This window comes from Mesorhizobium sp. L-8-3, from assembly GCF_016756615.1.
In the GTDB taxonomy this organism is placed as follows: domain Bacteria; phylum Pseudomonadota; class Alphaproteobacteria; order Rhizobiales; family Rhizobiaceae.
Genome location: NZ_AP023262.1, coordinates 5,301,406 through 5,415,122 on the forward strand (window position 1 = coordinate 5,301,406; position 113,717 = coordinate 5,415,122).

At 63.8% G+C, this 113,717-nt stretch carries 108 protein-coding genes and 4 tRNA genes (2 of these 112 only partly in view); 44 read left to right on the top strand and 68 right to left on the bottom strand.

All coding sequences use genetic code 11. From position 1 onward, the window contains the following. The 4 genes from phaC to JN302_RS24590 form a co-directional block, all read left to right on the top strand. Positions 1–278 carry the 3' end of a class I poly(R)-hydroxyalkanoic acid synthase gene (gene phaC, locus JN302_RS24575; RefSeq protein ID WP_202306022.1) on the top strand. The gene continues 1,546 nt to the left of window position 1, outside the view, so only the last 278 of its 1,824 coding nucleotides appear in the window; the start codon falls outside the window, past its left edge; the stop codon is at positions 276–278. 417 nt (positions 279–695) lie between these two features. Continuing rightward, positions 696–1,868, top strand: a complete 1,173-nt coding sequence (locus tag JN302_RS24580) for a D-Ala-D-Ala carboxypeptidase family metallohydrolase (RefSeq protein ID WP_244845870.1) — start codon at positions 696–698, stop codon at positions 1,866–1,868. 75 nt (positions 1,869–1,943) lie between these two features. Next, positions 1,944–2,019 (top strand) — tRNA-Glu (locus tag JN302_RS24585). A 71-nt stretch (positions 2,020–2,090) separates the two neighbouring features. Next, the gene (locus tag JN302_RS24590; RefSeq protein WP_202329452.1) at positions 2,091–2,438 is read left to right on the top strand and encodes a hypothetical protein; all 348 of its coding nucleotides are present in this window, start codon (positions 2,091–2,093) and stop codon (positions 2,436–2,438) included. A gap of 99 nt (positions 2,439–2,537) precedes the next feature. Here JN302_RS24590 and JN302_RS24595 read toward each other — a convergent pair whose 3' ends face one another. Together JN302_RS24595 and JN302_RS24600 are read right to left on the bottom strand one after the other, a co-directional pair. Beyond that, entirely contained in the window at positions 2,538–3,278 is a 741-nt protein-coding gene (locus JN302_RS24595; RefSeq protein WP_202329453.1) for a hypothetical protein, read from the bottom strand. Between the two features lie 543 nt (positions 3,279–3,821). Continuing rightward, entirely contained in the window at positions 3,822–4,154 is a 333-nt protein-coding gene (locus JN302_RS24600) for a hypothetical protein (RefSeq protein ID WP_244846790.1), read from the bottom strand. Between the two features lie 247 nt (positions 4,155–4,401). Between JN302_RS24600 and JN302_RS24605 the strand changes: the two genes are divergently transcribed. Further along, entirely contained in the window at positions 4,402–5,445 is a 1,044-nt protein-coding gene (locus JN302_RS24605; RefSeq protein WP_202329454.1) for a phosphatase PAP2 family protein, read from the top strand. Here JN302_RS24605 and JN302_RS40015 read toward each other — a convergent pair. The 7 genes from JN302_RS40015 to JN302_RS24640 form a co-directional block, all read right to left on the bottom strand. Continuing rightward, positions 5,442–5,549: a hypothetical protein gene (locus JN302_RS40015; RefSeq protein WP_446720676.1), complete on the bottom strand. Its 108-nt coding sequence runs from the start codon at positions 5,547–5,549 to the stop codon at positions 5,442–5,444. The two genes, JN302_RS24605 and JN302_RS40015, sit on opposite strands and share 4 nt — an antisense overlap. 340 nt (positions 5,550–5,889) lie before the next feature. After that, positions 5,890–6,390, bottom strand: coding sequence for a prepilin peptidase (locus JN302_RS24615; RefSeq protein WP_202329455.1), 501 nt, complete (start codon positions 6,388–6,390; stop codon positions 5,890–5,892). Next, entirely contained in the window at positions 6,387–6,863 is a 477-nt protein-coding gene (locus JN302_RS24620) for a tetratricopeptide repeat protein (RefSeq protein ID WP_446720677.1), read from the bottom strand. Before JN302_RS24620 ends, JN302_RS24615 begins: the two co-directional genes overlap by 4 nt. Before the next feature lie 155 nt (positions 6,864–7,018). Beyond that, positions 7,019–7,978 (bottom strand): type II secretion system F family protein, encoded by a 960-nt coding sequence (locus tag JN302_RS24625; protein ID WP_244845872.1) that lies wholly within the window; start codon positions 7,976–7,978, stop codon positions 7,019–7,021. Positions 7,979–7,982: 4 nt separating this feature from the next. After that, complete coding sequence (locus JN302_RS24630) at positions 7,983–8,735, bottom strand: type II secretion system F family protein (RefSeq protein ID WP_244845874.1); 753 nt, start codon at positions 8,733–8,735, stop codon at positions 7,983–7,985. 218 nt (positions 8,736–8,953) lie between these two features. Then, on the bottom strand, positions 8,954–10,351 hold the full coding sequence (locus JN302_RS24635; protein WP_202329458.1) for a CpaF family protein: 1,398 nt from the start codon (positions 10,349–10,351) through the stop codon (positions 8,954–8,956). A 23-nt stretch (positions 10,352–10,374) separates the two neighbouring features. Continuing rightward, on the bottom strand, positions 10,375–11,043 hold the full coding sequence (locus tag JN302_RS24640) for a methyltransferase family protein (protein ID WP_202329459.1): 669 nt from the start codon (positions 11,041–11,043) through the stop codon (positions 10,375–10,377). Between the two features lie 1,025 nt (positions 11,044–12,068). Here JN302_RS24640 and JN302_RS24645 point away from each other — a divergent pair. The 10 genes from JN302_RS24645 (at position 12,069) to JN302_RS24690 (ending at position 20,463) form a co-directional block, all read left to right on the top strand. Beyond that, on the top strand, positions 12,069–12,239 hold the full coding sequence (locus JN302_RS24645; protein WP_202329460.1) for a Flp family type IVb pilin: 171 nt from the start codon (positions 12,069–12,071) through the stop codon (positions 12,237–12,239). A gap of 96 nt (positions 12,240–12,335) precedes the next feature. Further along, positions 12,336–13,364 carry a Flp pilus assembly protein CpaB gene (cpaB, locus tag JN302_RS24650; protein WP_202329461.1) on the top strand — a complete coding sequence of 343 codons (1,029 nt, stop codon included), beginning with the start codon at positions 12,336–12,338 and terminating at the stop codon, positions 13,362–13,364. Positions 13,365–13,450: 86 nt separating this feature from the next. Beyond that, positions 13,451–14,878 carry a type II and III secretion system protein family protein gene (locus JN302_RS24655; RefSeq protein ID WP_202329462.1) on the top strand — a complete coding sequence of 476 codons (1,428 nt, stop codon included), beginning with the start codon at positions 13,451–13,453 and terminating at the stop codon, positions 14,876–14,878. Then, positions 14,865–15,152 carry a hypothetical protein gene (locus JN302_RS24660; RefSeq protein ID WP_202329463.1) on the top strand — a complete coding sequence of 96 codons (288 nt, stop codon included), beginning with the start codon at positions 14,865–14,867 and terminating at the stop codon, positions 15,150–15,152. The genes JN302_RS24655 and JN302_RS24660 overlap by 14 nt, the downstream gene beginning before the upstream one ends. A gap of 88 nt (positions 15,153–15,240) precedes the next feature. Next, complete coding sequence (locus tag JN302_RS24665) at positions 15,241–16,767, top strand: pilus assembly protein TadG-related protein (RefSeq protein WP_202329464.1); 1,527 nt, start codon at positions 15,241–15,243, stop codon at positions 16,765–16,767. 10 nt (positions 16,768–16,777) lie between these two features. Continuing rightward, positions 16,778–17,275, top strand: coding sequence for a TadE/TadG family type IV pilus assembly protein (locus JN302_RS24670; protein ID WP_202329465.1), 498 nt, complete (start codon positions 16,778–16,780; stop codon positions 17,273–17,275). A 46-nt stretch (positions 17,276–17,321) separates the two neighbouring features. Then, positions 17,322–17,849 carry a TadE/TadG family type IV pilus assembly protein gene (locus JN302_RS24675; RefSeq protein WP_244845876.1) on the top strand — a complete coding sequence of 176 codons (528 nt, stop codon included), beginning with the start codon at positions 17,322–17,324 and terminating at the stop codon, positions 17,847–17,849. Next, positions 17,846–19,009: a pilus assembly protein gene (locus tag JN302_RS24680; protein WP_202329467.1), complete on the top strand. Its 1,164-nt coding sequence runs from the start codon at positions 17,846–17,848 to the stop codon at positions 19,007–19,009. The genes JN302_RS24675 and JN302_RS24680 overlap by 4 nt, the downstream gene beginning before the upstream one ends. Positions 19,010–19,321: 312 nt before the next feature. Further along, the gene (locus JN302_RS24685) at positions 19,322–19,900 is read left to right on the top strand and encodes a L,D-transpeptidase (protein WP_202334436.1); all 579 of its coding nucleotides are present in this window, start codon (positions 19,322–19,324) and stop codon (positions 19,898–19,900) included. Next, complete coding sequence (locus tag JN302_RS24690; protein WP_202329468.1) at positions 19,897–20,463, top strand: hypothetical protein; 567 nt, start codon at positions 19,897–19,899, stop codon at positions 20,461–20,463. The genes JN302_RS24685 and JN302_RS24690 overlap by 4 nt, the downstream gene beginning before the upstream one ends. A gap of 288 nt (positions 20,464–20,751) precedes the next feature. Here the strand turns inward: JN302_RS24690 and JN302_RS24695 are convergent, their stop codons facing one another. Then, on the bottom strand, positions 20,752–21,330 hold the full coding sequence (locus tag JN302_RS24695; RefSeq protein WP_202329469.1) for a hypothetical protein: 579 nt from the start codon (positions 21,328–21,330) through the stop codon (positions 20,752–20,754). Between the two features lie 1,806 nt (positions 21,331–23,136). Here JN302_RS24695 and JN302_RS24700 point away from each other — a divergent pair. Beyond that, the gene (locus JN302_RS24700; RefSeq protein ID WP_244845884.1) at positions 23,137–23,700 is read left to right on the top strand and encodes a DUF305 domain-containing protein; all 564 of its coding nucleotides are present in this window, start codon (positions 23,137–23,139) and stop codon (positions 23,698–23,700) included. A gap of 138 nt (positions 23,701–23,838) precedes the next feature. Here JN302_RS24700 and JN302_RS24705 read toward each other — a convergent pair whose 3' ends face one another. Both JN302_RS24705 and JN302_RS24710 read right to left on the bottom strand, forming a co-directional pair. Beyond that, a complete protein-coding gene (locus JN302_RS24705) occupies positions 23,839–24,231 on the bottom strand; it encodes a hypothetical protein (protein WP_202329470.1) in 393 nt (130 codons plus the stop codon). Positions 24,232–24,342: 111 nt separating this feature from the next. Then, the gene (locus JN302_RS24710; RefSeq protein ID WP_202329471.1) at positions 24,343–24,609 is read right to left on the bottom strand and encodes a hypothetical protein; all 267 of its coding nucleotides are present in this window, start codon (positions 24,607–24,609) and stop codon (positions 24,343–24,345) included. A gap of 185 nt (positions 24,610–24,794) precedes the next feature. Here JN302_RS24710 and JN302_RS24715 point away from each other — a divergent pair, with 185 nt between their 5' ends. The 3 genes from JN302_RS24715 to radC all read left to right on the top strand — a co-directional run bounded on the left by JN302_RS24715 (position 24,795) and on the right by radC (position 29,011). Continuing rightward, the gene (locus tag JN302_RS24715; protein WP_202329472.1) at positions 24,795–27,182 is read left to right on the top strand and encodes a bifunctional diguanylate cyclase/phosphodiesterase; all 2,388 of its coding nucleotides are present in this window, start codon (positions 24,795–24,797) and stop codon (positions 27,180–27,182) included. A 120-nt stretch (positions 27,183–27,302) separates the two neighbouring features. Continuing rightward, the gene (map, locus tag JN302_RS24720; RefSeq protein WP_202306235.1) at positions 27,303–28,130 is read left to right on the top strand and encodes a type I methionyl aminopeptidase; all 828 of its coding nucleotides are present in this window, start codon (positions 27,303–27,305) and stop codon (positions 28,128–28,130) included. 137 nt (positions 28,131–28,267) lie between these two features. Next, complete coding sequence (gene radC / locus JN302_RS24725; RefSeq protein ID WP_202329473.1) at positions 28,268–29,011, top strand: RadC family protein; 744 nt, start codon at positions 28,268–28,270, stop codon at positions 29,009–29,011. A gap of 21 nt (positions 29,012–29,032) precedes the next feature. Here the strand turns inward: radC and JN302_RS24730 are convergent, their stop codons facing one another. Continuing rightward, positions 29,033–30,226 (bottom strand): N-acetylglucosamine-6-phosphate deacetylase, encoded by a 1,194-nt coding sequence (locus JN302_RS24730; RefSeq protein ID WP_202329474.1) that lies wholly within the window; start codon positions 30,224–30,226, stop codon positions 29,033–29,035. Positions 30,227–30,299: 73 nt separating this feature from the next. Between JN302_RS24730 and JN302_RS24735 the strand changes: the two genes are divergently transcribed. Further along, complete coding sequence (locus JN302_RS24735; RefSeq protein ID WP_202329475.1) at positions 30,300–31,067, top strand: DeoR/GlpR family DNA-binding transcription regulator; 768 nt, start codon at positions 30,300–30,302, stop codon at positions 31,065–31,067. A gap of 706 nt (positions 31,068–31,773) precedes the next feature. Further along, on the top strand, positions 31,774–33,279 hold the full coding sequence (locus JN302_RS24740) for an arylsulfatase B (RefSeq protein WP_202329476.1): 1,506 nt from the start codon (positions 31,774–31,776) through the stop codon (positions 33,277–33,279). Positions 33,280–33,470: 191 nt separating this feature from the next. Here the strand turns inward: JN302_RS24740 and JN302_RS24745 are convergent, their stop codons facing one another. Further along, positions 33,471–34,301, bottom strand: a complete 831-nt coding sequence (locus tag JN302_RS24745; RefSeq protein WP_202329477.1) for a helix-turn-helix domain-containing protein — start codon at positions 34,299–34,301, stop codon at positions 33,471–33,473. Positions 34,302–34,513: 212 nt separating this feature from the next. Between JN302_RS24745 and JN302_RS24750 the strand changes: the two genes are divergently transcribed. Then, positions 34,514–34,936, top strand: coding sequence for a VOC family protein (locus tag JN302_RS24750; RefSeq protein ID WP_202329478.1), 423 nt, complete (start codon positions 34,514–34,516; stop codon positions 34,934–34,936). A 159-nt stretch (positions 34,937–35,095) separates the two neighbouring features. Here JN302_RS24750 and tig read toward each other — a convergent pair whose 3' ends face one another. Next, positions 35,096–36,595, bottom strand: a complete 1,500-nt coding sequence (gene tig / locus JN302_RS24755) for a trigger factor (protein ID WP_202334438.1) — start codon at positions 36,593–36,595, stop codon at positions 35,096–35,098. A 345-nt stretch (positions 36,596–36,940) separates the two neighbouring features. Between tig and JN302_RS24760 the strand changes: the two genes are divergently transcribed. Beyond that, positions 36,941–37,025, top strand: a tRNA-Leu gene (locus JN302_RS24760). Positions 37,026–37,292: 267 nt separating this feature from the next. On the opposite strand, the gene JN302_RS24765 is transcribed toward JN302_RS24760, so the two are convergent. The 3 genes from JN302_RS24765 to JN302_RS24775 form a co-directional block, all read right to left on the bottom strand. Beyond that, a complete protein-coding gene (locus JN302_RS24765) occupies positions 37,293–37,814 on the bottom strand; it encodes a nucleotidyltransferase family protein (RefSeq protein WP_342215863.1) in 522 nt (173 codons plus the stop codon). Positions 37,815–38,162: 348 nt separating this feature from the next. Further along, positions 38,163–38,747, bottom strand: a complete 585-nt coding sequence (locus JN302_RS24770; RefSeq protein WP_202306253.1) for a GDYXXLXY domain-containing protein — start codon at positions 38,745–38,747, stop codon at positions 38,163–38,165. After that, a complete protein-coding gene (locus tag JN302_RS24775) occupies positions 38,744–39,850 on the bottom strand; it encodes a DUF2157 domain-containing protein (protein WP_202329479.1) in 1,107 nt (368 codons plus the stop codon). The genes JN302_RS24770 and JN302_RS24775 overlap by 4 nt, the downstream gene beginning before the upstream one ends. A gap of 340 nt (positions 39,851–40,190) precedes the next feature. Between JN302_RS24775 and JN302_RS24780 the strand changes: the two genes are divergently transcribed. Beyond that, the gene (locus tag JN302_RS24780; RefSeq protein ID WP_106727353.1) at positions 40,191–40,331 is read left to right on the top strand and encodes a DUF1127 domain-containing protein; all 141 of its coding nucleotides are present in this window, start codon (positions 40,191–40,193) and stop codon (positions 40,329–40,331) included. 197 nt (positions 40,332–40,528) lie between these two features. Here JN302_RS24780 and JN302_RS24785 read toward each other — a convergent pair whose 3' ends face one another. Further along, positions 40,529–41,077 (bottom strand): hypothetical protein, encoded by a 549-nt coding sequence (locus JN302_RS24785; RefSeq protein ID WP_202329480.1) that lies wholly within the window; start codon positions 41,075–41,077, stop codon positions 40,529–40,531. A 376-nt stretch (positions 41,078–41,453) separates the two neighbouring features. Between JN302_RS24785 and trmFO the strand changes: the two genes are divergently transcribed. Together trmFO and JN302_RS24795 are read left to right on the top strand one after the other, a co-directional pair. Then, complete coding sequence (gene trmFO / locus JN302_RS24790) at positions 41,454–42,863, top strand: methylenetetrahydrofolate--tRNA-(uracil(54)-C(5))-methyltransferase (FADH(2)-oxidizing) TrmFO (protein WP_202329481.1); 1,410 nt, start codon at positions 41,454–41,456, stop codon at positions 42,861–42,863. A 28-nt stretch (positions 42,864–42,891) separates the two neighbouring features. Continuing rightward, entirely contained in the window at positions 42,892–43,743 is an 852-nt protein-coding gene (locus tag JN302_RS24795; protein WP_210382565.1) for a crotonase/enoyl-CoA hydratase family protein, read from the top strand. A 54-nt stretch (positions 43,744–43,797) separates the two neighbouring features. On the opposite strand, the gene JN302_RS24800 is transcribed toward JN302_RS24795, so the two are convergent. The 6 genes from JN302_RS24800 to yajC form a co-directional block, all read right to left on the bottom strand. Continuing rightward, positions 43,798–44,748 (bottom strand): sterol desaturase family protein, encoded by a 951-nt coding sequence (locus JN302_RS24800; protein ID WP_202306261.1) that lies wholly within the window; start codon positions 44,746–44,748, stop codon positions 43,798–43,800. A gap of 2 nt (positions 44,749–44,750) precedes the next feature. Next, a complete protein-coding gene (locus JN302_RS24805; RefSeq protein WP_202306262.1) occupies positions 44,751–45,182 on the bottom strand; it encodes a hypothetical protein in 432 nt (143 codons plus the stop codon). A gap of 77 nt (positions 45,183–45,259) precedes the next feature. Next, on the bottom strand, positions 45,260–46,102 hold the full coding sequence (locus JN302_RS24810) for a phytoene/squalene synthase family protein (RefSeq protein WP_202329483.1): 843 nt from the start codon (positions 46,100–46,102) through the stop codon (positions 45,260–45,262). A gap of 11 nt (positions 46,103–46,113) precedes the next feature. Next, the gene (locus tag JN302_RS24815) at positions 46,114–46,512 is read right to left on the bottom strand and encodes an Mth938-like domain-containing protein (RefSeq protein WP_202329484.1); all 399 of its coding nucleotides are present in this window, start codon (positions 46,510–46,512) and stop codon (positions 46,114–46,116) included. A gap of 7 nt (positions 46,513–46,519) precedes the next feature. Next, a complete protein-coding gene (gene secDF, locus JN302_RS24820; RefSeq protein ID WP_202306265.1) occupies positions 46,520–49,081 on the bottom strand; it encodes a protein translocase subunit SecDF in 2,562 nt (853 codons plus the stop codon). Between the two features lie 48 nt (positions 49,082–49,129). Next, positions 49,130–49,468 carry a preprotein translocase subunit YajC gene (gene yajC / locus JN302_RS24825; protein WP_202306266.1) on the bottom strand — a complete coding sequence of 113 codons (339 nt, stop codon included), beginning with the start codon at positions 49,466–49,468 and terminating at the stop codon, positions 49,130–49,132. A gap of 276 nt (positions 49,469–49,744) precedes the next feature. Here yajC and JN302_RS24830 point away from each other — a divergent pair, with 276 nt between their 5' ends. Further along, positions 49,745–50,623: an ATP-binding protein gene (locus tag JN302_RS24830; RefSeq protein ID WP_202329485.1), complete on the top strand. Its 879-nt coding sequence runs from the start codon at positions 49,745–49,747 to the stop codon at positions 50,621–50,623. A gap of 186 nt (positions 50,624–50,809) precedes the next feature. Here the strand turns inward: JN302_RS24830 and JN302_RS24835 are convergent, their stop codons facing one another. The 8 genes from JN302_RS24835 to JN302_RS24870 form a co-directional block, all read right to left on the bottom strand. Next, complete coding sequence (locus tag JN302_RS24835; RefSeq protein WP_202329486.1) at positions 50,810–52,330, bottom strand: peptidoglycan DD-metalloendopeptidase family protein; 1,521 nt, start codon at positions 52,328–52,330, stop codon at positions 50,810–50,812. A 380-nt stretch (positions 52,331–52,710) separates the two neighbouring features. Then, entirely contained in the window at positions 52,711–53,841 is a 1,131-nt protein-coding gene (locus JN302_RS24840) for a M20/M25/M40 family metallo-hydrolase (protein WP_202306269.1), read from the bottom strand. A gap of 42 nt (positions 53,842–53,883) precedes the next feature. Further along, complete coding sequence (locus JN302_RS24845; protein WP_202306270.1) at positions 53,884–55,047, bottom strand: M20 aminoacylase family protein; 1,164 nt, start codon at positions 55,045–55,047, stop codon at positions 53,884–53,886. A 36-nt stretch (positions 55,048–55,083) separates the two neighbouring features. Continuing rightward, positions 55,084–56,745, bottom strand: a complete 1,662-nt coding sequence (locus tag JN302_RS24850; RefSeq protein ID WP_202306273.1) for an ABC transporter ATP-binding protein — start codon at positions 56,743–56,745, stop codon at positions 55,084–55,086. A 4-nt stretch (positions 56,746–56,749) separates the two neighbouring features. Further along, positions 56,750–57,634 carry an ABC transporter permease gene (locus tag JN302_RS24855; protein ID WP_202329487.1) on the bottom strand — a complete coding sequence of 295 codons (885 nt, stop codon included), beginning with the start codon at positions 57,632–57,634 and terminating at the stop codon, positions 56,750–56,752. Then, on the bottom strand, positions 57,634–58,575 hold the full coding sequence (locus tag JN302_RS24860; protein ID WP_202306277.1) for an ABC transporter permease: 942 nt from the start codon (positions 58,573–58,575) through the stop codon (positions 57,634–57,636). Before JN302_RS24860 ends, JN302_RS24855 begins: the two co-directional genes overlap by 1 nt. A 146-nt stretch (positions 58,576–58,721) precedes the next feature. Further along, the gene (locus JN302_RS24865) at positions 58,722–60,347 is read right to left on the bottom strand and encodes an ABC transporter substrate-binding protein (RefSeq protein ID WP_202306280.1); all 1,626 of its coding nucleotides are present in this window, start codon (positions 60,345–60,347) and stop codon (positions 58,722–58,724) included. Positions 60,348–60,421: 74 nt separating this feature from the next. Continuing rightward, entirely contained in the window at positions 60,422–61,951 is a 1,530-nt protein-coding gene (locus tag JN302_RS24870) for a M81 family metallopeptidase (protein ID WP_202329488.1), read from the bottom strand. A gap of 184 nt (positions 61,952–62,135) precedes the next feature. Between JN302_RS24870 and JN302_RS24875 the strand changes: the two genes are divergently transcribed. Beyond that, positions 62,136–62,954, top strand: coding sequence for an IclR family transcriptional regulator (locus JN302_RS24875; protein WP_202329489.1), 819 nt, complete (start codon positions 62,136–62,138; stop codon positions 62,952–62,954). A 111-nt stretch (positions 62,955–63,065) separates the two neighbouring features. Here the strand turns inward: JN302_RS24875 and JN302_RS24880 are convergent, their stop codons facing one another. From JN302_RS24880 to JN302_RS24940, 13 genes are all read right to left on the bottom strand, one after another. Then, the gene (locus JN302_RS24880) at positions 63,066–63,719 is read right to left on the bottom strand and encodes a protein-L-isoaspartate(D-aspartate) O-methyltransferase (protein ID WP_202329490.1); all 654 of its coding nucleotides are present in this window, start codon (positions 63,717–63,719) and stop codon (positions 63,066–63,068) included. Further along, positions 63,716–64,474, bottom strand: coding sequence for a 5'/3'-nucleotidase SurE (gene surE, locus JN302_RS24885; protein ID WP_202329491.1), 759 nt, complete (start codon positions 64,472–64,474; stop codon positions 63,716–63,718). The genes JN302_RS24880 and surE overlap by 4 nt, the downstream gene beginning before the upstream one ends. A 2-nt stretch (positions 64,475–64,476) precedes the next feature. Continuing rightward, positions 64,477–65,778 (bottom strand): serine--tRNA ligase, encoded by a 1,302-nt coding sequence (gene serS, locus JN302_RS24890; RefSeq protein ID WP_202329492.1) that lies wholly within the window; start codon positions 65,776–65,778, stop codon positions 64,477–64,479. 193 nt (positions 65,779–65,971) lie between these two features. Then, positions 65,972–66,757 (bottom strand): twin-arginine translocase subunit TatC, encoded by a 786-nt coding sequence (gene tatC / locus JN302_RS24895; protein WP_202334439.1) that lies wholly within the window; start codon positions 66,755–66,757, stop codon positions 65,972–65,974. Positions 66,758–66,801: 44 nt separating this feature from the next. Next, on the bottom strand, positions 66,802–67,515 hold the full coding sequence (gene tatB, locus JN302_RS24900; RefSeq protein WP_202329493.1) for a Sec-independent protein translocase protein TatB: 714 nt from the start codon (positions 67,513–67,515) through the stop codon (positions 66,802–66,804). A 33-nt stretch (positions 67,516–67,548) separates the two neighbouring features. Next, positions 67,549–67,770 (bottom strand): twin-arginine translocase TatA/TatE family subunit, encoded by a 222-nt coding sequence (locus JN302_RS24905; protein WP_202306297.1) that lies wholly within the window; start codon positions 67,768–67,770, stop codon positions 67,549–67,551. Positions 67,771–67,806: 36 nt separating this feature from the next. Then, positions 67,807–68,904: an ABC transporter ATP-binding protein gene (locus tag JN302_RS24910; protein WP_202329494.1), complete on the bottom strand. Its 1,098-nt coding sequence runs from the start codon at positions 68,902–68,904 to the stop codon at positions 67,807–67,809. Positions 68,905–68,935: 31 nt separating this feature from the next. After that, a complete protein-coding gene (scpB, locus tag JN302_RS24915; RefSeq protein ID WP_202329495.1) occupies positions 68,936–69,673 on the bottom strand; it encodes an SMC-Scp complex subunit ScpB in 738 nt (245 codons plus the stop codon). Beyond that, complete coding sequence (locus tag JN302_RS24920; RefSeq protein WP_202315034.1) at positions 69,670–70,470, bottom strand: segregation and condensation protein A; 801 nt, start codon at positions 70,468–70,470, stop codon at positions 69,670–69,672. The genes scpB and JN302_RS24920 overlap by 4 nt, the downstream gene beginning before the upstream one ends. A gap of 72 nt (positions 70,471–70,542) precedes the next feature. Further along, entirely contained in the window at positions 70,543–71,562 is a 1,020-nt protein-coding gene (gene nagZ, locus JN302_RS24925) for a beta-N-acetylhexosaminidase (protein WP_202329496.1), read from the bottom strand. A gap of 124 nt (positions 71,563–71,686) precedes the next feature. Further along, positions 71,687–75,463, bottom strand: coding sequence for an SPOR domain-containing protein (locus JN302_RS24930; protein WP_202329497.1), 3,777 nt, complete (start codon positions 75,461–75,463; stop codon positions 71,687–71,689). 103 nt (positions 75,464–75,566) lie between these two features. Then, on the bottom strand, positions 75,567–77,324 hold the full coding sequence (gene argS / locus JN302_RS24935; protein WP_202329498.1) for an arginine--tRNA ligase: 1,758 nt from the start codon (positions 77,322–77,324) through the stop codon (positions 75,567–75,569). A gap of 109 nt (positions 77,325–77,433) precedes the next feature. After that, positions 77,434–78,654 (bottom strand): deoxyguanosinetriphosphate triphosphohydrolase, encoded by a 1,221-nt coding sequence (locus JN302_RS24940; RefSeq protein ID WP_202329499.1) that lies wholly within the window; start codon positions 78,652–78,654, stop codon positions 77,434–77,436. Positions 78,655–78,726: 72 nt separating this feature from the next. On the opposite strand from JN302_RS24940, the gene erpA reads away from it, so the two are divergent. After that, complete coding sequence (erpA, locus tag JN302_RS24945) at positions 78,727–79,074, top strand: iron-sulfur cluster insertion protein ErpA (protein WP_202329500.1); 348 nt, start codon at positions 78,727–78,729, stop codon at positions 79,072–79,074. Between the two features lie 224 nt (positions 79,075–79,298). Here erpA and JN302_RS24950 read toward each other — a convergent pair whose 3' ends face one another. Continuing rightward, the gene (locus JN302_RS24950; protein WP_202329501.1) at positions 79,299–80,783 is read right to left on the bottom strand and encodes a nucleobase:cation symporter-2 family protein; all 1,485 of its coding nucleotides are present in this window, start codon (positions 80,781–80,783) and stop codon (positions 79,299–79,301) included. Between the two features lie 116 nt (positions 80,784–80,899). On the opposite strand from JN302_RS24950, the gene xth reads away from it, so the two are divergent. Further along, positions 80,900–81,691: an exodeoxyribonuclease III gene (gene xth, locus JN302_RS24955; protein ID WP_202329502.1), complete on the top strand. Its 792-nt coding sequence runs from the start codon at positions 80,900–80,902 to the stop codon at positions 81,689–81,691. Positions 81,692–82,093: 402 nt separating this feature from the next. Here xth and JN302_RS24960 read toward each other — a convergent pair whose 3' ends face one another. The 8 genes from JN302_RS24960 to JN302_RS24995 all read right to left on the bottom strand — a co-directional run bounded on the left by JN302_RS24960 (position 82,094) and on the right by JN302_RS24995 (position 92,150). Then, positions 82,094–82,915, bottom strand: a complete 822-nt coding sequence (locus JN302_RS24960) for a tetratricopeptide repeat protein (protein ID WP_202306327.1) — start codon at positions 82,913–82,915, stop codon at positions 82,094–82,096. Continuing rightward, positions 82,902–84,626, bottom strand: a complete 1,725-nt coding sequence (gene ilvD / locus JN302_RS24965; protein WP_202329503.1) for a dihydroxy-acid dehydratase — start codon at positions 84,624–84,626, stop codon at positions 82,902–82,904. Before ilvD ends, JN302_RS24960 begins: the two co-directional genes overlap by 14 nt. A gap of 393 nt (positions 84,627–85,019) precedes the next feature. Beyond that, entirely contained in the window at positions 85,020–87,803 is a 2,784-nt protein-coding gene (locus JN302_RS24970; protein ID WP_202329504.1) for a valine--tRNA ligase, read from the bottom strand. A 183-nt stretch (positions 87,804–87,986) separates the two neighbouring features. Next, positions 87,987–88,691, bottom strand: a complete 705-nt coding sequence (locus JN302_RS24975; protein ID WP_202329505.1) for a PopZ family protein — start codon at positions 88,689–88,691, stop codon at positions 87,987–87,989. Between the two features lie 314 nt (positions 88,692–89,005). Further along, entirely contained in the window at positions 89,006–90,388 is a 1,383-nt protein-coding gene (locus JN302_RS24980) for a TolC family outer membrane protein (protein WP_202329506.1), read from the bottom strand. A gap of 166 nt (positions 90,389–90,554) precedes the next feature. Beyond that, positions 90,555–91,229: a protein-L-isoaspartate O-methyltransferase family protein gene (locus tag JN302_RS24985; protein ID WP_202329507.1), complete on the bottom strand. Its 675-nt coding sequence runs from the start codon at positions 91,227–91,229 to the stop codon at positions 90,555–90,557. Positions 91,230–91,303: 74 nt separating this feature from the next. After that, positions 91,304–91,377 (bottom strand) — tRNA-Cys (locus tag JN302_RS24990). Between the two features lie 506 nt (positions 91,378–91,883). Continuing rightward, positions 91,884–92,150 carry a PGPGW domain-containing protein gene (locus tag JN302_RS24995; RefSeq protein ID WP_244742076.1) on the bottom strand — a complete coding sequence of 89 codons (267 nt, stop codon included), beginning with the start codon at positions 92,148–92,150 and terminating at the stop codon, positions 91,884–91,886. 246 nt (positions 92,151–92,396) lie between these two features. Between JN302_RS24995 and JN302_RS25000 the strand changes: the two genes are divergently transcribed. Beyond that, a tRNA-Asn gene (locus tag JN302_RS25000) sits at positions 92,397–92,471 on the top strand. Between the two features lie 137 nt (positions 92,472–92,608). Here the strand turns inward: JN302_RS25000 and JN302_RS25005 are convergent. Further along, positions 92,609–93,172 (bottom strand): TetR/AcrR family transcriptional regulator, encoded by a 564-nt coding sequence (locus JN302_RS25005; RefSeq protein ID WP_342215864.1) that lies wholly within the window; start codon positions 93,170–93,172, stop codon positions 92,609–92,611. Between the two features lie 163 nt (positions 93,173–93,335). Between JN302_RS25005 and JN302_RS25010 the strand changes: the two genes are divergently transcribed. The 3 genes from JN302_RS25010 to JN302_RS25020 all read left to right on the top strand — a co-directional run bounded on the left by JN302_RS25010 (position 93,336) and on the right by JN302_RS25020 (position 95,378). Then, complete coding sequence (locus JN302_RS25010; protein ID WP_202329508.1) at positions 93,336–94,244, top strand: aldehyde dehydrogenase family protein; 909 nt, start codon at positions 93,336–93,338, stop codon at positions 94,242–94,244. Between the two features lie 131 nt (positions 94,245–94,375). Next, on the top strand, positions 94,376–94,879 hold the full coding sequence (locus tag JN302_RS25015) for an aldehyde dehydrogenase family protein (RefSeq protein WP_244846697.1): 504 nt from the start codon (positions 94,376–94,378) through the stop codon (positions 94,877–94,879). A 40-nt stretch (positions 94,880–94,919) separates the two neighbouring features. Further along, a complete protein-coding gene (locus JN302_RS25020) occupies positions 94,920–95,378 on the top strand; it encodes a GFA family protein (RefSeq protein WP_202329509.1) in 459 nt (152 codons plus the stop codon). A gap of 42 nt (positions 95,379–95,420) precedes the next feature. Here JN302_RS25020 and JN302_RS39825 read toward each other — a convergent pair whose 3' ends face one another. Both JN302_RS39825 and JN302_RS25030 read right to left on the bottom strand, forming a co-directional pair. Next, a complete protein-coding gene (locus JN302_RS39825) occupies positions 95,421–95,834 on the bottom strand; it encodes a type IV toxin-antitoxin system AbiEi family antitoxin domain-containing protein (RefSeq protein ID WP_342215994.1) in 414 nt (137 codons plus the stop codon). A 264-nt stretch (positions 95,835–96,098) separates the two neighbouring features. Then, a complete protein-coding gene (locus JN302_RS25030; RefSeq protein WP_202329510.1) occupies positions 96,099–96,812 on the bottom strand; it encodes a helix-turn-helix transcriptional regulator in 714 nt (237 codons plus the stop codon). A gap of 72 nt (positions 96,813–96,884) precedes the next feature. Between JN302_RS25030 and JN302_RS25035 the strand changes: the two genes are divergently transcribed. Further along, the gene (locus tag JN302_RS25035) at positions 96,885–97,343 is read left to right on the top strand and encodes a YybH family protein (protein WP_202329511.1); all 459 of its coding nucleotides are present in this window, start codon (positions 96,885–96,887) and stop codon (positions 97,341–97,343) included. 174 nt (positions 97,344–97,517) lie between these two features. Here JN302_RS25035 and JN302_RS25040 read toward each other — a convergent pair whose 3' ends face one another. From JN302_RS25040 to crcB, 3 genes are read right to left on the bottom strand one after another with little or no spacing between them, the layout of a single operon-like run. Next, the gene (locus JN302_RS25040) at positions 97,518–97,856 is read right to left on the bottom strand and encodes a DUF190 domain-containing protein (RefSeq protein WP_202306627.1); all 339 of its coding nucleotides are present in this window, start codon (positions 97,854–97,856) and stop codon (positions 97,518–97,520) included. 53 nt (positions 97,857–97,909) lie between these two features. Next, the gene (locus JN302_RS25045; RefSeq protein ID WP_342215865.1) at positions 97,910–98,455 is read right to left on the bottom strand and encodes a CrcB family protein; all 546 of its coding nucleotides are present in this window, start codon (positions 98,453–98,455) and stop codon (positions 97,910–97,912) included. Next, entirely contained in the window at positions 98,452–98,859 is a 408-nt protein-coding gene (gene crcB, locus JN302_RS25050) for a fluoride efflux transporter CrcB (protein WP_202329512.1), read from the bottom strand. Before crcB ends, JN302_RS25045 begins: the two co-directional genes overlap by 4 nt. Positions 98,860–99,325: 466 nt before the next feature. Between crcB and JN302_RS25055 the strand changes: the two genes are divergently transcribed. The 6 genes from JN302_RS25055 to JN302_RS25080 all read left to right on the top strand — a co-directional run bounded on the left by JN302_RS25055 (position 99,326) and on the right by JN302_RS25080 (position 104,210). After that, a complete protein-coding gene (locus tag JN302_RS25055) occupies positions 99,326–99,709 on the top strand; it encodes a DUF2946 family protein (RefSeq protein ID WP_202329513.1) in 384 nt (127 codons plus the stop codon). A 42-nt stretch (positions 99,710–99,751) separates the two neighbouring features. Beyond that, positions 99,752–100,360: a copper chaperone PCu(A)C gene (locus tag JN302_RS25060; protein ID WP_244845888.1), complete on the top strand. Its 609-nt coding sequence runs from the start codon at positions 99,752–99,754 to the stop codon at positions 100,358–100,360. After that, entirely contained in the window at positions 100,353–100,967 is a 615-nt protein-coding gene (locus JN302_RS25065; RefSeq protein WP_244845890.1) for an SCO family protein, read from the top strand. Before JN302_RS25060 ends, JN302_RS25065 begins: the two co-directional genes overlap by 8 nt. Before the next feature lie 160 nt (positions 100,968–101,127). After that, positions 101,128–101,658, top strand: coding sequence for a YcnI family copper-binding membrane protein (locus tag JN302_RS25070; RefSeq protein ID WP_202329514.1), 531 nt, complete (start codon positions 101,128–101,130; stop codon positions 101,656–101,658). Positions 101,659–101,712: 54 nt separating this feature from the next. After that, the gene (locus JN302_RS25075; protein WP_202329515.1) at positions 101,713–103,317 is read left to right on the top strand and encodes a copper resistance CopC/CopD family protein; all 1,605 of its coding nucleotides are present in this window, start codon (positions 101,713–101,715) and stop codon (positions 103,315–103,317) included. 197 nt (positions 103,318–103,514) lie between these two features. Then, the gene (locus JN302_RS25080; RefSeq protein ID WP_202329516.1) at positions 103,515–104,210 is read left to right on the top strand and encodes a DUF2161 domain-containing phosphodiesterase; all 696 of its coding nucleotides are present in this window, start codon (positions 103,515–103,517) and stop codon (positions 104,208–104,210) included. 178 nt (positions 104,211–104,388) lie between these two features. Here JN302_RS25080 and JN302_RS25085 read toward each other — a convergent pair whose 3' ends face one another. After that, positions 104,389–104,595 carry a hypothetical protein gene (locus JN302_RS25085; protein ID WP_202315347.1) on the bottom strand — a complete coding sequence of 69 codons (207 nt, stop codon included), beginning with the start codon at positions 104,593–104,595 and terminating at the stop codon, positions 104,389–104,391. Between the two features lie 134 nt (positions 104,596–104,729). On the opposite strand from JN302_RS25085, the gene JN302_RS25090 reads away from it, so the two are divergent. From JN302_RS25090 to JN302_RS25100, 3 genes are all read left to right on the top strand, one after another. After that, complete coding sequence (locus tag JN302_RS25090) at positions 104,730–105,461, top strand: helix-turn-helix transcriptional regulator (RefSeq protein WP_202306635.1); 732 nt, start codon at positions 104,730–104,732, stop codon at positions 105,459–105,461. A gap of 95 nt (positions 105,462–105,556) precedes the next feature. After that, the gene (locus JN302_RS25095) at positions 105,557–106,219 is read left to right on the top strand and encodes an acyl-homoserine-lactone synthase (RefSeq protein WP_202329517.1); all 663 of its coding nucleotides are present in this window, start codon (positions 105,557–105,559) and stop codon (positions 106,217–106,219) included. A gap of 405 nt (positions 106,220–106,624) precedes the next feature. Then, complete coding sequence (locus JN302_RS25100; RefSeq protein ID WP_202329518.1) at positions 106,625–107,875, top strand: hydantoinase/carbamoylase family amidase; 1,251 nt, start codon at positions 106,625–106,627, stop codon at positions 107,873–107,875. A gap of 139 nt (positions 107,876–108,014) precedes the next feature. Here JN302_RS25100 and JN302_RS25105 read toward each other — a convergent pair whose 3' ends face one another. The 6 genes from JN302_RS25105 to JN302_RS25130 all read right to left on the bottom strand — a co-directional run. Continuing rightward, entirely contained in the window at positions 108,015–108,812 is a 798-nt protein-coding gene (locus JN302_RS25105; protein WP_202306641.1) for a glutathione S-transferase family protein, read from the bottom strand. 15 nt (positions 108,813–108,827) lie between these two features. Next, entirely contained in the window at positions 108,828–109,625 is a 798-nt protein-coding gene (locus JN302_RS25110) for an ABC transporter permease (protein ID WP_202329519.1), read from the bottom strand. A 3-nt stretch (positions 109,626–109,628) separates the two neighbouring features. Next, complete coding sequence (locus tag JN302_RS25115; RefSeq protein ID WP_244845892.1) at positions 109,629–110,342, bottom strand: ABC transporter ATP-binding protein; 714 nt, start codon at positions 110,340–110,342, stop codon at positions 109,629–109,631. A gap of 98 nt (positions 110,343–110,440) precedes the next feature. Further along, positions 110,441–111,427: an ABC transporter substrate-binding protein gene (locus JN302_RS25120; protein ID WP_202306644.1), complete on the bottom strand. Its 987-nt coding sequence runs from the start codon at positions 111,425–111,427 to the stop codon at positions 110,441–110,443. Between the two features lie 68 nt (positions 111,428–111,495). Beyond that, a complete protein-coding gene (locus JN302_RS25125; protein WP_202306645.1) occupies positions 111,496–112,197 on the bottom strand; it encodes a TetR/AcrR family transcriptional regulator in 702 nt (233 codons plus the stop codon). A gap of 144 nt (positions 112,198–112,341) precedes the next feature. Then, positions 112,342–113,717: the 3' portion of a hydantoinase B/oxoprolinase family protein gene (locus tag JN302_RS25130; protein ID WP_202306646.1), read on the bottom strand. The gene runs 361 nt beyond the window's last position; only the last 1,376 of its 1,737 coding nucleotides appear in the window; its start codon lies off the right edge, out of view; its stop codon occupies positions 112,342–112,344.

The following is a 113,717-nucleotide window of genomic DNA, read 5'->3' on the forward strand; positions in this document are numbered from 1 at the left end:
GCGGCGAGGTCGAGTATGTGATGGCGGGCTCCGGCCACATCGCGGGCGTCGTCAATCCGCCCGCTTCGAAGAAGTACCAGCATTGGACCGGTGGAAAGCCGGTTGGCGACTTCGACGAATGGGTGGCCAAGGCCAAGGAGAACCCCGGGTCGTGGTGGCCGCACTGGCAGGCCTGGATCGAGGCCAAGGACAACCGTCGGGTCAAGGCGCGCAAGCCAGGCGCCCGCACCGAGACGTTCGGCGATGCGCCGGGAGCCTATGTGAAGGTGCGCGTTTGAGTGAAGGCGTGCGAGTCGCTCGCCGGCAAACAGCCCGGCAGGATGGGCCGCCTCCAGCGGGGCGCACTGCTCTGCGGCCTCCAGGCAATATGTAACAGTTTGTAATGTCCGTTGAATTGACCGTCCGGTAAAAGCGGGCGAAATGGTGACCGCACTTCACGAAGCTGCCTTATTCCATTCCTAGCGGGATGGTTTTGCGAGACGGGCAGATTCGTTCATATGGTTTCCTTCGGCAGAAGCCGGCCCGAAGCCGGCATTTTTGAAGCCGCGGTGACGGCGCCGGGGAAACGGAGAAGGGGAAGCGTATTGAAACGAGGGCGATCGCTTAACGCGACGAGGGAATGGCGCAGCGTTTCGATTGCGATGTTCTCTGCGTTCCTGGCTTCCTGCACGACCAATGGTGAAACCACCTTCAATATGACCTCTCCATCCTATGCGCCCGGCGTGGCCGGCGTGATGGAGCAGGCGGCCGCAGAGGCAAGTGCGGCAGAGAACACCACCGCTGCCACGCAAACCGGGACCGAAGGCGACCAGTCAGCCGCACCCGCAGCGACGACGACATCACCCACGCTTGCTTCGGCCTCAGCCGAAACGGCACTTCCGCAGCAGGTCGCCTATCTGCCGACCTCGAATCCGCTAGCGAAATTCCCTGACATTCCCGCGGCCGCGGCTTCCTCCGGCCAGGAGCCGGCCGCTTCTCCGGCGGCTGACGCGCAGCCCGAGGCCAAATCGGCGGCGCCCGGGGAAGCGGGTCAAGGCGCCACAGCCGCCGCGATCCCTGCGCCGAAGCCCTCGCCTTCCAAGGCCCCTGATACTCCCGCAGCCGAGAGCGGGGTTTATGTGACGGCAATCGACCCCAAGCCGGATGCTCCGATCGAGCCCAAGAAGCGCGGCTTCCTCTCGTCGCTCTTCGGCACGGCCCCGGCCGCCGCCGCGGCACCAACCAATGCGGCAGAACCGACCACCGCGAAGGCACCCTCACCCGCCCGCAAGCCGACCCCGATCATCGAACTCGCCTCGACCGAACGTCCCAAGCCCGTGAAGGCGTCGCTGGCCGCCGGCTCTGACAACAACGATTCGGGCGGCGACTATGCATTGCCCGGCGTCCGGCAGACGGACCTGTTCGAGATCAAGCGCAAGTCGGGGCTCGACGACGACAGTGATGTCGATCTGCACGAAGACGAGGATATCGGGCCGATTCGTGTCGCATCCGCGGCCGGTCTCGCCCGGCTGGCTCCGAACGGCCTGATGACGCAGACCGATCGGGTTGACGTCTCGTGCCTCAAGCCGTCGCTGGTACGCGTGCTCAAGACGGTCGAGCAGCACTACGGCCGCAAGATCGTGGTGACGTCGGGCTATCGCAGCCCGGCCCACAACCGCCGGGCTCGTGGCGCCAAGAATTCACTGCACATGTATTGCGCGGCAGCCGACGTGCAGGTGCAGGGCGTCAGCAAATGGGAACTCGCGAAGTTCGTCCGCTCGATGCCCGGCCGTGGCGGCGTCGGCACTTATTGCCACACGGAATCGGTGCATATCGACGTCGGTCCCGAGCGCGACTGGAACTGGCGCTGCCGCCGGCGCAGGAGCTGAAAAAAGTTTGGATTTCCGCTTGATGACGGGTTGCCGGTTCCCGCCAAGCTCACTATAAGCCGGTTCGTTCCGAGCGCGCCCATCGTCTAGCGGTCTAGGACGCCGCCCTTTCACGGCGGAAACACGGGTTCGAGTCCCGTTGGGCGTGCCAATCATTTCAAGCACTTAGCTATCCCTCCCGAAACTGTCCAATCTCTTGGCCAATGCCGCGATTACGCATCATTGAACAAGCGACTGTGGACAACCCGCCGCCCTTCTGGACTGATGCACACAGGGCATCGAATCTCGCGTGGGGGGACACGGCCGCATGATCGACTGGGCCGCAAACACAAACACGTTGACGAACCAGCGCCCGACGGCTGGCCGAAGGATATTCGGCCAATTTCTCTGGAGGGTCTGACTCTGTTCGGCATCGGGCGGGATGGCCAAATCTACTGGGACGGCCAAAAGCTGGTTACTGAAAAGCGGTTGGCCACCTATGAGCGCGTTCTTGCAACAATGGGTGCCGCCGCTGCTGTCACCGTGGCCGTGGTGGAAGTCGGCCGTTCAATCGGCTGGTGGCAAGGCTAGCGATATGACGCGAACGCTGCCGTCAGCGCATCGTCGGCCGCACGATCTGCGATCGAGCGGCTACGTGCCCGACTGCGCGGCTGAGAGGGGGGGCAACCGTCAGGGAGAGACGGTCGTGCCGAGCGTGGGGTCGGTCGCCGGCAGGCCGAGCAGGCTGTCTACCTGCGACACGACGTCCGGCGTGACGGTATGGTTCGCGGCCGCGCTCAGTTCGTTGGCTCGCGCCTGGGCGATTGCATCATCGCGCAGGGCGCGTTCTTCCGGCGTGGTGGCGGGCATGGCCAGCGCCGCCAGCATGGCGTTTTCGTACGCTGCGATCATGCCGACGCGAGAATTCGGCGCGGCGTTGGCCCGTGCGGTGGGCGAGGCATGGGCCGCGTTCAGGGCGCCCAGCTTGCTGGCGAGGGCAGTGTGATCCGGATGCGTGTTGACGCCCCGTGCGGATACACCGTGGTCGGTCCCTCGCCCCCTGGTCTCGGTGCCGCGGGCGGTTTCGGCACTGCGTCCGGGTGCCGCGGTGCCGCGACCGGACGCCATGCCGCCGCGTCCGGAAACTGCCGCGCCACCGTGCCCGGCTCCGCTGCCGTGGCCGGCAGCGCCAGCTTGTCCGCCTCCGCCGCCATGCCCGCCGCCGTTGCCGCCACCGCCGCCGTTGCCGCCACCGCCGCCGTTGCCGCCGCCACCATTGCCGCCCCCGCCTCCTCCTCCGCCGCCACCTCCGCCGCCACCGCCGTTAGCCCAAGCCGTCCCCTGATCGGAGACGATCGGGTTCGGCAGCACAGGGGCGACAATCATGGCGAACACAGATGCCGATGCGAGCAGGCGAGTAACTGGGGTCATCGTTCAGCTCCACAGATCATTTTTTTGATGATCGCTGCCGAATCCGGCAACTTAGGGGCGCTGCTGATCAAAGCGCAATAGTCGTCGAGGCTGGTCGGGCAGCAATCCTCGCGTTGGCAGTGTTTGGTTCGTCAGTTCCACTTAGGCATAGTTAATACTGGCCAACGGCCAACAAAAAAAGGCCCACGCATCCGGGCGGCGGATACACGGGCTCTGGCGGAGGGCCGCGCCTGAAGAGCCGACGGAAGGCCGGTCCGGGTCAGGATCGCCAAAGGCAAGATCCAGATAGATTGCTGACCCGTTCGACCTATCGCGAGATTTTCCCCTGCCAGCCGGAAGTGCGGCGACCGATCAGGACCCGACCAGCGCCGCCCATATCTTCTTGCCGAACGCCACGACAAGGCCACCCAAAGAGGCGCCGCCAAAGATCACGAAGGCCGCCAGCGACTAGCGGAGTAGCCTCCGTGAAACACAACGTCAGCCGGACGTCGAGATCGAAGAAGACACACCGACCGAAGGCGAGGCCTAACACTCAAGCGCGGATCAGAACACCACGAGATCAAGATTTGTGAGAGCGGGCTTGGTGGATAGTGTCACGAAGTGGGTGGCCCCACCGGCGGCGCTGCCATTGGCGTCATGGAACAGCTTGCCGGTGTCGGTCTCGTAGATGATCCGGTCGTCGGCATCGTGAGCCAGGCCGGTCGTGCTCTTCCAGAACTTCGCCTGGGTCAGCGTGCCGAGCGTCGTGCCCAGGCCAGGCGTGACCGCATTGTCGAACCGGATCGTGTCGGCCGCCACATTGGAGTCGGTGATGGTGTCGACATTGGTCGAGGCGTTCAGGGCCGTGCTGAAAACAATAGTCCGCGCCGGCGCCACCCGCCAGAACGTCCTTGCCGGCACCGCCGTTGAGAATGTTGGTGCCGCCGGTGTCACACACCTCGTTGGAGCCATCATACTTCCCAATTGAATCGGTTGGGAGATTCCCGCTATGAATGGGGCCGACGCTACGCCACTGGAGAGCGTTGTTTGCGGCCGCCAAAAAGCATTGGCCTTGCCCACAACGGCAGGTAGTGCTTCACTCACGTCTTGGGACTGTCTGCTGATCAGGGGTGGGGCTTCAGCGATGTTGCAGGACTTCCGAAAAGACGAGCGCCGCATGGCGCGGCGGTTTTTCTGTGTGACGTTGATCATCACGGCCATGTTCGGCGTGGCTGATCTGGCGTGGCTTCCTGTTTCGAACGTTCGCTTGTCGCCGGCGAACTTGATCGATATTGGTGCCACCGCCTTATGCCTTTGTGTAGCGGCCGCCATCGCATGGGTGGCGAACCGCCGACTGGCCGGCGATCAATCCAGGATGGGCCTGTTCGTCCTCAGGACCGCAGATTTCCTCAACGCGCTGGCGATAGTAGCCTCCGCCTTCATTGCCCTCGGCATCGCTACCACGATTTTCATGTATATCGCCGCTGCGACCACTGAGCCGCTCGCTGACCCGCTGCTGGCCTCAATCGACGCCAGCCTCGGGTTCAACTGGCTTTGGTTGCTGTCGGTCACGAATAGGCCGATCATCGCGCCAACTCTGGCCTTCGCGTACCATGCGCTTTCATATCAGCTGCCGCTCGTTCTCTTGGTCCACATGGCATCGCGGCGAACCGACAGGGCGATGGAGTTCGTCGCGCTGCTCGCCGTTTCCTCGGCCTTCACCGGGACGCTCATGGCATTGGTTCCAGCTGAGGGCGCCTACGCGTTCTTCAGGCCGGCCGATTTCAGCCACTTCACCGCCCAGGCCGGGATGTGGCACCACGAGACTTTGATGGCGCTCCGTTCCGGCCGCCCATTCGATCTCATCATGACCAAGAGCTCTGGACTGGTGACCTTTCCGTCCTATCACACCGCCCTTGGGATCATGGTCGTCTTCGCTTTCAGGCACCACCGATGGCTATTCTGGCCAGCGGTGGTCCTCAATACGCTGATGATCATGGCCACACTGCCCGAAGGCGGGCACCATTTGATCGATGTCGTGGCAGGCGCTGCTGTAGGCTTTGTTTCTGTTGCGCTGGTGCAGCGGCTGGGCGACCTCTCTACCGGCCCTGCCGCCAGCCTTCGGCTAGTTAGCTCCTCGGAGACGCCTGTGTCGCAAGTCCCGCGCCGAGGCACGTCGTTCCTTTAGGAGAGCATCACCTTCGGGTCGATATAGAAGTGGACGAGGCCTTCGCCGCCTTTACGCTGCACCGCGCTCGATACCGACAGACTCGGCGGGATCGACACCAGCATGTGCACGTGGTCCGGTTGATCGATCCGGCGTGCATCAGCATCTCGTGGGCGCGCGCAGTCTCCCGCAGCAACTCACGGCACCAGGTGCCGATATCCTCGCCGAGCACTGCGAGCGGTACTTCATCACCCCGGATCAGGTGGTATTTGCAGTCCCGGACCGTGTGGCTGCTACCTTTGTATGCTTCCATCCGGGCCAATCTGCTCCGGATAGGACTCCATCCCAGCCTGCTAAAGGCGTGGGGTTTCCCGCTCCCTATCGGGGACTCTAAATTGCGGGACCGCTGTTCCATCGTCCAACCACGACGCGGAAGCAGACGCATAAACCAGCCGGCCGTCGGGATCACACCCAGAAGCGCAGGAGCACGACGCCGATGAGGCTTGCGGCGATGGGCACGCCGAAGGGAACGACGCCCTTGCGATCGAGCTTGTCGAGGTAGTGCCGGGAGGCCGGGGCCGGCAACAGAAGCGGATTCTTCACCAGGAAGGCGGTGATGGCGGCGAAGACCAGGAGCAGGATGGAAAACGCCATCAGCCCCTCGGGGCCGGAGACCAGCGGGGCAGCCGCCATCAGCTTCACGTCGCCGGCGCCGACCTTCTTCGCCAGCCAGAAGGGAAACAGCACCAGGAAGAATGTCGCGGAAACGATCGCGGCGAGCGCGAGGCTCCACCAGTCCGCCGTCTGAAGCGCGGTGGCGGCGAGCCCGCCGGCGCCCAGCGCGGCAATCGCCAGCGCGTCGCGATTGGCGATCCTCTGCGTGGTGAAGTCCACCCAGGCGATGCGCAGGAGCAGCGCCATCGTCACCGCCGCGACCAGTATCTGCGCGGCAGCCGGAATGCTCATCTATTGATGTTCTTCACGCTCGACGACAGCAGCTCGAGATTGTTGGCCACCGTCGGATCGTTGGGCGCGAGCTCATAGGCCTTGAGGAAATTCTGGCGGGCCTCCTTGAGGTTTCCGCGCAGGAGATAGGAATAGCCGACATTGTTATAGTAGGCCGGGGTGGCCCCCACCAGCGGATAAGCCTTCCTGTAGGCCTTGTCGGAAAGATCGAAGCGGCGGATGCGGTCGCAGGATGCCGCGAGGCCCAGCCAGGCCTCGCCATCGTTGGGGGCAAGCTGCGTGGCCTTGTAGAACAGCGCGCCGGCATTGCCGTAGTTCTCCGAGCGGAACTGGTTCTTGGCCTCGGCGACCGCCTGGTCGGAAGCGAAATATTCCACATCGGCGATCGTTTTCAGGCCCTCGAAGGTATCGCCGAACGCGGTGAACTCCAGTTTCGCCGGCTCGTTGGTCCGCACCACACCGTCCGACGTCATCGCAGCCGATTGACAACCTGCGAGTACAGAGGCCAGAAGAATTCCCGCCAAAGCAGCAAGCGGCGGCTGCTTCATTGCATTGCGTCCCCGTTTCAGTTCTCTATAACCCCAAGAACATAACAAAATCTCAATGTCTAGGATGCGCGGGCAACGGTTCAGAAGAAAATACCCTTCATGCGGATGATCACGGGCAGCATCACGATCATCAGCACCACTGGGAAGATGCACAAGCCCAAAGGTATCATCATCTTCACCGGAAGCGCGTTCGCCTTCTCCTCGGCCTTCAAAATCCGTTGCGTGCGCATTTCGTCGCTGTAGACGCGCAAGGCCTCGGTCAGGCTGGTACCGAGCTCCTCAGACTGCCGGAACAGCACTGCAAGCGAGCGAGCCTCCTCGATGCCGATCCGGTCGGAAAGCTCACGCAGCGCCTCGCGCAGCGGTCGGCCGGCGCGCATCTGAAGGTTCATGATCGCCAGTTGGATACCGAGCGCCTTGTGGGTGCCGGCAAGCTCGCTGCTGACTCGTTCGACGGCGGCCTCGAGGCTCATGCCGGCATCGGCACAGGTGATCATCATGTCCATGAAGTCGGGAAAGCCGCGCCTATACTTATGCTTCACGGCATTCTCGAAACGGTCCAACGCAATGCTTGGGATGACGATGCAGGCCAAACCAAACACGAAGGCTCCAGCAAATGCTACGAATCCAGGCAGTTGCGGTGGCAGAAGTGCAGTCAGACCCGAATAGGCAGCGAGGAATCCCAAGAGCACGGACGCGATACGCGTCAGATTGTAGACCAGCGCGGCGGAGGGCTGATGGAAGCCGGCACGGAATAGTTTTGCTTCCAACGCGTCCGGCTCGCCGCGCTGCTTCTCGGCCGCTCGGAAATAGGCCTCTACGGGCCGCTGCGCAGCAATCTTGGTTAGCTGGGTCTGCGCCTCGAGGGAGCGCCGGTTTGTGATGCCCTCGGCGATCAGTGTGTCGGTGATCCGGCGCCGCGTCTGGATTGCAGGCGCCAACAACACAACGGCAAACAGGAACATGGAAACGGCCGCCACAAATATGGCTGCGGAAATCAGCATTCCTGAATTCTGGAGGTTGGCGAGAACATCGGTCATGGGATCAGAAATCGAAATTGACCATGCGGTACATGATGTAATCGCCGAGAGCCGCCCAAAGGCCAAAGATTGTAAAGACGGGCGTAACAAGACGATCGTTCCAAACGTCGCCATAGTAGCTCGGCGCAATGAGCAGCAATATGCCGAACATGATAAGGGGAAAGGCCGAAATCAAAATGGCGGACCAGCGGCCTTCCGCCGAAAGTGCGCGAATCTTCAATCGAATCTTCTGGCGCTCGCGCAGCACCGCGGAGAGGTTTGAGAGGATCTCGGTCAGATTGCCACCGGTCTTCGCCTGGATCGATAGGGAGACGGATAACAGGTGCAGTTCTTCGTAACCAACCCGCTCCGAAAGCTTGCGCACTGCCTGCTCCAGGCTGATGCCGAAGGTTATCTCGTCCGAAGCGATGCCGAACTCAGTGCCGAGTGGATCCGGCATTTCGCGTGCGACCAGGGCGATGGCCACCGAGGTGGGATGGCCGGCACGCAACGAGCGCACGATCATGTCGAGCGCGTCAGGAAGCTGCCTGGCAAACCTGGCGATGCGCCTATTGCGGGCGCGGCGCAGCACCAGCAGCGGAAAGGCAAAACCGAGGAACAGGAAAGCAAGTGATGAGGAAAGAAAGCCGAATCCTAGAATGAGCCGCATCAGCAGCCCGACCACCGCACCCGCCGCCAAGAACATTCCTGCAAAGGCCAGCGGGTTGCCGGTCACGCCGGACTGCGTGTAAAGCCGGTTGATCGCGATGGCGCCCAAGGCGAAATCGCCGGTCTCGCTCAGACCCCGCTCGCGCAGGAGGCCTTGGAGCGTCTGCTCGGCCGGCGCCTCCTCTGCCAGCCGTTTCAGTCGCCGGTTGATCGTGCCGGCGCGGGCACGGCGGCCAGCATAGGAGACATAGAGTGCCTCGATCGCCAGTATGGCCGAGGCTGCGGCCAATACGTAGACGACGTAGAGGAGCGTCTGGCCGGTCATCATCAGAGCGGCACCTGCGGGTTGAAAGCGTCCTTGGCGAAATGGAAGCCGAAGGTCGCCGCCTCGGTGGCGAAGCGCGGCCGGATGCCTGTCGCCCGGAATTCGCCGACGATCTTGCCGTCGGCGGTTACGTCGCGCCGGACGAAATGATAGATCTCCTGAAGCTGGATCACATTGCCCTCCATGCCGGTGATCTCGGCGATCGAGATGACGCGGCGGCCGCCGTCGGAAAGGCGCTGGGTCTGGACGATGATGTCGATGGCCGAGGCGATCTGGGCGCGGATCGATTCCTGCGACATGGGCATGCCGGCCATGCCGACCATCTGCTCCATCCTGCCCAGGGCGTCGCGCGGCGTGTTGGCATGGATCGTCGTCATCGAGCCTTCATGGCCGGTATTCATGGCCTGCAGCATGTCGAAAGCCTCCTCGCCGCGCACCTCGCCGACGATGATGCGGTCGGGCCGCATGCGCAGCGCATTCTTGAGGAGCTCGCGCTGCCTGACTTCCCCCCTGCCCTCGACATTGGGCGGGCGCGTCTCCAGCCGCCCGACATGCGGTTGCTGGAGCTGGAGTTCGGCGGCATCCTCGATGGTGATCAGCCGCTCCTTGTGGGAGATGTAGCTCGAAAGCGCATTGAGCAGCGTGGTCTTGCCGCTGCCCGTGCCACCCGAAACCAGGATCGACTTGCGCGCCTGCACGGCGATCTTGAGGAGTTCGATCATCGGTGGACGGATCGAATTGAATTCCACCAGCCGATCGAGCGAATAGGGCTTCCTGGAGAATTTGCGGATCGAGACCAGCGGTCCGTCCACCGAAATCGGCCGTACGGCGACATTGACGCGCGAGCCGTCCTCGAGCCTGGCGTCGACCATGGGCGAGGATTCGTCGACGCGCCGTCCGATGGCAGAGACGATCTTGTTGACGATGCGCAGCAGATGCGCCTCGTCGCGGAAACGCACCGCCGTTTCCTCAAGCTGGCCGCGCCTTTCGACGAAGACGCGATTGTGCGTGTTGATCAGTATGTCGGCGATCGTGTCGTCCTTGAGCAGCGGCTCGATCGGCCCGAGGCCAAGCATCTCATCGGCCGTGTCGCTGGTGAGCTGGTCGAGTTCGCGCGCATTCAGCGGTATGCTGCGGGTGCGAACGAAGTCGCGCACCACGGGGCGGATTTCCGTCAGAATGTCGTCCTTGGAGGCGGTTTCCAGCGCGGCGAGGTTGAACCGGTCGATCAGGTGACGATGGAGCTCGACCTTGACCGACAGAAGATCATCATTCTGGCGCGGATCGGTAACCTGCGAAGAACTGTCATGAATGGCTGGCGCCGCGACGAGGATCGGCACTGTCGCGACCTCTGTCCGTTGCGACGTGGTACCGTTGCCTTTCGTAAAGCGTCCTAACATGCTCTCGCCTCCATCATTTGCCCCTACAATCTTTGCTGGGCGGAACCCTTTCGCAGGCGGGGCATGAGTTGTGGAACGACCCGTGCGTAACTAGCGTACTCCGGGAATGCTTGGCCAAGCACCCTCTCCTCATTGGCGATTCGCCAATATTGAACAGCAAGGTTGATGCTGACAATCAACACAGACCAGGCCGAGAAGTTCGAAAGCGCCACTCCGAGCAAAGTGATGGCCTCGCAGACGTAGAGCGGATGCCGGACGATTGCGTACGGACCTTCAGTGACAAGGCGGCGCGCCTGCGCATCAATCGAGAAGGAGCGCCCTAGCCAAGCCAAGCAATAAGCGGAGGATGTAGTTCCAACGATCGTCAACGTCGTTGCTGTGAGTTTTGCCACGGGGGGGATGTCAACCTGCGGCAATACTATCAACGTCAATGTCATGAAAGTTCCGGCGATTGCCACGAGGCGGGGCATCCAGCCAAGAGAATCGTTTTTTGGTGGAAGTCGAAGAACGGTGAGACCAACCGCGAGCCCCATAAAGATCAATCCGGCCGATCGAGCTGTCACGTCTAACGCGAAAGTCTCGGATCGCGGGAGTTGATAAGTCATTTCCATGATACTGATGAGATTTAGGCAGACGTAGCCGGTAAAAAGACCGGCCAGCGACGCGCGCCCTATGAAGTCCAAACTCAGCATTTTGCCCCTCCCACATTCGTTCGCGCAGGCGCTTTGGGAGAACCCGAGTTTTCCGGGTAGCCTCCAAAGCCCGAGCCGCCCAAGGCTAGGATCAGTTCCTGGAGATTTGCTGAGCTCTACGGTACGGGCGTCGGCAACAGATACAGTAGCAGTCACAAGCCGCAGCTTTGCAACGCTCTTGGTGGATCGCCCCAACATGGTTCAGCCCCCCTTTACCCTTCCTCAGGGTTCCTCATTTTCGGGGTCTTCGCAAGAATTTGTTAACCTTAGAGTTAATACCCCGGAACGTAAGCTCGCATCCGAACCGGGCGAGCATCAGACCCACCCCTCACCGGCGGCGCCAGATCCCGCGGAGGGATCCGTTAAAATACCTGAATTACTTTTTGTCAAATACTTGCGGTTAATACTTATAAATGGATTGCCGAACGGCGGCACGAGCGCCAGTATTACCTAGTAGTGGCTCCTTTCTTACCGACCGATACGAATTTCAACTGCCGAAGCCCGGTCGGGCTCCATGGCGGCGCGAGGAGCTAGCTCGAACCGGCTATCGATCCGTCGATTATCTATTCTACAAAAACACGTTACCGGCGAGATGATCTACATCAAAGGGTGTAGTCGGACTACTCCTATACGACTTTCCGGATAGCATAATCGGATATGCATTTTGCAACCTTGATACCGCCGCAGGAGAGCGGAGCAACGGATTTCGGTAGAGATAAAAAACATGACCACTTTTATCATAATATAATTGCCTATATCTAGATCGTACAGAGTGCGGACACTTCCGGCCCTTTATCGCGAAATGGTTAAGGTCACCGGATTCTTGAACAGAATCAACTGGCTACGAACGCCGCCGACAAGCATATTCTTGCCCGCGCAGCTATAGTTCGGTTAAGGAGCCGTTAAATTCATTTGACTTATATTTTGTGCCGTTCCTAGGATTGCAACTGACGGGGGATGCTGGGGTTTGGGTACATTTCCTTGCTCGTCTCGTCGGGTTGTAACCTCTCTAGGGAGAAATTGGCATGAACAAGCTCATGACGATCGCCCGGCAGTTTCGTGACGACGAAAACGGTGCTGCCATGATCGAATACACGATCCTGCTCGGCATCATCGCTGTGGCAGTCATCACCTCCATCGGCCTCGTCGCCACGTGGGTCACGGGCCAGTGGTCTACACTCGCGGCCGCTCTGTAATCCAGCCATCAGGCCCGGGCGGCAAGTCCGGGCCTGATCTCTTCTTGGGGCGGACGACTCGTCCGGAATGCGTGAAGCTGCTGCGGGGTGGCTGAAATGCGTGCAAATACCATCATTATGGTGCTTCTGGCCGCCGTGTTCGGCGTTGTTGCGGTGGTGCTCGCCAATATGTGGCTGGCGAACCAGCGCAACGCCATGGCCGCGCCCAGCGAAGCGCCGCGCGAAACGATTGTGGTCGCGGCCGTGCCTCTCAAATTCGGCGACGTGCTGACTTCAGACAAGCTGCGAGAGATCGCCTGGCCGTCGGGCGCCATCCCGGCTGGCGCCTTCAAGACGGCCGCGGAACTGCTGGCGGACGAAAAGGGCAATCGCCAGGCGCTGCAGGCGATCGGCGCCAACGAGCCGGTGCTCGCGACCAGGATCACCGGGCCGGGACAGCGCGCCACCCTTTCGGCGGTACTGGCCGATGGCATGAAGGCCGTATCGATCCGCGTCAACGACGTTCTCGGCGTCGCAGGCTTTGTTTTTCCGGGCGACCGGGTGGACGTACTCCTCACCCGCAACGTTCGCCAGGCCGAAGGCGGCGAAAGGGCCTATGTCGACGTGCTCTTGCAGAGCATCAAGGTTCTCGCTGTCGATCAGATCGCGGACGAGAGCAAGGAAAACCCGACCGTCGTCAAGGCGGTAACGCTCGAAGTCTCGACTCGCGACGCCCAGAAGCTGACCCTAGCCGCCGGCGCCGGGCAGCTTTCGCTGGCATTGCGCCAGGTCGCGTCCAATGAAGGCGAATCGACAGACCGGATTACGCTCGCCGACCTCACCGGGGAGACGCCGGAAGATGTGGCGGCGCGGCAGGCGGCGCTCGAAGCCGAGCGCAAGCGCGCCGAGGAGCAGTTCAACGGCATCCGGCAGGTTGTGGAAAACCTCGGCGAGCGCATCGATGAACGCGTCGGAAATGTCGAGGATCAGCTAAACAAGCTCAAGCAGCCTGCGCCCGAGCCGGAAGCGCACGAGGTGGTGAAGGAAGTCGTCAGATATATCCAACCCGAACCGCCGGTCAGGGCTTCAGTCGGCGTTTACCGTGGCATGGATCGGCAGGTTTACGACGTGCCACGGGCAAGGTAGCGTTATGGTTGCAGCGGCCCGACCTCGGTGGCCGGGCCTCACAAACGTTCCGCGCATCCAAACGCGGTCGAAGGAGGGGTTCGGTCATGATGTTCGTCAGATTGGGCTGGCTGGCCCGGGTATTCGCACTCCTGCTGGCATTTTCAGCCGGCGCGCTTGCGGCGGATCGGAGCATCGACGTCTCGCGCGTCCGTGTCCACCGGGTGTTCATTCCCATCTCCCAGTCGGTGACGATCCAGGTCAACGCCAATCTGGGCGACATCGTGATTGCCGACAACAGGATCGCCGACGCGCAGCCGATGACCGATCGCACGCTCTATGTGATCGGCAAGGGTGTCGGCACGACTTCGGTGAACCTGTTCTCCGAGGACAAGCGCTCGCTCGGGGTCATCGAGGTCGAGGTCGGCGTCGATGTGGACGACATGGCGATCGCCATCAGGCAGGTGGCGCCGAAGTCGAACATCACCATCGGCTCGGTCAACGGCAAGGTTCGCCTCGGCGGCCGCGTCAAGGACGGCGCCACCCTGGCGAAGATCCTGGAAGTCGCCCAGCAATACGGCCCGGACACGGTCATCAATTCGGTCGAGGTCGAGGACAGCCAGCAGGTCAATCTCGAAGTGCGCGTTCTCGAAGTGTCGCGGAATGCCGGTCGAGAGCTCGGCGTCTCGTGGTTCGTTAGTACGGACGAGCCGGAAAGAGCCGGAGGACTGCCGGCCGGAGCGGTGATCGGAACCTTGGCCGGCAATTTCGTGACAGGCAACTCACCCTTTGCCACCATCATCGCGAATGTGATCGACGCCGGCGTCAATGTCGACGTCATCATACGTGCGCTGGAGGACAAGCGTCTCGCCCGGCGGCTGGCCGAGCCGAACCTGACCGCGCTCTCGGGCGAGACGGCGAGCTTCCTCGCCGGCGGCGAGGTGCCCATCCCCGTGGCGCAGGAAAACGATACGATCACCATCGAATTCAAGGATTTCGGTGTTAAGCTCGACTTCACGCCGATCGTGCTCGAGGGCGGCAAGATCAACCTCCGGCTCAATCCGGAAGTGAGCGAGGTCGACCCGACCAACACGATCCGCACGAGGGATATCGAGATCCCGTCCTTCATCACCCGCAGGGCCTCGACGGTGGTCGAGCTGCGCGACGGACAGAGCTTCGCCATAGCCGGCCTGCTGCAGTCGACCGGCCGCAAGCTGCAGAGCCAGGTGCCCTGGTTGAGCCAGGTTCCGGTGATCGGCGCGCTGTTCCGCTCGTCGAGCTACATCAAGAACGAAACCGACCTCGTCATCATCGTCACGCCGCGGCTGGTGCGACCGGCCAAGCCCGGCCAGCAGGTAGCCACGCCGCTCGACAAGACCCGGCCGGCCAACGACCCCGAATTCTTCCTGCTCGGACAACTCGAGGTCACCCGTGACATGGTGCGCCGCTACGAACTCGGGGACGGCGTGGTCGGACCCTACGGCCACATGCTCGACGTCCCAGCCAAGGACAAGATGATCTATGCCAAGAAATAGAACACTTCTCGCGGTCCTCGCCGCCACGGGCCTGCTCGCGGGCTGCGCGGACTATCTCAATCATTACGAAACGGTGACGCTGGCGGCCGGCGACGCCCAGAAACATAACCGGCTGCTGCATACGGTCGATCCCTTCAATCCGGCATCGAAGGTGACGGCCATTCCGACCGACGGGCAGCGGGCGGCCGATGCGGTGAAGAACTACCGGACGTCCCAGCAGGCGAAACCACCGCCGCCGGCGAACGTGACCGTGAATCTCGGAACCAATAACTGAACAAACGACAAATGAACAAACCGGACACGATGCGGCAGGGCTAAAGGGGTTACGGGACGAACGGAGGCGTCCCGCGGGGAGTGTGTAGATGTGCAGGGTTTTGGAGAAAATACGCCAGTTCCAGGCAGACGAGCGCGGCATGGCGCTGATCCTGGTGAGCATCATGCTTCCGGTCATCATCGGTTTTGCGCTGCTCGCAATCGACATGAGCCGGGCGAACAGTCTTCACAATGATCTGCAGAAGGCGGCCGACAGTTTCGCTCTGGCGTCGGCGGCGGAGCTCGACGGCGGACCCGATGCCTGGACCCGGGCGGAACGGGCGCTCGCCAATCTGGTCGACAACACCAGCACTTTCTCGACTTCGGGGCCGACGACACTTGCCAGTGCGGGAGGCGTCACAGTCGATCCGTCGAACTCGGCCTGCCGGTCGCGCGGACACATTTCCTGGTGCTTTCTCGAGACGATACCGGCCAGCGATACGACCGCCGTTTCGGGAGCCAATCATGCAGCGACACCCGAGGAGACCGAGTTCATCGAAGTCACGGTCAACCCGACAGGCTTTGCCGCGATCTTCCCTGCTTCGTTCCTGACGGGCAGCACCGCCGACAACGGCTTCAATGTCGGCGCGAGCGCGGTTGCGGGTTTCGCGGGCGTCGTCGTCTGCGACATGACCCCGCTCTTCATCTGCAATCCATTCGAGGATCTGGGGATTCCCCTCCACCAGGTTGTCAATAACCAGAATTTCTACAGGAAGGGCATCAAGCTCGTGCAGGGCGGCGGCACCGGAAGCTGGGGACCCGGCAATTTCGGTTTCCTCCGCCCGACCGACGATCACGGCTATGGCGCCGCGGAACTCGCCGACGACATCGCACAGGCCGATTCCCCCGAATGCGTCAATTCCCGCGGGGTCTACATGCGCACGGGCGGCCCGCAGCCGGCCGTTCGCGACGCCATCAATGTCCGCTTCGACATCTATGGCGGGCAGATGAAAAAGACCGATCCGGCGATCCCGCCGGCACCCAACATGCGCAAAGGGTACAAGTACAAGAACCCGGCCAATCCCAATGCCTGCAACATGGATCCCGTGACGGATGCCGCCGAACTCACCCAGTACCGCCATCTGACGCAGGACAGCGCCTATACCGGGCGCATCGGCAACGGCATGTGGGACTATGAAGGCTATCTTGCGGCGAACGGCTTCACGGCCTCCGAGATGGCAGGCTTCGTGGACAGCGACGGCAATGCCTATTCCAATGCAAACCCGCCCGCGCGATACGACCTCTACAGATACGAGATCAGCAGCGGCCTGGTGGACAATCCTTCGCTCGGCGGCGAGACGGGCGTTCCGGCATGCCATGCCAGCCCGTCGACCGATCCAGACCGTCGGCTGATCTATGGCGCTATCATCAATTGCGGGGAGCACGCCACCGAACTCAACGGCCAGAGCGGAGCTGCGATCCCGGCTGTCGGCTTCGCCAGCTTCTTCCTGACCGAGCCGGTGGACCAGGCGCGCACGAATGGCGACATCATGGCAGAGATCGTCGATATCGACGGCGAACAGGGGCGAGGCACCATGATCGGCTTCGCGAAGGACAATGTTCAGCTCTACCGCTAGGCGCACCGGCATGCTCCGCAGAATCGCCCGAGGGTTCCGTCGCGAGGAGCGCGGCGCGATCCTGGTCGAGATGACGCTGATCACCCCGCTGATGATCGCGCTGTCGGCAGGCGTCTTCGAGTTCGGAACCATCTTCCACCGCAAGCTGCTGATCGAGGCCGGCCTGCGTGACGCGGCGCGCTTCATGGCACGCTGCACGGATGGATTTTCCGCGGTCGCTACCGATTGCACAACCGCGGCACAGAACATTGCCAAATACGGGATACCGACCGCGGGGACGCTCAGGGTGACCGACTGGACGGCGGCCGTCGCCATCACGACCTATACGACGACCAACAACGTCGATTCCGTCACCGGCCTCCAGGACTATCGCGGCACCGGCGCCAACGTCACCACGGTGCGCGTCACCACCTCGTATACCTACGGGGCGACCTCGCTGCTTGCCTATATCGGCCTCGGCCCGATCACATTCACGGCCTCCCAGGAAGAGCGATTCATCGGGTATTGAGATGCGGCAACCGAACGACTTCAGAAAGGACGAAGGCGGCGCCGCAATGGTCGAAATGACCATCGCGCTGACGCTGCTGCTCACTCTGACGCTTGGCTTCGTGGATTTCGGCTATGCGTTCTATCAATGGAACGCGGCCAACAAGGCCGTTCAGGTGGGCGCCAGGACTGCCGCCGTTTCCAGTCCCGTGAGCACCTCGCTCGCCAGCGCCGCGAATACCGCGGACTCCGCATTGGCGGGAACGGCCATGGGGTCCGGCAGCTTTCCGACCTATTCCTGCACAGGCGCCGGTGGCTGCGCCGGCTTCAGCCAGGCCAATTTCGACACGATCTACAACCGGATGGTGCCATTCTTCCCCCGGCTCCAGCCGGCCAATGTCAGGATTACCTATACCGCTACCGGGCTGGGCTACTGGGGCCGCCCGGGCGGGCCGGTGCCGACCGTCACCGTCAGCCTTGAAGGCCTGACCTTCCAGTTCTTCTTTCTCAGCGGACTTCTCGGCCTCAACGATATAACCATGCCCTCCATGCTCAGCACGGTCACGGGCGAAGACCTGAAGAGTACCTGGCCATGAACGCTCTCAGTCCCAAAGTCCTGCCTACCAGGCGAAAGCGCATCGCGCTCTATTCCTCCGACCCCCAGCTCCGGCGCGAAATCGCGACGCGGCTCGATGCGCTTGCCATCTACGATGTCCAGGTCGCCGAGACGGAAGCCTTCCTGGCGGGACCGCCGGCGGAAGGACGGCCGAGCGTGGCCATCCTCGACGTCGGCGAGGGCGAACTGCTCGCCGGCTCCCGGCTCGTCGACGCCCGCGCCGCCTGGGCCAATGTTCCTCTCGTGGCACTCTCCGGAGAGCTCGGCTCCGAACAGATGCGCAACCTCGTCCGGCTCAACGCGGCCGACTGGCTGCGCAAGCCCTTCGACGGAAAGGAACTGATCAATGCCGTCACCTTCCACGACAGCGGCAGCCAGGCGTCGAAGAGCCGGGTCATCACCTTCATCGGCGCGACGGGCGGCGCCGGCGCCACGACGCTCGCCCTTTCGGCCGCGGATCATCTCGCCTCCCGGTCCGCGGAGCGTGCCGCTGGGACCTGCCTCGTCGACCTCGATTTCCAGCATGCCAATTGCAGCGCCTACCTCAATGTCTACACCGAGTTCGACATCGAAGGCGTGGTCGCCAATCCCGACCGGCTGGATGTCGAACTGATGGACCTCATCAAGCTGACGCGCAAGCCGGGCTTCACGCTCTATTCCTTCGAGCGGCCGAGCCTGCCTTTCGCGGCCAACGGCCAGGATTTCGTGTTCAAGCTTCTCGATCTGGCCGCCTACCGTTTCGAGGATGTCGTCATCGACCTGCCCAACGTCGAGACGCCATGGCAGAACTCGGTCCTTTCGACCAGCGACGAGATCTTCGTCGTCTTCGAACTCAACATCGCCTCGCTGCGCCACGCCAAGCATCTCTTCCAGAGGATACGCGGCCTGCGCGGCAACGGCGCAAGCATCACGCTGGTCGCCAACAAGCGCAAGCGCAAGCTGTTCGGCAACCATTTCTCCCGCGGCGAGCTGGAGAAGATCTTCAGGCAGCCGCACATCAAGGCCGTCAGCCTCGACACGCCGCTGCTGACGGATGCGCTCAATCGCGCGCTGCTCCCGTCCGAGGTGCATGCCCGGGCGCGTTTCAACAAGGACGTGAAAGCAATCTTCCGCGAGCGGCTCGATGCAAAGGCGCGGTAGAAATGCGACGACGCTGCGGCAAGCGGTCTTCTCTCCGTCGGCGGCCGTCGTCAAGGTCACGGAATGGATCCTCGGGTCGGAGCCCGAGGATGACGAAGACGGGTACGCTTTCGTCAATCGCCAACCGTTGTCGCCAGTGGCGCCGGTGGTTTGCCGCGGCCTTTCCACTTCGTCATCCTCGGGCCCCGACCCGAGGATCCATGCCGTGACCTCGAACGCGAACGCTACGGTGAAGGACTGGGCTGCCATGCGACTTTGCAGCCTTCCGGTCCACCTCCATGGCGAGGCCCGAACCCACGGTTCATCTCCATCATGAGCAGGCACTTAAATTTCGCCATCCTGGCCCTTGCCGGCATTCTTTACGCCGCTCCGCCCGCCGCCGCCGAGGCCGGCATCCAGCGTGTCCACCGGGCCGACCGTCCCAAGCTTCCCGGCATGGGCCCCAGCCTGCGCAATGCGGTCAGCCTGGACACAAATGAACGCGCCGGGACGATCATCATCCGCAAGGACGAGAAAGCCCTCTTCCTGGTAACCGGCAAGGGACAGGCGCTGCGCTACAAAATCAGCGTCGGCCGCGACGGCTTCGGCTGGACCGGCACCGTGAAAGTGGGCGCCAAGCAGACATGGCCCGAATGGCGGCCCCCGGCGGAGATGCGCAAACGCGAGCCGGACCTGCCGGAACTGGTGCCGGCGGGCCCCTACAATCCGCTTGGCGCGCGCGCGCTCTATCTCCACAAGAATGGTCGCGACACCCTGTACCGGATTCATGGTACCAATGATCCGAAGGGAGTCGGCTTCGACGGCACCTCTGGTTGCTTTCGCCTGACCAACACCGATGTGGTCGATCTTTTTCAGCGGGTTCCCGTAGGAACAAAGGTCATCGTGCAATGACGACAATCCGTGACACGACAGCACCTCCGGTCCAGGGAGAATTCCGGCAGCAGGGCAACAGAAGCACCGGAGGGAAACTCCTCGCGATCCTCGGCGTGTCGGCCCTCGTGCTGACTGCAGTCAATCTGACGGCCTCCATCTCCCTTTACCGGGCGGCGAGTGAGGTGCGTGGAGTCGAAAAGCGGCTGGAGGAACTTGCGGCCTTCGAGAAGCGGATCGTCGAGCGGCTCGACCTGGTCAACACCGGCATGCAAAATCGGGTGCATGAGCTCAATCGCGATTTCGACATGCGTCTGGGGCTGGTGAACGAGGCGATGGCCGATTTCGATCGCGGGCTGTCGCGGTTGCGCTCGGAGATCGGACTTGGCGCCGCGTTGCTGCAGCCGGACCTGCCAGTTGAGACCGTAGTGCCTTTGTCCGAACCGGCAGCGGAAGAAGAACCGTCCGTCATCGCGGCCGATCCGCCGCGGCCGCGACGCAAGTCAGCGCCGAAGCCGGTCAGTCCGGCCTATCAGCGGATCGAATTGCCGGACGGCAAGGTCACCTACCGCAAAGTCCAATGAGGCTCAGCCGTGCCAGCCGCGTCGCGTGTGCCAGCCTGGCAGTGGCTGCGTTCGCAGCTCTGACGTCCTCGCAGGCTGCGGAGGCCGAATGCTATCGAGTGGTCAATGTCGATCTCTGGGACGTGCTTTACATCAGAAGCAGGCAGGATCACCGCTCGAAACCGGCCGGGGCCATAGCGCCGGATCACACCGGCATCATCCACGCTACCGGCGCCTGCCGGCCGCAAGGCGCGAGCCGCAAACGCCAATGGTGTCCGGTCGACTACTATCCTTTGCCGACGGTGCGTATCACCGGCTATGTGAAGGCCTATTTCGTCGTAACTGCCGCCTGTCCTCCAGGTCAAATGCCAGTTCCCTGATAGCGGTCGACATCGGCTGCTCGCGTCGACGAGCCCCGGTCAGGACCACCAGATGGCACCAGGCGCACGCGATCAAACCGAGCGACAGGACCAGGACAGGAATTGCGCCGAGTTGGCTACCTTGCAGCAGGTAGCTGCCTGCGGCCAGCGCGGAATCGGAGCTGGCGACCGAAGCGCCGCTGCCGACCACAAGCATGGCGGCCAGAAGAAGCAAGGTGGCATGATTGATCAGGAACGAGACCGGCCTCCACTGTCGCATTCCTGTCGCAAGCGCGATCAACGCCGCCAGGCCGAAGATGGACACAAATTGCAGCACAAGCGAGTGGCCCGTGACCGTATCCAGCCAATTTGCGCTATCGCGGAACAACGCACGCAGTTCAAAGGACGCCGCCCACAAGGGCGGCGCGGATGGGTGGATGCCGAGCAGATATGAGACGACACGCTCGGTCATGAACAGGCCCAGGACGAGGATTGGAAATCCGGCAGCGAGGACTTTGCGGCGAAGCATGATACCCTCCATTATCCAAGAGGATGACGTTCAAAAGTTGTCCGAGGCTTACGCAAGCCGCGGAATTCTTCGACCGTCCTTCCTTTGCGCATATTGCGGCGGTCCCGCCAAAGCGCGTCGCGACTTTTTAGAATTGGCTTACGCTTTAGCGGGCGAGCGGCCTCCCGATATGGGTAGCGCTGATACGGAGCCGCATTTCGCGCAGGCCCCAGCCAGGACGCGTCGCTGTGTAGGCGTCGATGCGACTCGGTCGGCAAGCGCCGATGAGCCGCTCTGAGCGCAGAGCATTATCTCTTGCCAGCGGTAATGCTCCTGAGCACCGCCGAGCGCCTTGATCGTCCTTTCAGAAGGCATCGTGCGCGCCTTGCTGCATGGAGGCGGTTCAGAAGGCTGCACATGGACCGCGCCTCGGATGCCGACAGTTCGGTCAGCGCGATGCCGGAATATGTCGCCGGCTCGGCGAGTGTGCCGTCCCACACCAGCCACGCATCGGTAGGGTCCTGGAAATGCTCGAAGCGATCAACGTCATTCACGCGCAACCTGCCGCCATCTGTTCGAAGGGTTGTACGCGGATAGATTGCGGCGATTAACGAACTCCTACCGTTACGTCACGAGGCATACCCCAAACGCGAACGCCCGCGCCTTCGGGACGCGCTCCAAGCGCAAGGCCCGATCGGACTTGCAGACGGAGAAGCCAATCTCCCGCAGGCTCGATCAGGTCGCTTCCGGAATTGAGAGGTTCGCAACTTCCGGATGGGATATGCGACCATGGCGCCAAAAGATCGCGCAAGAAACTACTGCGGCAAGGACAACCTAATCAGCTCTCAATGCCGATGGTCTTGATAGAATACCGCGGCGGCGTTGATAAAACCGTGGCGGCCGGCGGGTAACTCAGGTGATCAGGTTGGGTTGCCGGCCGCATACAGTGCGACGGAGGTGGCGCGCGTATTGGCAGGCGCCGGGTCGTGCACCCGGCGCCGCCCATCGGCGGGCGGCGGACCGTCCGCCCACCAGGCTTGTGCCGACCTGGGTGCCGGCACTTCTCACGATGCCGCGCCCAGCATGGCCAGCAATTCGCTTCGCGAGAATCTCATCGTATACCGATATTGCGACTGGCGATCGTATAGACCGTCGGCACAGAACGAGAGGCAAACCTCGTCTCCGTCCGACGCAACTTCCTGTCGCCCCACAGGTCCGTTGAAGATCGTGCGCTCGCTTCCCGGCCGTTTCGCCGGGCCTACATGTACTCGCATTTCTGAATCGCCCCGTATGCTGCCACTGTTCAGTTCGCTGACGATAGCGCGTGCGGGAACGCTGGACAGACAGAGCCCCCCGCGGAAACGGCTACCGTCCGCGTCGAGAGCTCAGGCCGGATGAACTGCCTCTCCCCCAAGGCCCACGTACATCTGAGCAGCGGCCATGATTGCCGAACAGAACAAATTGTCAAGCCGGCCGCAGTTGATGAAGATCATGAATTCTTGAAATCGATCTCTTAGATTGATCCGGCCTACGCCCTCCCCGCTTTTTCCATACGAAATGGAAATGTATATTCTCCAAAGCCAGTCGCCGGTGGGCAAAAACCTGACGCGTGGTACCCGACGCAACGACGGCCGCAGCCGTGGGAAGCGCACGTTGATTTAAGAAAAGGGGGACGCGCAAACGCCCCCCCGAACATGCGAACCGAAAAACTCGAAACGGTTCTCGACCACCCCGGCGGATAGCCGTCACCAGTGGGCTGCCGCCCCTCCGTCGAACCAAATCCCGGTCGCCTACGTTCCTGCTTCGATGCCGACATCGAAGAAAGGAATGAAAATGGGTCACCAACAGCACATGATGAGCATGGGCTGGGGTCGGTTCGCAGCGATGATCGCGACCTCTACCCTGATTATGTTCCTACTGATGTATCAACTCGTCTACAGCTACGATCACGCCACGTTCAGCCTGAACCGGCTTATTGCATCGCTGCTCATGGGCTGTGTGATGGCTGTCGTCATGCTGGGCTTCATGTGGTCGATGTACAATGGAATGGGCATCAAGCTCGCCATCTTCGCAGGCGCGACCGTTGCTGCCGTCACCCTGCTCTACGTCAACCGCAGCCAAAGCCTCGTGGATGACACGATCTTCATGCAGTCGATGATTCCGCATCACTCCATCGCCATCAACAATGCCCGGAGAGCCGAAATCAGCGACCCGCGCGTGCGCCAGCTTGCTGACGGGATCATCGCATCCCAGGTGCGGGAGATCGAGGAAATGAGGCTTCTCATCAACGACATCGAGAAGAACGGAGAGCGCGCCAAGCAGCCAATTCCTGCACGTCCCGCGACTGTCACGCCGGACATGATGCCGAAAATCCGCGAGGCGATTGAGTAGCGGCGGAATTCCGCGACGGGTCGTCTCGTGACATTTCGGGCCGGCACCAAGCGTCAAATTCTGGCCACCAGATGCAGCGCGCAACACCAAGAAGGTCTGTGCGATCACGCGGCGTCCAGTTTGATTGCGTTACGGGGCTCAGTTGATCCCCTGGGCCGTCCTGTCGATCATCATCAACGCATCGTTGATGCCGGTTCTCAGGTTGACCAGTTCCTTGCGATTGAGCGTCAGCGGCAACTCGACCCCCTGCAGCGCCAGGATAAGGACGGCCGTGCGGTCCGGCCGCACGCCGACGGTAATGCCGCCGCGAACGTCCTGAAGCATCGGAACCTCGCCGGGGGGGAGCGCGGCCTTCAGTTTTGCGAATTCCGCAGCGAGCCCGGCCACGACCATGGGAATGCAGGACGCGGCGAAAGGCATGCGATAGGTCTTGCCGCTTGCAGATTCGAGCAGCAGCGAAACGGTCTGCGCGTCCACATTTGCGCTCGCCTCCCGCAGCAAGACCAGCCGTGGCCCGCGTGTTGCCGACATGGTTGCCCCTCCTTCATCGCCCAAACGGCCGCCGCGCGAACCGTTCCGCGAGCCGGATCCGTCCCGACATGAAGCAACCAACGCGGCGGTCTTCGCCATCAACAATTGGAGCTATCCGTGTCCCGGGCGGGCGCTGCGCGCCAGATGCGGCGCCACGGCCGCGAAGACGATCAGTCCGCCCGCCATCGTGACGGGGCCGGGGGTCTCTGCGAAGAACAACCATACCCAGGGCGGAGGGAGCGGCGTATCCAGGGAGACGATGAGAGCGGTTTCCACCGCAGGCAGCAGGCGCGCGCCGAGCGTGAACAGCGCCAATCCGGCGGCTGACGCCATGCCGAAGAATGCAAGAAGGGACAACTCCTCCACGGAAACGGTCAACGGTACTCCGGGGGGCCAGGACATGAGTGCACCAAGCAGAGCGGACATGCATGCCGGGATGGACCTTCGCAGGCGCTGGCGCGTCCGGCAGGTACCTTTCTCTCAACCCAGAATTAACGCTTGCGATTCACCGCTTCTTCAACGCCCGGGTGCTAGCCGTGCCGCTCGCCTTTCGGAGGTCCGGCATGCTGACCGTCTACAATTGTATCGTCGATGAGCACGACCTCAGGCTCGTGATCCTGGCCGCGCTCGTTTGTACGCTGGCCTCGATGGCCGCCATGAACCTTCTCCATCAGGTGCTTCGCTCACGAGACCGTCTGCGCGCCTTCTGGCTGGGAGTCTCGGCAGTCTCCATCGGATTCGGGATCTGGGCGACGCATTTCATCGCCATGCTCGCCTTCTCTCCTTCCCTGCCCACCGCCTATGACGGTCTCCTCACCGGTGCCTCGCTGGTCGTGGCGATCGTGCTCACCGGCTTCGGCATGTGGGCTGCGACGGCACAGCGGAAGCTCGACAACCGTCTCGCCGGTGGTGCGTTGATCGGCTGCGGCATCACGGCCATGCACTTCACCGGCATGGCAGCCTTCGAAGTTCCGGGGCATCTCGCCTGGGATCCCGTCCTGGTCGCCGCGGCTCTGGCAGCCGCGGCAGGCTTCGGGGCAGCGGCCGTCTGCGTCGGCCTCGCCCGCAGCGATTGGCGCGCCCGGGTCTGCGGCGCCCTGCTGCTGACCGTCGCCATCTGCAGCCTGCATTTCACGGCCATGGCGGCCGTGTCCATCCTGCCCGACGCATCGGTCGAGATATCCCAGTCGGCCGCCACGCCGTTCTGGCTGGCCGTCGCCGTGGCGATCGCGAGCTTCGTCATCCTCGTCATCACGGCGCTGGCGCTGTGGGTCGACCTGAGAGATCAGCAACGGTCCCGGCTGGAGGTCACCCGCATGCAAGGCCTCGCCGACGCAGCGGTGGAAGGGCTGATCGTCTGCGACGGCCAGGAGGTCGCGACCGCCAATGCCAGCTTCCTCGCTTTGGCAGACGTTTCGGCGAAGGCGATCGCCGGCCGGCCGCTCGCAACCTTCTTTCCCCATCGCGCCGTGCTCGACAGGCTGGAGGCCGGCCTCTCGGAAGTCTTCGAGGCCGAACTCACGCTGCCGGACGGCGGAACCGTGCCGGTCGAACTCATCTCCCGACCGGTCTCGTATGCCGGCCGCCCGCACGTCGCGGTCGCGGTACGTGACATCAGGCAGCGCAAGGCCAACGAGGCCGACATCCACCGGCTCGCGCACCATGACAGCTTGACGGGCCTGCCCAACCGCCGCAGCTTCGCGACGCGGCTCGATGCCGAGCTCGACCGAATGGCGGGCCAGAGCGGAAAATACCTGGCCCTGCTCTGTCTCGACCTCGACCGGTTCAAGGAAGTCAACGACCTTTTCGGGCACGCGGCAGGCGACGCCATGCTGCAGAAGGTAGCGCGATGCGCCTCGCGGGTGCTCGACGACGGCCATATGCTGGCGCGCCTGGGCGGCGACGAGTTTGCAGTGATCGTACCCGGCCTCGCAGCCCCGGCCTCCGCGAGCGTCGTTGCCGAAGCGATCCTGAAGGCATTGAGGGAAGACAGCCAGACCGCCCAGAGCGACGGGCTGGCCTCGACCAGCATCGGCATCGCGATCTATCCCACGGATGCTTCCGAGCCCGAGGTGCTGCTCAGCCACGCCGACACCGCGCTCTACCGGGCCAAGGCCGAGGGCCGCAACACCTATCGTTTCTACGAGCCGAAGATGGGTGTCGAAGCACGCGATCGCAGGCTGATGGAGCATGAGCTCCGGCACGCGATGACGCGCGGCGAGTTCCATCTCGTCTATCAGCCGCAGAAGCTGCTCGACAGCGGCGAGGTGGTCGGCTTCGAGGCGCTGCTGCGTTGGACGCATCCCGAACGCGGCAACGTCTCGCCGGCGCTCTTCGTGCCGATCGCCGAGGAGAACGGCATCATCATCCAGATCGGTCACTGGGTCATGGAGACGGCCTGCCGCGCGGCCGCATCGTGGGAAAAGCCCTTGACGATCGCAGTCAACGTGTCGGCAGTCCAGCTTCATCAGCCGGATTTCGCGCGCAGCGTCGAAACCATCCTCGCAAAGACCGGGCTCGCGGCGCACAGGCTGGAGATCGAGATCACCGAGACGGCTCTCGTACGCGACATGAGCCGGGCACTCGCCTCGCTGCGTCAGCTCAAGGAATTGGGCGTCAAGGTGGCGATGGATGATTTCGGCACGGGCTATTCGTCGCTTTCCAACTTGCGCGCCTTCCCCTTCGACAAGATCAAGATCGACGGCTCCTTCATCCGCTCGGTCGATACCAACGAGCAGGCAGCAACGATCGTGCGTGCCGTGCTCGGCCTCGGCAAGGGGCTCGGGCTGCCGGTACTGGCCGAGGGTGTGGAGACCGCGAGCGAACTGCGCTTCCTGGCCGCGGAGGCCTGCACCATCGGCCAAGGCTACTATCTCGGCCGCCCCGCGGCGCTCGAAACCTTCGCGGAGGCCGAACCCCACGCGGCCGACGACGCCTCCCGAGCGGCATAGGCCGGCGGGCCTATCCTTCCGCCTTCGTTCGGCTGCGCCGCCCTTGAACCTTGGACGATTGAGTGTCACATGGGGGGCGGCGGCGGCAAACGGTCGCGTCGGTCAAGCGCGGAATCACCCATGGTCACCTATCTCGATGCCGACACGGCTCCACTTCGTAACACCGGCCAGATCAGGCTCTATGGCGAAGAGGCCTTCGCCGGCATGCGAGCAGCCTGCAACCTGACGGCGCGCTGCCTGGACGAACTTGCCGGAATGGTGAAACCCGGCGTTCCCACCGAGGCGATCGACCGGTTCGTGTTCGAGTTCGGCATGGACCACGGCGCGCTTCCGGCGACGCTCAACTATCGCGGCTACACCAAGTCCTCGTGCACCTCGATCAATCATGTCGTGTGCCATGGAATCCCCGATGCCAAGCCGTTGCGCGAGGGCGACATCGTCAATATCGACGTGACCTACATCCTCGACGGATGGCATGGCGATTCCAGCAGGATGTATCCGGTCGGCACCATCAAGCGCGCGGCCGAACGCCTGCTCGAAGTCACGCATGAATGCCTGATGCGCGGCGTCGCGGCCGTGCGGCCGGGCGCCCGGACCGGTGCAATCGGTGCGGCGATCCAGACCTATGCGGAAAACGAACGGTGTTCGGTGGTGCGCGACTTCTGCGGCCACGGCGTCGGCCGGCTGTTCCACGACGCGCCCAACATCCTGCACTACGGCACCCCGAGCGAAGGCGTCGAGATGCGGCCGGGCATGATCTTCACGATCGAACCGATGATCAATCTCGGCCGCCCTCATGTGAAGGTGCTGTCCGACGGCTGGACGGCGGTCACGCGCGACCGTTCGCTCTCCGCGCAGTACGAGCATACGGTCGGCGTCACCGAGACGGGATGCGAGATCTTCACGCTGTCGCCGGCGGGGCTCGATCGTCCCGGTCTGCCTGCGTAGAGCAACCAGACGCCCTCGGCCCGACGGGCCGGCTGCGGGGAGGCCTGCGTTTTCCCGCAAATCGCGTGGCGCGCGATGGCGAAACCTGCATATACTTTCTGCCCGGCCAGATGGGCGGTGACAGCGGGCGGCATTCGATGACAGACGAGCGAGAGGGCGAAGGCCGTTTTCCGGTCGGGCCGTTACCGGCCAGGGACAAGGCCGCCGACAAGCCACACTACCACGGCCACCGCGATCGTCTGCGGGAGCGGTTTGCGTCCGGCGGGGCGGAGACGCTGGCCGACTATGAACTGCTCGAGCTGTTGCTGTTCCGTTCGATCCCACGCGCCGACACGAAGCCCATAGCCAAATCCCTGCTCGCGCGCTTCGGCTCCGTGGCCGAGGTGCTCGGCGCGCCCATCCACCTTCTGAGAGAGATCGATGGCGTGGGACCGTCGGCCGCGCTCGACCTCAAGCTGGTCGCAGCAGCGGCTCGACGCATGACCCATGGCGAGATCAAGGGGCGGCAGATCCTGTCGTCCTGGAGCCAGGTCATCGCCTATTGCCGAACGACCATGGCCTTCGAGACGCGGGAGCAGTTCCGGGTGCTCTTCCTCGACAAGAAGAACGCGCTGATCGCCGACGAGGTGCAGCAGACCGGCACGGTCGACCACACGCCGGTCTATCCGCGCGAGGTGGTGCGGCGCGCGCTCGAACTCTCGGCGACAGCCGTGCTTCTGGTGCACAACCATCCCTCGGGCGACCCGACGCCATCGCGTGCCGACATCGAAATGACCAAGACCATCATCGACTCGGCGAAGCCGCTGGGCATCGCCGTGCATGACCACATCATCATCGGCAAGAGCGGCCATATCAGCATGAAGGGCCTGCAACTGGTCTGAGCGGCGACCAGTCGCCGGTCCTCACGCCGCATATGCGGCTTCCGCGCCGATATAGACCCGTCTGACGTCCAATTCCGGGCCGAGCACGACGATGTCGGCCAGCTTGCCCGGCGCGATACTGCCGACCTCGTCCGCTATTCCCGCGAGCGTTGCCGGCGTGAGGCTCGCCATCCTGACGACATTGTGGAGGTCGCGGCCGAGCGCCCCGGCCATCGTCCTCACCATCCAGTCCATGCCGCGCATCGAGCTGGCGAGGCTGCCGTCGGCTCCCCTGACCGCATTGCCGTCGCTGAACACCCAGGTCCCATCCTCTGATGGACCGAAACGGTACTTGCCGGGCGGGGCGTCCATGGCGCGGTTGGAATCGGTGACGAGGCAAGTCCGCTCGAAGCCGATCACCTCATAGGCGAAACGCAAGAGGTCGTCGGAGAGGTGGACGCCGTCGGCGATGACTTCGGTGCTCATGCCCTTGTTGGCAAGCACATACTGCTCCATGCCGGCTTGCATGGGAAAGCCGAAGCGGCCGCGCAAAGACGAGACCGAGCTCATGGCGCACCAGAAATGATCGACATGGCGCATGCCATGGGCGAAGGCGGCCTCCAGTTCGCTCCAGCGGGCATTGGAATGGCCGCAGGTGATGAAGCAGCCCTGCTCCCTGGCATGGTCGAAGAAGTCGAGCGCGCCGGGAAGCTCGGATGCGCAGGTCGCGATCCTAATTATCTCCTTGCGCAGGAAGTACTCGTATTCTTCCCGGACCGGATTCCGCCTGCCCTCGCGGGCATGCACGCCAACCTTGTCCTCGGCGAAATAGGGTCCGTAGAAATGGATGCCCGCGATCCGCGCCCCGTCCGAAACGCTCCAGCCGTCGCGCACCTCCTCGCAGGAACGCACCATCGCGTCGAGCTGCCCGAAGGAACCGGTGGTGGTTGTCGGAAACAAGGACGTCGTGCCGTGCCTGGCATGGGCGCGATTGGCCATGCGCACCGCCCCTGCCGTGCCGTCCATGTAGTCGGCACCTGCCGCGCCATGGACATGGATGTCGACGAATCCGGGAGAAACATAGCTCCCGCTGCAGTCGACGAGGTCTTCCGACACATGCCGCGGGGCGAACAGCTCGACCGCGACGATGCGGCCGTTCTCGCAGCGGACAACGGCATCGTCCACGATGCCCTCCGGAAGGATCACTTTGCCCCGGATGAGTAGCTTCTTGTCCATGCGCCTTGACCATGCACGATAATTCGGGTTTCATTCTGCATCCTTTTACCGAAATACGCAAGAACGTGCACAAATGACGAACGAAGCGACACCTGACGAGAGACGGGAATTCGTGCTCGCGACCCTGAGCGAAAGAGGCCGGCTGAGCACGACAGAACTTTCCGAGCGCTTCGGCGTGTCGGAGGACACGGCGCGGCGCGACTTCCGCGAAATGGCGGCCGACGGCTTGATCAAGCGCGTGCACGGCGCGGCATTGCCGATCTCCCCGGCTGCGCTGCCTTTTTCCGGCCGCTACAGAATCGCATCAGACCTCAAGGCGCGGCTGGCGAAAGCCGGGGCGCGCCTCGTGCTGCCGAACCAAGTCGTCGTAATGGACGGCGGCACGTCGAACCTGGAGGTGGCGCGTCACCTCCCCCGCGACCTGCCGGCGACGATCGTGACCAACAGCCCGCCGATCGCAACCGCGACATCGGAGCATCCGATGCTCGAGGTCATCCTGCTCGGCGGCGTTTTCGACAAGCGCAGCCAGATGACGCTCGGCGCCCGTGTCCTCGATGCGCTGCGCGACGTCAACGCGGATCTGTGCTTCATCGGCGTCCATGGGCTCCACGCCGAGTTCGGCCTGACGACGTCGGGGTACGACGAAGCCACGATCAAGCAGGCGATGATGAAAAGTGCCGCCGAAGTGGCTGCTGTCGCCACCCCGGACAAGTTCGGGTCCGCCGCCGCGCACAAATTCGGCGATCTCGCCCTCGTCGACGTACTCGTCACCGAAGATTCCGCGCGCGCTCGGGAGTGGGTCACGGCAGCCTCGATTCCGAGCCGCATCGTCTATTGCTAGCGGCCAACCGTTCTTCAGGCCCTGGCGCTTCGTCAGCGATGATCCCGGAGCGTGTCGCGTGAATTGACGTGACACGCTGCAGGCCCTGATACACGCATGGCTCTTTCACGAGATTTCCCGAAACCACCGCACGCTTTCGGGATGCATAGTTGGCGATCCGGTGGGCGCCGGTCCTGTAGAAAACAGGAATTTTGCAGGACGAGGCAGCAGGCTGCCGGATCGGCCAGAGCGTGATCGATTTTCGCAAGGCACGGTGCATGGACTCAAAAAGGACATAGCATTGGTTTGGTCGTGTCCCGCCGAGTGGTACGCGTAGCGCTACATCTGAAAGTTGCGCGGCGACAGCTTTGCCGATCTATCCGAAAATCCAGAAACCTGAGAGCTCACGTACTCGCCTTTTGCGCAAATCGGATAGACAATGCCAAGAGGCTGATCCCTGGTTGGTTCCGCTGGGAGGCGATGTAGAACAAGTATATGAGGAAAGATTACCGGCCCTCACCATCATTTTCAGACGCCGCTCGCAACATGCCCGCCTGCGGAGGCAGGGGCGCATATGCCGGGTAGCAGAGTGGCATTTTTGATGCTCGCCAGCCCGGAATTTCCACATTGGGTATCGGTACAGCCATAGGTTGACGGGTAATGATCATCAACGAACTGTTCTTGCGCGAAATGCCGGATAAACCGCTGAGCAACGGAGACAGAACCAATGGACAAGAACGCTGATGACAAGGCCGGTCATATCGGTCCAAAAGGGTTTACGCGCCGGGCAGTGCTCACCACTGGCGGTTCGCTGGCGGCGCAGATCGCTGGCAGGGTTGGCGTGCGCGGAATGGTCGCCGCGCTTGCTTCCGGAACGGCTGCGTTGGCACAGTCGGCCAAGCCGAACATTGTTTTTATCCTGGCCGACGATTTGGGCTGGAAGGATGTCGGATTTCACGGCTCTGACATAAAGACGCCAAACATCGACGAACTGGCGGAGAAAGGCGCCCGGCTTGAGCAATACTACGCCCAGCCCATGTGCACGCCCACCCGGGCGGCGTTGATGACGGGCCGCTACCCGTTCCGCTACGGCATGCAGACCGCCGTCATTCCCCAAGGGGGTACCTACGGCCTGGCGCTCGACGACTACCTCTTGCCGGAAATGCTGAAGGAGGTAGGCTATGTCACCGCCGCGAGCGGCAAGTGGCACCTCGGTCACGCCAAGGCGGCGTTCTGGCCACGCCAGCGCGGATTCGATTCATTCTATGGCGCACTGCTTGGCGAGATCGATCACTTCACGCATAAGTCGGCAAACGGTAATGCGGATTGGTACCGGAACAACGACGCCATGGAGGAGGAAGGATTCGACAACGTCCTCTTCGCCAGCGAAGCCGTGCGAGTGATCAACGAGCACGATCAGTCGAAGCCTTTGTTCCTGTATCTGGCCTTCACGTCGCCGCATACGCCTTTCCAGGCGCCGAAGGAATATCTTGAACGCAACAGCCACATTGCCGACGAGAGCCGGCGAAACTATGCAGCGATGATCTCGGTGATGGACGATGGCATCGGCAGAGTCGTCGAAGCTCTCGAAATGCGCGGCATGCGCGAGAATACGCTCATTGTCTTTCACAGCGACAACGGCGGCGTGGTCAATGCTTTCTTTGCGGGGGAAAGCGATGTCGAGGGCAAGCTTCCGGCCGACAACGGTCCTTACCGGGAGGGAAAGGGGACGACCTATGAAGGAGGTACGCGCGTCGTTGGCCTGGTCAACTGGCCGGGAAAGATCGAGCCTGGCACTGCCGGCGGAATGATGCATGTCGTTGACATGTACCCGACCGTGGCGGGTCTGGCCGGCGCTGAGCTCGGCAAGAACAAGCCGCTGGACGGGATGGACATGTGGCCGATGCTTGGCGAAGGAAAGCCATCGCCACGCACCGAGATCGTCTACAACATCGAACCGATGACGGCCGCCGTGCGCCAGGGCGATTGGAAGCTTGTGTGGAAGACGACGTTGCCGCCGAAAGTCGAACTCTTCGATCTTTCGAAGGATATGTCCGAGACCACGAACCTTGCCGATCAGAACCCCGAAATGGTGCAGAAACTGCAGGCGCGGGTCATCGAGCTCGCCTCACAGATGTCTCCTCCTCTCATCCTGCAGGACGCCGTGCGAATGCTCTTGCACTCGGACACCGTATTGCCCGACGCTGCCGAAATGTTCAATGTCGGGGATTGAGTGATTTGGCGGTTCACTCTGAGGACGAGCGGCCTGGCGGGGCCGTTCGTTCCCTGGTGGCCATGCCGTCGGCGGCCAGATCAAAAGAACGCCGCGATCGTGAACCGGGCGGACGCAACCCTGCCGACAGTGAAACTCTGCGTCAGAAATTCAGCAGTCCGGGAGGCGAAGTCAATCGAAAGATCGTTCGGTCAGCAAGAATTGATTGCGGATGGACGGTGACAGGCGTCGGCGCGCAAGGCGCGCCGGAGTTCCAGCGGGGTGCTGCCGGTGAGGCGCCGGCTCTCGCGCACCAGATGCGCCTGGTCCGAATAGCCGGCCTCCGCGGCCAGCATTGCCGTCGATACGCCCTCGGTGCCTGCCAGGCGCAGAAAGCGCTGATGGCGCAGAATGCGATCGAGCGTCTTCGGGCCGTAGCCGAAACTCTCGTCGAACCGGCGGCGCAGCGTTCTTTCACTCATGCCGAGGGCGCGGCCGAGCCAGGGAACGAGCGGGATGCCGGATGGAGGCCCTTCGGCGACCAGTGTGTAGGCCGCGCGCATCGCAGCATCGGCGGCAGCGCACTCCGGTCCGAACCGGGCAAGGACAGCTTCAATCGCGCCGACAATCCCTTCAGCCTCCAGGTGATCGCGAACGGCAGCCGCCATATTCCGAGCCTTCATTCCCCAGATGTCCTCCAGCGCCACCCGCCGGTCGCGAAATTCTTCCGCGGAAGCCCCGAGCCACGCCGTGGCCACGGCAGGCCGGAACCGGAAGCCGACGACCGTCGCGCCGGCCGCCACGATCTCCTGCTGGACAAAACTGTCGGGGCCCGCGATCCGGAATTTCCCGTCGAGCCATTGCAGGTCGATCGTGGCATCGGGAACGATGACCACCTGCCGCACCGGCGCCAGCGGCATCCGGTGGGTCCAGACACAGGCAAAGCTGTCGCGCAGCGACCGCGGGGCCGGACGCTCAAGGTATTCACCCGTGACCTGTGCGAGCGGCCCGGCGTCTTGTCCCTTTCCCGTATGCTCAAACATCGGAATTTTCCCGAGGCCGTTGCCGCTGCGGGCTCGGTGCTCTGGCAAGCCACACACAGGATACCGCGGGGGGCCGAGACGAGCCCATTCGAAAACGCGTGCCGTGGCCGATTTGTTCAAGGAACCACGGCCGAAAGTTGCAAGATGGGTCAGAGCGCGGCAGGGGCACATGCCCCTTTCCATCGCGACGAACAGCCGAGAAGGAAACGATCATGAGACCAAGGATCACCGTCATCACCATAGGGGTCGACGATCTCGAGACATCCGTCCGGTTCTACCGCGACGGCCTCGGCCTTGCCACGGAAGGCATTATCGGTACCGAATTCGAGCATGGCGCGGTCGCGTTCTTCGACCTCCAGCATGGGCTGAGGCTCGCGCTCTTTGGTCGCGAGGACATCGCCCGCGACGCCGGTATCGCGGCGACCGCGCGCAGCGCGACGGAGTTCACCCTCGGTCACAACGTGGCCAGCGAGCAGGACGTCGACGCCGTGATGCGCCAGGCGATCGATGCCGGAGCGCGTCTGGTCAAGCCGGCGCAGAAGACGTTCTGGGGCGGTTACGCCGGCTATTTCCAGGACCCGGACGATCATCTTTGGGAAGTCGTCTTCAATCCGGCACTGATCCCGGACGATTGAGAAGTGAGCGCAAGAGCCGCGTTCCGCGGGACGGCCACGGAAACGCAGCAACTCGCGGCTGCGGCAACTTCGCTTGTGACCGCAAAAGCCATGGCCTGAATCATCGAAAAAGGCCGCCCTCGCGGACGGCCTTCTCCGTTGCGTTGTCGCTGGCCCGCCTTACTCGGCCGCGTCATCCTTCGCGGCGGCCTTCTTCTTCGGGGCCGCCTTCTTCTTCGGCTCTGCCGCTTCCGTTGCCTCGGCGCCTTCGGCCTTCTCGGCCTTGTCCGCCTTCTTGGAGGCGGCCTTCTTGGCCGGCTTCTTCTTGGTCTCGGTCTCGTCCTCGTCGTCGGCCAGCAGTTCTTCCTTGCTCACCTTCTGATCCGTGACCGAGATCTGCGTGAGCAGGTGATCGACCACCTTCTCTTCGAACAGAGGGGCGCGCAGATTGGTGAGCGCCGCGGGGTTGCTGCGATAGAACTCGAAGATGCCCTGCTGCTGGTCGGCCGGATAGCGGCGCACGAATTCGAACAGCGCGCGCTGCATCTCCTCGTCGGTGATCTGGACACCCGCCTTCTCGCCGATCTCAGCGAGGACCAGGCCAAGGCGGACACGACGTTCGGCAAGGCGGCGATACTCGTCGCGCGCCTCGTCTTCAGTCGTCTCCTCGTCCTCGAAGCTGCGGCCGGCACCCTTGAGGTCGCTGGTCACCTGGTTCCAGATGTTGTTGAACTCGGCCTCGACAAGCTTGGACGGAGCCTCGAACTTGTAGCTCTCATCGAGTTGGTCAAGCAGTTCGCGCTTCACCTTCTGGCGGGTCAGCGTACCGAACTGGCTCTCGATCTGACCCTTCACGATCTCGCGCAGGCGGTCGATCGACTCCAGGCCGAGATTCTGGGCGGTCTCGTCATTGACCTCCAGTTCGCCCGGCTTGGCCACTTCCTTGACGGTGACGTCGAAGGTGGCTTCCTTGCCGGCGAGATGCGCCGCCGTGTAGTCCTCCGGGAAAGTGACCGTGACGGTCTTCTCGTCGCCGGCCTTCACGCCGACAAGCTGCTCCTCGAAGCCTGGGATGAACTGCTTGGAGCCCAGAACCAGGAACTGGTCGGAACCGGCGCCGCCGTCGAAGGCGACACCGTCGAGCTTGCCGAGGAAATCGATCGTCAGCCTGTCGCCCTCGGCGGCCTTGCCTTCCTTGGGCTCATAGGAGCGCGCCGATTCGGCGATCTTCTTCACCTGCTCCTCGATTTCTTCCGAGGGCACGTCGTAGACCTGGCGGGTGACTTTGATGCCGCTATAGTCCTTGATCTCGATTGCCGGGATGACCTCATAGGCCAGCTCGAACTCGAAATCGGCGTTGCCAGCCAGGATCTTCTCAGCTTCCTTCTCGTCCTCGGTCATCTTGACCTCGGGCTGCATGGCCGCCTTCTCGCCGCGGTCAGAGAGGATGTCGCGGGCAGAATTGCTGAGGATCTCGTTCACGACCTCGGCCATGAAGGACTTGCCGTACATCTTGCGCAGATGCTGGACGGGCACCTTGCCAGGACGGAAACCGTTGATGCGGACCTTGTCCTTGGCGTCGGAAAGCCGCTTCATCAGCTTGGCTTCCATGTCGCTGGCCGGTACAACGACTTTGATTTCGCGCTTCAGACCGGAATTGAGCGTTTCGGTTACCTGCATCATTCAACCTTTGTGTTCACGAATACCCTGGAAGGGGCCTCGCCTGTGGTGAGCCTGCCGGATTTTCGTGCCGGGAGTGCCGTTGTGTGAGGGATTTCGGAAGCGCCTCCCGCTGCCGCAGCGGATTACGCCTTCTTCATGAAACTCGTCGCCGGAAGACGGTAAGTGCCTGTTTTTCCTTTTACTTACCAGATTCTGGTCGAGCGGAACGCCGGTCCCGTCACATTTGCCACGCCTTTTGTCACACACGGGCCGGATTTTCAACTATCTTCACGCCTGCCGCGACATCGCTTTCGGCCCGGAGATTGACAGAATGATGACCGCGTGGGATTTGGCGGTCGCGTTGCGGATGTGGCGGAATTGGTAGACGCCCCGGATTTAGGTTCCGGTGCCGAAAGGCGTGGGGGTTCGAGTCCCTTCATCCGCACCATTTTCTTGATCTCACGCCAGTTCGCTTCGCTCACGGCTCCGATGGGGCGGCCTGGCCGGCCGACGGGCGGTCGCCCTTGCGAACCCTTCGGGTTCGACCCCTCTGCCAAAGGCGCACCATTTCTTGATCTCACGCCAGTTCGCTTCGCTCACGGCTCCGATGGGGCGGCCTGGCCGGCCGACGGGCGGTCGCCCTTGCGAACCCTCCGGGTTCGCCCCTGGATAGTCTCCCTGTAGACGACAAAGTGCGACCTGAGCGGAAGTTCGCTCACGACACTGCCCGCGGACGACCAGGCGACGATAGCGAGTCAATTGTCAGCCAAGGCCGTCGCCTTAGGAAGTCTTCTGCCTTTTTGCGGAAGAGGTCAGGCCGCGCGTTCTTGGGATTGATTTCCAAGACACCGTTCCACGCCGCCTGCACTCCGTTCGGCGCGTAGAGTTCGCCTGTACTGACATCGATTCCCACGCAGGTACCGGAAATGAGGAAATGATCGATGCCATCCTTCGAGGACCGCAACTGCGGATAGCTGCCACCAAACCGCTTTTCGTACCACAGATGGACCCGAGCTTGGTTCTTGACTTCAATCGAGACTTGGAGATCGCTGAGAAGCGCTTTGGCCTGCTGAATCACTTCATCCTCGGCGTCCCACGACAGATCGCTGTTGTCGAAGTAGAAGATGTCGTAGTCCTTGATGTCGGCCTGTGCCGGGCGGCTGGATCGCAGGTTCCAAACAGTCTGGAAAAGACAACCCGCCGTCAGGAAGCATTGCGGCAACCCGAGACATCGCAAACGCTACATGATCACGACGTTCGCGGGATTTTGCATCGTCGCATCAACGAAACTCTCGTCCGAGATCGGCATAGCTTTGGCTCGCTCCTGCATATTTAAGACGATATCCGCGTGTCGCTCGCCTGGGACCTTCCGGAAGGAGCCGCTCGAGTGATCGCAAAGCAGGCTGGCTGCAGGGCCTGGCCGAGCGTACCCGTCAAGGAAGGCGGCCATGCGCCACTTCTTCGCACTGGTCCACAAGGAAGCGGAAAGCGCCTACGGCTTTCAGCTTCCCGATCTCCCCAACGTTTTCCGCCGCCGACGAGCAAAATCGAAGCATGACCTACTCCGATTGATGCTTCGTCGTCTTCAGTACAACGGCTCCTCGAAAAGCGTCTTGTCGCCGTCCATCAGGGCCTTGATCTGGGCCGTGCCATCCCGGCCGATCGCCACGCGCATCGCGAAGGGCCGCTCACGCATGTCGTTCTCGATCGCCCGCCCCTCGCCTTCGGGAAGATAGAACCGGTCGATGCCGTAGTCGGGATCGACGAACGCGGCCTGATCCAGGGACCAGCCGGCCGCAACATCGCCCCTGATATCGGCATCGCCCGGCCCGGGCGGCGTCGCGGGCGGCGCACCGAAACTGGCCGAGGCCGCCTCCCAGAAACCGTCCGTCCCCTTCTTCAGCCGCACGAAGAGCGGCCCGGCTTCGGTCGTGGAGGCACCGGGCGGAATGTTGGTTATGATCGCCGCCGGGATGCGGTCGATGTCGTAGCGCAGGGAGACGTAGTCGCCGCGCAAGAGATCGCGCGGGTCGACCGGCTGGATCCTGAGAAGCACTTCCGTCCCGGCCCGCAGCAGGCCGGCGCGGCTGGTGATGATCCAGCCCAGGAAGCCGATCTGCAGGAGCGACAGAACGATCGCCGAAATGAGCAGTCTCTTCGCCGTCATCACACGGCAACTCCCTGCGGGGCGGCGTTCATGCGTCTTTCGACGCGGATAATGACGAGGGCGAGCAGCGCCAGGATGACGCCTGCAGCCAGGAGGAAGCCCGCAGTGCCCAGCATCGTGCCGAGCATGGCTGCGTAGACGAAGCAGAGTTCCAGGGCAAAGCCGAGATAGGCGATCCAGCGCAGGCCCCGGCTCTCCCGGCCCCCGAGCACCAGCGCGGCGACCGCACCCGCGAAGGTCACGGCAGCCGCCAGGACCAACGGCCCAAGATCATCGGCGATCTCGGCCTGCAGCATAGCCATGCCGACGAGGAAGCCGATCAGGCCATGCACCGGCAGGCGGCCGTCGATGCGGGCCACGCTTTCGGTCGAAACGGGCAGCCACACGGCCAGCGCGAAAAGCACGGCCGAGACGGCAGCCAGGGCAGCCGTTACCGGCACCATATCCTGCCGGACGGCGAGCAGCGCCACATAGCCGATAAGCGACAACAGGATCAGATGCCGCGCCGCCCTGCTCCGGGTCCAATAGGAGATCAGCCAGAGCGCGGCGGCAATGGCCAGGAACAGGTGCGGAATGGGGCTGTCGCGCCAGATCTCGAAACCGGTCAGGAACAGCCAGGCGGCTGCGAGCCCCGCGGCAGCGACGGTCAGTGGCCCCGATCGAAGCGCCGCAGCAGCCAATCCTGTGCCCAGGCACCAGGTGAGCACGGCCTGCGCTTCGTCGCCAGCGAGGTGGTACATCTGGCCGATGAGCGCAATCGAGCCGCCGAAGGCCGCGGCGCCGACGAGCCAGAGCGCCTCGCCGAACGCCTCGTGCTGCCGCAGCTTCAGAAACGCGCCGCCGACATAACCCGCCAGGATCAGCGCGAACAGCAGCCCGACACGCACCAGCCGCGGGATCCCTTCCCAGTTCGCGGCCACGACCAGCAGGATCGCCGCTCCGAACAGGATGGCCGCAAGGATCGCCAGGATCGATCCGAAGCTGAGGGAGCGCCGTTCGTTCGCCTCCACGTCGCGGGAGAGCGCATCCGCGGTCGCAACACCGATCAGGCCCTGCTCGACCCAGCGCGCTATGTCCTTCTTCACCCGAGCCGAATAGGTCGCCATTGCGAGCTCTTCCGTCGTCGACCTCCGGGGGCTGGATCACCCCGGGAAGCTTGCGTCCAATGCAATGCCGAAGCACCGTCGGCACCCGATCGGGATGACCGAGACTCCGCGATCGCGACACTGCGGCCGACTCGCACCTTAGCACGCAAGTGGTTGACGCCACGACACTTTCGATTCGCAGATAACCTCATGCGACAATTGCGTAAGTTTCGTGATGTTGCATTGCACAATCTGCATTGCTGCCATGCAGCAACAGCACTTCAAAAGGCCAACGGCCGGGCCTATCTACGCCTCGTACACAGAGACGAACGTACGAAGCAAAGACGAAACGAGCACTACGATGAACCTGATCCGCAACTACCGTAACTGGCGCCGCTACCGGGAAACCGTTTCCGAGCTGAGCCGCCTGTCGAACCGCGAACTCACCGACCTCGGCATCAGCCGCAGCGACATCCCCTTCGTCGCGCGCAAGTCGATCTGACAGCGAGATTTCGTCAGGACCTTCCTCCTCCCAGGTCCTGGCGGATACGGCCAGCTTTCACCTCCTCCCGATTGCTGGCCGAACAAAACGACACCCGCCGGACCTCCTCCCCCGGCGGGTGTTGTGCATTCAGGGGTACTATAGCGCCCGCGCCGATACCGGCTGCTCCAGGCAAGCCAATCCCGAAAATCCGATCGTCAGTCCAGCGCGCCGCTCGACAGCACGCCGCGCGGCAGCCACTGGCTGAGCGGGATGATGTCAGGCGCGCCGCCCATGGGGGCATACCACGAATCGACCGCCCATTTGCCGCCGCCCTTCTCGGTGATGACAGCCGTGGAATGCGGGTAGCGGCCGTCGAAGAAGAAACCGCGCGACACGTTCTTCTCGACGGTGTGGTATTTCAAGAGGCCGCGCTTGGCGAGGTAAAGCAACAACGAACGCGTGTTGGTCGATTCGTCGATGCAGTCCATCTGCCCCTTCTGCCCGGATTTGCCGAAACTCGATTTCGGCTGATCGCGAACGCCGATCGTCTGGCCCACCCTATCCTCGAAATACTGATCGGCTTTCGAGATCGCCGCACGCTCCGCCTCGGGCGCAGAGGCGCCCGCCGCCATGATCTCGGCGAAACGGCCGGCGTCGGCCGCGCCGAGGTCGACACGGGTCTTGTGGTAGCAGTCGAAGCCGTGGCACGCATAGATCCGCGCCGTATCGACCTTTTTCAACTCACCCTCGTAGCGACTGGTCACGGAGGTGCATCCGGCAAGGCAGAACAGAACCAGTGGTGCAACAAGGGCAGGAAAACGGCTCCTCATGAACCGATGAGTAATCGGCGGATCGAGTCGCCGCAACGCGCGGTGACGGCAACAACTCGAATTGCCTGGGCACGCGGCAGAAATGCAACAGCCTGTGCGCCATGGCCGGCCCCATTGCCCGAGGAGGCAGCTTCCGCCGCTGGCGGATCGGCCTCATGGAAGCATGCGAGAAAATATCGACGGCACTGACGCGAACGTTCCCCGTGTGCTTGCCGCCGGGAAGCCCGGCGCTCGGCGATTGGAGCCGCCGGACAGGCATCGACGTCCGGTTTCCTTGCATTTGGCCGTTGCGAGGACTATTCCGGCGGCCATGACGATGAAACCCATCCATGTGATCGGCGGCGGGCTCGCCGGTTCGGAAGCGGCCTGGCAGGCGGCCGAGGCGGGCGTGCCCGTCATCCTGCACGAGATGCGCCCCATGCGCGGCACGGAGGCGCATAAGACCGACGGGCTCGCCGAACTGGTCTGTTCGAATTCCTTCCGCTCCGACGATGCCGAGACAAATGCCGTCGGCCTGCTGCATGCCGAGTTGCGGCTTGCCGGCTCGCTGATCATGCGTTCCGGCGACGCCCATCAGGTGCCGGCCGGCAGCGCGCTCGCGGTCGACCGCGACGGTTTTTCCGCTGATGTGACCGAACGCATCGAGGCCCATCCGCTGATCACGATCGAACGCGGCGAAGTGGCCGGCCTGCCGCCCGAGGACTGGGACCTCGCGATCATCGCCACCGGCCCCCTCACCGCGCCTTCGCTCGCCGAGGCGATCCGCAGCGCCACCGGCGCCGACGCGCTCGCCTTCTTCGATGCGATCGCGCCGATCATCCATTTCGACACGATCGACATGGACACCTGCTGGTTCCAGTCGCGCTACGACAAGGTCGGCCCGGGCGGAACGGGCAAGGACTATATCAACTGCCCGATGGACAAGGACCGGTACGAGGCTTTCGTGCAGGCTCTGCTCGATGGCCAGAAGACCGAGTTCAAGGAATGGGAAGGCACGCCCTATTTCGACGGCTGCCTGCCGATCGAGGTGATGGCCGAGCGGGGGCCAGAGACGCTGCGCCACGGGCCGATGAAGCCGATGGGCCTGACCAACGCCCATGATCCATCGGTGAAGCCCTACGCGGTCGTGCAACTCCGCCAGGACAATGCGCTCGGCACGCTCTACAACATGGTCGGCTTCCAGACGAAGCTGCGCCATGGCGAGCAGACGCGCATCTTCCGTATGATTCCAGGACTGGAGAATGCCGAATTCGCCAGGCTCGGCGGCCTGCACCGCAACACCTACATCAACTCGCCCACGCTGCTTGACGGCACGCTGCAGCTCAAGCGGCGTGCGGGCCTGCGCTTCGCCGGGCAGATCACGGGCTGCGAGGGCTATGTCGAGAGCGCTGCGATCGGGCTGCTGGCCGGCCGGTTCGCGGCAGCCGATCGTCTTGGCCGACCACTCGCGCCTCCGCCCGCGACGACCGCTTTCGGGGCGCTGCTCAACCACATCACCGGCGGTCACATCGTTTCCGACGACGAGCCCGGCAAGCGCTCGTTCCAGCCCATGAACGTGAATTTCGGGCTGTTTCCGCCGGCCGCCACGCCGAAGCCCGAGGGCAAGCGCCTGCGCGGCAAGGAAAAGACGCTGGCCAAGAAAAAGGCGATCACGGCGCGTGCGATTTCCGATTGCCGCGCGTGGCTCGGGCTGGACACGACGGCCGAAGCGGCCGAATAGTCCGAAGACGCCACTGTCGGGAGGGATGATGGCACCGGAACTCGAGAGCAGCTTCTTCAAGGTCGAATGCGACGGCGGCATCGCCCGCATCGTCATGAACCGCCCCGACAAGGCGAACGGCATGACGCCGGACTTCTGGGCCGACCTGCCGCGATTGCTCGACGCGCTCGGGCAGGACGAGGCGATCCGCTGCGCGATCCTCTCTGGCGAGGGCAAACATTTCACCGGCGGCATGGACCTCGCCGCCTTCTCCGACATCGCCAGGCTGTTCGAGAACGAGCCCGGCCGCGCCGCCTATGCGATGCGCGACCTTATCCTGAGGCTGCAGGACGCCTTCAACGCCATCGAACGCGCCCGCTTTCCCGTCATCGCCGCCGTCCACGGCGCCTGTATCGGCGCCGGCATCGACATGATCACGGCCTGCGACATCCGGCTCGCCAGCGCCGACGCCTATTTCTCGATCGAGGAAATCCATATCGGAATGGCGGCCGACGTCGGAACGCTGCAGCGATTGCCCAAGCTGATCGCGCCGTCGATCGCCGCCGAGCTCGCCTATACCGGCCGGCGCTTCACCGCGGCCGAGGCGAAGGCGTTCGGCCTGCTGAGCCAGCTTGCCGACGACCGCATGAGCCTCATGGAAGGCGCTCATGCTCTGGCCGCCTCGATCGCGAAGAAGTCGCCGCTGGCGATCGCCGGCATCAAGCGCAACCTCGCTTATGCCCGCGATCATTCCGTTGCCGACGGGCTCGACTATATCGCGACCTGGAACGGCGGCATGCTGAGGGCGAACGAGCTGATGACCGCGCTGCAGGCGAAGATGGCGAAATCCGAAGCCGTTTTCGCGGACTTCGTCCCGACGAGGAAGGACAGCGCCACCTGATCGGAGCCGTCTCCTGTCAAGAGCTCCGACCAAGCGACCGCCCCGCTCCGCCAGTCACTCGGCCGGCCCGAGGCTCGCTTCCGGCAGTCCGGGCTTGCCGGCTTCCGCCGGGTTGCGCCTGACATAGGCAGCCTTGAGGCTCTGCGAGGTCTCCCGCGAGCCGTCATGGCTCCAGCCGGGCGGCGCGAAGAGATAGCCGAAGCGCTGGCGAAAGCTCAGCCCGGGCGCGAACGCGTCGCGTAACATGCCGATCCACTCGTGAAAGGCGACCTTCAGCGGATTGAAGGTTCCGAGGTTCTTCACGATACCGTAGCGCGGCCGGTCCTCCGGCAGTTCCTCGACGAAGGTGCCGAACATGCGATCCCATATGATCAGCGTCCCGGCATAGTTGGCGTCGAGATAGCGCGGGTTGGTGGCGTGATGGACCCGATGATGCGACGGCGTGTTGAAGATGAACTCGAACCAGCCCCACATCCTGCCGATCGTCTCGGTGTGGATCCAGAACTGCCAGACGAGGTTGAAACCGAAGACGAAAGCGATGACCGCCGGATGGAAGCCGAGCAGCACGAGCGGCGCCTGCAGTACGAACATGCCGGTGAACAGGCCCGTCCAGCTCTGCCGCAGGGCGGTCGACAGATTGTAGTGCTGGCTGGAATGATGATTGACGTGCTCCGCCCAGACCCAGCGCACCCGGTGGGCAATGCGGTGGTACCAATAGTAGCGCAGGTCGTCGAACAGGAACGCCGCGACGAAGACCCAAAGCGAAAGACCGAGATCGAAGAAGCGGAACTGCCAGAGCCACAGCAGCGCCTGGTACGACACGACACCGAGCAGGATGCCGGCGGCGACGTTGCCGGTACCCATCATCAGGCTGGTGAAGGTGTCGCGCGTCTCGAAGGCTCCTTTCGCCCGACCGGTTCTGACCAGCCAGAGTTCGATCAGGATGGCGGCGACAAAGAACGGAATGGCGTATTGGGTCACGCTGGGAAAGTCGTAGCTTTCCATGCTCAGGCCTCCTGGCTTTCCCTTTGCCCTGCCGCATCGAGCGCGGCGGCGACCGCTCGCGCTTCGCTCTCCTGCGCGAAGGTGAAATGGCCGCCCGTCCAGGTGAAGTCGCGAAAGCGGATCGACACCGTGGCGGGAGGCCGCAACGTCACTGCCGCGACGTCCTTCGGCGCCGTCATGCGGGTGAAATAGCCGTCGCCGAAACTCTGGACGATGCCGGTGCGTCCGCCGGAAAGCGCCAGGAATGCCGACATGCGGTCGGTGGTGATCGCCACATGGCCTGGTAGCTCGTCGGGAAAATCCTGCTGAAACAGTTGGCGCGCATGATCGTCGCCGCCGATGGTCGCGACCCTGCTGCCGCCTGTCAGGTGAACGGCGACCACGACAAGCGCTATCCCGACCACCACGATGGCGATCAGCACCGGCAAGGTCATAAAGTGGTTTCCTCCCTGGCCGCTTCTACGGCATTTTCCGACGCTAGCACGATTGACGTTTACGTCAAAGGCGTGGATCAACGCCAGCCGCTGGATGCGGCGCGCAGCATGATCCAATGGCGCCGCAAGTCCGAGATACCCGCCGAAGTTTCCAGCGCCGCCGCCGGGTTGCGGGAAAGCTTCGAAAGATAGGCCGGAACCACAGCGAGCGGCAGGAAGGCCGGCCGCAGGCCGGGCGGCAGATCGGGCGCATTCTTCAGGAAAGCGGCGAGATGATCGCTTGCGAGCGCGATCGTCGCCTCGACGGCATGTCGCGCCGGACCATCCGGCGCTCCCGCCAGGAATTCTTCGGGCGACATGCCGGCTGAAGCGAGAATGTCGCGGGGCACATAGCACTGCCCCCTCGCCCGGTGAATCGGCAGGAGCCGCAGAAGGCCTGTGATGGCAAGCGCGCAGCCGGCGTGGCCGGCAAGCTTCGTATGCGCCGGGGCCGCGGCCGGATCGAGGATCAGCGCGGCGAGTTGGATGATTGCCGATGCCGTTTCCCCGCAATAGCCCTCGAGATCGACGCGGCTCGGCATCGGGTCGTCATAGAGGTCGAAAATGCGCGCCTCTAGATAGTTGTGGAAGGCGGACCGGGGCAGATTGTGAAGGCGGATGGTCTCGACGAGCGCCGCGGCGACCGGATGCCCCTCGCCAGCCCCTTCAGATGCCGCCAGCACATCCCGCCACCATTGCAGCCTTATCTCGCCCGGCAACGCCTCGCGGATCCGGTCGCGTATGGCGGCGATCTCGGCGTTGAAGGCATAGAGGGAAAACAGCGCATCGCGCTTGCCCTCCGGCGCGTAGAGGACGGAGAGGTAACGATCGCGGTCGGCCGCGCGCAGCGTCGCGGCGATCTGGCCGGCTGGTTCGCTCACCCGGCTGGCTCCTAGTCGACCGCGATCAGCGCCGCGGCGACCGCCCTGTCCTCGGCGAGCAGCACGTTGTAGGTGCGCACGGCGGCTCCCGTCGACATCGGATCCGCCGAGATCCGCACTTCCTTGAACGCGGACCGAAGGTCCTTGCCGAGCGGGCGCAGTTCCCTGCCCGTGCCGACGAGAAGGATTTCGATATCGGCAGCCTCGGCCAGAAGCCGCTCGAAATCCGATGCGGTGAGCGCCGCCGGATCGGCCGGCTCCCAGCCATGGATCCCGGACGGAAGGCACAGGATCGAGCCCCGGTGGGACATGTCGGCGAAACGGAAGCCGCCATTGCCGTAGGCATCGATCGGGGCGCGGCCGGGAAAATGTGCCTCGCGGATAAGGATTCCTCGGGAGCGCCCGGTCATGGCAAGGTCACGTCTTCGACGGCTGCGCCGTCGTCTCAATCCTGTTCTTGCCCTGCTCGTCCGTGCCGAAACTCCCCGGCCGGAGCTTGAACAGGATCAGGAGCGGTCCAGCCACGAAGACCGACGAGTAGGTGCCAACGAGGATGCCGAAGATCATGGCGAAGGTGAAGGAACGGATGACCTCTCCGCCGAACAGATAGAGCGCGATCAGCGCGAGAAGCGTGGTCAGACCGGTCAAGATCGTACGCGACAGCGTCTGGTTCATCGACAGGTCGAGCAAGTCCTCGATCGGCATCTTCTTGTATTTGCGCAAATTCTCGCGCACGCGGTCATAGACCACGACCGTGTCGTTGATCGAATAGCCGACGATGGTGAGGATCGCCGCGATGCTGGTGAGATTGAACTCCAGGCCGGACAGCACATAAAGCCCGATCATCATGATCACGTCGTGCACCGTGGCGATCACGGCACCGAGGCCGAACTGCCATTCGAAACGGAACCAGATGTAGATCAGCATGGCGACGAGCGAGGCGAGCACGCCCATCGTTCCTTTCCAAGCCAGTTCCGCGGAGACCGTCGGCCCCACCGATTCCACGCGACGGAACTCGTAGTCATCCTCAAGGGTGAGGCGCACCTTTGCCACGACGCTCTGTTCGGCATTGTCGCCTGCCTGCTGGCCCTCGACGCGGATGAGCAACTCCCGGTCCGAGCCGAACTCCTGGACCTGAACGTCGCCCAGGTTGAGCTCGGCCAAGGCAGCGCGCACGGCTGCCGTGTCGGCGCGTTCTCCCTTGGATTGGACCTCGATGCTGGTTCCGCCACGGAAATCGATGCCGTAGTTCATCTGCATGGTGAAGAACAGCACCACGCACGCGATGGACATCGCCGAGGACAGGGTGAAAGCGTAGCGCCGCCAGCCCATGAAGGGCAGCGTGGTGTTGTCGGGAATGAAGCGGACGAGTCCGTTCGGCAGTTCCTTGGGTTTGTAGTAGCGCAGCCAGAGCGCCACCAGCCATCGCGTCAGCGTGAAGGCCGTGAACACCGTCGTCACGATGCCGATGCCCAGCGTGACCGCGAAACCCTTCACCGGCCCGGAGCCGAGGAAGAACAGGATGACCGCCGCGATGAAGGTCGTGAAGTTGGCGTCGACGATGGTCGCCAGCGCGCGGGCAAAACCCGAATCGAGCGACTGGACGAGCGAGCGGCCCTGCGCGCGCTCCTCCCGAACGCGCTCGTAGATGATCACGTTTGAATCGACCGCCATGCCGACGGTAAGCACGATGCCGGCGATGCCGGGCATCGTCAGGGTCGCCCCGAGCGCGGAAAGGATGGCGATGATCAGGGTGACGTTCGCGGCGAGCGCCACATTGGCGATCAGCCCCAGCCTGCCATAGGCGGCCAGCATGAAGCCGACGACGAGGATGCCGGCGATGACGGAGGCGAACTGGCCGGCTTCGATGGAGTCGGCGCCGAGGCTCGGACCGACAGTCCGTTCCTCGACGATCGTAAGGTCGGCGGGCAGCGCGCCGGCACGCAGCAGCACGGCCAGGTCGTTCGCGCTTTCCGGGCTGAAGTTTCCGGAGATCTGGCCCGAGCCGCCGAGGATCGGCTCGTTGATGCGCGGCGCCGAAATCACATGGTTGTCGAGGATGATGGCAAACAGCCTGCCGACATTCTGCTGGGTCGCCTGGCCAAAGCGCGCCGCCCCTTTGGTATCGAAGCGGAACGTCACCACCGGTTCGTTCGTCCGCTGGTCGTAGCTGGGCTGCGCTTCCACCAGATTCTCGCCCGAGACGATGACCCGGTTCTCGATCAGGTAGGGTTCGGGCGGATCATCCTGCGAATACATCACGCTGGAGCCCGCCGGCGGCCGCCCCTCGATAGCCTCCTGGACCGACATCGACTGGTCGACCATCTGGAAGGTCAGCTTTGCGGTCTGGCCCAGGATCTCCTTGAGCCGTGTGGGGTCCTGCAGGCCGGGAACCTGAACGAGGATGCGGTCCGCTCCCTGCCGCTGGATGATCGGCTCGGTCGTTCCCAGTTCGTTGACGCGCCGTCCGAGAACCTCGATCGACTGGGTGACGGCGCTCGATACGCGATAGTCGATGCCCTCGTCGGTGAGCGTATAACGCAACAGGCCCGGCTCCGGCTCGTCGAGCGTCAGTTCGTTGATGGCGCTCGTGCCGAAGACACCCGCCGAGACCGGCTGCAGGAGCTGCGCCAGCGCCTCCTTGGCGGCGTCGAGCTCATTGGCCTCGCGGATGCGCACCTGCACGGTGCGACCGGTGCCCGAGAGCCCCGTATAGCCGATCCTGGCATCGCGCAGCAGCGTACGGATATCGTCGCGGGTGACGTTCAGCCGCTCGTTGACTAGGTCCTGGCGGTCGACGGCCAGAAGGATATGGGAGCCGCCCCGCAGGTCGAGGCCGAGCGTCATCGGACGCTTCGGCATCCAGTCCGGCATCGTGTCGAGGGTCGATTGGGGAAGTGCATTGGGCAAGGCGAAGATCACGCCGAGCAGCACGATCAGCCAAATCGAGATTGTCTTCCAGCGCGAAAAATAGAGCATCTTGCCTCGTCGGATCAGGCGGAGAGCAACCGGGCTCCGCCCGGGAAATTACTTCTTGGCGTTCTGGTTCGCGACCGGCTCGCCCTTCACGCGGACATCCGCGATGGTCGAGCGCAACGCCGTCACCTTCAGGCCGTTGCCGAGGTCGACTTCCAGTTCGTTGTCATCGATCACCTTGGTGACCTTGCCCACGAGACCGCCGCCCGTGACCACGGTGTCGCCGCGCCGGATCGCCGACAACATCTCGCCGCGCTTCTTCAACTGCTGACGCTGCGGCCTGATGATCAGAAAATACATGATCACGAAAATCAGGACAAACGGCAAAATACTGATGAACATATCGGGGGTGCCACCCACACCTTGCGCATAAGCCGGCGTCACGAACATGGAAAACTCCTGAGACGGAAAACGGGGCCGAACCCGGCCCCCTCAAAGGTGGCCGGAATATAGTCGGTCATACCTGCTTTGCAACCGCGCTCACCCTGATCCAGGGCGGTTTTCGGCCGGATTTCCACGTGATAGAGCGCCCCAGGTCCGTCTCCAGGCGCGAAGAGCGGCTCTGCCCCGTCGACCGGAGCGCTGTGCCTATCGAAAACGATTCCGATTTGCCGGCCGATGCGGTAGACGCTTGGCCGCCATTCATATGTCAGGAATCCGCTCCAGATGCCTCAGAAAAACAACGAGACCCTCGAACATAAGCTCGACCGGCTGATCGAGGCGGTGGCGAGGCTTGCGCCGCGACAGACGCCCGAACCGGATTTCGACGCAGCGGATTGTTTCGTGTGGGCGGCAGATCCCGGCGAACTCGAACCCGTCCGTCGCGTCAACCGCGTCGACATCGGACTGATCAAGGGCGTCGACCGCGTCCGCGACATACTGGTCGACAACACCGAACGCTTCGCCGCCGGCCTGCCGGCCAACAACGTGCTGCTGTGGGGCGCGCGCGGCATGGGCAAGTCGTCGCTGGTCAAGGCCGCTCACGCCCGCATCAATGCGGCACACGCCGACGGGAAGAGTCCGCTGAAGCTGATCGAGATCCACCGCGAGGACATCGACACGCTGCCGAAGCTGATGTCGCTCCTGAAGCAGGCGCCCTATCGCTTCGTCCTGTTCTGCGACGACCTGTCCTTCGATCATGACGACACGTCATACAAGTCGCTCAAGGCCGCGCTCGAGGGCGGCGTCGAGGGCCGGCCGGCCAATGTCATCTTCTACGCCACGTCGAACCGGCGCCATCTCTTGCCGCGCGACATGATCGAAAACGAACGCTCGACGGCGATCAACCCGTCCGAGGCGGTCGAGGAGAAGGTCTCGCTCTCCGATCGGTTCGGCCTGTGGCTCGGCTTCCACAAATGCTCGCAGGACGAATATCTGGAAATGGTCGTCGGCTATGTCCGCTATCACGAACTGGAGATCGATCCGGAGACGCTGCGGGCCGAGGCGCTGGAATGGGCCACGACGCGCGGAAGCCGGTCGGGCCGCGTCGCCTGGCAGTTCACGCAGGACCTCGCCGGCCGGCTGGGCCAGCCGCTGAAGGACTGAAGGTCCTTCGCTACCGTCCGTCACAGATAGCCGGTGATCTCCGGCGCCCTGCCGACGGAGTCAATCCGGCCGTCAGCGGCAATATCAGCGCAGCTTGACGGCCGAACCAAATGCGGAATTGATCCGAGGCTGAAGGGGCGTGCCGACCGCAATTCTCAGTTCCGAACGGGCTGCCGCCCCAGCGAGCTATTCGAGGAAAGTTTTCGGATCGACCGGAGCCGAGTTCTTGCGGACCTCGAAATGCAGCTTCGGGGAGTCGGCCGACCCGCTCATGCCCGACGTCGCGATTTCCTGCCCACGCTTGACCTTCTCGCCACGCGTGACCTTCAATTCGCTGGCATGTCCGTAGACGGTGACCAATCCGTCCTCGTGGCGGACAAGGACGGTGTTGCCGAATTCCTTTAGACCGTCGCCCGCATAGATGACGACGCCATTCTCCGCTGCCTTGACCGGCGTGCCCTCGGGCACCGCGATGTCGATGCCGTCATTGGCCTTGCCACCGCTGTTGCCGCCATAACCGGTGATGACGCGGCCACGCACCGGCCAGCGCATCCGGCCGATGCCTGTCGAGTCTGGTGCGGCCGAAGCTTCCTGCTCCGCGTCCTCTATGACCCTCTCGGCTTTCCTGGGCTCGGCTTTCCCGGGCTCGGCTTTCCTGGGCGGCGTGTAGGCAGCCACCTTTTCGCCGGTGCTGCCGGCGGGATCCGTGGTGCTGGTGACGACCGCATCGACCTTTGTCGGCTTGGCGCTCGTCGTCCGGGCGGCAGTGTCCGGAATGGTCAGCTTCTGGCCGACGCGTATCAGCCCATCCGTCATGCCGTTGGCGCTCTTGAGGGCCGCGGTGCTGACCCCGGTCTTTCTCGAGATCGCGGCCAGCGTATCGCCCTGCTTCACGGTGTAGCTGCCGGACGCATCGGTCGGCGCGGCGTTCGCGGAGGCGGCCCCGCTCTCCTTCAGTTTGGGTTCTTGCGGCAGCACCGCAACGTTGTCCGTCGGCCTGCGGGTCGGCACCTTGTCGGCGGGCAGGTCGCTCTTCATCCCGCGCGACGATTTCGCGTCGGCGACCTTGGGATTGCTATCGGGCGCCGAGACAGGCGACTTGCTGGAATAGACATAGGTTGGGATGACGACTTTCTGCCCCGCGCGCAGCGCGCTCGCACCGGAGAGGCCATTGACCCGCATCAGAACGTCGGCCGGCACGCCGAACCGGCGCGAGAGATTGTAGACGGTCTCGCCTTCCCTGGCCGTGATCTGCGTGCCGCCGGCTCTCGACCAGCCCGCCACCTCCTCCTCGGCCGCGACCTGCGGCTTCGCCGCCTCGATCGCGCTGCGATCCGGAGGTGTCACCGCCGCCGTCAGCGTCGGGGCCGGCTGGGTCGGCTTGGCGGCCCCTGCTCCGCTGGGCGGCGCGAGGTCGCCCCGGCTGACCGAACCGGCCGCGACGTCGACGGGGGTCGGCGCCGCCTGCGCAACCGAACCGGCCGGGTTGCCGTGGACCGCTGCGGACTGCGCATCGCCCGGATAAGGCTGGCTCTGCGGCTTTATGATCGAGCGCTGGTTGTCCGTCGAGGCAGTGAAGATGCCATCGACGCCATCGCTGAACCGCATCGCGCTCGAACTGCACCCCGTGGCGAGACCACCGACCACCAGGATCGCGGCGCCGCGCGCCAGGAAACGCCTATTGACCTTGAGAATACTGAATCGCATCGCCAGACCCACGCGTACCCGAATACCGAATTGAGCATGATTAAAGCGCGTTAATCTTACTGGTCGGTTAAGCAGTCATCCCGACCCGGTCCGGATGGAAGGGTTTCCGGTGCTTTTGAGGTCTTCCGGCCGCAGAAAAGCTCCGGAATCGCAAAAAACGTCGGTCGGGCATCAATCGCCCGGCACGACGCTGACATGACATCGTCTTGCTCCCCTCGCCGTCGCCCGCGATTCGCCGGCTCTTTCGCCGATCACGGACGATAAATCGAGTACCGTGGGATCGAGAACCGGGGGATCGACGACCGGCACGCGGTTCCCGCTACAGGTCGACGGTCCGCCCCGCCCGGGCCAGAGGCTTCGGCTCTTGTTCCCGTGGCACCTCAGGCCAACCGCGTCAGCAGCCCCGCCACGAGTTGCGCCCGCTCCACGAGGCTGTCGATCTCGATATGCTCGTTGAGCGTGTGCAGGCCGGCGCCCCGCACGCCGATCGAATCGAGTGTCGGGATCCCAAGCGCGCCGGTGAAGTTGCCGTCCGAACCGCCACCGGCACTGGCATGGGTGAGCTCGAAGCCGATCTCCCCGGCGATCCGCCGGGCGATCTCGTACACCTCCATCGTGCCCGCGTCGGGCTCCCACACCGGCCGGGTGACGCCGCGGGTGACTTCGATCGTCACGTCGTTTTCCTCACCCGAGAGGGCCAGCATGCGCCTGACGCCCTCGTCCAGGTCGGCCTGGCGCTTGGCCATGGAGAGCACTTCCGCGTCGCAGGAGGAGGAGACGCAATTGACCCATTGGCCGGCATGAACGACACCCACGGAGAAGGTGCAGTCCTCGCCGGTCATTTGCTCGATTTGCAGGATCTTGCGGGCCATGGCGGCTATCGCCGAACGGCCGTCCTTCAGAGCCCATCCAGCGTGGCTCGGCCGCCCGGTGGTCTTCACATTGAAGCGGGCAATGGCATAGCGGCCGGTGACGGCCCCACCGTCCGGGCGCGCGGGCTCCGGCACGAGGACGAACTTGTTCTTGCGCGCCTCCATCTCGATCAGCTCGCGTGTCGAGGGCGTACCGACCTCTTCGTCGGGCGTGAAAAGCACGGTGACGGGCAGCGGCGTCCCGGTGCCGGTCAACGCCAGCTGGCGCAGGGCCTCGACGCTCACATAGTTGCCGCCCTTCATGTCCTGGATGCCCGGGCCATAACAACGGCCACCTTCGATGCGCCAGGGATTCTTCGCGAGCGTGCCGACCGGGTGGACGGTGTCGAGATGACCGGAGATCAATATGCCGGGCTTACCGAAGTCCTTGTGGGGAAAGCGCGCCCGCACCGAGCCGCCGAACCCCATGCGGCCGGGTATGCGCTCGATCTCGGCACCGGCCGCTGCCAAGTCGTAAGCCGCAAGGTCCATCACGCGGTCGACGGCGGCGGCGTCGAAGGTCGGGCTTTCGCATTCGACCCAGGGCTTGAGCCCGGCAAGCATCGTATCGGTATCGAATGGCAGTTGCCTGAAATCCATGAAATCGGTTCCTGATCCTGAAAAGTGTTTACGCCACAGCAATTAGAGCGGCAGCCGCTTCTCGACGATGCGCGCCATGATGCTTGCGCCAACCGGGAGCATGTCGTCGTCGAGGAGAAAGCCGGGATTGTGCACTGGCACGGATCCCTTGTGGCCGAGCGTGCAATAGGCGCCGGGAACGAGTCTGAGCATGTCGGCGAAGTCCTCGCTTCCGGTCACGAGCCCTTCGGTGATGGTCGCGTTCTCCTCTCCCACGATCTCGCTCGCCGCCTCCCGATAGGCCAGCGCAAGCTCGGCGTCGTTGATCAGTACATCGAAGATGGGTCGCAGGTCGGGAACGATCTCCACCTCGTAGCTTGCCGCAGTGCCGGCGCACATCTTCAGGATGCGCTCGTGAATACGGTCCCTTACCTCGCTGGCGAAATAGCGGATCGTGCCGGAGATCACCGCCTTGTCGGGCACCACGTTGTAGGCGGAGCCCGAATGGATCTGCGTCACCGAAAGCACGGCCGGCTGCGTCGGCTCGACATTGCGGCTGACGATCGACTGCAGGCTCTGCACCAGCGCCGTGGCAATGATGATCGGGTCCTTCGAATGATGCGGCATGGCGCCATGGCTGCCCACGCCGTTGATGGTGATGTCGAAGAAGGTCGCGCCCGCCATGGCCGGACCAGGCTTGACGCCGAACCTGTTCGGGTCGGCAAGCGGGTCGTTATGCATGCCGTAGACTTCGTCACAGGGGAATTTCTCGAACAGCCCGTCAGCCAGCATCGCTCGCGCGCCGCCCAGCCCTTCCTCCGCCGGCTGGAAGATCATCACGGCGCGGCCGGCGAAATCGCGCGTCTCGGCCAGATAGCGCGCCGCGCCCAACAGCATCGTGGTGTGGCCGTCATGACCGCAGCCATGGAACGCGCCCGGGTTCTTCGAGGCGTAAGGCAGGTTCGTCAGCTCCGGCATGGGGAGCGCATCCATGTCGGCGCGCAGGCCGACGGTGCGGCCGCCTTCCTTCCTGCCCTTGATGATACCGACGACGCCGGTCTTGGCGAGGCCGGTATGCACTTCGTCCACTCCCCACTTTCTCAGGAGTTCGGCAACGATGCCCGACGTGCGGACCTCCTCGAAACCGATTTCGGGATGCTGATGGAAGTCGCGGCGGATTTCCGTGAGTTCGCCGGCATAGTCAGCGATTCTCGGCAGTACGGGCATGTAGGCTTCCTCCAGAATAGATGTTCCAGCCGCGTGTCAGGCGGTCTGCAATTCGCGGAAATTGGCAAAATCCCAGGCGCGGCCCGGCGCGGCTTCGATCAGCGAGCGCGTATAGGCATGCCGGGGGTTGGACAGAACGTTTGCCGCGCTATCGTGCTCGACGACACGACCGCGCTGCATCACCAGCACCTCATCGCAAATCTGCGCCGCCACGCGCAGGTCGTGCGTAACGAACAGGATGGCGATGCCGAGCTTCTTCTGCAATTCGTCGAGCAGATCCAGGACCTGAGCCTGCACGGAAACGTCCAGCGCTGAAACCGCCTCGTCCGCCACCAATATGTCGGGCTCCATGGCCAGGGCCCGGGCGATCGCCACTCGCTGTCGCTGTCCGCCCGAGAACTGATGCGGATAGCGGCCCACGGCATCGTCCGGCAGGCCGACCAGCTTGAGAAGCTCGACCGCTCGGGCCAGCGCGGCCTTCCTGTCCGTGCCGGTATTGAGCGGTCCCTCGATCAGGCTTCGGCCGATCGTCCAGCGCGGGTTGAGAGAGCGGAACGGATCCTGGAAGACGATCTGAATGTGCTTCCGATAGGGGCGAAGCCGACGCCTCGAAAGCGTCGCGATCTCCCTGCCCGCGACATGGATTTCGCCCTCGGTCGGATCGATCAGCCGCATGATGCAGCGCGCTACGGTCGACTTGCCCGACCCGCTCTCGCCGACGATGCCGAGCGTGCGCCCGCGCGGAATGGAGAAACTCACGCCGCTCGCCGCTCGGGTCGGCTCCCCTCGGCCGAAGACGCCGTGAGAGCCGTAGACCTTCTGCAGTCGGTCCACCGCAAGCACGCCGCTACCGCCGGCCGCGGGCCGGGGCGGGCGAGGCACGAGGCTCGGAACCGCCCGCAACAGCTGCTTCGTATAGTCCTGGCGGGGCTTCCGGAGCAACTCTTCCACCGGCGCATGCTCGACAATCCTGCCAAGCCTCATCACGCAAACCGTGTCGGCGATCTCCGCCACCACGCCCATATCGTGGGTGATGAAAAGCACGGCCGTTCCGTGCTTCTCCTGCAGTTCGGCGATCAGGTTCAGGATCTGCTTTTGCGTGGTGACGTCGAGCGCCGTGGTCGGTTCGTCGGCAATCAGCAGGCGCGGCTCCAGGATCAGCGCCATGGCGATCATGATCCGCTGGCGCTGCCCTCCCGAAAGCTGATGCGGATAAGAACGGTAAATGCGTTCGACATCCGGCAGATGCACCTGATTCATGATGTCGAGCACTCGCGCCTTCTTCTCCCTCGCGGGCAATCTGGTATGCGTGTTCAGCACCTCCTCGATCTGGTCGCCGACCCGCATCACCGGATTGAGCGCCGTCATCGGCTCCTGAAAAATCATGGCGATCTTGCGCGCGCGCATGTCGCGCATGGCCTGCGGGCCCAGTTCCAGGAGGTTCTTGCCTTCGAGGTCGATGCGACCGCCGAGGGCCGCGAGCGCGGCCTTGGGCAGGAGCCCCATGACGGAGAGCGACGTCACGGATTTGCCGGAGCCGCTTTCACCGACCAGGCACACTGTCTCGCCTTGTCGGATCCTGAGCGAAATCTGATCCAGAACGGGCGCGGCGTCTTCGGCTCCGACCAGTCCGACGCTCAGGTCGGTGATCTCCAGCACGATCGGCGCATCGTCGAATTGGCGATTCTTGAACTTCACGGGGTCAGCCCTCACGCTTCTTCAGACGCGGATCGAGAAGATCGCGCGCGGTATCGCCAAGCAGGTTGATGGACAATATGCAGAGCGACAGCATCAGGCCGGGCCAGAAGATCAGCGACGGCTTGAGCTGGAAATAGGTCCTGCCCTCGGCCATGATGTTTCCCCAGGTGGGAATCTCGGTGGAAACGCCCGCGCCGAGGAAAGACAGGATCGCTTCGGTCAGGATCGCCGAGGCGCAGATATAGGTGCCTTGCACGATGAGTGGCGCCAGCGTGTTGGGCATCAGGTGCTGCCAAAGGATCTTCGGCATGGAGGAACCGAGCGAGATGGCCGCCTCGACGTAAGGCTCCTCGCGCACCGACAGCACCACCGAACGGACGAGCCGCACGACACGCGGGATCTCCGGAATGGCGATCGCGGCCATGACCGACCAGATGCTCGGGCCGTTGAGGGCAACGAGCGCCACGGCGAGCAGGATGGACGGGATCGCCATAAGACTGTCCATGACGCGCATGACGATCGCGTCCGCCAGGCGGAAGAAGCCGGAAACGAGCCCTATCAGAAGCCCGACAAGGACGTTCACGACCGCCGTTCCGATGCCGATGAACAACGAGATGCGGCCGCCCGTCAGCACGCGCGAAAGGACATCCCGTCCAAAGGCGTCCGTTCCCAGCGGATAGATATCGTTCGGCCCCTTCAGGCGCTGCACCGCGTCCATGGCCATGGGATCGTGGGGCACGATGAACGGGGCGAGCAGCGTCACCAGGACTATCGCGGCGAGTACCGCGGCGGCGATGACGGGGCCTGCGCCGACACGCCAGCGCCGCGGCAGGGCGATCGCGCCGAACAGCCACTGCAGCCGCGCCGCCGGTTGCTGAGAAGCGACCATCAGTAGCGGATCCTTGGATCGATGAAGGTGTAGGACAGGTCGATGACGAGGTTGACGAGCACGTAGAGCGCACTCGTCAGCAGGATCATGCCCTGGATGACGGGGTAGTCGCGCGCCAGTATGGCGTCGACCGTGAGCCGCCCGATCCCGGGGATGTTGAACACGCTCTCGGTGACGACCACGCCGCCGATGAGCAATGCAAAGCCGGTCCCGATGATGGTCATGATCGGCACGGCGGCGTTGCGCAGTGCGTGACGGAACAGCACGGCCCTCTCCTTAACGCCCTTCGCGCGAGCCGTGCGGATGTAATCCTCGCCGAGAACATCCAGCATGGAAGCCCGCGTCATGCGGGCGATCAGGGCGACATAGATGGTGGCGAGCGTCAGGGAGGGCAGGATGGCGCGCGCAAGGAACTTGCCGAAGCCCGCCGAGGGCGGCGAATAGCCCTGCACGGGCAGCCAGCGCAGTTCGACGGCGAAGGCATGTATGAACAGATAGCCAATGACGAATACTGGAATGGAGAAGCCGAGCACGGAAAAGGTCATCACCGCGTAGTCGGCCCAGGTGCGATGCCGCCAGGCGGCGAGCACCCCCATCGGTACTGCGATCGCAACGGAAAGCAAGATGGTCAGCACGGCGATGTTGAAGGTCGGCCACATGCGTTGGCCGATCATCTGCGTGACCGGCATGTTGGAGATCAACGAGGTGCCGAGGTCGCCGCGAAGCAGCAATCCGGCCCAGGTGACGAACTGCACGTGGAGCGGTTCGGAGAGGCCGAGCGAGGTGCGTATCCGCTCGAGCTGCGCCGGCGTGGCCATGTCGCCGGCGATGATCGCGGCGGGGTCGCCGGGCGTGAGCCGCAGCAGCAGGAACACGAAGATGGCGACGATGATCATGACCGGGATGACGGCCAGGATGCGCCGAACGATGTAGCCTAGCATGAATGTCGCGCCTGGTTGTCGATGAGGGCGGCCGCCCCGCCAGCGCCCGCTTCTCCACGCATGGCGAGGAGAAGAACGGCCAGGGGCGGCGCCGGATCGGCTTTGCGGACGGGAGACGGGTCAACCGAACTCCCGACGGGCCGCGGTCAGTCGGCCTTCTGAATGTTCCAGAAGACAGGGACCGGAGACGGGATCATGTCCGTGACCTTGTTGCTGCGCGCCTGGGGCGACAGATACTGGCCAAGCGGCACATAGACGACGTTCTCCAAAGTATATTTCTGAATCTTCACCGCGACTTCCTTCTGCTTCTCGGAAGAGTCGGCGGCGATGAACTCGGCGCGCAGCGCTTCGAGCTGGTCGTCTTCTGGCCATCCGAACCAGGCCTTGTCGCCGCGGCCGTTCAGCATGGGGCTGATCAGCGGCGAGTTGACCTCGGGCACCATCCAGTTGGTGAAGAACATGTTCCAGCCGCCTTCGGACGGCTTGGCCTGGCTGGCACGGCGCGTGACGAGCGTCTGCCAGTCCATTGCCTGCATGTCGACGTTGAAGCCGGCATTGCGCAAGGCCTGCGCCGCCACGACCGGCTGGGAGGACAAGGTCACCACGTCGGTCGGCTGCATCAGGACGACGGGCGTCCCATCATAGCCGGCCTCCTGGAGCAGCTTCCTGGCACCCTCGATGTTGCCGCCCGACGTCAGCATCTCGGAGCCGGCCTCATCGGCAAGCGGCGTTCCGCAGCCGAAGATCGCGCCGCAGGCCTTGTAGTATTCGGGGTTGCCGATGAGCGTGCCCAGGACGTCGGCCTGGCTCAGCGCCATCTGGGCAGCCTGGCGGATCTTGACGTTGTCGAAAGGTGGGTGCTTGAAATTCATACGGCCCATGGTCTGGTAGCCGAACGGCTCGCGCACCTCGACTGTCACGTCTTCGCTGGACTGAAGAATGGGCAGAAGGTCGATCTGCACCATCTCGATGTAGTCTATCTCGCCGGACATGATGGCGTTGATGGCGGTCTGGGCGTCGGGCATCGTCACCCATTTCACCGTGTCGACATTGACCTTCTTGCCGCCCGCCATCCAGTTCGGCGCCTCGCTGCGCGGCACATAATCCTCGAACTTCCTGTAGGTGACGGAAACGCCCGGCTGATATTCTTCCTGCACGAAGACGAAGGGACCGGAGCCGGTGTAATCGGTGATCGCCTCGTCGGCCGAACCGCTCGCCACACGTTCGGGCATGATGAAGGGCGGAACGGCCGACTGCTTGCCAACAATGTCGAGCAGTGCGGGGAACGGGCTCTTCAGCGTCCAGACGATCGTCTTGTCGTCCCTGGCTTCGAGGCTGTCGGTGACATCGAAGATCAACTGGCCGCCCGAATCCCTCTTGCCCCAGCGCTTCAGCGAAGCGACGGCATCGGCCGCGCGGACCGGAGCGCCGTCATGGAACTTCAGGCCGTCGCGCAGGGTGAAGGTGTAGGTGAGGCCATCGTCTGTCGTCGTCCAGTCGGCCATCTGCGGCTGCGGCCTGAAAACCTCGTCCACCGCAACCAGCACGTCGTAGATCATGTAGCCGTGGTTTCGCGTGATGTGCGCGGTCGTGATGATCGGATCAAGCACACGCAGACCCGAATGCATGACGGCTGTGATGGTCTTGCCTTCGGCCTGGGCCTGGCTCGCGACGCCGAGGCCGGCCGAGAGCGCGGCGCCGGCCAGCAGCCCCAAGGCTGCGCCGCGCACATGGCGGTTAAAGCTGTGAAGTCTCTCCTGAATACGCAACATGATGTTCCCCTTTTTCGTTGACAGTGAATTCGCGCGCGTTGACATGACGCCCCGATAGCGTTTCTCCCTTTCCGTCATGCCTCCATCGTTCGAGGATGGACGGATCGTCGATAGGCAGGTCCGTTCGGCGACAGGCGCATGCCCTCGGCAAGCCTGGTCCAGGCGAGGTCGGCGGGATCCAGCGGCATGGGACCCGGCGCCGTGCAGACGAGAACGGTCTCGGCGATCGGCTCGAAGTCGGCGCGGAAATGGACCGAGCTCTTGTTGACCAATATGGCTTTCTCGGTCGGCTCGATGCCGACGAACCGGTACATTGCCAGATCCGCCATCTGCGCCTTGTGCGTGGCGACCACCACTTTCACGCCGTCTATGGCCAGGCACGCGGACAGGCCGACATTCATATGCGTTCCGCCGTAGTACGGACCGGTGGCGTGCAGGTCTCCGCTCACGACCTTCTCGACGCGGAACGTGCCCTCGAGCGGCGCATCCCCGGCGACGCCCGACCGTCCGCCGAGAGCTATGGCGATTTCCGCCCCTTCACCGGCCGCATGCGCGGCACGCGCCGCCTGGTGATCGACGATCATGCCGATGGCCGCGTTCCCGGCTCCGTTGCGCAGCAGCGCACGCAGCATGCCGGTCGTGTCGGAATCGCCGCCGGCACCGGGGTTGTCCTGCGTGTCGGCGATCACCACGGGCCTGCGCGCCGCGCCAGCAATGCGGATCGCCTCGCGAACCCCCTCGTCCGGTTCATAGGCACGGCCGGCAAAGGCGCCTTCACTCGCCAGTACGCGCGCGTAAAGATGATCGGCCGCACGGTCGGCGGCTTGCTGCGTCTCGCCATAGACGACGATGCTCTGGCCGCACTCTGCGATGTCGGCCGCGGGAAAACCCATCCAGTAGGAGACGCTCGCGATCTCGCCGCCTTCGAGCCCGGCCGTCTCGGCGTAAAGGCTCCTTGCCGGCTCGAGGCCGGTGCATTGCCAGGGAATCGGGATCAGATAAGGCAAACGGCGGAACGCCTTGGCGAACGGTTTTCCGCGCTTCATCAGCATGGCCAAGCCTTCCGCGGCGCGCCTGCCGGTTTCGGCCATATCCACATGCGGATAGGTTCGGAAGGCCACCAGAAGATCCGCTTTCTCGACCATCAGTCCGGTTGTATTGCCGTGCAGATCGAGGCTGGCGGCGATCGGAACGTCGGCCCCCACGACCCGGCGTATCCGGGCGATCAACTCGCCCTCGCCGTCGTCGAGATGCTCCGCCACCATGGCCCCGTGGAGATCGAGGAACACGCCGTCGAGCCGACCCGCCGCGGCGATGCCGGCCACGATCTCGCCGGCAATGGATTCGTATGCGTCACGGGTCACATGGGCGGACGGTATTGCTCCTGTCCACAATACCGGAACGATTTCCCAGCCCTCCCGCCCGGCATGGGCGAGGGCCCCGGAAATACCGAGATTGACGCCTCTGCAACGCGGGAGGATTTCGTGTCCCCGCGACAGGGGAAGATAGCCGCCACCCTGCTCGAAATGTGCAAAGGTGGCTTTGGAGGGCGCGAACGTATTCGTCTCGTGCAGAAAACCGGCCAACGCCACCCGTTTGCTCATGCTGCCCCTCGTCTGCAACAAACACCGGCATCGCCGTCGAGCCAATTTCCGCATCACGCATTTTTCGGGTCGACGCCCGGCAGATGCGTGATAGGATGGTTGTATCGCTAGGCGATATACTTGTATCGCTGTTACGATAGGTTTGCCATCGGGGTGGAGTCAAACGCTTTTTGGGGAGGTGGGCTTGCGGAACAGTCAAAAGGGGGAATACGGGGTCAGGCCGGTCATCGACATCGATGAAGACGACCCGCTGTTCGTGCAGGCGATCGGACGCGCCATGCAGGTGCTTTCGGCCTTCCACGAGGCGGGAAGACCACTGACGCTGAACGAGATCGCCGCGATCGCAGGCGTAGGCAAGAGTGCCGCGCAACGCGTCGTCCACACGTTGAGGCAATTGGGCTTCATCGAGCGCGACGCGGACGACAGGGGCTATCTGCCCGGCATCCGGATCCTCGACTTCACGCGCGACTACCTGCGGCTCAATCCGCTGGTCTCGCGCGCTTCGCCGGTGCTGCTGGAATTGCGCCGCAGTGTACGCGAACGTGTCGACCTCAGCCTGGTCGACGGCTTGCGCCTCGTCTACGCGACGCGGCTCCAGAGCAAACGCGAGACATTCTTTGCAACCCTGGTGGGCCAGAGCGTGCCGATCTACTGCACATCAGGCGGTCGCGCCGTGATGGCGCATCTGAGCGACGCCGAGGTGGACGACGTGATCGCGCGCTCGGATCGGCGCGAGATCACGCCCAAGACGATCACCGACCCGGAGCGGATATGGGCCAAGGTTCACGAGGCGCGCGAGAACGGCTTCGCCCTGGCGGTGGAGGAAATCCTCCTCGGCGAGGTCGCCATCGCCACGGCCGTGCTGGCGCCGGACGGCAGGCCGCTTGGCGCCATACATGTGGCCGCATCGCTCAGCGAATGGGACGCCGAGACGTTCTGCCGCCGCTTCGCACCGCTGGCTGTCGAGGCCGCCGGCGCGATCAACAGGCTGGGGACGCGCTGAGGCGCGCCTGGCTTCATCGAGATCGCCGCGGAGGCTTCCCCACGCCAGCAAGGCCCCCTACCGATGGCGGTTGTGCCTGGCGGGAGGCGGGACGTGGAATGGGAACTGCCGTCAGATCGCGGCAGCGACGCCCTTGGCGATCGGCTGCAGGCGGACCTGGCCGATGTCTTCGCGTTCGAACCGGCTGCCGACCTTGGTGAGCTTGGCGACGTCCTGCACGCCCTCGCCCGGTCCGATCGGGGCGATCATGACGCCGCCGCTCGACAACTGGTCGACGAAGGGGCGAGGCAGGCTGTCGAAGGCCGTCCACACCACGATCCGGTCGAAGGGTCCCTCGCCCGGCAGTCCATTGCCGCCGTCGGCGAGGCGGATGAAGGCATTGGTCAGGCCGATATTTTCGAAACGCTGCCTGGCGAGTTCGGTGAGCGTCTTGTAGCGCTCTACGGTGACGACCCGCGCGGCGAGGCGGGCCATCACCGCGGCGGTGAAACCGGTGCCGGTACCGATCTCGAGCACGCGGACACCCGGCTGAAGGTCGAGCGCGAGCAGCACCGCCGCCTGAAGATCGGCGCCTTCGATCGCCTCCCCGCATTCGATCGGGATCATGCGGTCCGACCATGACAGGCTCTGCCACTGGCCGGGAATGAATGCGCGCCGTGGCGTCGCCTCGAAGGCGGCGACGAGATCCTTGGTCACGATGCCGTTGCCGCGCAGCCTCAGCAGGAATGCGGCAAACCCTTCGCGATCCTCGGCGCCGTTGATCATGCAATCGCCTTCTGCAGCGCGTCCTTGACTTCATGCGCGGTCAGGTCGAGCTTCAGCGGCGTCACCGAGATCTGCTTGTCTCGCAACGCGGCGAGGTCGGTTCCCGGTTTGCTTTCAACCGGTTCGCGGCCGAAACGCAGCCAGTAGTAGGGGAAGTTACGCCCGTCCGCCCGCTCGTCGATCCACAATCCGTGAACCAGCTTGCCCTGACTGGTCACCACCGTATCGCGCACTTCCTCGGGCCGGCAATTGGGAAAATTGACGTTGAGGAAAACGCCTTGCGGCAATTCGGTACCGATCAGCCGATCGAGCAAGGCCGGCGCATGCGCCTCCGCCACCTCCCACGGAACGATGCGCTCCTGGTTGGACACGTTGTAGGCCTGACTGAGCGCGATGGAGCGGATACCCAGGAGGCACCCTTCCATGGCGCCGGCGACGGTGCCGGAATAGGTGACGTCGTCGGCGATATTGGAGCCGGAGTTGACTCCCGACAGGATGAGGTCGGGAAGGCCCGGCATCAACTTGCGGGCCCCCATGATCACGCAGTCGGTCGGCGTACCGCGCACCGCAAAGTGACGATCGTCGATCTTGCGCAGGCGCAGCGGTTCCGAAAGCGAAAGCGAATGCGCATAGCCCGACTGGTCCGTTTCGGGCGCGACGACCCAGACGTCATCGGACAATCGGCGGGCAATGCGCTCCAGGGTGCGCAGCCCGTCTGCATGGATTCCGTCGTCATTGGTGAGCAGGATACGCATGGCTATTTCGCTTCGATCTTTTCCAGGCCGCCCATATAGGGGCGCAGCACAGTGGGGATGGATATGCCGCCGTCCTCGTCCTGATAGTTTTCCATGACGGCGATCAGCGCGCGGCCGACCGCGACGCCCGAACCGTTCAGCGTATGGACGAAGCGGGTGCCCTTCTCGTCCCGGGCACGGTAGCGCGCATCCATGCGCCTGGCCTGGAAATCGCCGCAGACGGAGCAGGACGAGATCTCGCGATAGGTGTTCTGGCCGGGCAGCCAGACCTCGATGTCGTGGGTCTTGCGCGCGCCGAAACCCATATCGCCGGTGCACAGCACGACGGTGCGGAACGGCAGCTCGAGCTTCTTCAACACTGCTTCCGCGCATTCCGTCATGCGCTCATGCTCGGCAAGCGACTCCTGGTCGGTGATCGACACGAGCTCGACCTTATAGAACTGGTGCTGGCGCAGCATGCCGCGCGTGTCGCGGCCCGCCGACCCGGCCTCGGAACGGAAGCACGGGGTCAGGGCCGTGAAGCGCAACGGCAACTGCTCGTGAGAAAGAATCTCCTCTCGCACCAGGTTGGTGAGCGGCACCTCCGACGTCGGGATCAGGCCGAGGCGCCCCCCCGCATGCGGGGTGAAGAACAGGTCCTCCTCGAATTTGGGGAGCTGATTGGTACCGAACAGAACCTCGTCGCGGACCAGAAGCGGCGGCTGCACCTCGGTGTAGCCGTGCTCGGTCGTGTGGAGGTCGAGCATGAACTGGCCAAGCGCCCTCTCCAGCCGGGCCAGTTGCGACCGCAGCACGGTGAAGCGGGCCCCGGACAGCTTCGCCGCCCGCTCGAAATCCATCATGCCGAGCGCTTCGCCGATCTCGAAATGCTCGCGCGTCCAGTTCGCGCGCTCACGCGGCTGGCCTACCTTGCGCAACTCGACATTGCCGCGTTCATCCTCGCCCACCGGCACATCGTCGAGCGGGATGTTGGGAATGACGGCCAGCGCATCGTCCAGTTCCTTGTCGAGCCGGCGCTCCTCCGCCTCGCCGCCCTGGATGAAGGCCTTGATCTCGCCGACCTCTTCCTTGAGCCGCTCGGCAAGCGCCATGTCCTTGTTGCGCATCGCATTGCCGATCTCCTTCGATGCGGCGTTGCGGCGTTCCTGCGCCTCCTGAAGCCTGGAAACGTGGGTACGACGTGCTTCGTCCCTGGCGACGAGGTCATCGACGGTCGATCGCGCGACTTCGGAGGGCTGGCCACGCTTCACCAGAGCATCGACCAGGGCCTGCGGGTTCTCGCGAATCCATCTGATGTCAAGCATGGGTCCAGAATTCCGTTCTCGTTCGGATTGTCCGAGCCGCGATCTCCGTCGTTTCAAAGGGAGAATCGGGCGCTCGGCGGTCACTACCCTTCTTCCATACCCGCAGCGACGGTAAACGTGGAGAGGGTAAGGATGCGGCTGATTGCAAAGCGACCGCCAAAGCGCTTGGCAGGTCGCTGCGCGGGAATGCCGTTCAGGCCTCGGCCGCCTCGCCTTCCGCCTTCTTCTCGGCCGCGGCGCGCTCCTCCTCGCGTTTGCGTTCGATCATGCGTGCCGCCAGGATCGAGATCTCGTAGAGAAGGATGGTGGGCAGCGCAAGACCGATCTGGCTGACGGGATCGGGCGGGGTCAGCACCGCGGCGACGACGAAGGCAATCACGATCGCCCATTTCCGTTTCTCCCGAAGGCCTTCCGACGTCAGGAGCCCCACGCGGGCCATCAGCGTGGTCACGACCGGGAGCTGAAACACCAGCCCGAACGAGAAGATCAGCGTCATGATCAGGCTGAGATATTCCGAAACCTTAGGCAGCAACGATATCTGCACCTGGTCGCCGGAACCCGCCTGCTGCATGGTCAGGAAGAACCACATGACCATCGGTGTGAAGAAGAAATAGACGAGCCCGCCCCCCAGCAGGAAAAGGAGGGGCGATGCGATCAGGAACGGCAGGAAGGCCGCGCGCTCGTTTCTATAGAGGCCTGGCGCGATAAATTTGTAGATCTGCGTGGCGATCAGCGGAAAGGCGATGACCATGCCTCCGAACATCGCCAGCTTGATCTGGGTGAAGAAGAACTCCTGCGGCGCCGTATAGATCAGTTCGACTTTTTGCGGGTCGAGGCCGGCCCATTGGGTCGCCCATTTGAACGGGATGACGAGCAGATTGAACAGCTGCTTGGCGAAGAAGAAGCAGACCAGGAAAGCGACGAAGAAACCGCCGATCGACCAGATCAGCCGCGTCCTCAGCTCGATCAGATGCTCCATGAGCGGCGCCGACGACTTGTCGATTTCGTCCTGCTCGGAATTGCTCACTTTGCGGTTCCCGCCGTGTTTTTCTTGGTTGCCGCGGCTTTCGCGGCAGGCTTGCCCTTGGCAGGCGCTGCCGCGGCCGGTTTCGTCTTGGCCGACGCCTTCGTTGCGGGGGCCTTGGCCCCTGACTGGCCCTGGCGTGTCCCCTTGGTCTTGCCGGCCGGGACTGCTGCCTCGCCGGCAGTCGCCTCTACCGCCGGCGCTTGAGCCGGCAAGGCCGCCGGCCCTGCCTTCAGCGGGGCGGCAGGTGCAGTGACGGGCGAAGCCGGTTCCGCCGACATGGCCGGGAATACCGGCTCTGCCGGCATTTCCGTCGGACCGGTCGGAGCAGCCGCGGCATGCCCATCGGCCACGCCATTCCCGATCGCTTCCGTCGACGCCGCCTTGTCGGCGGCAGCCGGCTGCGCAGGCTTCAACGCGGAGTCGACGCCGGCCTTGACGTCCGCCGCAGCCTGCTCGAACGGATTGAGCTGCTTGCGGATCTCCGCCATCGGATTGAGGGTGCGCAGCGAATCGACCGACTTCTTCACGTCGTCGAGCTCCGCCTCCTTCAGCGCCTCGTTGAACTGCTTCTGGAAATCACCGGCCATGGTACGCAGTTTGGCCGTGGTCTTTCCGAAAGTCCGCAACATGCGCGGCAAATCCTTCGGGCCGACGACCACGATCATCACGACCGCAATCACCAGCATCTCGGTCCAGCCGATATCAAACATGGCTATCCAATCCGGCTACGGCGGAACCGGCGCTCAGCCCTTGCTGGCCTTTTCCTTCGCGGAGGTCACCGTCTCGTCGGCGCGATGCTCGACAGTCTTGGTATCGTCGGCAGCATCCTCGTCGGACATGCCCTTCTTGAAGCTCTTGATGCCCTTGGCCATATCGCCCATCAGTTCCGGGATCTTGCCGCGCCCGAACAGCAGCAGCACGACCACCAGCACGATAAGCCAGTGCCAAATCGAAAACGAACCCATTGTCACTCTCTTTCGAAGGATCTTCCCGGTACTGATCTATGCGTTTTCGGCGCGTGTTTCAAACACAAGAACGTCCGACCGCCTCAGGGAAAGGAAAATATCGCGCGCCTGGGAGGACAAAGCGCCGCACCTCACCCTGGCGCGCACCGGCGTATCCGCGCCGGGCACGGCAAGGTCGAGCAATTCCACCACCCCGAGATAACGCCGGGACAGCACCCTCGCCTGCATTTCGCCCTCCGCCTCGCCAACGTCGAAACCCGACATGCGCACCGCTACGGTGACCTTCTGGCCGTCAGCGAAACCCCGCGCCGCCACACGACCCACCGGGGTCTCCGCGCTCCCCGCCTGAACCCGCGTCTCGAAGACGTTGAGCTCCGAGAAGAACCCCGCGACGAAGAGATCGGCCGGCTTCTGGTAGAGTTCCTCGGCGCGGCCGACCTGCTTGAGCCGGCCATCCTTGAGCAGCGCGATACGGTCGCCCATGCGCATCGCCTCCTCCGCATCGTGGGTCACGACGATCGCGGTCGCCCGGCTGCGACGCAATATGTCGAGCGTTTCGGCCCGCACGGCGTCCTTGAGCCGCGAATCCAGGCCCGAGAACGGCTCGTCCATCAACAGCACCGCCGGACGCGGTGCTATGGCGCGGGCAAGCGCCACGCGCTGCTGCTCGCCGCCCGACAGGATATGCGGGTAGGCGCCGGCATAGGTATCGAGCCCGACCCGCGACAGCGCGATCATGGCCTCCCGCTTCGCCTCCTCGCGCGACAGCGCGGTCAGCCCGAAGCGCACATTGTCGAGGATCGTCAGATGCGGAAACAGCGCGAAATCCTGGAAGACGAGGCCGATAGACCGCTGCTCGGGCGGCAGGAAGACCGACGGTCCGGCGATCTCCTTGTCGTTCAGCAGGACGCGGCCGGTGGTCTGCGCCTCGATGCCGGCGGCGATCCTGAGCAACGTCGTCTTGCCCGAGCCGGACGGCCCGAGCAGGCAAAGCACCTCGCCCGGCTCGGCCGCAAGCGAGATACCGCGCAACGTCGCGGAGCCGTTGCCGAAGGTGTGGGTGATGTTGTCGAAGTACAGCCGGGCGGCGAAAGTGACGCCGGCCGATACCCGCGAGCCTTCCTGGACTGTCAAAAGCTGAACTCCGGGGCCAAGATTACCCCGGTCAATCACTCTCGATGCGGGGTGTCAACAGGCCGAGTTCCTCCAGATCGATGTCGGTCAGAGGATCCTCGTCCTCGGTCAGCGCGTCGGGGTCGGCGGGCGGCTGCGGTATGGAGAAGTTGGACGGCATGCGCGTCGACAGCAGCCCGGCGCCCTTCAGTTCCTCCATGCCAGGCAGGTCGCGTATCTCCTCGAGCTGGAAGTGGTCGAGGAACTTTTCGGTGGTGCCGTAGGTGACCGGCCGGCCCGGGGTTTTGCGCCTGCCGCGCATACGGACCCATTCGGTCTCCAGCAGCGTGTCGAGCGTACCCTTCGATGTTTCGACGCCGCGAATATCCTCGATCTCGGCGCGCGTGACGGGCTGGTGATAGGCGATGATGGCGAGCACTTCGAGCGCCGCCCGCGACAGCTTCTTCTGATGCACCGTGTCCCGACTCATCAGGAAGGCGAGATCGCTCGCGGTACGGAACGCCCAGGCGTCGCCGACCTTGACCAGATTGACGCCGCGCTTGTCGTAGGCCGCCTGCAACTCGCCCAGCGCCAGCCGCAGATCGACGCAGTCGGGCAATCGCGCCGCGAGCGCCCTTTCGGTGACCGGCTCGGCGCTGGCGAAGATGATTGCCTCTGCCATGCGGATCGCCTCCGACAGGAAAAGGCGTTCGGCCCGGTTGCCGTTGCTCTCGCCTTCTTCGTCGTCGATGACGAACGGGATCACGGTCGCGTTGGCACTATCGGTCATGGCACCACCTCGATCGCCCTCGGGCCCGGCTGCCTGTTGCGCAGATAGATCGGCGAGAACGCCTCGTCCTGGCGAATCTCGATCCGCCCTTCCCGCACCAGCTCAAGGCTGGCGGCGAAGGAACTGGCGATCGCCGTCGACCTCTCCTCCGGGGTCGACAGATAGTCGACGAGGAACCGGTCGAGCGCCGTCCAATCCGAGAAGGTGCCGACGAGCCTGGTCAATATCTCGCGCGCTTCCTTGAGCGACCATACGCCACGCTTGGCTATGCGGACATTGGTGACGGCCTGGCGCTGGCGCTGACCGGCATAAGCGGTCAAAAGGTCGTAGAGCGTGGCGGAATATTCGTTCTTGCGCTCGACGATCACCATCTCCGGCATGCCGCGGGCGAACACGTCACGGCCGAGCCGGTTGCGATTGACGAGGCGCGCGGCGGCATCGCGCATCGCCTCGAGCCGCTTGAGACGAAACTGCAGCACGGCGGCCAGTTCCTCGCCGCTCTCGCCGGCTTCGCCCGGCTGCTTGGGGATCAGCAGCTTCGACTTCAGGAAGGCGAGCCAGGCCGCCATGACCAGGTAGTCGGCGGCCAGTTCGAGGCGCAGAGCGCGGACACGCTCGATGAAGGTGAGATATTGCTCGGCCAGCGCCAGGATCGAGATGCGCGACAGATCGACCTTCTGGTTTCGCGCCAGATGCAGCAGAAGATCGAGCGGGCCTTCGAAGCCGGCGACGTCGACGACCAGAGACGGCTCGCTGCTTGTGCGCGAAGCGTCGCCCTCCGTCCAGAGCGGCTCCATCGGCGCGGCTTTGGCCCTCCTGGCTTCTCTCGTATCGGCCACGCTTGCCGGTCTCTCCTGTTGCGGGCGGGACTACGCGACCGCCTCGAAGTAGTTTGCGAACTCAGCGCGGATCGCCGCTTCCTGCATTCCGTCGCCGCCGCGGATGTAGCCGAGCGCGCGCCGGGCGCGCTCCAGCGACTTCCCGGCCAGCGCCGTCGTGCGCGAGGCGATGCCCGTCATCTCTTCCATCACACCGTTGCAGTGAAGGACCAGATCGCAGCCGGCTGCAAGGATCGCGGCCGCCTTCTCGGGGAAATCCCCAGAAAGTGCCTTCATCGAGGTGTCGTCGCTGATCAGCAGACCGTCAAACCCGATCTCGCCGCGAACAACGTCCTGGATGACCTTGGCCGACGTGGTGGCCGGCCGATCCGGATCGACGGCCGTATAGACGACATGGGCAGTCATAGCCGCCGGCAGATGGCTCAGCGCCTTGAAGGGGGCGAAGTCGTGCGTGCGCAACTCGGCCAGCGGCGTGTCGACGACGGGCAGAGCAAGATGCGAATCCGAGAAAGCCCGGCCGTGCCCGGGAACATGCTTCATCACGGGCAGGACACCACCCGCCATCAGGCCCTTCGCTGCGGCGCGACCGAGGTCCGCCACCGTCTCAGGGTCCTTGCCATAGGCACGCGTGCCGATCACATCGCTTGCGCCCTCGATCGGAACGTCGAGAACGGGCAGGCAGTCCACTGTGATGCCGAGGCGCTGGAGGTCGAAGGCATGGAGTCGCGCCAACAGCCAGGTCGAGCGCAAGCCGGCCTCCCTGTCCTGCCGATAGAGCGCGCCGAGGGCCGCTCCCGCCGGATAGTTCGGCGCGATCGGCGGGCGCAACCTTTGCACCCGGCCGCCTTCCTGGTCGATAAAGACGGGGGCTTCCGGCCTGCCTATGCTGTCACGCAGCGAAGCGACCAGATCACGGACCTGCTCGGGCTCGCCGATGTTGCGCGCGAACAGGATAAACCCCCAAGGCCGCTCTTCCCGGTAGAAGCGGATCTCGTCCGGCGTGATCGCCTTCCCGGCGCAGCCGAGAATCATCGCTTTTGATTCGGTCATGGCGCGAGCCTACTCCCAGACGCTCCGCTATGGAATCTCCCGCACTTCTGCGCGACGGGAGCTTCCAAAGGCGAACGGCGCGACCAGGATGGCCGCGCCGCCTGATCGAGAAGCCTGCCTCAGGCTACTTCGAGACGAAGCAGTTGCCGCCGGCCGACTTGTAGCTTTCGCAGAGGCTGACCGCCTCGTTGCGGCTTCCGGCCGGAATGCGAACCCGCCAGTAAGTGCCCTTGCCTGCAATCTCGGCCTTCACGATCGTGGCGTCGCGGCCACCGATCACGCTGGCATAGCGCCGGGAGAGATCCTGATAGGACGACTTGGCTGCGTCCTCGCTCGGCTGGGAAGCGATCTGCATCGACCATCCGCCGGCTGAAGCACCCTGGCTGACCGCGGCGACCTGCTCGGGCTTGACTTCGCCGACGACGTCGATCGGCTGGTCGGCGGGCCGCGGAGGCGCGACCGGCACGGTGGCCGGCGTACCTGAGGTCACGGACCTGGCGGGCAGCTTCGCAGCGGCCGGCACCTGCGCAGGGGCAGATGTCGTATTGGTCGCCTGCGGTTCGGCGGCGGGTTTCGCCGGCGCCGTCTCCATCATGGCCTCGGCAGCGCCCCGCGGCTCGGCAGCGGCGGCGGGAGCCGGATCCTCACGCGGAACCAGCGATCCGTCGGGCCGTACGACCATGGTACGGACGCGGCGCGGCGTGACGGCGGCGACTTCCGTGTTGTCTGTCGCCGCCTGGGAGGCATCGGCGGACGGATTGACGCGATCCTCTGCCTTGGAAGCGATTTCCGCGATCTCGTCGTCGCCTGAGGGCAGGTCGGCGACCTCGTCAGCGACCATCGGCATGGTCGGCGTTTCCGCTTCGCCGGCCGGCGCCTGAGCCGGGACCTTGGCAGCCATATCGACCGGCTCCTCGGCACTGCTGATCAGCCTCGGCTGCGCCACGGCCGTCTGAGCGCCGGAATTGGAACCCGCGACCGTCTCGTAGACCTTGCTGTCCTGGTTCGGGACCGACGTGCCGCCCGGATTCTCGGGCCGCACCTTTATCGGCGTGTCGTCGGCGCGGACGATCGCGGGGACATCCGAGCCGTCGCCGCCGAAGGACAAGGCGAAAGCACCGACGCCACCCAGCACCGCGACACCGCCGACGATCGCGGCGACCATCATGCCGCGACGCCGACCCGCGGCACGCTCTTCGGCATAGGCCGGCAACGCGATCTCCTCGTCGAGGCCGTCATAGTCGAGCTCATCGACGCCGGCATGGGTCTCGGGCCCGCGGCTTCCAGCCGGTGCCGCCTCGTCGAAATCTTCGAGCAGGTCGGCATCGCGACGCTCGGCCGGCCTGGCTGAGGCATAGGCGGCCGCTCCGGCCGCTGCCGCGCCGACGCCGGCAGCGTAGAGACGGCTGTTGTCGGCTTCGGCCGGCGCCGCCTGCCGGTAATGCTGGCCATAGCCGCCATTGGCATCGGAGTAGCCGCCCGTTTCGACGGCGCGCGGCTTCGCCTCCTCCGTCTGGGGCTGATCGGCGAAGACGGCGGCGAATTCGGATTCGAACTCGTCGAATGCCGGAGTTGCGCGCACCTCGTCCTGATAGGCCAGTTCCGGGATATCGAGGTCGTCGGCCAGCGCCGTCGCAGACTCCGGCACATCGATCGTTTCGATATCGGGAATGTCCTCATGCGCCGCCGCGGGACGCCAGTTCGACGCGGCCGCATGCAGATGCGAGGCCGTCTGCGATGCCGCCTGCCGCAACGAGGCATAAGGATCGTGATTCACTGTCTGCTCCTGATACTCGTCAGCGGCAAGGCTGTTCTCGAATGCTGCGTCGAACGCGTGGTCGTCGAACTCAAGCTCATCTTCGGCGAGGGCCGCATCGCCTTCGTCGTGTTCGACCTCGGCAAGCTGATAGGATGGTCCGGCGAAATCCTCCTCGTCATTGGCGTAGGCCGCGTCGTCAATGTAAGCCTTATCGTCGGGGGCGGGTGCGCTGGGCAGCGGCGCGTGCTCGACAACCGACGCCGACGACGCCGAAAGCGGCGGCGCGTCGTAACCGCGGGTCAATTCGGCCCGCGGCACGCTGTTGCCGAGAAGGGCATTGAGCTCGTCCTCAAGGCTGAGCTCTTCCTGATCATGCACATCCGAAACGGCAATGTCGGCGGAAGCCTCGACCGGCGCCGCGATGTCGGCGCGCGCCGCAGGCACATAGACCATCGGCGATTCTTCCGCCTGCGCCTCTTCGACACCGCCGTCGAAGACGGCACCATCCTCGTCGTCGAAATCGATCTCGCCGGCCTGGAGCGGCTCGCCGTCATGGACGCCGTAGCCTTCCTGGCGCGGGGTCTCGGCGTCAGCGCCGAAATCCATGTCGACATCGGCCATGGCCACGTCGAGGTCGAGATCGTCAACTTCGGCCGCCCGCGGCGCCTCGCCCCGAGGAGGCGCCGCATCGTCGAAACGCTGCTCCATGACGTCGGGCTCCAGCGCGGCGAGGAGTTCGACGTCCTCGGCGGAAAGCTCGTGCTCTTCGCTTGCTTCAACTTCGCCGTGCCGGCGATCCTCGAAACGGACAGGCTCGTCGAACTCTTCCGACTGTTCTTCACCGACGAAATTCCGCCCGAAGACGGCGTCGAGATCGTCGGCATCTCCTGGAGCGACGGCCTCAGGCTCCTCCTCGCCATACAGGAACGAGACCCGCTCGGCGTTGTCGGCCATGCGCTCGTCGTCGACGGCAAAAGCGGCATCGAAGTCAGCCTCGTCGAACGCGTCGTCCGCCTGTTCCTGGCGTGGATAGGCATTCGTTTCGCCGGGAGCCGGCTCGGCGCGCTCCCGCGAAGGGTCGCTTTCGAGGCCGCGCGACTCCAACTGCGGGGCCATCCTCTCGTCGAAGGCAGGCTCGGTGTGTTCCTGCAGCAGTTCGTCCTCGAGATCGGTTGCGAATGCCAGGTCGAAGTCGTCTTCGTCGACCTCCGGCGCCGCCTCGGGCTCCGCGGCGCGGTCGATCGCGACATCGACTGCCCCCGGCCCGTCATCGCGCAGCAACTCCCCTTCGAGATCCGCGGCAAAGGCCGCATCCATATCATGACCCAGGTCACCGGCATGGGATGGGGCGGCTGCCTCGAGCGCCTGTTCGTGCACATTGGGAGACGGCGTGGCGGCGGCGGCCGGCTCGTCGTCGATCGCGAAGTCGCCTTCGTCGATCTCCGGTGCCGCCGCCTCGGGTTCCGCGGCGCGGCGGTCAATCGCCGTATCGACGGCCATCGGTCCGTCACCGCGAAGCAACTCTCCTTCGAGATCCGCAGCGAAGGCCGCATCCATATCCTGTCCCAAGCCGTAGGCATGGGAGGAGGCGGCAGCCCCGAGCGCCTGTTCCTGCACATTCGGAGACGGCGCCGCGGCGGCGAACGGCTCGTCGTCGATCGCGAAGTCGCCTTCGTCGATCTCCGGTGCCCCCGCCTCGGGCTCCTCGGCGCGGCGGTCGATTGCCGTATCGACGGCCCTCAGTCCGTCACCGCGAAGCAACTCTCCTTCGAGATCCGCGGCGAAGGCCGCATCCATATCGTGCCCCAGGTCGTCAGCATGGGATGAGGCGGCAGCCCCGAGCGCCTGCTCCTGCACATTCACAGACGGCGTGGCGGCGGCTAACGGCTCGTCGTCGATCGCGAAGTCGCCAAGCAGTTCCTTCTCGAGATCGATGCTGAAATCCTCGGCCGAAAGCTCCAGATCCGGCTCGGATTGCGCCGCGAAAGCGGACTCCTCGGCCTGCGGCCTTGTCGGCGCCGACGCGCCGGGTCTGACCGGGACCCGCGGATCGAATCCCATGATCCTGGTCAGTTCCGCGAAGGGATCGTCATCGCCGAGATCGGCGGGATCGGCGCGTTTCAGCTGGCTGCTGTCTGCCATTACTTTTCCCATACTCGCACTCCAAATGCGCACAGGGCACGCATCTTCGGGTTGGCCGTTACCAGCGCAATGTGGGCAAAAGGTGACAGGTTTTCCGCTAAACCTAGCGCATCTCCGTGGGCGCATCGGCCCCGATCAGCGCCAGGCCTGACGTTAGAACGTCCGAAACTGCCTGCACCAGCCCGAGTCTGGCATGGGTCAATTCTGGGTCGTTAACCTTAACAAAACGTAAGTCCATATTCTCCGTGCCGCGGTTCCAGTGGGCATGGAAGGCACTGGCAAGATCATAAAGGTAAAACGCCAGACGATGCGGCTCATGCGACTGGGCGGCCTGCTCGATCATCCTGGGATATTCGGCGAGCTTCTTGACCAGGCCGATTTCGCCCTCGTCTGCCAGGCGGTGCACAGCAGCCTTCAGCGCGGCGCGGCTGAAGTCGCCGGTGCCGAGTTGTTCCCTCGCCTGACGGAAGACCGAATGCGTCCGCGCCGAGGCATATTGCACATAGAAGACGGGATTGTCCTTCGACTGCTCGGTGACCTTGGCAAAGTCGAAATCCAGCGGTGCATCGTTCTTGCGGTAGAGCATCATGAAGCGGATCGGGTCCCGCCCGACCTCTTCCACCACTTCGCGCAGCGTAATGAAGTCGCCGGACCGCTTGGACATGCGCACGGGCTCGCCGGCCCTGAACAGCTTCACGAGTTGGCACAGCAGAACGGTGAGCTTCAGGCTGCCGCCCGACAGGGCCCTGGCGAGGGCCTCCATGCGCTTGACATAGCCGCCATGGTCGGCGCCGAGAACGAAGATCGTCTCTTCGAAGCCGCGCGACAGCTTGTCCTTCAGATAGGCGACGTCGGCGGCAAAATAGGTGAAGGTGCCATCCGACTTGACCAGCGGCCGGTCGATATCGTCGCCGACCTCCGTCGAGCGGAACAGCGTCTGCTCCCGATCCTCCCAATCCTCCGGCTTCTCGCCCTTGGGCGGCGGCAGCTTGCCCTTGTAGATATGGCCCCTGAGCGTCAGGTCGCTGATCGCGGCCCGGATTGCCTTGGCGTTGTCGGCATGCAGCGTGCGCTCGGAGAAGAACACTTCGTGATGTACATTGAGCAGAGCGAGATCGTCGCGGATCATGGCCATCATGGCCTCGATGGTCCGGTCCTTGACGATCGCCAGGGCCTCGGTCTCCGGCATCTCCAGAAGCTTGCTGCCGAATTCGCCGGCCAAAGCCTGACCGACCGGCACCAGATAGTCGCCGGGGTAAAGGCCGGGTGGAATCTCGCCGATCCCCTCGCCCAGCGCCTCACGGTAGCGCAGCATCACGGAACGGGCGAGCACGTCGATCTGTGCGCCGGCATCGTTGATATAATATTCCTTGGTCACGTCGTAGCCGGCAAAATCCAGCAGATTCGCCAGCGTGTCGCCGACCACCGCGCCGCGGCAGTGACCGACATGCATCGGCCCCGTCGGGTTGGCCGAGACATATTCGACATTCACCTTGCGGGCGCCACCGATATCGGAGCGGCCGTAATCCGTCGAAGCATCGAGTATGCCGGCAAGCTCGGCCTGCCAGAAGCGCTCGCTGAGCCTCAGATTAACGAAACCCGGGCCCGCCACCTCCGCCGCGGAAACATCGCCGTCGGAACGCAGCGCGGCGGCTATGCTCTCGGCCAGCGCGCGCGGGTTCTGCCCGGCCGGCTTGGCCAGCACCATGGCGGCATTGGTCGCGAGATCGCCATGCGAAGCATCTCGCGGCGGCTCGACGGCGATGCGGCCCAGATCGAGAACACCTCCATCCTTGTCTTTCAAGTCAAGGTCTTGGACGATCTTTTTGATCCGCTCGTTGAATTCGGCGAAGATGTTCATTGGTCGATCTCTGGATAGTGGGACGGCGGCGAGACATCGTGGCCCGCAACGCCGAGCGGCGCCCGACCTCGACGGCAATCGCCGCGGAACCCGGGCATTCGCGCGGGCTCTAGCTCAAATCCGGCGTATGGTCAAACAGCCGCCGATGTTCCTTGACGGCGTAGGTGTCGGTCATCCCCGCCAGGAAATCGGCCACGGAACGAGCCTTGACCTTGTCTTCGGCGCGGTCCAGGCCTTCGCGCCATCCTTCCGGCATCGCCCGAGGATCCGCGAAATAGGCATCGTACAGGTCGCGAACGATGCGCTCGGCATCGGCGCGCACCCGCATCACGTCGGGATGGCGGTAGAGGTTCCTGTAGAGGAAGGCCTTGAGCGTCTTCTCCGCCGCCGCCATTTCCGCCGAGAAGGTCACGATCGCATGACCCGCGCCATGGATGTCGGCGACGCCTTGGGGCCGCATCGCAGCAATCTTGGCGGCGGCCGTGGCGATGACGTCCTCGACCATGATCGTGATCTGCCGCCGCATCAGCTCATGGCCGGTGCGCACGGCGTCCAGCGCCGGATAGCGCGCCCGCACACCGGCCAGGATCTGCGCCGAGAGCGGCACCTCCTCCAGCATGTCGAGCGTCAGCAGGCCGGCACGCAGGCCGTCGTCTATGTCATGCGTGTCGTAGGCGATATCGTCGGCTATCGCGGCGCATTGCGCCTCGAGGCTCGCGAAACGATCGAGCTCGAGATCGAAGAGTTCGTTGAAGTCCCGGATCGGCTGGGGCAGCGGCCCCTCGAGGCCGTTGCCCTGGCCGTCAGTCAGCGGGCCATTGTGCTTGACCAGCCCTTCGAGTGTTTCCCAGCTCAGATTGAGCCCATCGAATTCGGCATAGCGACGCTCCAGCTTCGTCACAACGCGCAACGACTGCGCATTGTGATCGAAGCCGCCCCAGGCCGCCATCTTGTCGTTGAGGGCGTCCTCGCCGGTATGGCCGAACGGCGTGTGGCCAAAATCGTGGACCAGCGCCACGGCCTCGGCGAGGTCCTCGTCGCAACGCAGGGCCCGTGCCAGGGCGCGGGCGATCTGGGCCACCTCGATCGTATGGGTGAGCCGGGTGCGGAAATGGTCGCCCTCATGCGCCACGAAGACCTGGGTCTTGTGCTTCAGCCGGCGAAAGGCGGTCGAATGGATGATGCGGTCGCGGTCGCGCTGGAAGGGCGTGCGGGTCGGGCTCTCGACCTCGTCGTAGAAGCGGCCCCGCGATCGGGCGGGATCGCTGGCGTAGGGCGCCCGCGGCCTGTAACCGAAGCCGATGTCGCCGAGTTGCCTCGCTCTCGTCATGGTTCGCCGCCGGTTGACTTGCCTGTTGGCGCTTCATACCTATGATGTGAAGGCGAAAGCAAGGTGACGTCGATGGGCGCTGACGCAAAGACCGGCATGAAAGTCGAGCTGACTGACGCTGCGGCGAAAAGGATCACCAAGATCCTGTCGACCGAGCCCGGCAAGACAGCTTTGCGCGTGGCCGTCGAGGGCGGCGGCTGTTCCGGTTTCTCCTACAAGTTCGATCTGGTCGACGGCCGCAACGACGACGACTTTGCCATAGAGAAGAACGGCGCGACGGTGCTGATCGACGATCTGTCGCTCGTCTACATGGGCGGCTCCGTCATCGACTTCGTCGACGACCTGATGGGCCAGTCCTTCCAGATCAAGAACCCCAACGCCGTCGCCTCCTGCGGCTGCGGGACCAGCTTCTCGATCTGACGTCGTCCGGCCGGAAATCGGCCCGACAACATCGCGGCAAGTCGAGCCAGCTTCCGGCGCGCCGGATGCCGACCTGGCCTTTGGCAAGGCCTTTCCGAACGACCCGGCCGGGAACATGACCGGCGTTCCTGCCTGGAAATCGGGGAGAATCGAAAAGGGCCGCCCCTCAGCGGCCCCGCAACTCGAAACGCCGCGCCTCCTTCCGGAGACGCGGCGTCCGACGATCAGGCCTCTGCGGCCATAGCCGCTTCGCGCGTACCGGCCTCGTCGCCCTGCGTGCCGTTGAAGAACACGTTGAGCACCACAGCCGAGACGGAAGCCAGCAGGATGCCCGACTCGATCAGCGGGTGGATGCCGTGCGGCAGCCACATCTTGAAGTCGGGCGCGACCAGCGGGATCATGCCGAAACCGACCGAGACCGCGACGATGAAGAGATTGTTGCGGTTGGTCTTGAAGTCGACATTCGACAGGATGCGGATGCCGGTCGCGGCCACCATGCCGAACATGACCAGTCCGGCTCCTCCGAGCACCACGGTCGGCAGTGCCTCGACCAGCGCGCCCATTTTCGGCACGAGCCCGAGTATGATGAGGATGACGCCGCCGGCTACGCAGACGAAACGGCTGCGCACGCCGGTGACGCCGACCAGCCCCACATTCTGCGAGAAGCTCGTATAGGGGAATGTGTTGAAGATCCCGCCGATCAGCGTCCCGAGACCATCGGTTCGCAAGCCCGCCGACAGCATGGGTTGCGTGACCTTCCTTCCGGTCATGTCGCCGAGCGCCAGGAACATGCCGGTCGATTCGATCATGACGACGATCATGACCAGCGTCATGGTGATGATGAGCACCGGATCGAAGATCGGCATGCCGAACCGGAACGGAGTCACCAGCGCGAACCAGCCGGCCGTCGCCACCTTGTCGAAATGCATCATGCCGAGCGACGCGGTCAGCACGCCGCCGACGAGAATACCGAGCAGCACCGCGATGTTGGCGACAAAACCCTTGCCGAAGCGGGCGATGAGCAGGATCGAGCCCAGCACGACCGCCGATATGACGATATTGGAGACGGGCGCATAGGCCGCGTTCTGCACCGTCGCGGCCAAAGCGAGCTTTTCGGGGATCGCCGGGATGGTCGCACCCGGTGCAGCCGCGAGTTCGCCCACAGCCTTCAGCCATTCGGCATGTTCCGGCGCCACCAGCTTCGGCGCTGTCGGGCCCACCGGATTGCCGAAGATCCAGTTGATGCCGATTCGCATCAGCGACGCGCCGATGACCACGATGATGGTGCCGGTGACCACGGGCGGAAAGAAGCGCAGCATGCGACTGACCAGCGGCGCGATGATCAGGCCGACGATGCCCGCCCCGATAATGGCGCCGAAGATAAGACGGGCGCCGTCGACGCCGGGATTGGCGTTGGCCATGGCGACCATCGGTCCGACCGCGGCGAAGGTGACGCCCATCATCACCGGCAGCTTGATGCCGAACCACTGAGTGGCCCCGAAGGACTGGATGATCGTGACGAGGCCGCAGACGAAGAGATCGGCCGAGATCAGGAAGGCGACCTGCTCCGGCTCGAGCTTCAGTGCCCGGCCGATGATCAGAGGCACGGCGATTGCGCCGGCATACATGACGAGCACGTGCTGGATGCCCAGCGCGGCAAGACGGGGCGCAGGCAGCACCTCGTCCACGGGATGCGTGGTTGAAGACATTGGGTTCCCCTTTTGTTACCCCGAGGCCGGTTCCCTTCCGGTACGGGATGGTGCAGGATTGGCCGCGTCAGCGGATTCTACCATCAAGAAATATTTGAAATTCTCGCGCGGTATTCATGAAAATCGTCACCTGGAACATCAACGGCGTGCGCGCCCGCATCGGCAACCTGCTGCACTGGCTGCAGGAAAGCGCCCCCGACATCGCCTGCCTGCAGGAGATCAAGACGGTCGACGAGCAGTTCCCACGCGCCGAGGTCGAGGCGCTCGGCTACCACGTGGAGACGCATGGCCAGAAGGGCTTCAACGGGGTGGCGCTGCTGTCCAAGCTGCCTTTCGACGAGGTCAATCGCGGCCTGCCCGGCGACGACGGCGACGAGCAGGCGCGCTTCATCGAGGGCGTCTTCTCCACGTCGAAAGGCGCCCTGCGCGTCGTGTCGCTCTATCTGCCAAACGGCAACCCTATCGGCACGGAGAAATTCTCCTACAAGCTCTCCTGGATGCAGCGGCTGGAACGCTGGGCGGCGGAGCGCCTCGCCTTCGAGGAGCCGCTGGTGCTCGCCGGAGACTACAACGTGATCCCCGAGCCGGCCGATGCGCGGCGGCCCGAGGAGTGGGTGAACGATGCCCTGTTCCAGCCCGAAACGAGGCAGGCGTTCCGGCGACTGAGCCATCTCGGCTTCACCGAGGCTGTCCGGGCCGTGACCGACTCACCCGGGATCTACACCTTCTGGGATTATCAGGCAGGCGCCTGGCAGAAGAACAACGGCATCCGGATCGACCATCTGCTGCTATCTCCCGAGGCGGCCAATCGGCTGTCGTCCGCGTCGATCGAGAAACACGTGCGCGCCTGGGAGAAACCGTCCGACCACGTGCCTGTAGCCGTCGATCTCGCTCTCGAGGCGGCTTAGACCGTCCGCCGGCCGGGAACCTCCGCCTTCGTCGGCAGCAACGTATGGCGGACATTTCAGGATGTGCTAAACTTCCGGCATGCGGAAGGACGCCACCTGCCTGCTTGCAGCCGCGATGCTCGCTGCATCGCCTCATGTGGTCTATGCCGAGTGCCAGTGCCTCGCAAACGGCCGTACGTACGATCATGGCGAGATCGCCTGTCTGAAGCTCCCCAACGGCAGCCAACTCGCCCGATGCGACAAGGTGCTCAACAATTCGTCCTGGAAGAAGATCAGGGACGGTTGCCCCACGGCCGGCGCGCAACCTTTGTCCCCGGTGACAAGCCGCCCGGCACCCGCGGTTACGAATAGCGAGCCGCGCCCGACTCGGTTGGTTGGCAGCGTGCCCGGCAAGGCTCGGATCTAGCGGCCGTCGTTACCCTTGGCCAGAATGTCCTCGGCCAGAGCGATCGCTGTCCGGCGGTCAGCCTCGGGAGCCACGGCAAAGGCCTCTTCCTGCATGCCGCGGATCCAGACCCGGTCGGACGGGCTGGCGCGTTCGAGCGCGGCCGTCATCATGGCCAGCCCCTTCACCACCTTGCCGCCCTGGAAGAGCAGATGGCCGAGGGTCGCCTGCGCTCCGGCATGCCCCTTCTCTGCGGCGAGCTGCAGCCAGCGGCCGGCCTGCTTGATGTTCGCCTTCACCCCGCCCTCACCCTTGAGGAACATCTTGCCCATCTCGAACTGGGCGCTGGGGTTGCGGTAATTGGCGGCCGCGCGCATGTAGTATTCCTGCGCCGCGACGGGGTCGGCGGAGACAGGGCTTCCGGGAATGCCCTTCTTCAGATAGGTGCCCAGCGCCACCAGCGCATCCGATACGTAGCTCTCTTCGGGGCTGCCAGGCTCGACATCCTGCTGCGCGATCTCGGCGAAGAACTTGAACGCCTCATAGTCGTCGCGCTTGACGCCGTCGCCTTCCGCATACATCCGCGCGAGCTTCCATGTCGCGCCAAGCTGACCGTTCTCAGCGGCGTATTTGTAGGCCTCGACCGCCTGGTCCTTGTGGCCGTTCTGATAGGCGGAAAAGCCGAAGCGGAAAACCGCCCATGGGCTCGCCTGCGCCTTCACGCCGGTCTTGCTGTCGAATACCTTTTCGTCAAAAGCCAAGGCACCGCCCGCCGCCAACGTCGCCGAGGCGAAAACGGTCGAAAACGCGGCAACTCGTACTACGTCAAATATCCGCATAGCAGTGTGTTTCTTTCGCTCCGCCCGGATGCGTGACGGCCCCTTCCCGGGCCGACCCGACCGTTTGTGCGTATTTCCACAGCGCGCCCGACTGATAGTCCGTCGACCGAGGCTTCCATTTCTTCGCTCTCGCCGCCAGCTCGGTGTCCGGCAGCTTCACATCCAGTATTCCGTTGACGGCATCGATGGTGATGATGTCGCCGTCCTTCAACAATCCGATGGGGCCGCCGACCGCCGCCTCCGGCCCGACATGGCCGATGCAGAAGCCTCGCGTCGCCCCCGAAAAACGTCCATCGGTGATGAGGGCCACCTTGCTCCCCATGCCCTGGCCATAGAGCGCGGCCGTCGTCGACAGCATCTCGCGCATGCCAGGCCCGCCCCGGGGACCCTCGTAGCGGATGACGAGAACCTCGCCTTCCCTGTAGTTGCGGCTCGTCACCGCCTCGAAGCACTCCTCTTCGCTATCGAAGCAGCGCGCCGGCCCAGTGAACTGAAGCACCGACATACCCGCAACCTTCACGATCGCGCCGTCCGGAGCCAGATTGCCCTTCAGGCCGACCACGCCACCGGTCGTCGTGATCGGCTTGTCGGCCGGTCGCACAACGTCCTGATGATCGTTCCAGGCAACGTGCTCCATGTTTTCGGCCAAAGTACGGCCGGTGACGGTGAGGCAGTCGCCATGAAGATAGCCATGCTCGAGCAAGGTCTTCATGAGCAGGGGAATGCCGCCGGCCTCGAACATGTCCTTGGCGACATATTTGCCGCCAGGCTTCAGGTCGGCGATATAGGGCGTCTTCTCGAAGATCTCGGCCACGTCGAAGAGATCGAAGGCGATGCCGCATTCATGCGCGATCGCCGGCAAATGAAGGGCGGCATTGGTCGACCCCCCGGTCGCCGAGACCACCGCGGCCGCATTTTCCAGCGCCTTGCGCGTGACGATGTCGCGGGGCCGGATATTCCTGGCCAGCAGCTCCATCACCTTCTCGCCCGAAGCGAAGTTGAAGCGGTCGCGCATCTCGTAGGGCGCTGGCGCGCCACAGGAATAAGGCAAGGCCAGGCCGATCGCCTCGGCAACCGTCGCCATGGTGTTGGCGGTGAACTGAGCACCGCAGGAGCCTGCCGATGGACAGGCGGCCTGCTCGACCTCGAGGAGATCGGCATCGGTGATGGTGCCGACCGAATGCTGGCCGACGGCCTCGAACACATCCTGGATGGTGATCTGGCGGCCGCGATAGGCGCCGGGCAGGATCGAACCGCCATAGATGAAGATGGACGGTACGTTGAGCCGGACCATGGCCATCATCATGCCTGGCAAAGACTTGTCGCAGCCGGCCAGCCCCACCAGCGCGTCGTAGCAATGACCGCGCATGGTCAACTCGACGGAGTCGGCGATCAGATCGCGCGACGCCAGCGACGATTTCATGCCCTGGTGACCCATGGCAATACCGTCTGTGACGGTGATGGTACAGAACTCGCGCGGCGTGCCGTTGGCGGCGGCGACGCCCTTCTTGACCACCTGGGCCTGGCGCATCAGCGATATGTTGCAGGGAGCCGCCTCGTTCCAGCAGCTCGCCACGCCGACCAGCGGCTGGGCGATTTCCCGGGTCGAAAGACCCATGGCGTAGAGGAAGGAGCGATGCGGTGCGCGTGTCGGACCTTCCGTCACGTGCCGGCTCGGCAACTTGGCCTTGGAGATCGCTTTGGCGTCCATCTTTTTCCTTGCCGGGGGCGGCGCGGTTTGCCTTGTCGGTCACCCAGTCTGGCACCCGCTCGAAGACAGCATCCGGGGTGCGCCGGGTTTATGGCGGGAAGTAGGCAAGTCCTCCCGCACCTCCTATAGCGCAATCCTTCTTGAGAGAGTGTTGCTTAATCGTCACAAAGCCGGATCGCGCTCGATGCGCGGTGGCGGCAAGGGCCGCCATCGCGAGTTTCCCGTGCTGTTGCCAAGGGCGCCGAAATGATCGGCAGGGGGCGCACTCGGTCCGAGGGATGCCAGTTGCAAGAAAGAAAACGGGCCCGCCCCATCAAATGAGGCAGGCCCTCGACTAGTCGAAAGGATGCCCGGCCGCGGCGAGCACCCGCGCCCGGTTCGAAGCCGGTCGCCTCAGTCGGCGTCTTCGACCCTCGACAGGGCGACCTTCAACCGCTGCTGCGCCTCCTGGAGCTCCGCAAGCTTCTCGCGCTCGGCCGCCACGACCTCTTCCGCCGCCTTGGCCACGAATTGCGGATTGGCGAGCTTCTTGTCGACCCGTCCGATTTCGTCGGCGGCCTTGGAGAGCTCCTTCTTCAGGCGTGCCGCCTCGGCCTTGAGGTCGATCAGGCTGCCGAGCGGCAGGCAGGCCGTCGCCTCGCCGACTACGATCTGCGCCGAGCCCTTCGGTGCTTCCGCGGCATGGTCGATCCCGCCGATGCGGGCCAGGCGCTGGATGGCCGTTTCGTGGCGCTCCAGCCGGCTGCGCGTCGTCTCGTTGGCCCCGACCATCACCAGCGGCGCGATCGCCGAGGGCGGCACGTTCATTTCGGAGCGCACCGAGCGGATGCCCGACACGAGGTCGACAAGCCAGTTGATCTCGGCCGCGGCCTCGGCATCCACGAACTTCGGCGCCGGCCAGGCGGCATGGCAAAGCAGCGTGGTTCGCTCCCTGCCCTCGCCTGCTGTATGGGCCCAAAGCTCCTCGGTCATGAACGGCATGAAGGGGTGCAGCAGCTTGTAGACCTCATCGAGCACGAATGCAGCAACGGCCTGGCTTTCGGCCTTTGCAGCCTCGTCCTCGCCGGACAAGACCGGCTTCAGCAGCTCCAGGTACCAGTCGCAGAACAGGTTCCAGACGAATCGATATGCCGCGCCGGCAGCATCGTTGAAGCGGTAGGAGGTGATCGCGTCGGTGATCTCCTTCGCCGCCCGCGTCAGCTCGGTCAGGATCCAGCGATTGATCGTCAGCTTCGCCTCGACCAGCGGGAACTCGTCGTTGCGGGCGACGCCGTTCATTTCGGCGAAGCGTGTCGCGTTCCACAGCTTGGTGCCGAAGTTCCGATACCCGGCGACCCGGGCGGGGTCGAGCTTAACGTCCCGCCCCTGGGCTGCCATGATGGCGAGGGTGAAGCGCAGCGCATCGGCGCCGTATTCGTCGATCAGTTCGAGCGGGTCGATGACGTTGCCCTTGGACTTCGACATCTTGGCGCCGTTCTTGTCGCGGACCAGCGCATGGACATAGACCGTGTGGAACGGTTCCTTGTCCATGAAGTGCAGCCCCATCATCATCATCCGGGCAACCCAGAAGAAGATGATGTCGAACCCGGTCACCAGCACATCGGTCTGGTAGTAGGTCTTCAGCTCCGGAGTCTGATCGGGCCAGCCGAGCGTGGAGAACGGCCACAGCGCCGAAGAGAACCAGGTGTCGAGCACGTCCTCGTCGCGGGTCAGGATATTGCCCGGCTCGAAGTTCTCGAGCTGGTCCTCGACCCAGGCCTTCCACGGTCCGTCCAGCGCCAGATAATACTCGACCGCGGCGTCGAGCGCTTGCTGCTCGGTCTTCTCGACGAAGACCCGGCCGTCGGGCCCGTACCAGGCCGGTATCTGGTGGCCCCACCAGAGCTGGCGCGAGATGCACCACGGCTGGATGTTCTCCATCCACTCGAAATAGGTCTTCTCCCAGCTCTTCGGGACGAACTTCGTGCGGCCTTCACGAACCGACGCAACCGCCGGCTTGGCCAGTTCGGCCGCGTTGACGTACCACTGGTCCGTAAGGAACGGCTCGATCGGTACACCGCTGCGGTCGCCATGGGGAACGACGTGGCGGTGCGGCTCGACCTTGGCGAGGAAGCCGCCCGTCTCCATCATCTCGACGATTTTCCTGCGCGCCTCGAAACGGCCCAGCCCATGCAGGGCATCGATCACCGCATCGAGCTCGCGCCCTGCTTCAAGACCTTCAAGGAACTCCTCGTTTTCCCTTAGGTTTATGTTCGCCTCGATGGTCATGATGTTGATCGTGGGCAGGCGATGGCGCTTGCCCACGTCGAAGTCGTTGAAGTCATGCGCGGGCGTGACCTTGACCGCGCCCGTTCCCTTCTCCGGATCCGAATAGTCGTCGCCGACCAGAGGGATCCGACGGCCGACCAGGGGCAGAACGATGTTCCTGCCGATCAGATGCAAGAACCGCTCGTCGCCGGGATTCACCGCGACGCCCGTATCGCCCAGCATGGTTTCGGGCCGGGTCGTGGCGACTGTGACATAGGTGGTCGGATTCTCGGGATCGAACACGGCGCCTTCGAGCGGGTATCGGAAGTGCCAAAGATTGCCGTTGATCTCCTGCTGCTCGACCTCGAGATCCGAGATGGCCGTGAGCAGCTTGGGGTCCCAGTTCACAAGGCGCTTGTCCTTGTAGACGAGGCCCTGCTTGTAGAGGGTGACGAAGACCTCGATGACGGCCTTCGATAGGCCCTCGTCCATGGTGAACCGCTCGCGCGACCAGTCGGCCGACGCCCCCAGCCGCTTCAGCTGGTTGAAGATCATGCCGCCGGATTCGGCCTTCCACTCCCAGACCTTCTGGACGAACTCGTCGCGCCCGATGTCGCGTCGATGGATCTGCTTTTCCATCAGGCGGCGTTCGACGACCATCTGGGTCGCGATGCCCGCATGGTCCATGCCTGGCTGCCAGAGCACGTTCTTGCCGCGCATGCGCTCGAAGCGGACCATGATGTCCTGGAGCGTATTGTTGAGCGCATGGCCCATATGCAGGGAGCCCGTGACGTTGGGCGGCGGAATCACGATGGCGAAGGGCTCGGCGCCCGGTTCGGCGCCCGCGCCGGCGCGGAATGCGTCGGCCGCCTCCCAGGTCCTGGCGATCCTCGGCTCGACGGCGCTTGCGTCGTAGGTCTTGTCAAGCATGGGTAATTCCGCAGCTTTGAGGGGTCCGTTGCCCGGCTGTAAACCGGATGGGTGGCGCCAAGTCAACAAGCGCCGCACTCCGACAGCCTGCGGAGCCGGAATTCACCGACGCGCGATTGCCAAAACCCGCCTAGCCCGGGGGAACGGCTGACCGGGCGAAGCCAGAGAAGCGGAGATCGCTGATTATCCGCCGCGGGCGACGCGCTCGATTTCTTCGCGTACGAGGCGCTCAACGAGCGTCGGCAGGTTGTTGTCCAGCCAATCCTGCAGCATCGGCCGCAGCATCTCCTCCGCCATCTCGTCGAAGCTCTTGCGGCGGCTGGCGGCAAAGGCCTCGGACAATTCGCCGAAAGCAGCGGCCACCTGTCGGCCGGCCTGCTCCGAGATGATCGCCGGTCGCGCCACCGGCGGAGCCGGAGGTTCGGCGGCCTCCGGCTGCGGCGTGGCAGCCGCGGGCTTCACCGCCTCCGGAAGCGGAACGGCCTCCGGAAGAGTGTCTTCGACATCAGCCTGAATCTCGTCCTGAAAGGGCTCAAGGGGCGGCCTCACCTCCGCGAGGGCAGCCGGTCGCGCGCTTTCGCCGGCGGCATAGAGAGGCTTGAGGTCCGGCGCGGCTTCCGGCGCCGATGCCACGGCGGGCTGCGCCTCGTCCTTCACTTCGGACTGCCGCGGATCATGGTCGCGATCGATCCTGCCCCGCAATTCGGCGCGGAAGGCGTCGACCTCGATGACAGCGGCCTCGTTGCGCTCACTCGCCACGTCGTAGCGCCCCTGCAGGTCCGCCTCGACGGGCTTACGGCCCTGATCGCTGTCCTCGATGATCCGCCGGATCGATGCGAGGATCTCTTCCATCGAAGGTTCGCGTTGCGCGCTGCTTGCCTGTGCCATCGTCACATTCGCCACCCTGGCGGCCTGCCGCAGCCGCCGCATGCTGGAAAAAACGGTTCCGAATCAACTGGTAGCGTAGCGGAGCACGGGCCGCGATAGAATCCCTCAAGGGGTCGTGCAGGCGCTTTCACACAACTATGTGACCGCCCGGCGCTCTCAAGGCGCGTCGCGATCTATCGGATTCGCTTTGCGCGCTTGAGGTGTTCATGCATGTCCCTGGCCCCGAAGCGGTTCCCACTCTTGGGAGACGTGCTTTATTTGCTCTTACGCATGTCTTCGTCCCGAAACCGGTTCCCACTTTCGGGAGACATGCCTTAACGGCCGTCGGGAGTCCTCAGGCCGAACCATTTGTCCTTGACGGCGTTGTAGTGCTCGTCAGGCTTGTACTCGACGACGTTCAGGCCGACGCGGCCGGCAGAGAGCCGTCCGACCGCGGACAGGATGGCATAGCTCGCCACCACCACATCGCGCTCGGACGACACGAGGTTTATCTGCGCGGTGATCACGTCGGCCTGCGCGTTGAGCACGTCGAGCGTCGTGCGCTGCCCCACATTGCGCTCCTCGATGACGCCGTTCAAGGCGAGCTTGGCCGCGGAGACCTCGTCGCGATTGGCGGCCACCGCCTCCTGGGCAGCGATGAACTGGGCCCAGGCCGAAGCGACCGCTGCACGCACCTGGTCGCGCGTCACGTCGACCTCGATGCGCGCCTCGCCGAGTTGCTCCTTCGACTGCCGAACCTGTGCCGCCACGCGTCCGCCCTGATAGAGCGGAATGGACAGCGTTGCGCCGATCGTCGCCGAATCGCTTTGTCCGTCCGACGAGCCGAAGATCGAGACCGCAGCCGGCGAAGTCGAGCGGTTCGTGCGCGAAAGCCCGGCCGACGCCGACAGTTGCGGCAGCAGTTGCCCCTCGGTCGACTTCACGACGAAATTCTGGGCATCGACGAGATGTTCGGTCGCAAGGATCGCCGGATGCTGCACGGCTGCAATCGAGATCGCCTCGTCAACGTTCTTGGGCAGTCCCTTGGCAGCGGCCGGCGACGCCAGCTTGCCCGGCGTCTCGCCGATCACCCGCCGATAGACGGCCTCCACGGAAAGCACATTCGCACGCGCCGAGGCGAGTTGGGCAACGGCCGATGAGCGGCTGGCCTCTGCCTGGGCGACGTCGGTACGCGTTCCCTCACCCACCTCGAAGCGCGACTTGGCCGCACGAACCTGCTCCTCGAGGAACTGGAGGTTCTGTTGGCGCAGTACCGCGACCTGACGGTCGCGGATGACATCCATGAACGCCGCCGCTGCATTGAAGAGCACCGTCTGCTCCGTGTTGCGCAACCTTTCGTCGGAAGCGCGCACCTGGGCCTCAGCGGCCCGCACATTGTTCCTTGTCTGGAAACCGTCGAAAAGCCTCTGCTGGATCTCGATGCCGAAGCTGCCGACAGTGAGCCGCTGCGAGTTTAGAACACCGCTCTCCGAAGTGTGCGTGACCGACGACGTCCCTGCGATGATCGGACGATAACCGGACTTGGCGATGGCCACGCCTTCGTCGGTTACGCGCACGCCGGCGCGCGCCGCGTTCATCTCCGCATTGTTCTGATACGCCTTGGCCATCGCACCGGTCAGCGTTTCGGCGGATGCCGGAGACAGGGCCGTCGTTGCCAGAATGGCTGCCGCAAATAAACCTTTGCGCAATATTCTCACGATAAACCCCTCATCCAATTGACGGTAGCCGGCCCGGCCACCGCCTTCAACGCAGACACGTCGATCTCACGCCGCCAATTTCCGTCAAGGTCCCCGACGGTGAATCAGCACTGATCGCCGGAACGCAGCGCATCACGGTTACGAGCCGACCGCAAGCGAATCGCGCTCAAAATTCGAACGCCGGGGCCTTTTCGAATCCCGGTAGTGGCTTTACTGCCGCATTGAACCCCCTGCGGCCAGTGACGATTCCGTTATCCTTGGGATAGATCCTGGCCACGCCGGCATTGCCGGTTCCTTCCACTGCGACCAGCCTGCCGCCCTCCTTCAACTGCCCGAACAACGCCGACGGGATCTCGCCCACGGCCCCCTCGACGATAATGACATCGTACGGAGCCTCACCAGCAAAACCCTCGGCGAGCGGCCCCTGAACCACCGCCACATTGTCGAAGCCGAGGGCGGCGAGGGTCGAACCGGCACGCTCGGCAAGCGCGGAATCGCTTTCGAGCGCGATCACCGAACTCGCCAGCCGCGACAGGACGGCCGCCGAATAGCCGGTGCCGCATCCGATGTCGAGCACCACGTCGCCCGGGCGGACGTCGGCGAGCTGTACGAGCTTCGCAAAGGGCGACGGTTCCATGAGATAGCGTGGCGCGCGCTCGTCCGTGGCCGGCGCGATCTCCAGATCCTCGTCGATATAGGCGAGCACCTGATGCTTCTGGTCGACGAAAGCTTCCCTGGGCACGGAGCCCATAGCATCAAGCAGAGCCGCATTGGTCACGTCGGTCGTACGCAACTGGCCGTCGACCATCTTCGCGCGCTGTTCGGAAAAATCGGCGTTCATGTCCAATCGCCCCGCCTTTCAACGCGCTTCCGTGCGTATCATTCCGGGTAGAACATGCTGCGAGCTGAAGAGATTGGAGGCCTCGCCCGGAATCGAACCGGGGTGCAAGGATTTGCAGTCCTCTGCGTAACCACTCCGCCACGAGGCCTCGCCGCTGCCGGCGTTCTACGCGGCTTCAATAGGTTGCCGGGTTTTTAGCGTCAAGTGATGGAGTTCCATTCCGGACGAATTCCCACGGTCATTCAGAACGAAGGGCACAAAAAGCCGTCCGCTGTGGCCCAGCCGCCGCACTTAATCGCGCCTCTATCGATCGAACGAGCTATCGAGGAGGTCCAAACGCAGGATGAGTTGTTGGCGCGGGGCACCGGAGGAATCATGGATCCGATGCTGCCGCTCTATCCGCAGCATCGGATCCATCCTGAAACCGCTGCCCACTTTCAGCTCCGATGCCGTGCGCCCTGGCGAGATTCGCAAACGGGCTAGGACGCCGTATCTGCCCTGAAGAACCGCAGCGCTGCAAGGTCCGCGGCGGCGCGCGGCCAGAGTGGGGTGCCGCCGCAGCCGGGCCGCAGGATTGACCACCCGCAGATCCAGGCGGCGATTCGGGTTTGCATTGACAGGAAGCCGAACGAATCGACGCCGACTGCGATCGCCCTAAGGATGCGAGCCCGAGGTACCGGAGCCGCGCCTGCCATTGCCGCCGGCAGCCCGGTTGCGCGCTTTTCGTCGTTCCCACCGGACGATCAGTCGCCGTCGCAGGCGCCGCACGATATGGAATTCATAGGAAAGGATGAGCAGTCCCAGGGGGATCATCCAGAAGCCGAGCACCGGCAGAAACCCCAGGAAGCCGAGGAACACGAGAATCGTCCCGATGGCCACCCTCAGGGGGCGCGATTTCGGCAGTTCGTAGTCACGTCCCATGAGCGACAGTTTCGGCGGACGCGGCGACGATTCCGGATTGTCCTTCAGAGCCTTTTCTCCCGAACTCCCTGTGGCGAAGCGGCACGGTTGGGCGGCGCTTCTGCCAAGAACCCGCATATGATGCCCCCTGCCCGCCATTGCGAGAGCCCGGTCGTCAAAAAACCGTCGAAAAAAATGCGATTGGTTCTTTGCAAACGCGAAACGGGTTTGCTATAGGCAGCCACGTTTCGACGCGAGCCCTATCGTTCCCCGGTAGCTCAGCGGTAGAGCAACCGGCTGTTAACCGGTTGGTCGCTGGTTCGAATCCGGCCCGGGGAGCCATTTGCCTTTCTACGCTATCGCACGCTAGAACCTGCCGCAGCCCGCTATGGCGGCGTTGCTGAGGGATTGTACGGGGCACCCTGCTCACGGCGGATCCGGCGCATCGTGGGTGTCGCGCGGAAGCGGCGCTACTACCTTTATGGCTGGACCGGCGCGCCCAGGCCTTCCAACAGCGTCCCGAGCGCGCTTTCCAGCGGTGCCGAACCGACCTTTTCAGGCAGCAGCAATCCGTCGATGGCCAGCATCGTCAGGCCGTGGATCATCGACCAGCATGCCGCCGCCTGGCCATGCACTTCTCGGACGCGGAAAGTCCCGTTTGCCTGCCCCCGCCCGAGCAGGTCGATCACCAAGTTGAAAACCCCCATCGCCTTTTCGCTGAGATGGACATCGTCGGTGTTGCTGCCTTCGGCGCCGAACATCAGGCGATAAAGCGCGGGGTTTTCGGTGCCGAACCTAACATAGGCCTGCGCCACCGGCAGAACCTGCTGCTGAGGGGCGGCACCCGCTTCCATTCCCGCCTGCACCATCGAGTCGCGAAGCCGGTCGAACCCGATCATCGCCAGCTCGGCCAGCAGTGCGGCCTTGTCGGCGAAATGTTTGTAGGGCGCGCCATGGCTGACGCCCGCCCGTCGCGCGATCTCGCGCAGCGTGAACTGCCAGTTACGCTCCTCCCGCAACACCTGCATCGCAGTGTCGATCACGGCCTGCCGCAAGGCGCCATGGTGGTATGGCCGCTCTCCGACATTCGTTTTCGACATCACGATGAGACCCTCCGATGGTTCTCGTGCAAACAGGTGTTGACAGTGTCTACTTCGATGCATAACCAAGAGCAAGAGTTTCCTGTGTCTACATCGGAGTTTTCCCGTGAACGCAATCGCCAACGCCCATCCGCCGGAAAGCCCGGCCGACCTGCTTGCCCTTCAGCGCGCGGCCTTCCGCCGCGACGGCGCGCCGTCGCTCGCCGACCGGCGATCCGACCTTTCGCGGCTCAGGGCGACGTTGATCGCGAACCGCAGCAAGATCGAGACGGCGATCAACGCCGATTTCGGCCACCGCTCGCGGCACGAAACGAGCATCATGGAACTGGCGGGCCTCATCGGCGGCATCGACTATCTCCACAGCCGCCTGCCTCGTATGATGCGCCCGGAAAAGCGGCACGTCGCGATCCACATGCGCGCCGGATCGGCCCGGGTCGAGTACCAGCCGCTGGGCGTCGTCGGGGTGATGGCGCCCTGGAACTACCCGGTCGTCCTAGCGCTAATGCCGCTCGTGACCGCGATCGCAGCGGGGAACCGCGTCATGCTGAAGCCTTCGGAATTCACGCCGAAGATCAACGCAGTGCTCGAGGAAATTCTGGGCACCGTTTTCCCGATCGATCAGGTCGCGGTCGTCAACGGCGACGCCTCGGTCGGCGCGACGTTCTCCGCGCTGCCCTTCGATCACCTGATCTTCACCGGCAGCACGCCCGACAGCCGCGTGCGCCACCACTACGTCAGGGCCGCCGTCAAGGTTCGGCAGTATCCGGACGGCCGGCTCGCCATCTTCCACGGACCGCGCCGCATCGGCCGTTACGATGCACAAGGCCGGGAGATCGGCGAGCCGATCGCACCCATGCTGCCCCCGTGCTCGACGCCGTCAAGGCGTGGCCTGGAAACGCCGCGGCCGACACCGCCGTCAGCGCGGCGGCCAGCCTTGACCGCGTCTCGACACGGGGCCGGGGCCGCACCGGACAGGGCCCCCACGCCCATCAGCGCCGAACCCGGGCTGCCCTGATCCGCCAACCCGGCCCCGGGTGTCCGTCCGCTTTCACCCGGATCCGCCGTCAACCCAAAGCGGACAAGTGACGTGCTACAAAAACCGGACAACTTGAAAAGCTACCGACACTCGCACGACTGGCGGGACTGCTGGCGGACGCGCGTGACAAGGGGGCGACCGTCCGCGAGGTCGGCCATGGGGGTCGGAGTGCGCACCCGCGCGCGATGCGGCCGACGATGGTCCTCGGTGTCACCGACGACATGACGATCGCGCACGAGGAAATCTTCGGCCCGATCCTGCCAATCTTCACCTACCGGTCGATCGAGGAGGCGATTGCCTTCGTCAACGCACGGCCACGCCCGCTGGCGCTCTACTATTACGGCCGCGACAAGGCGGCGCAGCGCAAGGTGCTCGATGGCACGGTTTCCGGCAACGTCACCATCAACGGCACGACCATGCACATCGCACAGGACGACCTGCCATTCGGTGGCGTCGGCGCCAGCGGCATCGGCGCCTATCACGGCATCGAGGGCTTCCGCCGGCTAAGCCATGCCAAGGGCATCTACGAACAGGGGCGTTGGAACGCCACGACGTTGTTGCACGCGCCTTTCGGCAAGGTGGCCGACCGAATCCTCGGCTTCGTGCTGCGCTGAACGCGGCAACATCCCAACCTTTTTATCAGAGTCAGAAACCATGGCCCATCACAACCACCCGCATCTTCACGGCAGCTGTTCCTGCGGCACCTTCTCTTTCGAGACACGCAAGGCCCCGGTTGCGCGCTTTGTTTGCCACTGCCTGTTCTGCGAGGCCTTCACCGGAGAGGCCTTCTCCGATGTGTCGGTGCTGATGTCGCACCAGATCGACATGAAGGGGCGGGAAGCGCTCAGCTTCAAGAAATATCGGTTGCCGCCCAACCTCAATCGCGGCCGCTGCAGGACATGCGGCAAGCCCGCCATGGAGACGATGGGCGCAAGACCGCTGCAATTGGTGTTCATACCCTCGGCGAATTTCGCCGAACAAAACCTGCTCCCGCCGGTCCGCCTGCATGTGTTCTATAACCGGCGAGTGGCCGACGTCGCGGACGATCTGCCGAAATACGAACGTTACTGGCCAAGTCAGTTTTCCATTACTAAAACAATCCTGGGCTTCTAAAGAGCCCTGCCCAATCCGCAAGAAAACCGCAATGAACGACAGCTATGCTGCCTCAGGCTCTGCCGCGCGATAGCGGCCATAGCCAATCTTCACGAGTAGCCCCTCATCGCACATCCGGGATAGATAGCAACGAGGAATGCCAATCGCCGTCAACTCGGCGGTTCTCACCTCGCCCCGCTCTCGCGCCAGCGCAACGGCGCGATCCCGGAGCGACGGCGGCGGCCCGCCCGCAAGGCGTAGTGCTTCTGCGCGGTCCCGGTCACGTTTTCGCACTTGCTGCGGTTGTGGCGCATCCTGGCGTAACGCTATGGCGAATTCGTATTTCTCGGTTTCATCGACCTCGGGGAGCCACCGCCTGTCGGTTCGGCGACGGGGACTTACCCGCAGAAGCCGAGCCGGCTGGCCAAGACCCGGCCCTTTCGGTTGGCAGGCCGAACACGCGAATGCTTGATCCACGTCAAAATGGCGCAAGGGATTCGGGCTTCACCCGATGCCCCGCCGCAGGGTGCCGGCAATCATGCTCAGCCTCGGCAGGCGCGACCGTCTCAGGATGAAGAAGCAGACTCAGGATGAAGAAGCAGATTTCGCCGCCGGCCGGCGTGGCTGTCCGGCGTCAAGTCGTGCATCGAGCAGCCCCTTGAGCAGCGACGCGACAAAGTCTTTGACCGACTTTGACGAGCAAGCCCTCGCAGCATTTCGACAGGCCGTTCAAGGTCCAGTTCAAGCCTGGCTTGCAAGATTCCAGGGCGGTCGCAGGAAGGTATCGTTGCCTTCCCGGGCCAGGCAGTCGGCAAAGCGTTTGCCGCGTTCATGTCGGAAACGTTCGCCGATATCGCGCAGGGCGCCGATGCGGTCCACGCGCAAATGCCGGAAGTCGCGAGCTGTTTCGCACCAGACCGTCAGTAGCCAGACCGTGTCGAAAACAGTGAGGCCGAGCGGGAGCGCGCGCCGGGTGGACGGCTTTCCCGAAAGGCTCGCATAGTCGATTTCCAGCACCTTTCGTCGTCGGATCGCGTCGCGCAGCGCCTCCAGGTGAGGCGGATTGGCGGCATCGCTCGGCCCCGCCTCGAAGGGGCTGTCCAGGAAGACCCGGCGCGTCTCCTCGCCGACGGCTGATGCGATCTTGGCCGCCGCACGCCGGGCCGCCTCGGACATAAGCGGGTCGGTCCGCGCGGCGACGAGGCGCACGCCCAGAGCGAGCGCCGACAGTTCTTCCTCGTCAAATCGCAGCGACGGCATGAAGTAGCCCGCATCCATGACGTAGCCGACGCCACCTTCGCCGCGAATGGGCGCCCCCATCGCCTGCAGATCGGCAATGTCACGGTAGAGGGTGCGCAGCGACACGCCCATGTCCTGCGCCAGCATTCGCGCCGGGACCGGCACACGGCGAATCCGAAGCTCGTCGAGAAGCTGGAAGAGACGGAAGAGCCGCATCCGAACGCCACTGCCGTTTTTTGACGCTGTCTCAATCTAGCATCGAGACATCGAAGGGAGAAAGAGCCCGATATGCAGATCGTCAAGTCAGCGGCGCTCGCAGCCGCATTGTTCGCCACCCCCGACGCAGCCCACGCACAGGAGACCCCGATGAGCGACGAGACCAGAGTATTGGCTACCATAGACGCGATGACCTCAGCTTTCGCGGCCGGCGACATCGACAAGATCATGTCGACCTATGCCCCGGCCGCCGTCGTCGTCGGCGAACCGGGCCGGCCGGTAACGGGCGATGTCGGGTTGCGGGCGATGTTCGCCGACTTCATCGAGTCCGGCGTCGCGTTTACCTATGGCGCCCACGAGGTTGTGCTGGCCGCAGACACGGCATTGCATCTGATGAAGTGGACCGCACCGGGACCGGACGGCAAGGAGACGACCGCCCTCTCGGTCGCGGTGCTGCGACGCCAGCCGGATGGCGGATGGAAGATGGTCATCGACCACCCGTTCGGCGACGGCGTCCTGCACGCGCCATGAACAGCCACCCCGCGCCAGCGCAACGGCGCGCTCCAACCGCCGCCCCATCGACCCATCGGTATCGGGTCTAGCCTGCAGCGCGAAGCGTGAACAGGATTCAGGCGACGCGCTGCAGGTCCTTTGTTGAGCGGATGTCATTTGTTCGAAGCTGCTGCGTGCATTCGCGAGATTGCCTCAGGTCCCGCTTGAACCGTACTGCAGCACCTGCACCTTTTCGAGCGTCACCAGCCCGCTCGACATGATGCCTTCGAGCACCGGAAGGAAGGCGTTGATCTTCTCCTCGCTGTCGACGATCTCGACGACCAGGGGCAAGTCCTCCGACAACCGCAGAATCTTGGTCGTGTGCAGCCGGCTGGATTGCCCGAAGCCCATTCCGCCGCGCATGACCGTGGCGCCTGCAAGCTGCATTTCGCGAGCCCTGAGCACGATGGATTCGTAAAGCGGGCGACCGTCGTCGCGGTCATCCTCGCCGATGAATATCCGCAGAAGCATGGCCTGGCGTGGTATCTGCATGACGTTGTTCCTCATGGAACGGCGGATGCGCCGACGGAACCGGCGCTGCCGCCCTACCGGTTCGATCGGGCATCGGATTTTCCCGAAGCCGGTACCCACTTTCGGGTTTGATGCTCCAGGCGATTGAGGCGCAAGGCAAGAGCGTGCCCGACCCAGACCGCTGCCAGCCAGGTGACGACGGAGATGCCGATATAGAGCCCGGCATGCGCGAACCTGCCGGCCTGCAGCGACTGAAAGGTTTCCAGGCTGAAGATCGAGAATGTGGTGAAGCCGCCGCAGATGCCGCTCATCACGAACTGGCGCTGGTACATACCGGCGAAGGCGCGCCCGCCCGGCCCTGCGATCGTCGCGTAGAAGCCGATGACGAAAGAGCCGACGAGGTTGACGAACAAGGTGCCCCACGGGAAACCCGGGCCGAACCAGGCCAGCGCAGCCAGCGAGGCAAGCGCCCGCAAGACGCTGCCGATGATCGAACCGAACGACACGGCGGCGTAAAGAAGCAGCCTTTCGCGGTGCCGTCTCGCAGGCTTCGGCGAGGCCATCCTCGTCGGCCGGACGATCTGGTCTTTGTCGGAACGTGCCTCCTCCGGTTCACTCATGCAGGGCCAGCCCCAAGGCTGAAGGCACCGATGCCGAAACCGAGCGCGACGGCCGAGAGGCAAAGAAAGAGGGAGAGCGCCACATTGCCGCCGGCCTTCAGAATCTGGCCGTCGCGGACCAGCGCCATCGTCTGGAGGCTGAACGAGGAAACGGTCGTGTAGGCACCCAGGAATCCGGTTGCGCCAAGATGCCAGGCGGACGGCATCGGCAGAAGCCCATCGATGGACGCGGCCGCTGCGACAAATCCGATGACAAAGGCGCCGCTGACATTGACCACCATCGTGCCCCAGGGAAAGGTCTCGCCGACATGCCGGCCGACCACACCCGAGACGAAGTACCGCGATGGCCCGCCGAGCGCGCTGCCGAGCGCCACCCACATCAGCGCATGAAGAACGTCCTGCATTTCCTTGTCGATCCATCCGCGAGTTCGGTCGCCGCAGCGAACTGGCCGTCCTTCCAGATCGATGCCACCGGGCAGCATGTGGAGGCCGCCGATCGCGATTCCCGGTGACGCGCATATCATCGTAGCAGGCATGATCGTTTGCCAAAAAGAGCACAAAGCGCCGTTGCGTTCCACTTCCCCACTCCGAGCGGCATCGGTTGGAGGCGCGCTGGCCTGGGGCTGATGCTGGAATTCGAATTCCCGGCTCCGCCGGGTTGGAGACCTCCGCAGCCGAAACAGATGCTCCTGGACCCGCTGCCGCATTCGGAACGAAGGCCGGCACGACAAGGGCTGGTCCACGAACATCGTGCTGATGGAACGTCAGCGGCGCCGACATCTCAAGACCCAATTGTCGCAGGCGAGCACGGCGTCTTCCCTGTCCTTCGGTTCGGCTGCTAAGAATCCGTCCTGAGAGGAAAAGCAGATCTTGTTCGAGTTGGGGCAAAGACCGCGCTGGTGGATCGCGTTTGTAGCAGGCTTCGTGCTCGTGCTGCAGGCGTTCGCCGCCGGATGGGCGGCCGGTGCGATGCCATCCGGGCCGCAACTCGATGCGTTCGGCAATCCCCTTTGCATCACCAGCATCGACCACGACGATGGTGACTCCACTGGCGACCACTCGAAGTTGCCGAACTGCTGCACTTTCGGATGCAGCTTCGCCTCTTTCACGGTCGCCGCGCCGTCGGGCGACGGCTTCGCGTTGCTGCGGCCGCTGTCGCACCCTGACGTTTTCCACAACACCCGCCCCGGTGCCCGGGCCGAAGCTCCTGATCACGATCCCGGCAGTCCCCGCGCTCCTCCGCTGACGATCTGATTCGACCGGCGCCCCGCGCCGATTATCCGTCAGATTCGGTCCGTGCCGCCCTACGTGCATCGGACGCTTGGAGCAAATCTCATGCACAGTTCCTTTCGCGACGCCGTGCGCGTCGCTCTCAACACCTATCCGGTTTCCCGCTTTCGATCCGTCGAGGAGCGGTTCGGCATCGTCGGATTCACGCTGATGCTCCTGTTCGCGATGTGCCAGCCATTGCTGGCGCATGAGTACAAGATAGGCGAGATCGAAATCGTCCGTCCGTGGTCGCGCGCGACCCCTGAAGGAGCGAAGGTCGCCGCCGGCTATGCCGTAATCAAGAACAACGGTGCAACGCCTGACCGGCTCGTCTCGGTGACCGGCGTCATTGCCGGCAAGGCGGAAATCCATGAAATGGCGGTCGACACGAAGGGAGTGATGACCATGCGCCCGCTGGTGGACGGTCTGGAAATTCCGGCCGGCGGCACCGTCGAGCTCAAGCCTGGCTCGTTCCACATCATGTTCCTGAACTTGCAGCAGGCAGCGAAGGAAGGCGCGGCGTTCAGGGGGGCGTTGACCTTCGCGAAGGCTGGCACAGTGGACGTCGAATTCACAGTACAAGGCATGGGTGAAAGCGGGGGCCATGACAAGAGTCATGGCGGCCACGGTGGCTGAGGCAACCGCCTTGAGGCGCCGGGCCGTTTCGTCCGCAATCCTGGCAGGCGTTGCTCTTGTTACGTTTGCCGCAGCCTATGCCTCATATCTGCTTGGACGGGACGCAGAGCCGACGGTCACGATCGGCGGGCCGTTCGCTCTGACGACGCATTCCGGCGCGACGCTTTCCGATACCGACCTCAGGGGCAAGCCGTTCGCGGTCTTCTTCGGCTTCACCCACTGCCCCGAAGTGTGTCCGACGACGCTCTGGGAATTGTCGGAGGCGCTGAAGGCCCTCGGGCTGGAGGCCGACAGGCTCCAGATGCTCTTCATTTCGGTCGATCCGGAGCGCGATACGCCGGAGTTTCTGGCCCGCTACCTGGAGTCGTTCGATCCGCGCATCGTCGGACTGACGGGGACCGAGGCGGAACTCGCAGCGGTGGGCAGGGCCTACCGCGCCTATTGGGAAAAGATCCCGACCGGGAACGGCGACTACACGATGAACCATACGGCATCGATCTTCCTGATGGATGCCAAAGGCGCGTTCGCGGGCACCATCGCCTACGAGGAGAAGGCCGAGGTCAGGGTGGAGAAGCTGAGGCGTCTGATCGCGGGCGGCTCGGCATGACGTTCGCCGTCTCGATACCCGAAACACGTTGGCCGGTAACGCCTCGCCAAATCACCGAAGCCGAGCCGGATGCGCAACCCGCCCGGACAAGACGGGCGGCTGGTCGGCCGGTCACAGAAACCTCGCCGGAGGGTTGCCGGCATCAAAAGGAGAAACTTCAATGCTCAAGAAAGTCATGATTGCTGTGGCAGGGATGGGAATGGCAGTGACGCCGGCCTTTGCCCATGTGACGCTCGAAAAGGGCGAAGCCGCCCTCGGCTCGACTTACAAGGCGGTCTTCCGCGTGCCTCACGGATGCGAAGGCGCGCCGACCAATGTCGTACGCATACAGATCCCCGAAGGCGTGATCTCGGTAAAGCCCATGCCCAAGGCCGGCTGGACCCTGGAAAAGGTGAAGGGCAAATACGAGAAGACTTACGACTACTACGGCACGCCCACCAGCGAAGGCGTCAAGGAAATCATCTGGAAGGGCGGTAACCTCGCTGACGACGAATATGACGAGTTCGTCCTGCGCGGCACCCTGGCCGGCGACTTCAAGGTTGGAGAAATGCTCTATTTTCCGGTCGTGCAGGAATGCCCGGACGGCAAGGCCGAGCGCTGGATCGAGGTTCCGGCAGCGGGTCAGACGAGCGACGATCTCGAGCAGCCTGCGCCGGGCATAAAGATCCTGGAAAAGACGGGCGGTCATTGATCGAGGGGTTCCCGGCGGCGGCTATGCCGTCGCCGGGCACTCCGGAAACATCTCATGGCCGATCAATTGAATCCGGTGGTTTCCTCATTGCGGTCTGCCTTCGTAGCGGCCGTTCTTCTACTTGCCTTGGCGACGGAAGCATGGGCGCATGCGTCGCTCAACGCGACGGAGCCGACCGACGGCTCGGTCCTCGAAAGCGCGCCAACCTCCTACAGCCTGACATTCTCGGAACCGGTTTCTCCGCTTGCGCTGAAGCTGATCCGGCCGGATGGCTCCGCGACCGCGCTTGACCGCTTCTCGCTCAAGGGGAACCTGCTGGAAATCGACGCTCCGGGCGACCTCGGTCGCGGCACGCATGTGTTCTCCTGGCGGGTGGTTTCCGAGGACGGTCATCCGATCGGCGGATCGGTGGTTTTCTCGATCGGCGGGGCCAGCGCGAACGCGCCGCTTATCGAGGAACATATAGACTGGACGGTACGCACCGGCCTCTGGCTCTCGAAGATCGGCCTTTATGTCGGATTGTTTCTGGGTGTCGGGGGCTTCTTCGCCGTCCGCATGCTCATGCCTGGAATCGGCCGGGGCCGGACGTCGATGGCCATGGCGCTGGCGATCGGGACGCTCGGAGCGGTCGTATCGATCGGATTCCAGGGACTGGATGCGCTTGGCGCACCGGCTGCACGTCTTGCCGAGCCGACCATCTGGTCAGCCGGCTTCGGCACCAGCCATGGCCGGACCGTCCTTGCCGCCATTGCCGCCTTCGCAGCCGTTGCGCTTGGCCTTGTATGGCGACGCTTGCAGAACATCCTCGCCACTGTCGGCTTGCTTGCCGGCGGCATCGCGCTTGCGCTGAGCGGCCATGCGAGCGCCGCCGCGCCGCAATGGCTGATGCGGCCGGCGATTTTCCTGCACGCATCAGCGATCGCGGTCTGGATCGGCGCGCTGATTCCGCTCGGTCTGGCGCTGCGCCATCGCGATCCCGCAGCCATATGTTCGCTGCGACGCTTCTCCCGCTTCGTTCCGTATGCTGTCTGCGCCCTCCTGGCGGCGGGCATCGTCCTGGCGGTCGTGCAGGTGGAGCAGCCGAGGGCCTTTATCGAAACCACCTATGGACAGGTATTCCTCGTCAAACTCGCACTGATGGCCGGCCTCTTCCTGCTGGCGGCAGTCAACCGCTGGTCCTGGACCGGTCCCGCGGTGTCGGGTGATGTGGCGGCAACACGCCGGCTGACAAGGTCGATCGCCGTCGAGACCCTGATCGTGCTCCTTATCTTCGGGGCTGCGGCCGCATGGCGCTTCACGCCGCCGCCGCGGACCCTTGCGGCGGCAGCCGCGGAGCCCGCTTCCATTCACATCCATACCGCCAAGGTGATGGCCGATCTGACGATCACGCCGGGCCGGGCTGGGCCGGTGGACGTAGCCGCCGTCATCACGACCGGTGACTTCGGAGGGCTGGACGCGAAGGAAGTGACTTTCGTGTTTGCTAATCCGACTGCCGGGATAGAACAGTTCAAGCGCCAAGCCGAACAGTCGGCCGATGGGACCTGGCGCGCCGAGGGAGTCGTGCTGCCCCTGGCCGGCCAGTGGACGGTTCGGATCGACGTACTGATCAGCGATTTCGATCTGGCGAGATTGGACGGCCAAGTCAATATCCGACGGTAATCGCCGTGTCGGCGGAGACAACGAGACGAGGAGTGAAACAATGAATTCTCTTGCGAAGATCGCATCTGCCCCACCTGCGCACGCGAACATCCAGCATCCTACTCGAGCAAAAGCAGGAACCACGGGCCGTCTCGACTTGTCTTCGCTGAAGAACAGGCCGAAATGCCCTTGAATGCGTGCGAGGCGAGTCGACAGGATTGGAAACCAAGCTCTATCTTCCGGTGAAACGCTTCCTCGAGGCGGCTGGCTATACGGTGAAGGGCGAAGTCGCCAATTGCGACGTGGTCGGGCTCAGCGAGGGCGAGCCGCCTGTCGTCGTGGTTTGCGAACTCAAGTTGCGCTTCAATCTCGAACTGGTCCTGCAGGCCGTCGACAGGGCCGCCGCGAGCGACGAGATCTGGCTGGCCGCCCGCGTTTCCGCAAAAGAAAAGGGGCGAGGCAGCGATCGCCGTTTTCGCGACCTCTGCCGTCGTCTGGGGTTCGGCATGCTGGCGGTGTCCGACAGCGGCACCGTCTACGTTATTGTCGGCCCGACGGCCCCGATGCCGCGCAAGAACGCCAGGCGCCGCTCACGGCTTGTCGAGGAGCATCGCCGCCGCAGAGGCGACCCGACCGAGGGAGGAGGGTCGAAAACGCCGATCATGACGGCTTACCGGCAACGCGCCCTCGCCTGCGCGGACGCGCTGCGTAACGGGCACCTGCGCCCGCGCGACCTGCGCGCAGTGGCGCCGGATGCAGCCAGGATCCTGCTCACCAACGTCTATGGCTGGTTCGAACGCGTCGACCGCGGCGTGTACGGGCTCACGGATCATGGTGTCGAAGCGCTGCGGCGCTGGCGGCCGGTCGGTGCAGACGTCTCCCCTTCCGGGACCGTGACGGACGGCGGCGAATAGCTTCGAGGCGTCGGCAGTGGAAAAGGATTGCTGGCGGATTGAGCGGCGGCGAGAGAAGACCTTGGCCTGGCAAAGTCCTTGACCGCCGACATGCAGGTGCCGACAAGCACCAATCGCTTTCCCTGGCCTTTGTCCCGAGAGCCAAGCGGTGCCGAGCGCCGCAAGGAAGCTTTCGGAGCTACCGGCAGGACGCCAGGTACACTTCCACCCAGAACTGCGCCATCTGGCGGTCCTGGGTGCGCTCGCTCACCAATGCCCGAGTGAGCGCCTCGGCGGGAGCCTGGTCGCTGTAAATATTCTGGAGATTGAGCACGGCCGCCCGGACGGCCCCGGAATCGCCCGATGTGGCCGGCACCCTGTCGGGCCCGTCTTCCCTTGCACCCATCAAAGCCTCTCGACCTTGCTGAGAAGTTATGCGCGAATTCAAGACTGAATCTACCCCTCTAATTTTAGGGGCTCTAATTGTCTTTGTGGTGATTCGTGTCATCATTTCGTTGACTGGCTCGGAGATCGGCTCAAATGGGCGAGGCAACGTCCCAATACGAGAAAGCTTATCTGGCCGTCGATACGGCCGACTCCGTCGAGACGGCGGTCGTCGCCGTTCGCGACATCTATGCGCTGGACAACGCGACCTATCACCTGGCGCAACTGCCCGGCGGCCTGGTCGACGGACCCTATGTCAAAAGCACATATCCGGCCGAATGGCTCACCCGCTACCTGATCAAGGGTTATGTCCGGATCGACCCTGTCGTCACCGAGGGGTTCTCGCGCATGCTGCCCTTCGACTGGAGCGAGCTCACCATGACGGCACAGGCGGCGGACCTTTTCGCCGACTTCCAGGCCCACGGGCTGGCGGCACAAGGCTATTCGGTGCCGATCATCGACAAGCTGGCGCGCCGGGCGCTGTTCTCCATCAATGCGCGCATGAGCGACCAGGAATGGGCGGCTTTCGTCATGGCCCATGGCGCCGGAATCGCCGAAATCGCCCACAAGATCCACCGCAAGGCCATGGAGGAAATCCATCAGGCCCACCCTTTGCCTCGTCTGGGCCCTCGTGAGCTGGAGTGCCTCACATGGTCGGCCCAGGGCAAGACCGCAAAGGAAACTGCCCGGCTGCTGCACGTGTCAGAGGTCACGGTACGCGACTATCTTCTCTCGGCGCGGCTCAAGCTCGACGCAGAGAACATCACCAAGGCCATAGCCAAAGCGATCAGCCTGCGGCTGATCAATATCTGGCCCCCTTCTTTTTGAGGGGTATAATCTTCGGCCTAAATCGTTAGGAATATACCTGAGCCTCCTTTTGGTCGAGATTGGTACTCGGTCAGCAGCATTTCGGAGGCAAGGGAATGTTCGTAGCTGTTCAAGCGCCGCAGTATCAGAAGTACCGGGCCGTTCTCGACCAGATGTTCAGACTCCGCAAGCGGGTCTTCTGGGACCAGCTTCATTGGGACGTCGATGTCGATGGCGACTACGAGCGTGACAGCTACGACGCTCTGAACCCGGTCTACATGATCTGGTGCAGCCCCGACGCCCAGACACTTTACGGTTCCATGCGTCTGATGCCGACCACGGGCCCGACGCTTCTTTATGACGTCTTCCGCGAGACTTTCCCCCATGGCGCCACGCTTTCTGCCCCCGGCATATGGGAGGCGACGCGTACCTGCATCGAGGCCGACAACATCCAGCGCGATCTTCCCGGCATCGACGCGGCGCGGGGTTTCGGCCTGTTGTGCCTGGCCACCGCGGAATGCGCCGTCGCGCACAATATCCAGACACTGATCTGCAACTACGAGCCGCACATGAAGCGCGTCTATGCCCGGGCCGGCGCGACGGTCCAGGAACTCGGCCGCGCCCACAGTTTCGGCCGCCATCCCGTCTGCTGCGGCGCGTTTCGCATGGACAACCAGACGATCGCCGAGATGCGCGCGGCATTGAAGGTGGACTTGCCGATCTATCAGCGCGGACACGGCGCCGAACGCCGCGTCCGGCATGCGGATCTCGCTGCGTAGGTCGACCCTGGTTGACTGCCCCTGCTTCGCCCCGCCGTGTTCGCCCCTTGATTCTCCCCCGCGGCGGGGCACTTTTTTTCACCCTGGACGAGCCGGTTCCCGGAACAGTCCCTGTCAAGCCGGCCACATGGCCGCATAGATGACGACCGAATCGAGTTGACCGCCTGCTTCGCCCCGTCGCGTTCGCCCCTTGTTTCTCCCCCGCGACGGGGCCACTTTTTTCACGCGCGGGCATTTCCCTCACAGGCTCCAACTGCCGTCCCACGGGGTTGACTGACCTTTCCATCCTCGGCATGTCGACCTACGTCCGTGATCTGTTCTACGGGCGGGGGTTGGTCACGGCCGCGGCGCCGTCGCAACTTGTGCGCCGACGCGAAGATCGGTTGAAACGAGTAGAATCCGAGCATGGCTATGGCGCAGTTCCCCGTGATCGACATCGACGGTACCTATGTCGAGCGCCTCATCCTGGGACTCGGCGCGATCGGCGCTCACAGCGGAACGGGCGTCTGGCGCACCGTCTACTCGCCCGAATGGGTGAAAGCCAATGCACTGGTCTCGCGCTGGTTCGAGGACGCCGGGCTGACCGTGCGCCAGGATCCGGTCGGCAACCTCTGGGGCCGCCTCGAAGGCTCGGAGGCCGGCAAGGCGATCGTCTCAGGTTCGCATATCGACACGCAGCGGCCGGGCGGGCGTTACGACGGAGCGCTAGGCATATTGGCCGCCCTGGTTGCGATCAGGGCGCTCCGGGAGCGTTTCGGCCAACCGAAGCGAACGCTCGAGGCCGTCTCGCTCTGCGAGGAAGAAGGCAGCCGCTTTCCGACCGCCGGTTTCTGGGGGTCGCGCGCCATCACCGGCCGCATTGGTCCGGGCGACACCGAAACGGTGAAGGACTTCGACGGGATAGGCATCGCCGAGGCGATGCGTGCGGTCGGGCTCGACCCGCAGCGCGTTGCCGAAGCCAAACGCGACGATATAGAGGCTTTCGTCGAACTCCATATCGAGCAAGGGCCGGTGCTCGAGCATGCGGGGCTCTCGGTTGCCGTGGTCGACGCCATCACCGGCATCCGGCATACGGAAGTTCGCCTGACCGGCGTGCAGAATCATGCCGGAGCCTTTCCGATGGATCTGCGCAACGATCCGATGGCCGGCTTCGCCGAGATCGCGACCGGGCTGATCGACACCGCGCATCGCATGGGGCGACCGGCCGTCACCACGATCGGCCGCTGCACCCCCTATCCCAATGCCGGCGCCGTCATCCCGCAATCGGTGACCTTCACCATCGATGCGCGCCATCCCGATCCGGAGTCCCGAGGCCGCATTTACGCCATGCATGACACCTTGATGCGCGAGGTCGCAGCCCGGCGCGGTCTCGGGCTGGAGACAAAGGTCCTTGCCGATCATGAGGCGTGCCCGAGCGCGCCCGATCTCGTCACCGCGCTGCGGGCAGCCGCGGAATCCCAAGGTGTCGGAACACTGACCATGGCAAGCGGTGCGGGGCACGATTCCCAGCAGATGGCCGCGATCGCCAAGGTCGCCATGATCGTCGTGCGCAGCAAGGACGGCCGCAGCCACACGCCGGAGGAATTCTCCTCCATCGAGGATATCGTCGACGGCATCCGCGTGTTGGCCGCAGGGTTGTACAAGTTGGCCTATTGAGCGATCCGGTTCATCAGCAAATCGAGCGCTGGCCAAGGCTATAGACGGCTGCGCCGAACAGCGAAACGGCCATGGCAATGGTGAAGCCTATGCCGGCGCATCGATGGCTTGCGGCGGACGCAGACGCGTCGAGTGGGACCTATGTGTTTGGAGCCAAGTTTACGCTTCCTTGACGAGCCGATCTCACAAGAGAGGCCTCAATCTCCTGCAAGCGCTTGGCGGGCAGCATTGTTCGCGGGTGACCCTTGAAGCAACTTCGCGCGCACGCGGCGGCATACCACCGGGCCACGTTTGTGAAGCGCTGGTACAGACGCGCCAGATCAAAGATTTCGACTGCGACGAGATACGGGAGCAGCGCGACATCGGCCAGGGAAAAGTCCTCGCCCGCAAGCCAAGGGGTTCCGGCGAGTTGGATCTCCATCTCCTCGCAGGTCGCGATGAAAACAGCAATACTCTCGCGCGCATCCTGCGCTGCCAAGCCTTGATCGAACATGCGCTTCTGCCGCTCCCGGCGGCGAGGGTCGAGCAGCGCGGCAAGCATTGCCTCGACCTCGGTTGCGGGCTTGGCAAGCCATTTCGGCCGTACGAGGATCGGCCAGGCGATACCCGGCCAGGCGGGATGGAGTACTTCGTCAACATGCTTGGTCCAGCGGCGCATCCTTGCCCTGCCGAGCGGATCGGCTGGCCGCAGCGGTCGGTCGGGCCATCTGTCCTCGATATATTCAAGGATCACGGTGGAGTCGGCGACGGCGACGCCGTCATCCAGCAGCACCGGCACCAGGCCCTTGGGGTTCAAGCGCAGGAATCCCGGCTTCAGGTTATCCTTTGAACCCAGATCGACATGATGATCAACGAAGGCCAGCTCCTTTTCGGCAAGTGCAAAGCGGACCTTCTCACCGCAGGGTGACAGCGGGTAGTTGTATACCTCGATCGTCATGTGCGCGGCGCCAACCTAGATGTGGACCATCACGTTCGAGCCGTGCTCTCCCCGGCGTGACGTATGCCAGGGCAGCAGCTTTCGCTCGGCGAATTCCACCAAGTAGAACAGAACGGTGCCCATCATCGCGAGGATGACGATGGCGGCAAATGCGCGGGCGCTGTCAAATGAGCCCTGTGCCTGCAGGATCACCGCGCCGAGCCCGACCTGACCGGCCACGAACTCGCCCACGATGGCGCCCACCAACGCGAAAGCAATCCCCACTTTCATGCCGGCGAACATGCTTGGCAGCGCATTCGGAAGCCTGATCTTGAAAAGGATCTGCCACTGCGAGGCGCGTGAGGCCTTGGCGAGGCTCAGCATGTCCGGGTCGACGCTGCGCAGGCCGAGGATCGTGTCGATGACGATCGAGAAGATCGCGATCATGAGGGCGATTGCAATCTTCGGCTCGACGCCGACGCCCAACCACATCACGAAGAGCGGCGCCAATGCTACCTTCGGGATGCTGTTGAGCACCACGAGATAGGAATAGAGAGTGCGTTCCAGGAACTTGGAATGCACGATCGCGACCGCCAGTGCGAAGCCGATGACGACTGCCAGGGCGAAACCGGCGAGCGTGGAGTAAAGTGTGTAAAGCGCGTTCTCTGCCAGATAGCCCGGGGCGAGCGCGAATTCGGCAAAAATGGCGGACGGGGCCGGCAGAACGAAGCTCTGGATGGAAAAGACCCTGACGGCAATCTCCCAAAGCGCCAGCGTTGCAACCATGGTCAGGGCGATGTAGACGGCTTCTTCGCCGCGGCGCCAAAACGACATAACTCAACCCTCCTGAAGCACACCCAGCTTGGTGAAGAGCTGACGTATGCGGGTAGTATACGAGGAAAAGGCTTGCGTCTCGCGTACGGCAAGACTTCGTGGTCGCGGCAAGTCCACATCAATGATCTCGACAACCCGGCCTGGGTTGCGCGACATGACGACGATGCGGTCGGAAAGAAAGACTGCCTCCGCGATGGAGTGGGTGATGAACAGCACTGTCTTGCGGGTCTCCTGCCACAGGCGGGCCAACTCGATATTGAGGTCGTCGCGCGTCATGGCGTCGAGCGCCCCGAAGGGCTCGTCCATCAAAAGAAGGGTGGGATCGGTGAGGAGCGCCCGGCAGATCGAGGCACGCTGGCGCATACCGCCCGAAAGCTCCCACGGATAGCGGTCGGCAAAGGCCTCCAACCCAAAGCGAGCAAGGGTGCGACGCGCCTGCGACCTCAACGCGGAAACGTCGCGCCCTTGAAACTCCGCCACCAGAAGCACGTTGTCGAGCACCGTGCGCCAGTCCAGCAACACGTCACGCTGGAACACTACACCAAGTCCGTCCGGCGGACCGGCGAGCGGTGCGCCGTCCAAGATGATCTCTCCCGAAGTGGGCCTCTCCAGACCGGCAACGCATTTGAGCAGCGTGGACTTGCCGCAGCCGCTGGGTCCCAGAATGCTGAGGAACTCGCCCTCGTTGAGGTCGAAATCGACCCCTTCCAGCGCCACGACTGGCCCCCGTCGCGACGTGTAGGTGACGGCGAGACTTCTCATCTGGACCAGGGGCCGCGCCGGTTGCAGCCTGGTCACGACAGCCGCTGTGTGCATCATGATCCCACCAGTTCGTTGGTGAAGTAGTCTGCCGGCTTGCGCCCGGCCGCCACGATACCGGCCGCCTCCATGTCGGCCAGAGCCCTGGCCCAGTCCGCCTCGGTCTGCATGCCGAAGGGTTTGCCGGCGCTCGCCTCCGTATCGATGAAGTCGCGGTAGAGCTCGATCTGGCCTTTGAGCACGGCCGGGTTGAGCTTCATGCCCGGGCGCTGCGCGATGATCGCGTCCACCGCCTCGTCGACGTGGCCGTCATAGATGTATTTCCAAGCCCGCACCTCGACCTCGACGAGTCGCCGCAGCGCGTCGGTCTTGCCGGCTAGCGTATCGCGCGTCACGATCAGGCCGTAGCTGGGAAAGGCGATTCCGGCGTCGGCCATCAGCACGGCCTTGGAGGGGCGCGCCGTCTCGATGACCGGCAGTCCGAAAGGAGCCGTGGTCATCACCGCATCGGCCTGCTTTGCCGTGTAGGTCGACATCAGCGCGGGCGGTGCCACCGCCACGATGTCGACGTCATCCTCGCTCAAACCGCCTGCCCTGAGGAAGCTTCCTATGTAGGGCGACCACGGGCTGCCGTTGAAATTGACGATGCTCTTGCCTTTGAGGTCGGCGATCTGGTCAATGTCAGCATCGCGATCAACCAGAACCGCGAGGTCACTCTTGCGGAACCAGCCTGCGATCGACACAAGGTCCGCGCCCTTTTCTTTCGCGACTGCCATCACGCCGAGCTGAACCTGCCCGACATCCGCTTGGCCCGCAGCCACGAGCTGGATCGTGTTGCCGGAACCGGTACCGTCCTGCACCTCCACGTCGAGGCCAGCCTCCTTGAACCAGCCTTTCTGGCTGGCCAGGTGCATGGCGGCATGGGTTCCCCATGCGATGAAATCCATCCGTACCGTCAGCTTGTCGGCGGCATCGGCCGTTGCCGCGCCCGCCATCATCAGCGCGCCGGCGAGCAACCCTTTCAATTCCAGGAAACGTCTCATTGTGTTCTCCTCTTGTTACTGACCAGTTAGTTCCCCGGCTTCTGTTGTCCGGGTCGTCGTCTTTCGATTCAGGCGCGCAGATACCCCAGCACCACGTCGACCATGTGTTTCTCGCGTTGCTTCAGCCGCTCGGGGGCCATCAGGTCCTGCCGCAGCACGTAGCCCAGCGTGTATTGATTGGAGAGGTAGAAGTAGCTGAGACCCGAAATGGTGATGTAAAGATCCACGGGGTCAACGTCTGCGCGGAATTGACCAGCGGCGCGCCCCTTGGCGAGCACGTCGCGAATGGCGGCGATAAGGGGATGATAGAGGTCAGGGATCTTGCCCGACATGGCAATGTGCTTGGCCTTGTGCAAATTCTCCGAGTTGAGCAGACGGATAACCTGCGGCTCGTCGCGGAAGTGCTCGAAGGTGAAAATGGTGAGCTTGGCCATCGCGTCCTTCGGCTCGAGGTCGGCGAAACTCCATTCGTTCTGACGCTTGCGCATGCGCGCATAGGCAAGTTCCATAACCTCGACGAACAGCCGCTCTTTGCTCTCGAAATAGTGATAGAGTACGTTCTTCGTAACGCCGCAGCGTCGCACGATCTCATCCACCCGCGCGCCGGCGAAACCCTTCTCGGCGAACTCTTCAGTGGCGATCTCCAATAGGTCCGCACGAGTGCGCTCGGCATTGCGCCAACGGCGCGGCTCGCCGATACGCTCAATCGGCCTTTCGCGGAACTCGCCACCCTCGGTCCCGATTCTGGCCTCGGGCGCGACTTCCGGCACGGTCGCCTCCCTGCTCTGTCTCGTTGTCTTCCCGGCGCTTCTCATGACTTTTCCTGTCGCAGAATCCGACGATGCCGGCATCATGGCCAAACCGGGTCTGGCGAACAATGCGGTCCTTGAGCTCCGCATGGCCTTCGCCGCCCCCTATTCCGCTGCTGCCCGGGCGAGTTCGATGCGAAGCGTTCGGGTCGCAGCCGAGTCCAGCCAACCGGAGATAGGATCCACGATCACGCCGTGACGGTCTCGGGCGAAGGCGACACTGATCTTGTGGTTCCAGACATCACGCGCAATGCTTTCGGGGTTCCGCTCCAGCGGATCGCCGAACCCGCCGCCGCCGGCCTGCTCATGCACGATGACACTGTCGGCGGCGATAGACATTGTCACCTTGCTCGGCAGGTCGACGGTCTTGCCGTCCTGGATGAGATAGTTCCGCGTGGCGCGGCCGGATTCGCCACCGGTCAGGCCGAATGGCTGGAACTTCATCCGGTCCGAGCGGAGCTGCAGTTCGGCCTGTGGCGCCAGCAGCCGATAGCTGCGCCGGACGCCAAGGCCGCCGCGATGTCGCCCGGCACCGCAACTGTCCTCAATCAGCGCATATTCCTCGACCCGCACGGGGTGTTGCGCCTCCAGCGTCTCCACCGGTGTGTTCGACAGGTTCTGGGAGGGGTTGGTGATGGCCTCGACGCCGTCGCGGTCGGGCCGACCACCCCAGGCGCCGCAGACCATATCGACGATGATGAAGGGGTCGCGATTCGGCCTGAGGCCGGCAATGCACACCACGGTGTTGCCGCCTTCGCCCGCAGCGGGGATGCGGTCCGGCACGATCTGGGCGAGCGCGCCGAACATCGTATCGCAAATGCGATAGCCGGTAAGCGCCCGCGCCGCCACCGGCGCCGGTGAGAGCGGGTTGAGTACGGTTCCCTCCGGTACGCGGATATCGAGGCAGCGAAAGATGCCGGCATTGTTGGGCACGTCCCCCTTCAGCGCACAGCGAATGCTCAGATAGGTACAGGAATTGGTGTAAGAGCGCGTGGCGTTGATCGCGCCGCGTACCTGCGGTGAGGAACCCTCGTAGTCGATGATCAGCGAATCCTCGCCAACGGTGACCGCGACTGTGATCGGAATCGGGCCTGAGCCCATACCATCGTCATCGATGTGGTCGACGAAACGGAAAGTGCCCTTCGGCCAGCCGCGTATCTCCTCGCGCGTCATCTTTTCGGCGTAGTCGAGCAGCGCGGCCATGTAGTCCTGCAGTGTCTCGGCGCCGTAGCGGTCGCACAGCTTGCCGATTTCGCGGATGCCGACCTGGCAGGCTGCATACTGGGCGTAGAGATCGCCGAGCACGCGGTCGGGAACACGGACGTTGATCTCAATGAGGCCCGCCAGTGTCTCGTTGATGACGCCGCGCTCGTAGAGCTTCATGACGGGGATGCGCAGGCCTTCCTGATAGATTTCGGTGGAATCGCTGGCGTTCGATCCCGCCACCCGACCGCCGACGTCGGTGTGGTGGCAGATCACGA

What these genes read in the sequence shown, in the direction of transcription:
- JN302_RS24625 (WP_244845872.1), bottom strand. Translation starts at nt 7,978, where the DNA reads ATGACCGATGTTCTCGCCAACCTCCAGAATTCAGGAATGCTGATTTCC.
- JN302_RS24660 (WP_202329463.1), top strand. Translation starts at nt 14,865, where the DNA reads ATGCCAAGAAATAGAACACTTCTCGCGGTCCTCGCCGCCACGGGCCTG.
- JN302_RS24580 (WP_244845870.1), top strand. Translation starts at nt 696, where the DNA reads ATGACCTCTCCATCCTATGCGCCCGGCGTGGCCGGCGTGATGGAGCAG.
- JN302_RS24675 (WP_244845876.1), top strand. Translation starts at nt 17,322, where the DNA reads ATGGTCGAAATGACCATCGCGCTGACGCTGCTGCTCACTCTGACGCTT.
- JN302_RS25045 (WP_342215865.1), bottom strand. Translation starts at nt 98,455, where the DNA reads ATGAGTGAACCGGAGGAGGCACGTTCCGACAAAGACCAGATCGTCCGG.
- ilvD (WP_202329503.1), bottom strand. Translation starts at nt 84,626, where the DNA reads ATGGACGCCAAAGCGATCTCCAAGGCCAAGTTGCCGAGCCGGCACGTG.
- tig (WP_202334438.1), bottom strand. Translation starts at nt 36,595, where the DNA reads ATGCAGGTAACCGAAACGCTCAATTCCGGTCTGAAGCGCGAAATCAAA.
- JN302_RS25030 (WP_202329510.1), bottom strand. Translation starts at nt 96,812, where the DNA reads ATGCGGCTCTTCCGTCTCTTCCAGCTTCTCGACGAGCTTCGGATTCGC.
- JN302_RS25020 (WP_202329509.1), top strand. Translation starts at nt 94,920, where the DNA reads ATGGCCCATCACAACCACCCGCATCTTCACGGCAGCTGTTCCTGCGGC.
- JN302_RS24940 (WP_202329499.1), bottom strand. Translation starts at nt 78,654, where the DNA reads ATGACGAGAGCGAGGCAACTCGGCGACATCGGCTTCGGTTACAGGCCG.
- JN302_RS24995 (WP_244742076.1), bottom strand. Translation starts at nt 92,150, where the DNA reads ATGGGACGTGACTACGAACTGCCGAAATCGCGCCCCCTGAGGGTGGCC.
- JN302_RS25120 (WP_202306644.1), bottom strand. Translation starts at nt 111,427, where the DNA reads ATGAGACGTTTCCTGGAATTGAAAGGGTTGCTCGCCGGCGCGCTGATG.
- JN302_RS24930 (WP_202329497.1), bottom strand. Translation starts at nt 75,463, where the DNA reads ATGGCAGACAGCAGCCAGCTGAAACGCGCCGATCCCGCCGATCTCGGC.
- JN302_RS24905 (WP_202306297.1), bottom strand. Translation starts at nt 67,770, where the DNA reads ATGGGTTCGTTTTCGATTTGGCACTGGCTTATCGTGCTGGTGGTCGTG.
- JN302_RS24975 (WP_202329505.1), bottom strand. Translation starts at nt 88,691, where the DNA reads ATGGCACAGGCAAGCAGCGCGCAACGCGAACCTTCGATGGAAGAGATC.
- JN302_RS24860 (WP_202306277.1), bottom strand. Translation starts at nt 58,575, where the DNA reads ATGCTAGGCTACATCGTTCGGCGCATCCTGGCCGTCATCCCGGTCATG.
- JN302_RS24740 (WP_202329476.1), top strand. Translation starts at nt 31,774, where the DNA reads ATGGACAAGAACGCTGATGACAAGGCCGGTCATATCGGTCCAAAAGGG.
- map (WP_202306235.1), top strand. Translation starts at nt 27,303, where the DNA reads ATGGTCACCTATCTCGATGCCGACACGGCTCCACTTCGTAACACCGGC.
- tatB (WP_202329493.1), bottom strand. Translation starts at nt 67,515, where the DNA reads ATGTTTGATATCGGCTGGACCGAGATGCTGGTGATTGCGGTCGTGATG.
- JN302_RS24635 (WP_202329458.1), bottom strand. Translation starts at nt 10,351, where the DNA reads ATGTTAGGACGCTTTACGAAAGGCAACGGTACCACGTCGCAACGGACA.
- JN302_RS24970 (WP_202329504.1), bottom strand. Translation starts at nt 87,803, where the DNA reads ATGCTTGACAAGACCTACGACGCAAGCGCCGTCGAGCCGAGGATCGCC.
- JN302_RS24835 (WP_202329486.1), bottom strand. Translation starts at nt 52,330, where the DNA reads ATGCGATTCAGTATTCTCAAGGTCAATAGGCGTTTCCTGGCGCGCGGC.
- JN302_RS24870 (WP_202329488.1), bottom strand. Translation starts at nt 61,951, where the DNA reads ATGAGCAAACGGGTGGCGTTGGCCGGTTTTCTGCACGAGACGAATACG.
- JN302_RS24685 (WP_202334436.1), top strand. Translation starts at nt 19,322, where the DNA reads ATGAGCAGGCACTTAAATTTCGCCATCCTGGCCCTTGCCGGCATTCTT.
- JN302_RS24780 (WP_106727353.1), top strand. Translation starts at nt 40,191, where the DNA reads ATGAACCTGATCCGCAACTACCGTAACTGGCGCCGCTACCGGGAAACC.
- radC (WP_202329473.1), top strand. Translation starts at nt 28,268, where the DNA reads ATGACAGACGAGCGAGAGGGCGAAGGCCGTTTTCCGGTCGGGCCGTTA.
- JN302_RS25090 (WP_202306635.1), top strand. Translation starts at nt 104,730, where the DNA reads ATGGGCGAGGCAACGTCCCAATACGAGAAAGCTTATCTGGCCGTCGAT.
- tatC (WP_202334439.1), bottom strand. Translation starts at nt 66,757, where the DNA reads ATGGAGCATCTGATCGAGCTGAGGACGCGGCTGATCTGGTCGATCGGC.
- JN302_RS24960 (WP_202306327.1), bottom strand. Translation starts at nt 82,915, where the DNA reads ATGCGGATATTTGACGTAGTACGAGTTGCCGCGTTTTCGACCGTTTTC.
- JN302_RS24645 (WP_202329460.1), top strand. Translation starts at nt 12,069, where the DNA reads ATGAACAAGCTCATGACGATCGCCCGGCAGTTTCGTGACGACGAAAAC.
- JN302_RS25035 (WP_202329511.1), top strand. Translation starts at nt 96,885, where the DNA reads ATGCAGATCGTCAAGTCAGCGGCGCTCGCAGCCGCATTGTTCGCCACC.
- crcB (WP_202329512.1), bottom strand. Translation starts at nt 98,859, where the DNA reads ATGCAGGACGTTCTTCATGCGCTGATGTGGGTGGCGCTCGGCAGCGCG.
- JN302_RS25110 (WP_202329519.1), bottom strand. Translation starts at nt 109,625, where the DNA reads ATGTCGTTTTGGCGCCGCGGCGAAGAAGCCGTCTACATCGCCCTGACC.
- argS (WP_202329498.1), bottom strand. Translation starts at nt 77,324, where the DNA reads ATGAACATCTTCGCCGAATTCAACGAGCGGATCAAAAAGATCGTCCAA.
- JN302_RS24865 (WP_202306280.1), bottom strand. Translation starts at nt 60,347, where the DNA reads ATGTTGCGTATTCAGGAGAGACTTCACAGCTTTAACCGCCATGTGCGC.
- JN302_RS40015 (WP_446720676.1), bottom strand. Translation starts at nt 5,549, where the DNA reads ATGCTGGTGTCGATCCCGCCGAGTCTGTCGGTATCGAGCGCGGTGCAG.
- JN302_RS24640 (WP_202329459.1), bottom strand. Translation starts at nt 11,043, where the DNA reads ATGCTGAGTTTGGACTTCATAGGGCGCGCGTCGCTGGCCGGTCTTTTT.
- JN302_RS24985 (WP_202329507.1), bottom strand. Translation starts at nt 91,229, where the DNA reads ATGAACGCCGATTTTTCCGAACAGCGCGCGAAGATGGTCGACGGCCAG.
- JN302_RS24700 (WP_244845884.1), top strand. Translation starts at nt 23,137, where the DNA reads ATGAAAATGGGTCACCAACAGCACATGATGAGCATGGGCTGGGGTCGG.
- JN302_RS25095 (WP_202329517.1), top strand. Translation starts at nt 105,557, where the DNA reads ATGTTCGTAGCTGTTCAAGCGCCGCAGTATCAGAAGTACCGGGCCGTT.
- JN302_RS24695 (WP_202329469.1), bottom strand. Translation starts at nt 21,330, where the DNA reads ATGCTTCGCCGCAAAGTCCTCGCTGCCGGATTTCCAATCCTCGTCCTG.
- erpA (WP_202329500.1), top strand. Translation starts at nt 78,727, where the DNA reads ATGGGCGCTGACGCAAAGACCGGCATGAAAGTCGAGCTGACTGACGCT.
- JN302_RS24595 (WP_202329453.1), bottom strand. Translation starts at nt 3,278, where the DNA reads ATGACCCCAGTTACTCGCCTGCTCGCATCGGCATCTGTGTTCGCCATG.
- serS (WP_202329492.1), bottom strand. Translation starts at nt 65,778, where the DNA reads ATGCTTGACATCAGATGGATTCGCGAGAACCCGCAGGCCCTGGTCGAT.
- JN302_RS24855 (WP_202329487.1), bottom strand. Translation starts at nt 57,634, where the DNA reads ATGGTCGCTTCTCAGCAACCGGCGGCGCGGCTGCAGTGGCTGTTCGGC.
- JN302_RS24815 (WP_202329484.1), bottom strand. Translation starts at nt 46,512, where the DNA reads ATGACCGGGCGCTCCCGAGGAATCCTTATCCGCGAGGCACATTTTCCC.
- JN302_RS25105 (WP_202306641.1), bottom strand. Translation starts at nt 108,812, where the DNA reads ATGACGATCGAGGTATACAACTACCCGCTGTCACCCTGCGGTGAGAAG.
- JN302_RS24920 (WP_202315034.1), bottom strand. Translation starts at nt 70,470, where the DNA reads ATGGAGCCGCTCTGGACGGAGGGCGACGCTTCGCGCACAAGCAGCGAG.
- xth (WP_202329502.1), top strand. Translation starts at nt 80,900, where the DNA reads ATGAAAATCGTCACCTGGAACATCAACGGCGTGCGCGCCCGCATCGGC.
- secDF (WP_202306265.1), bottom strand. Translation starts at nt 49,081, where the DNA reads ATGCTCTATTTTTCGCGCTGGAAGACAATCTCGATTTGGCTGATCGTG.
- trmFO (WP_202329481.1), top strand. Translation starts at nt 41,454, where the DNA reads ATGACGATGAAACCCATCCATGTGATCGGCGGCGGGCTCGCCGGTTCG.
- JN302_RS24665 (WP_202329464.1), top strand. Translation starts at nt 15,241, where the DNA reads ATGTGCAGGGTTTTGGAGAAAATACGCCAGTTCCAGGCAGACGAGCGC.
- cpaB (WP_202329461.1), top strand. Translation starts at nt 12,336, where the DNA reads ATGCGTGCAAATACCATCATTATGGTGCTTCTGGCCGCCGTGTTCGGC.
- JN302_RS25100 (WP_202329518.1), top strand. Translation starts at nt 106,625, where the DNA reads ATGGCTATGGCGCAGTTCCCCGTGATCGACATCGACGGTACCTATGTC.
- nagZ (WP_202329496.1), bottom strand. Translation starts at nt 71,562, where the DNA reads ATGACCGAATCAAAAGCGATGATTCTCGGCTGCGCCGGGAAGGCGATC.
- JN302_RS24950 (WP_202329501.1), bottom strand. Translation starts at nt 80,783, where the DNA reads ATGTCTTCAACCACGCATCCCGTGGACGAGGTGCTGCCTGCGCCCCGT.
- JN302_RS24845 (WP_202306270.1), bottom strand. Translation starts at nt 55,047, where the DNA reads ATGCCCGTACTGCCGAGAATCGCTGACTATGCCGGCGAACTCACGGAA.
- JN302_RS25070 (WP_202329514.1), top strand. Translation starts at nt 101,128, where the DNA reads ATGCTCAAGAAAGTCATGATTGCTGTGGCAGGGATGGGAATGGCAGTG.
- JN302_RS24735 (WP_202329475.1), top strand. Translation starts at nt 30,300, where the DNA reads ATGACGAACGAAGCGACACCTGACGAGAGACGGGAATTCGTGCTCGCG.
- scpB (WP_202329495.1), bottom strand. Translation starts at nt 69,673, where the DNA reads ATGACCGATAGTGCCAACGCGACCGTGATCCCGTTCGTCATCGACGAC.
- JN302_RS24605 (WP_202329454.1), top strand. Translation starts at nt 4,402, where the DNA reads ATGTTGCAGGACTTCCGAAAAGACGAGCGCCGCATGGCGCGGCGGTTT.
- JN302_RS25085 (WP_202315347.1), bottom strand. Translation starts at nt 104,595, where the DNA reads ATGGGTGCAAGGGAAGACGGGCCCGACAGGGTGCCGGCCACATCGGGC.
- JN302_RS24690 (WP_202329468.1), top strand. Translation starts at nt 19,897, where the DNA reads ATGACGACAATCCGTGACACGACAGCACCTCCGGTCCAGGGAGAATTC.
- JN302_RS24680 (WP_202329467.1), top strand. Translation starts at nt 17,846, where the DNA reads ATGAACGCTCTCAGTCCCAAAGTCCTGCCTACCAGGCGAAAGCGCATC.
- JN302_RS24745 (WP_202329477.1), bottom strand. Translation starts at nt 34,301, where the DNA reads ATGTTTGAGCATACGGGAAAGGGACAAGACGCCGGGCCGCTCGCACAG.
- JN302_RS24670 (WP_202329465.1), top strand. Translation starts at nt 16,778, where the DNA reads ATGCTCCGCAGAATCGCCCGAGGGTTCCGTCGCGAGGAGCGCGGCGCG.
- JN302_RS24795 (WP_210382565.1), top strand. Translation starts at nt 42,892, where the DNA reads ATGGCACCGGAACTCGAGAGCAGCTTCTTCAAGGTCGAATGCGACGGC.
- JN302_RS24840 (WP_202306269.1), bottom strand. Translation starts at nt 53,841, where the DNA reads ATGGATTTCAGGCAACTGCCATTCGATACCGATACGATGCTTGCCGGG.
- JN302_RS24715 (WP_202329472.1), top strand. Translation starts at nt 24,795, where the DNA reads ATGCTGACCGTCTACAATTGTATCGTCGATGAGCACGACCTCAGGCTC.
- JN302_RS24800 (WP_202306261.1), bottom strand. Translation starts at nt 44,748, where the DNA reads ATGGAAAGCTACGACTTTCCCAGCGTGACCCAATACGCCATTCCGTTC.
- surE (WP_202329491.1), bottom strand. Translation starts at nt 64,474, where the DNA reads ATGCGTATCCTGCTCACCAATGACGACGGAATCCATGCAGACGGGCTG.
- JN302_RS24750 (WP_202329478.1), top strand. Translation starts at nt 34,514, where the DNA reads ATGAGACCAAGGATCACCGTCATCACCATAGGGGTCGACGATCTCGAG.
- JN302_RS25075 (WP_202329515.1), top strand. Translation starts at nt 101,713, where the DNA reads ATGGCCGATCAATTGAATCCGGTGGTTTCCTCATTGCGGTCTGCCTTC.
- yajC (WP_202306266.1), bottom strand. Translation starts at nt 49,468, where the DNA reads ATGTTCGTGACGCCGGCTTATGCGCAAGGTGTGGGTGGCACCCCCGAT.
- JN302_RS24620 (WP_446720677.1), bottom strand. Translation starts at nt 6,863, where the DNA reads ATGACGTCGGACGGTGTGGTGCGGACCAACGAGCCGGCGAAACTGGAG.
- JN302_RS24615 (WP_202329455.1), bottom strand. Translation starts at nt 6,390, where the DNA reads ATGAGCATTCCGGCTGCCGCGCAGATACTGGTCGCGGCGGTGACGATG.
- JN302_RS24655 (WP_202329462.1), top strand. Translation starts at nt 13,451, where the DNA reads ATGATGTTCGTCAGATTGGGCTGGCTGGCCCGGGTATTCGCACTCCTG.
- JN302_RS24730 (WP_202329474.1), bottom strand. Translation starts at nt 30,226, where the DNA reads ATGGACAAGAAGCTACTCATCCGGGGCAAAGTGATCCTTCCGGAGGGC.
- JN302_RS24705 (WP_202329470.1), bottom strand. Translation starts at nt 24,231, where the DNA reads ATGTCGGCAACACGCGGGCCACGGCTGGTCTTGCTGCGGGAGGCGAGC.
- JN302_RS24830 (WP_202329485.1), top strand. Translation starts at nt 49,745, where the DNA reads ATGCCTCAGAAAAACAACGAGACCCTCGAACATAAGCTCGACCGGCTG.
- JN302_RS24775 (WP_202329479.1), bottom strand. Translation starts at nt 39,850, where the DNA reads ATGGCGACCTATTCGGCTCGGGTGAAGAAGGACATAGCGCGCTGGGTC.
- JN302_RS25040 (WP_202306627.1), bottom strand. Translation starts at nt 97,856, where the DNA reads ATGCAGATACCACGCCAGGCCATGCTTCTGCGGATATTCATCGGCGAG.
- JN302_RS24805 (WP_202306262.1), bottom strand. Translation starts at nt 45,182, where the DNA reads ATGACCTTGCCGGTGCTGATCGCCATCGTGGTGGTCGGGATAGCGCTT.
- JN302_RS24880 (WP_202329490.1), bottom strand. Translation starts at nt 63,719, where the DNA reads ATGATCAACGGCGCCGAGGATCGCGAAGGGTTTGCCGCATTCCTGCTG.